Source organism: Paenibacillus nicotianae (assembly GCF_042681745.1).
Classification (GTDB): domain Bacteria; phylum Bacillota; class Bacilli; order Paenibacillales; family Paenibacillaceae; genus Saccharibacillus; species Saccharibacillus nicotianae.
The window spans coordinates 2,951,222-3,066,564 of sequence record NZ_JBHUGF010000010.1 but is presented as its reverse complement, the minus strand read 5'-3'; the positions used below and the strand labels follow the sequence as shown (position 1 = coordinate 3,066,564).

Below are 115,343 nucleotides of genomic sequence, written 5' to 3'. Positions count from 1 at the left end.
TTCGTGTAGACTTACCGAATGAAGCGTATATTCATGGAACCGAAGGGTATATCCATATTCCACAATTTTTATTCAGCCGCGAAGCTTCTTTACATGTAAGCGATCAAGAAGTCGAGAAATTCGAAGACGATCGTCCAAGTGAAGGATATGCTTTTGAAGCCGAAGAAGTCGGTCGCTTGATCCAAGCAGGAGAACTGGAAAGTGAAGTAATCTCACTGGAAGAATCTCTAGACATTATGCGTCTACTGGATCAAGTCCGCGGACAATGGGGATTGAAGTATTCGTTTGAAGATTAAAAGTATTGAATATTGATATGCGTTTGTTTAGAAAGATATGGGCTAACCTATAGCAATCAAATATATCTAAATAAAACTCACCAGTGCTTTAATAGCAATCTGGTGAGTTTTTGGTGTGTGTATTATTTGATACTTTCTGCTATTTTAACTAATTCTTCTTTGGTGACTTCTTGTGTGTTAGAACTGAGTGTATACATGATAGATTGATGAGTTTTTTCATTATATTCACTCCAAGTCAAATATTGAGAAAATTCTTCAAACTCTTTATTCTCTCCTATAGTAGGTGTACGTTGTATTTTACTATATACCATATATCCTTTGCTTGTAGAAATAGTAGATTGATTGGTATTACTAGGATCTACTATATCAATTTTATTATTTCCAGTTGTATTAGTTGCGACAATAGAGTAATTTAATCTGATTTCATAGTTAGAATTAGCTTGCTTATAATTGTAGTATAACATCGGTGTTTTATATCGTTTTACAATTGGTCGATCATCAATCATCCATGCGTAATCAGCAGTTGGATGGTTCACTTTATTTGCAAGTAAACCTTTGATCATTTTAATTTGACGATGTTTATCGTTCTCATAAGCGCCTTCGTACGTATAGTCATCTGTTCCATAAGAAAAGGTATATCCCTGAGGTAGTTCATGTGGCACAGCTACTTGATGAATAACAGATCCAATCGTTTTTTTCCATTCTGTTAACGTAGAATAAGAATGAGGTTGCTTCACTTTAATGACAGGACCATATTCAAGTGGAATAAGTTTAGTGCTATACACATATGCTGCTTCTCCAGGAGCAAGATTTGACCGAGCCTCATTAATAATACTCATAATTTCTTTGCCTTCTTCTAAAGTCACATCGTATTTAGTATCCGTTGTATAACTAAGCAAGGTATGTCCTGTGGTAATGGAATAGACCATATTAGAAGCATATACACCACTACTTAAAACAATAACACAAAGTATAGTTGCTATAGCTGTAAACCATTTATGGCGTTTGAAAAAATGAAACTTCTTACTTTTACTATTATTGATATTAAATTTTTTAGTAGTATTATTTTTAGAGAATAGTTTGGTAGACTTATTCAAAGATTGTGCATAATCATCATATAACTGTTCAATACGATGATCCAATTCAGGTGGAGAAGAGATCGTCAAACTTTGTTTTTGGATATCTTTTTTTAACTTTTCGGTCAATTCAGCTTCACACATTGGTAATTTACTCATATCGATTCTCCTTTCTGAGCAAAGGCGAGTGGGGCAGGGACAATACATCGATATACTTTCGTAATTGTTGAATCGCTTTGTGATGGCGTGACTTTGCTGTACCTAATGGTATTTCTAACACATCTGCGATTTGCTGAAATGAATACTCTTGATAATACCTTAGTAAAACAACACTTTTGAGCTGGAACGGCAATTTCTGTACGATCTGAAGCATTTCATATTGTTGCTCATGTTGCAGTAATGTTATATCTGCACTGTCTGCTAGGTATGTACTATGTACAGCTTCATCTTTGGTCTTGGTCTGCAAGCGAAATTTACGCCATAGGGTACGATTCCAGTTACGAGTCTGAAAAACAATCAATCCATTCAACCATGCGGTAAATGGTTTTTGCACATCATATTTGGCTAAAGAACGAAATAAAGCAATATACACTTCACTTACTACATCATTTGTGTCATTACGATCATTGACTAGAAACGTCACCATGCGGTAAATATGATCTTTATACTGACTGTACATCTTAGCAAAAGCTTCTTTATCTCCTTGTTGGACTTGTTGTAGACAACTTTGTAATTCTTCTTCAGACATCTTTGTGTGCACCTCCTTGATGTTATTTATACTATAGATTGGTCGGATGCTCGCCAAAGGTTCATTTTTGATTAAAATTATATTCTACATAAAGAAAAGAGGCTTAGATCAGCCTCTTCATCTCAATACATAATTCATAAAATTTTGATAAGCAAATCCGTTTACTTGCTCTTCACTATAATGCTTTAACAGCTCATTAATCAGATTCTGACTTTGCCCAGCATGTTCTAATCCTTGAATATGATACATAACGCCGTCAAAGTCTGATCCAAGTCCGATTAACTTCTCTCCGCCTAATGAACAGAAGTGATCGATATGGTGGATCAATTCAGGAATCGTTACAATCTCTTGCTCACTTACAAAGTACGGGCAATATACCACATGAATCATAGCATTTTTAGCAAATAAAGCTTGAGCTTGATCGTTTGTAAGATTACGTGGATTTTGGAAAATATGACTGGCGTTAGAGTGACTGGCAATCGGATAATCGGCAATCTCGATCACATCCCAGAAAGCACGTTCACACAAGTGACTCACATCGGATAAAATCTTATATTTATTGTTCAATTGAATCAATTCTCTGCCAAACGCTGTCAGTCCTGCTCCTCGTTTCTCCAATGCGCCGTCTGCCGCTAGATTAGCATAATTCCAGGTTAATCCTACCGAAAGAATACCTAACCGATACAATATATTCATTTTGTGTAGATCATTTCCGATCGGATCGACTCCTTCTAATGTAAGAAAAGCACCGATCTGATCATCTTGCAACTGCTCAATCTGCGACCACTTCGTAATATGCACCATCTGCGGATTTTTTTCCAATACTTCTGTATAGAAATAGTGAATCTGATCCAGACAAGACTGGAATTTCTCAGGGTCTTTGAGTTCTGGTTCTACAAATACAGCGAATCCTTGTACTTTGACTTGCCCGGTTATAAGACGCTCAAGATTGGTATCTAGTTCAGGCGAATCTGCAAAATTCAATTTTCCTTTGGTGTCCCAAAATTTATACAAAACATCACAATGCAAATCAATAATGTTCATCATCAACATCCTTCGCTGTTCAAATTGTACTTTAGTGTTCTTTCAAGCATATAGTAGATTTAATCATTTGCAAAATAGAATGAAGTGATACCAAATGCTACATAATACGTATATAAGATAGATAGTCATCATGTTAACTTTGAAATAAAGGTGGGAATCTCTTGATTAATGTACATGCCAAATTACAGCTCAATAAAATAAATACAGCATCCAAATCATGGTTCCAAAAAATAAATTGGGCAGAAATCTATCTTGCTGTTGTAGGAGCGATCCATCGTGTTGTTGTCGAACAACCGCGCAAATGGACAGCTACCCGTCAACAACATGCTGATCTTCCAGTATCTCATATTCGGCAATTGCCTTTGCAAGCAGGTGATATTTTGTATACACCTAGTTCCGAATCGACGTATTATGCAGGGCATATGGGAATACTGGGAGAAGACGGCAAAGTGTATCATGTGCATCCGTATGGCCCTGTTTTTTCAGATTCGGTCGAGTGGTATGTAAAGCGATTTTATGATCAAGATCGATTTATCGTATTTCGTCCACAATCACCACAAGCCGGGCAAGCGGCAGCATTATGGGCACAAGAACATTATCAGCAAGTGCAGGCGTATCGTCTAAATACGAATTTGGATCAAGTGGAACGTAGCTACTGTTCGAAATTTATTTATCAGGCATATTTATTTACATCTGGAATCAATGTATGGCCTCGTCCGTTGAAGCTTGGCAAGCATGGTTATATTTATCCTTTCCGAATTATGCGCTCCAAGCATCTGAAGATTGTAGGTAGCTTCTACAGAGGATCATAGTCACATAGAGATTAGGATAAAAAATCATTAAACGATTGATCAAAAAAGGCTTCCTGTGAGCATCAGCAACGATGTTCAGGAAGCCTTTTGGTATATACAAATACAACAATGATCCCAAATAATTAGATTATAACAAATGAATAGGGGTCTGATATAAGTTCAGCAACGCTGTCCCTAACATAAAGCTACTGGTAGACAGCCACAAAATAGCATATCGGCCTTGCAATACTTTTTGCTGTGTAAAATAAATGGCTGTGATCACAAATAATAAACTCAAGATCATCCATAATATCGTTAGCATATTTAGAACCTCCATTCAAAGTTGTTACCATAAGACTGATTATTACATTCAGTATAGTAACAGACCATGAACAACATATAACGAAGCCCTTAAAATCACCTAAAATTGAAATGAAAATGATACTAAATATTTATACGAAATCTCTATGTTCAAAATGATGCAATATACACTATTGGATCGAAAGCAATATCATCGGCGCCTCAAGTGCTTTTGTGTGCAGTCGCTACTACAGACTTATGCTTGGCTGTATTTCTAGCTCCATTACCGATACAACATTGCACAATTATCATCAATACAATCATTACACCAAGACCCCATTGTGCAGTTACAAAGCTTCCAGAATGATCAAATAATAAGCCTACAATCAGTGGGCCGATTGCTCCCAAAGTATAACCACCGCTTTGTGTCATAGCAGACCATGCATTGGCTTCACCAGCATTATTAGCTTCTTGAATCGGAAGCATAAGAGCTAATGGGAATAATCCACCTGCGCCAATACCTAGAATACTAATCGCTAACCAGGGCGATACAGGCAAATGTAATGCGAGTAACCCGATAATTTCCATCACACTACATCCGACTAACCACCACGCACGTTTGCCGAATTTGCTAACTCCGATCGGAATCAAAAAACTAATTGGGATCTGAATAATTGTAAATAAAGTCATCATATAACCGGCTTGAATAGTACTGTATCCTGCATGTGCCATCATAGGAGATAACCATGTCGTTAAGGAATAGAATACCGCCGCCATTAAGCCAAAAAATATCGTTAACAGCCATGCTTTTTTCTGACGCAAAGGTAAAGATACTGAAGCTGTCGTTGTTCTAGATTGAGGAGCACGAGCCAATCGCAACCAGCTCAATCCTGCACCAATCGCTAATAGCGCCCAGAAAGATAAAGAGTACTGCCAAGAACCGCGGAATACTTGTTGTAAAGGTACTGCCAGACCTGCGGCTAATGCCGCTCCGATCACAAGAGATACAGAGTAGACACTCACCATAGGTGCTGGATGAGGGAAATATTGCTTAATAAATCCAGACAATAAAGGACCAATTAATCCGATCCCTATCCCTGCCAGTAAAGCACTACTCATTAAGATAAGCGTCGAATCAGCTATCAGACGTAACAAAGTAGCAAGTCCTATCAATAGTAGTGAAAAAGTAATTACTTTTTCCAATCCCCATCGTTTGCTCCATGAAAGAGCAAGTGGAGCAAATAATCCCATACATAAAACAGGCAACGTCACCAAAAGACTGGCAGTAACCCCTTGAATATGAAGGTCAGCCCGTATGTTTTCCAGTAGGGGAGAGATCGATGTAATCGCTGGGCGCAAATTAAGAGCCGCTAGTAATAAAAGAATCGTTAAATATCGTATACGCATTATAAAGCTCCTTATCTGTATTGAATGTGAGGAAGTATGTATAGTATAAAAAAAGAATAACGATTGTACCATACTATTGTTTCTATTATTATGATAGTACAGTACTATGATTGAAATAGATAAACTTCAGGAGGATATAGATGGAACTACGCCAACTGCAATATTTTATAACGGTATGTGAAGAACTACATTTTACCAAAGCAGCAGATCGATTAGGGATTTCGCAACCGACTTTAAGTCAACAGATCAAAGTATTAGAAGACGAATTGAACACGCCTTTGTTTGATCGGATTGGCAAAAAAATCAGAATTACAGAAGCAGGCAAATTACTTCAACAATACAGCACACAGATGTTACGTGATCTGCAAAATGCTAAAATGTCGATTGCTGAATTGCAAATTAATCAACGTGGAACCTTGCGAATCGCTGTATTGCCGTCTGATCTGGATTATCGGATGGGATCAATCTGGATAGCATTTCATCAATTATTTCCTAACGTGCGCTTAGAGATTATTCCTACGATCGACATTCAAGATATGGTATTTGCAGATAAAGTAGATATTGGGATTGGATTGGCTGCGTTACCGGATCAAAGGCTAGTACAGATTCCTTTGGGTACAGAAAGTTATAGTTTATTTGTTCCTTCTACACATGAACTGGCTCAACGTGTAGATATAGATTTAGAAGAATTGTTGCAGTTGCCTTTAATTCTGTATCCTGTAGGTTTTGTCGGTCGCACATTGCTAGATGATTGTTTTCAGTCGAAAGGTTGGAAAGTGCAGACAATGATGGATAACGGATCAGCCGCTTCCCAGTTACAATTGGTCAAAGCAGGCATAGGATTCAGTATTCATCCGCATGCGTTACTAGCTGCTTTGCCAGATGAGGAACTGACAGCGATTCCGATCGTAAATCGTACTCCTGTACGAAGTATCGAACTGCTGTACCGGACAGATCGTTATATGAGCGCCGCCGCGAAGATGTTTATTTCGTTAATCGAAAAGCATTTTGCAGATCAAGTCAAAAACCTCTAGTTCCCTGCTGAATCAACAGTTTACTAGAGGCTCTATTGTTATACTTATTTATTTTAATACATCGGCTTCTCTGTTAGCCCAGCTATGAATCCCATCATCTTCGATAATCGAAATAGAAGCATCAGCAATATCAGGATTAGTCATTAACTGTTGTTGCACGCGGAACTTAATATCATCTGCATCGGCAAGTGTTAATCCTTTGTGCAGTTCAATCAGACCTTCTACATGATAATAACGTCCTTCTTGAATAATACGCATCATCTGAATATCAGCGACTTGTTCATCTGCAAGAATGGTCTGCGATACTTTGTCTTCGATATCTTTGGGAGCTGCAACACCGATCAGTCCGATCATATTGTCATACCCGACGCGGAAAGCAACAGCGATCATTAATAGACCGATCAATGTAGTCACCATACCATCAAGTAGTGCAAAGTTAGTAAGAGCAATGACAACGACAGAGATTAGAGCAAATAAAGCACCAAGTACCGCTACAATATCTTCGTAAAAGACAAGGCGTGTCGGTGGAGCCGCACGTCCTACATTTTTAAAAGCCGCTGGCATCAATGCGAAGCCTTTTGCTTCCGGTGCACGAGCTTCTTTCAAAATTTCTTTCATCGCTTTGATCAGAATTGCTCCATCGATCAAAATATTAAGTACCAATACAGCGATATTAATCCATACGCCACCAGAATGAGCCACTGGATGTTGCAACAAGTGAATCCCTTCATGAATCGTCTCGTACGCCATAATAGTCACTACAATAACGGCTATCATACAGAAAATATTAATGACCCGTCCGAATCCTGTAGGGAAGCGAGGAGTAGGCTTTTTCTCAGACAAGACACTACCGACAAAGACAAATCCTTGATTAACCGCATCGGCTAGTGAATGCATCGCAGAAGCGAACATCGCTCCACTGCCACTAACTAGAAAGGCTCCGCCTTTACAAATCGCCAGCACCGCATTACCAATCATCGCTACAGCCGAAGATGTATTTCCTTTTTTGACTAAAGACATCAAACTTTCTTTTTCTGGTTGTTCAGCCACTTCGATATAGCCCCCTAATCTGTTCTATGTATATTGTTTGGACAAGTCGTTCAACCTGTATTAATACACGTTTTAACAAAGGTCGAAACGCTTTTCTTTTTGTACTATAACGTCTGCAAACAAAGGATACAAGAAATTTAATATACGATATGATATTGCGAACATAATCGATAAGTCGCTAATAACATATAGGCTTGCACAAGTAAAAAGTCTATTTTAAGATAAAATTATCCGCTGACTTTCTTCATTATATGAAGCAATTTTTAGGCAAATGCCAGACATAAATAAACGAGGAGAAGATGGAAAATGACCACTTATTCTTTATATGAAAAGCGTACTTTTGGTGAGATCAAACATAAGCTACCCCGTCATAGTTGGTGTTATATGCATAATGAAAGTCATGATGGTGAATTTGAAGAGATGGAAGTCTGGTATCATACAGGTGATCTTACACTAACAGAACTTCAATTAGATGAAGGGCCTTTTTTAATTATAGTGGAGGGCCATCTTGTAGTAGAACGTTCTATTAGTAATATACAGATTGATGCAGCGAGCACTAACCTTATCGTACTCGGCGATCTACATACACCCTACATGATTGTAGGAGGACAAGAAGTTTGGATTCAGGGTCATTTGCATGTTAGTGAAATGTTCTGGGGAGACTATAATCACGGAGAATTGGTTGTTCAAGGCGATCTACATGTCAAATGGATGATCGTAAGCAATGAATATCGAGTCAATATTCATGGACAATCGCATAGTCAACGGAATATCCTAGATTGGGATGATGCGCAAGAGTGGCAAGGATTCAATATAATCGATCTTTTTGTACCTGAATGTATTATTGATGAAGATACAACAGAGCCTTTTGTATGGCGCGAACAACTGATTGCACGGGTGCACAAAGAGCAACCGATTATGTCTACAGACCAGCTCTTTCCTGATCAACAAGCACTAGATATTCCATTTTTATTTGAAAATGACCAGATGACGATAGCAACGATAGAGCAACTGTTTGATTATTCGTTATTATCTCCATTCAGTAAAGAAAGCCATTTTGCAAAGTATGAATACTGGATCGATCATCAATTTGGTCGAGTAGGTGTATACGGGGATATGGATACAGAAGGTCATAATCGCAATCTTTATTTTCAACAAGCTACCGATTATGCGTTATTATTCAAGCTTCTACCTGTCACTCCTATGTTAGAATCTACCGATACAGAGAACTCTTCGACAATAGTCCAATGGCAAATGTCAGGTAGATATCGGTATATGGAAAGTGATCATAATGATTGGATTCCATTTACCCCTGATGCACCACCTGATATTCAACAAGGGTGCGAGCGTGGATGGAGCACTTTATTACAAGCTGTATCGACATATCAATATGCCCGCAAGTTAGTAAAACCACAATGGATTCGTGATATATTAGCGCTCCCAATCGCTCAACCGTATAACGATTATTATGATGATGACCGTCATGGATTGTGGGTAGAAAATATTTACTTTTCATTTCGCCAAGAAGGTGTGATCCATGACCAAGTTTTGCAACCAGGACTGTTACGTCTAGGAAGGGAGTATACCGATGCTCAAGGAGATAGTAAGTTTGAGCATTATTTCTATGAATTGCATCATCATGCAGACGGCTCAGAATGTGTGATTTTGGATTATAAACAGGATCAAGATGAGGAAAATCGCATCGAGCTCAGTTATGCAGGGGGCTACAAGTTACAACTTGCTGTTGATCTATTAAAAAAAGCACGTCAACTTATCGAAAAAGAAAATCAAAATTTGTTAGATGGAGAAGCGCCCTATTATGCCGAGCCATTTGCTATACATGATTGGCAAGCAAAAGGATATTTGAAGTAAAACTATTAACGTTAGACTCTTTCTAATTAGAATGAATAGATATAGAGTTAGCTCGAAAAGGAAATCAAAAAAATACCCCTTTTGTATATTATCCTGAATAGAAAGGGATTTTTACAAAAGGGGTATTTATCTATTTTTGTTTAAACTATTTTGGCTACAATTAATATTCACCATCACAGCAGAAAATTTGATTTTTACCTTTATTTTTAGCTCTCATTAATGACCGTTCGACTTGATCGATCAAGTCAGATGGGCGCATCGAAGCATTAGGAATAACCGATACGCCACCAATCGTAACTGTCATAAATTCACCAGAATTAGAGGTGTCTCTTGGAATTTGTAGAGCAAGTACACTCTGACTAATTTCTTCTGCAAGACTTTTGGCTTGTGCCTGATCAGATCCTGATAACATCATCGTAAAAGCACCACCACTAAAGCGAGCAATAGTAGCTTCATGGATACTGCCGATCATCGCTAATACATCAGCAACCCACTGTAGACATAGATCGCCACCATTAAGACCATGAATAGCATTATAAGCCCGTAGACCATCAAGATCGATTAAAAATAAAGTCAGATGTTGTTGTTCGGCAAGAGCAGTATCCCAATTTAACTCTAGCGATTTTTCAAAAGCAGGTCGGTTAGGAATATCGGTTAATGGATCAGTAGCTAAATAGCTATGCAATTGGTCAGACATGTTAGAGTATGCTTCTGTTTGCTCAATATTAGAAGCTACTAGACGAGCAATCATCATCACTGAAGGCTTGCCACCGTACGTAATTGCTGTCAAAGTCACTTCCAATTGCATAATATTCTGATCGACATCGGTAAAGAAACCATTGGTCGAGATTAATTGAACAACATTTTCCTGCAATTCATCCAGACTTTTCTGCATATCGTCTTGAGATTGTCTACTGATATACTGTGTGAAATCTTTGCCGATCAACGCTTGTGTACTTTTGGCTCCAAATAATTCAGCGGCTTCACTATTGGAATAAATGATTTGCCCGTTGGTAATCGTCATAAAAGCCACAGGAGACAATTCCATCAGTTGCAAATAACGCTGTTCATTTTGTCGTAAAATACGAGCATTTTGTAGCGCTAATTCTTCGACTTGTTGCAATTGATTCTCAGTTTGACGATGGACAATCGTTTTCAGCTCGGGCAAGATATTGATTTCTTTTACTTTCCACGGGAATGAAGTCGATTGAACCACTTGTCTCCATTTCTCAAATGATTTACGCGGAGAAAGACGCATTCCATCATTGTCTTGAATCACAGCTTTAGCCGGATCGCCTGCCCATTCTACAATCTGAAGTACTTCAGGACGGAACCAGATAATATAGTTCTGCTGACCGGGGGAAAGAGCAAGATAGAGCGCACCCGATGCTTTTTCTTTGTAAGCTTTGGCAGGTTCGTAGTCCAGACTTAGACGAGAATTGGCATAGACATAATTTTTGGCTTTGCCGCCTAACCAACCGGCTAGTTCACGAACTTGTCCGGCTGTAGGTGTCTGACCGTATAACAATAATTTATCCTGATAACTAATCGCTGCGCCTGAAGCACTCATCAGATTAAGCAATGTCGTTTCTTCTTCTTGCAATTGTTCAATGACACGTACAAAACTTGTATTACCTATAAATACATCTGCTATTCGTGAAGCCTGACGGCGCATATCCAATTCAGATTCATAATCATCGATCTGTTGACGTTGATACAATTCACTGGAGAAGAAAGAACCTAGAAAATTGCATAGATTTCGTACCCGATGCGGAATATATTTAGGTGAATAATGATGACAAGTAATCAATCCCCATAGCTGATTATCATGGATAAGTGAGATCGTGACTGTAGCACCTACCCCCATATTATGAAGATATTCGATATGCAGAGGCGATACACTACGCAGAATCGATAGACTCAAGTTGAGCGGCTTACCGGTTACTGGTTGTATCGTTGGAATAATTTCTACCGGTGTATAGTGTACATCTACAATCGTACGTAACCAGTTGCGTAGATACAATTCACGAGCTTGCTTTGGAATATCAGAAGCAGGATAGTTATGCCCTAAAAAAGGTTCTAACTCAGCTTCTCTCGCTTCAGCAATCACTTTGCCATTCCAGTTCTCGTCAAATTCATAGATCATGACACGATCATAACCAAGCATTTCTTTGATCTGTTCTGCTGCGACCTGACTGGCTTCAAATCGATTATTTGTCTGCTTCACTCTTCCAAAAAAAGTACGAATCCATTCAAAATCATTCACTATGGTAGATTCATCGATAGCATCCAATTCAAATTCTAAAATGATCAACCCTTCACTTTCATGCAAAATCACAAAAAATTCAGTAGTGGTATCCTGTAGATTGATCAGTAGACGTGTATATTGAAGATCGGAAGTAGACTCTGTATTAAGATCATATTGAAGTAAGGAGAGAAGCTGTTCTTCACCGATCAACGAAGCTAAGGGTTGCCCCAATAATTCTTCGGCTTCGATACCAAATAAAGCGATCGTATTACGACTCGCTTGTACAACGGTATGCTCCTTGTCTTTGGTTATTGCCAATAACACACCATGAGGTTGAATTTGCCCGGGAATATGAATCGGTTCTTTATCACAATTGGTCAGATCGATCGGTTCCTGAGTTGTAAATTTACCTTCTGTTAAAAGTGTGCGATTGAGCAAATCATATTCATTGTTTTTTGAACCTGACATTAGTTGGTTAGCCTCCTGTATATCATGATGTTATTCTTATGCTAGTTCGGATTGGTACTTAACCATAGATCAAGTAATCTAAATGTTTCTTTGGCTGTATATATGATTTGTTCTTTATTTTCTTCAGTTACACCAGCTTGTAGCAATAAGTCGCGGAAAGCAGACCATTGTTCACGAGTCTCTGCACCATAAGCATTAAAGTAATGCAGGCCGCCTTCAGGATCAACAGGCAAAAATTTCATTAATTGCTTGGTAATAATTTGTCCACCCAGAGTAGACCCTTCGATAACGTAGAAAGCACCATACATACGTGCAGGTGTAGAAATATCCGGTAAATCTGTACATAACGGCAGTTGTTGGATCTCTTCTGTTGTCATACCTAAGTGAGTCAAATCTTGTTCCAACAATGGCGATTTGGCACGTACTTCCATATCAAATCCAGCATTAGACTCCAGCGTATTCATATGTTCAACAGCTTGTTGTTCTAACGGTTTTAAAAAGCCATAAAACTTGGCAAGATATGTGCGATATTCATCTAAAGTGAGCGTTCTCGCCATAATACCTTTAGCATAAAAATTGCCTTCAATCTGTTCATGGTAGACAGCGGTATCTTTGCGTAAGCGATCTAGTAATTCAATTGTCATTTATCATCTCACCTTAATATCGATTAATAAGTTACTTAATAATAAGTTATGGAGTCGTATAAGCTAATATCTATATCTAATATGGCTCTGATCCAAAAGGTCCTCACTATAGTACGTCAACAGAATGGAAAAGGTTCAATAGCTGGGGAGTTAAAGTATAGTACAAGCATGCTATGAATACAACAAATTGAGGGTCATACTATTATGTTTCTTCTATAATAAGAGTGAACAGTTTGCTTCATTTTGTTCTATCTATTTTATCATGTTGTAGGTACTGGATGAAAGTGCTGTTTAAGTGAAATCAACCAATTATAGTCTTTTAAAAGTGTCGAAAATTTGAAATATAGGTCTAGCGGGCTAAATCAAAGAAATTATCCTATTCATTCGCCAAATATACATGCAATTTCTTTATATTACACTTCAACTAGCAACAGATAATAGAAAAAAGCTTGCTTGAATCGTCTGAGAAAAGAGACAATAAGCAGGCTGATAAAGTTGTAGTATGTAATGCTATAGAAATAAATGAATATAAATAGTTGGGTATAAAGTTATTGTTTTCGTTTTAGATAAGAAATAAACACAATAAAACCATACAAAAACAGCCCGCATAATCCTAGCATGATCACGAATAACACAAACGGTAAAATCGCTCCCCAAGCCATAATAATCCTCCTAACCTGTTTGCTTTTATACTTTATTTCATTTTATAGTAAAATAAGTAAAAAGATAAGTATATCCTAATACGAAATACATACCATATGAAGTAAGGAGGTTATAAGATGTCAGATATATCTGCTTTGGTGTTAGTTATATTCGTTAATGTGCTGGTGTACGGATTAGCAATCTGGGGAATCATCCGCATGATCTACAAACGCTCCAAGCATCCCGCCCATACGCTTGTATTCATGTCACTGATCGTTTGTATAGTTATCTTTACAGCGAGTATCGTACAGCAAATCATGTATCGCGATTGGACGATAAATGTAGCAACGTTAGCACCAATGATGGGGTTGTTTTCGATTTATATGGTGAGTCGTAGGGAGAATCGCGTAGAATGTAAATGAATCTAAAAAGAAAGTAATCCCGTAAAGAAATCACTTTCTTTTTGTTTGTTATTTTAATTGATAGAAAGGTAGTTATGAACCTTTCTATTGATTTTCAAGCAATCTAAAAATACTGAGAAAAAAGTTATAATTTTTGTAATATAAATTAGTCGTTTATTTTTACTATTATTGGAATAATACTTGTTTATATTTCTAGTTATAGAAAAATAATTTTTTTATAAATTATTGCATTGATTGTTTTAATTAAATCATCAACACTTATATATAGAAAGTAAAATGTGATTTTATTAAACAAAATTTATATAAATTCATCTTAACATTATGTGAATATTAAACAGTATATATTATAGAAATACTGTTTAATTCCTAAAACAATTTAAATCTATTTAATTTTGAATATCAATCGTATTTAGAAAAAAACCAATTTTGAGGTTCTCTATTCCAAAAGTTATTCTGAAAAACAAACTTATAAGGATTTTTAATGATATAAGGTTTATAATTAGAGGTTTTAAAGTTTTCTCTATCTATTAAATATAAATAATAACTTTCTCCTTTAGTCTTTGAAACTTCAATTTCATTTTTTGTCCAAAAAAATTCTGCTTTTTTCGTATAAGATTTTACTTCTATAAATATATCGACACCTATTGAATCAATAGATTCGTAAGAAATAATATCATAACCAGCACCAACATCTATATCAGATATTTTTAAGATTTTTTTACATTTTTCATATTCTTTAATGCGATTTTTCTCATATTGTAGGACGAATTCTTCAGCTTCATGTCCATATTGTTCTTTTAAAGTTTGTATTTCTTTAAACTTTATTAAACTCATTTTTTTTCTAGCTGATTTTAAAATTTTCTTTAAAAAATCATTATAAAAATGATTAATAAATAATAAGTTTTTAGTTGTAAGATTTATTTCAAAAAAACCTAAATTAATAAATAAATTTTTAATTGCAGAATATCTAAAAGGGATATAATTATTTTTTATAGTGTATAAATTATAAATATAATCATAAGTTATATTTTCTGGATTGATAAATTCAGGATATATTCTTTCTATTAAAATTTTTTGTAATAAAACTTTGATTAACTTTTCTTTTATCTTTTCAGAATGTAATGTATTTTTTAATTTTAGTCCTAATTTCGTTAAAGATATTGTGTCATGATTATTTGAAATCGCAGAAATAAATTCTAGAAAAGAAATAATCCCTTTAATAGGAATATTATAAAAATAGCTGTTATTCAAACAAAATTTCTCAATATCTCTTAATTTTTTTGCTTCAATTGAAAGAACATTTTTTATTACATATATAATTTCTTCTAAACTTCCTAAATTACTTTGTTTTGAAAGATCTATTAACATAATCGTTAATCAACGCCTTTATATCATCTTTTTCAAAGTCATCTTCATCAATTAAAGAAAATAAAGGAATAGATTGGCTTTCTATAATTTCATTCATTCTAGTCTCTTTAAATTCTAAGCGATCATGTATAGTTTGATCTATAGAATTATTAGATAGTAAATAATAATAGTTAATTTGATCATTGGGTTTAAGGCCATATCGATGAATTCTATCTTTCGATTGTATAAATTGGGCTGCATTAAATGTACGTTCTAAATAAATTGCATTATGGCATGCTTTGTGTAAAGAAATCGATTCTGATACAGCAAATGGATTAGCAATAATTACATTAAACTCAGAGTTGAAATTATGAAATTCTTTTATTATACTTTCTCTTGTATCAATTGTATTATTTTTAGAATCTGTTTCTACTGGAGTATCTCCATATAATAAACGTGATTCAATATTATTATTTTTTAAATAAGTTTTCAAATCATGCATATTTTGAATAAAAATAGCCCATATAATTACTTTTTGTTTAGCTTGAACAATTTTATTTACTAAATTAAGAATATATTGAAACTTTATCGGAATTTCTAATTTATTATAATTGATTATTTTATTAATAATTTCAGAATCATCGATATATGTTCTATCACTTAAACCTTGCTCAATAAAGTATTGATCAATAGGTTTAGATAATAAACTAGGATTTGTAGCAGCTTGAGTTAAACGTACCAAACGTGCTTTAATTAAGGCACCCCTTATATCATTAGAGTTAGTTTTATCTACAAAATAATCTAAATATTTTTTTTCTATAAATTCATAGATAGATCTTTGATGATGTCCCATGTCTAAAATTATGGGTGGATTGTTAATTGCTGGAGGTAAGTGTAAATCACTTTTTTTTATTCTTATAAAATAAGGTGATATATCTTTTATTAAATCAGCAACCTTAATATCACTAGGATCTTTAGACATTTCTTTTAAATGATATTTTGCATATTTTATTATTTCTTTTGAAGGCCATAAAAATTGAAATAGATTTATCAAATCTTCATAACCATTAGGAGCTGGAGTACCAGTTAACACAACTCTTGACTTGCAAAATTTGCTTATAGCAAGTACTGATTCAGCTACAATTCCTCCATCAGTATTTTTTATTTTGTGAGCTTCATCTAATACAACCATCACATTATTATTTTTTATAAAGTATATTAGATCTTCAAGAATGCTATTAACTGCTTGATAGGACATAAGAGTTAACTCTGCTGGTTCAAAAGAGTAAAAATATTTAGATTTTTCGTGCTTACTGAGATTTCCAGATAGTCTTTTAGATTTGACTTCTTTTCCAAAACATTCCTCATATTCATTTTCCCAAGGACCAAATGAGCTTAGGGGACCTATAATTAATATTCTATCTACATATTTAGGATTTTCTTTATTAAGATTTTTTAAATAAGTATATGCTGCATAAACAATACTTGTTTTCCCAGATCCTGGAACTGAAAAATTACAAGCATTTTGAGAAAAAGCTAGATGATAAGCAGATAATAATTGTAGCTTATATAAAGTCCTATTTCTCATATTTTGTTCTAGGCTTTCTTTAAATTCAGAAAAATCTTCAATTTTAAAATTATTATTTCTTATATTTAATGCTTGTTCAGAGAAAACCTCGAAATTTTGTTCTTCTTGAAAATAATCGCTTAATATTTTCTGTATAGAAATTGAGAGAGTTTCTTTTAAACTATATTTTAAAATCATTTCTCGTATGTTTGTCAAAATATATTCTTTATCTTCATTTTTATAAGGTATTAAAATTAAAGAATCTTCTATATTAGCTTTTAAATTGTCTTTTAAGTACATTTTTGCTCTTTTATTATTTTTTAATAAAATAATAGAGCCAGTTAAAATAAAATGATTATCAATTTGATTAATATCTATCTTGATTTCCATGAAAATCTCCTATTTTTTTTCTAGATTTTTTTTGAAATCCCATACGATTTTACTGATTTCTTTAACTAAATCCATATTGTTTTTATCTAACGAATCCGGATTTATGGCAGTTAGTGCATTTTTAGCTTTAGTTAATAGTTCTAAAGGCTGATTAGCGTTACTCTTATCTTCTAATCTTCTTACAGATTGATTTAAATTGCCCTTAAGCAAACCTCTAGATTTATTCGTCCAATTGTTATCTCTTTCTTCTAAAAGTTTTGATAAATCTCCCTCAGGGTGATTTTTATATATTGATTCTATAGAATCTTCTTCTATAGAATCAGTGTTTTTTATGTGTGAATTTAAAAAATCCGTCCAAATATTTTTATCGCAAAAAATTCCATCTTTTTTGCTTGGTTTTGCAATTGAGCGAAAATCTTTACCTTCATATTGAGCACGTATATAGTCGAAACAAACAGTTTTTAAATCTGTAATGTCAGAATCTTTGGCTTTCCATTCTGTTTTCGGAGATCCTTTGGTATATGATTTGAGATAGCCATTTAAATCAACAAACTGACCTTCTCTTTTTTCAAGTCTTGTATATATTCCGTTATATTCTAAATAGTCTAAATAACTATCCATAAGTTCCATAATTTCAAGCCATTCTTTTATTGTTGATTCTTTCTCCCCCATCATGTCAGCTATTTCTGTTTCATCGTAGCCTACTTCCCCTAGATCCTTACATTTAAGATATTTCTCTATAGGGTTATAATCAAGTTTTTCGTCGGCTCCCATTTGATAAGTAGTTTCTAATCGCATGATTTCTTTTTTTAGGGAAGCATCAGGTAAAATAACAGCTATAAAATATTGACAATGTTGAGTATTTTGATTAGGCCATTTTTTTTTCTCTCTATAAATTTTATTTAATAAACTTGCTCTTCTATTACCATCAATTATTACGCCGTCATTAGTAACTATTCCGTATTGTTGCTGTCCATTTTCAACTAGGTTTTTAAGTGTTGAATCATTTCTTCCAGGTTTTGAATCATATAAATATGATTCGATTTTTTTGATATCTTCATTATTCTCAGGATTGAGAGTTCTATATTGTTTTTCATATGATTTTACTGCGCTCCCAATTCGGCCATTATATTTGTTGTATATTAAAAATTCTAAGGGAATCTTATAAGCTTTAAATTCTTTTATCTCAGCTTCATATCTTATTCTAATACCAGTCATATAAGGCTCTGTTTGTTCTATAATTTCTTTGAGCTTTTTAGTTCTAAGTTCTTTATCCATTCTTTAAACTCCTCATCTTATCAATTAATAATTCAAGGATTTTATATCCTACTGCAATTTCTACTGGAAGGGATAAATGACTTTGACTAATAGTAATATTACCTAAATCATTATTAGGAGAAATGCATAATATAAAATCCTTGATAATATCTAATAATTCATTTGGACCAAGTTGCTCTTTTCTTTGTTCTTCAGTTAGGCAGTAATTTTTTTGGAATATCTCAAAAGAAACTAAGCGTGGTTCAATAAAATTCACAAATGCATATATCTTTTCCCATATTTGTTTATCAAACTCTTTATTTGCAATAGCGGGTTTATATATTTTAGCCCTCGGGCCCTGACTTTTATGAATTTCAACATCCCAGTTAAATTTTTTATTATGAAAATCAGAATTGTAATTCGTTAGTTCTACTCTAAATGCTTTAATTATTAGATAAGGTATATGATATTTAAAACGAGCTATTTCTTTTTTTGGTTTTTCTTTATTAATTTCAAATACATGATGATTTAAATTAACAAATTTAATATTATTTGCATGATTTATATGAATATAATTTTGAGGTAATTCTTCGTTTAAAGATATTGCTATAGATTTAGCAAAAGCAAATGCCATTTTTGGAGGAACAGCGTTTCCTACTAATTTAGATTTTATACCTCTAGAATCTCCATAAAAACGATAGTCTAAAGGAAAACTCATAATTGATGCTAATTCTCTAACTGTTGGGGATCTGAATCTATTATCTTTATATTTATATATTATAGATTCCCTTGATGATACTGATGAATTCGCCATTACAGTTCGAGCTGGTTTATTAATATCTTCTGGAAAAGACATTCTACCCATATATCCTTTATCTTCTTTTAACTGTCTTGCTTTTTCCCATTCATGAGTAGCAAGTTCTCGAATATAATGATGGTCAGTTATAGATTTTGAAATCATTCTAAGATTGTAATTAGGATCTTTAATAACTCTATTTAGTTTTTCTCCGGGTTCACCTAATGAATAAATAATGTCTTTTAAGGATAGAACTTCATTATCGTTTATTATTGTGAAATTTGGAGTTGGAAAATAACCACAAAGGAATCTTTTTCTATTTTGTGCAACTCCAAAGTTTTTGGAATTGTATACTCCTGAATTATTGTAGAAAACTTGTAATATAAAATCTCCTTCTATTGATAAATCGTTTGAACTATAAAAGGGTTTAATATATTTTTCTATATTAGGAACATTTTCAAGAATCCAATATTTAAGAATAGAATTTCTTTTGAATTTTTTTCTTGCTACTATTCTTAAGTAAGATTCTAACAAACGTATACCTAGTTCTTTATCTCCTTTACCTGATTTGTTTGAATTAGAAAAAGCCACGCATGGAGGTGAACCAATAATTATTTCTGTATCAGGAACTAAAGTATGAAATTCTTTATCGGGTAAATTCGATATTTTTTCTACGTCTTCTAATATTGTATTAGAAGACGGATGGTTTCCATGATGAGTATTAACAGCAGGTAACCATTTATCTACAGCAAAAACTGTAGTAAATCCAGCTTGTCTAAATCCTTCCGAAAATCCTCCAGCACCACAAAAAAAATCTGCTACTTTCATTATTCAATACCTTTCTGTAAGAACGTTTGTTTCTATTATATCAAATTAATTATAATTTATAATATATTTAGGTATAGTAATTTTTAATGCAGGACTATTTAACCCTATAATTACCTATTTTACATATTATTTGATTCTTTAGTATTAGTAAATAGACTATTTTACAAAATGTGATTAATTTGTGGATCCCATATTAATTTTTTTAAATTAGGATTTGTGACAGGTCACTTTCTTTTGGTTTAAGATAAATAGATAAAGTAAATTCAATGCACAGGAGAATACTCATGACCTTGCCAAAAGAACTCCAAGACATTTTTATACACAAGCAAAAATCATATAAAATGGTACTCATTCTTGTTCTTTTAGAAGAAATGCGTGTGACTCATTTAAGAGAAGTATCTTTGACAAGAATCAAAGAACGATTTTTATCTTATTTTCAAGAGCGTGAAGCCAATAATCTACCTGTAGATGCACCGCCTTCTCGTATGGCTTTTCGCTGGGCGGATTTACCATTAAAGCGAGTTCAATATGTGATCGATTCACCTATAGAAGCACTATCATCTATCCTAGATTATCCTAACGGTAGTTACACATTAGGCTTCAAGCAAGAATATTACAATCGGTGGGATCAGTCTGTTCTGGATGAATTGTACCAGTATGCACAAGATGAATTAGATGCTTATTATGCACCACCTCAATCTGATTTCTCTCTACGAGAAGACTTATTGAATATTATGTCATCGTACACTCAAGCCAAAGCTCAACCGCTTACCGGACATCCGCTTGCTGAATATGTGCGTAAGACCGTACCGGAACATCTCAAGTCACTACCTTTTATCCATAACCATTTTAAAGTGCAAGGATCGGTAGGTCGAGGTAATTGGGCGACGATTCCCTGGTTAGCAGTAATGTATCCGCAGATTACAGATACCATTCAGCGTGGTGTATATGTAGCCTATTTATTTTCAGCAGATATGCAACATGTGTATTTGACATTGAATCAAGGGCTGGGAGAAGCACGTAGCCATTTGGGCAAAGCAGACAGTACAACTTATTTGCAAGAACGTACGAAGGAAATACGTTCCCAGTTACCAGAGAATCGGATGAATCGATCGGATGATATTGAACTTAATGATGGGCGATTAGGCGATGATTACCAGACGTCGACAATTGCTTATTTTCATTATGAACGGGAACATATGCCAGACAATGAACAGTTGATCACCGATCTATGGGATGCAATGGATAGTTATATGTTCTATATCGAGAGTCAAGCAATCACCCCGAATACGGTCTGGACTACGATTGTACAAGATGAAGAGAGTGAAGAAGATTTCTCTACACAGATTCGTGATCGGGATGTACAGGCGACACTAAGCAATATCCGCGACTACATCACCCAACGTGGATTCTACTTCCCAGCCCACTTAATCGAGAACTTCTACCTCTCTCTCAAAACACGCCCGTTTGTGATTCTCGCAGGCATCTCCGGCACAGGGAAGACGCGTCTGATTCGTCTGTTCGCGGAAGCGGTAGGAGCGACAGCGCTGAACGGGCAATTTCGCTTGATTCCGGTACGTCCAGATTGGAGTGATCCGACCGATCTGATCGGGTACAAAGATTTGTCCGGTACTTTCAAGCCAGGCCCACTCACATCGGTGATTGCTGAAGCATCTCAATCGGAGAATCGTCATAAGCCTTATTTTATCTGTCTGGATGAAATGAATCTGGCACGAGTGGAGCATTACTTTAGCGATATTTTGAGTCTTTTGGAGACCCAATCGTGGCAGGGTAGACATATTTTGACTGATCCGGTAATTCCAGTAGCTACCTTAGAACTGGAAAGCGATCTAGAACGATATGGGAATCTGGGCATACCGGAAAATGTGTATCTGATCGGAACTGTTAATATGGATGAGACCACGTATCCATTTAGCAAAAAGGTGCTCGATCGGGCGAATACGCTTGAATTTAACTCTATCGATCTAATGCAGTTACCCAAGTTACGTGAAGAAAGTCAGCAGGTGGTCGAAGCTGTACTGGTCGAGCAGTCTTTTTTGCGAGCAGATTATTTACAATTGATCGATGCGTATGACCATTATGCAGAATTAATCACCCGTACCACTGAGCGATTGGTAACCGTTAACGACATACTGGAAGATATCCATGCGCATGTAGGGTTTCGGATACGAGATGCAGTATGCTTTTATATGATCTATAACGAACGTTTTGGATTGATGAATGAAGCAGAAGCATTTGATCTACAGATGATGCAGAAGATTTTGCCACGTATACAAGGAAGTCAGTCTGGAGTACGGCGTGTGTTGGTGAAGCTATTACGTCTGTGCTTACAAGATAGTGTCCGTATTCCGTCACCGATGGAAGATGATGATGCCTTCTGGACACAATGGGATCGCGGAAATACCCCACCACAGGCGAACTATCCACAGACAGCGCATAAGCTAGTGGATATGATTGTGAGGTTAGATGAAGATGGATTCACATCCTACTGGATTTCTTAATCAGAGTACTGATTTGTTAGAAGTGAAATGCAATATCGGGACGATCTATATCAAAGGCAAACCGTATCATCCGGTCGTGGAGACCTTACAGTTGCACCGCGATCAGGGAGAATGGGTGGATGCGCATCTGATCTGTCGTTCACTTTCGCCTGATGTGGTGATTGAAAGAATCTCGGTTTTTTCACCAACTGAATATAAGCTTATGCTATGGGACGGGACAACACCGTCTTTTCCTTGTTTTTACGAGCAACAGAACTATGAATTTTTGCTGATTAAGTCGGACGAGTATATGCAGTTGCCTGTACAATTTCATCATGAACATCTGGCGATTCGAGAAGCGATAACGCCTAAGGGTGAGCAGGTGTTATCTGGAATTTTGAATTTTAAAAATGAAGTCGGTTTTACAGAATTGGAATTACGTAGCGGAGGACAACGATTAATAGCGATCGAACTGGAAATTTTCCCGTCCAAGCTGGATTACAAGCAAGATTATATCCAGTTGCTATGTGAAGTGAATGAACAGGTGTACAATCTATCGTTTGATTTTCTCAAGCGGACATATCAGTCTGTTCGTATTCGGGATACCCAGCACCAGAGTTTGAGTGAGTTTTTTGCATTGATTACTCATTTATTTCACCAGATGGAGATTGCGATCGAACGGATTAATCGGCAACCTCATCATAAGCTGAACAAATCTCTAGAACGTAAGCCTGCATCACGAGTGAAGCGGGGAAGTAACCGCAATAATGCCTATCTTGCCAGACATCCGCAATACTTGGAACAAGATTCTGTTCATGGATGGTTACCGATAGGGACAGAACGTTACCAGCCGACTCATTTGCTAGATACGATGAAGCATATCTCTTACGATACCGCAGAAAACCGTTTTTTACGTTGGATGTTAGAGCGTATATTGAGCAAGTTACAGCAATTACAAGACCAGTACAACCAGTTAACCCGACCACAGAATTTCCGTAGTCGAGCGTATGATTCTGTTTTTGTAAAGCGTGTTAGTCAGATGATCTCGCGGTTAGAGCAGATATTATCGTTAGAATGGCTACAACAGATTTCACCGATACGGCAAATAAGTATTAGTCTAGTACTCCAGATGGCGCCCGGTTATCGGGAAATGTATCGTTATTATCTTTTGCTTCTCAAAGGATTATCGATCCAGAGCGATCTGTTACGCTTATCGATGAAAGATATTGCAGAAATCTATGAGTACTGGTGCTTTTTGAAGTTAAATGAATTGCTAAGTCGTAAATATCCATTAATTAAGCAAAATCTCATCAGGCTCAACCATAGCGGATTATTTGTAACTTTAGGTAGAGGACAGCAATCCCGAATGGAATATCTGAACCCGCGTAATAACGAGACATTTGTGCTGTATTATAACAGTCTACCGAGCCAAGAAGTCACCCCGACTTTGCCACAGCGACCGGATAATGTACTGTCTCTAATGAAAGTAGATGCCGGACAGACCAAAGAATACAGCTTCATTTTTGATGCCAAATACAAGTTGAATGCCGCTGTAGAAGGCTCGTCTTATGCTTCTGCTTACCAAAAGCCAGGGCCACAGGAAGAAGATATTAACACGATGCATCGTTATCGCGATGCGATTGTGCATATGTCTGCTGGTGACAAATATGAGCGTAGTATGTTTGGCGCATATGTATTATTTCCGTATGGAGATGAAGAGCAATTTCGTGAACACCACTTTTACCGTAGTATTCGCAAGTTAAATGTAGGAGCGTTACCTTTTTTGCCGAATGCGACCAGTCTAGTGGAGCAATTTCTAGATGAATTGATTCAAGATAGCCCAGAAAAAGCCTACGAACGTTCTACTTCACCTCGTGGAACAAAAACATATTACCAGAACAAATTGCTAGACAAAAATATGCTAATAGGATCAGTACGTGGACCGGAGCAACTACAGATTGCACTGGCAGAACATTTCTACCATGTGCCACTGGCTAACTTTGTGGATACTCAGGTGATTACGCAGATAGAGTATGTAGCGATGTATGAATCCAGACGAAAGTTTGAATCGTTGGGTAGAACGGGTATAAGCTATTATGGCAAAGTAGATAGATGGGATATCGTCAAGCGATTGGATATTACCGAGATTCCTGCTGATCCGCAGAAAGCGAATTTGTTATATGTGAAATTTACAGTTACCGAGTGGCAAGAACGAACAGAACCTATTGCATTGGCAGGGCAAGGTATCTACACACTGCTATATACGAGTAAATATATATTCGATCGTGCAGAAGAACTCGCTGAATTACGATTAGAATCGGAAGAAGATCTAGCCTTATGGCGTGAAAAGCGTAGACAAGGCAAAGTTAAAGTGGAGCTAGATCACGATTATGTCGATTTAGCAGAGCATGTGATTGATGTAAGAATAGAAGAAGCGTAATCCGCTAGTGCTATTTTGAAAAAAAGATAAAAGTCATCTGCTAATGCTCTTATAGTGAGTATGCAGATGACTTTTGTATTGTCTATAAATGTAAGAAAATAGTAAATAACAACGATTTTCATGAAAATTTAAAAAATAATGAAAATTGAATGCATCTCTGCGATAGAAGAAGTATAATTCTTGCAGTTAGCGTTTTATCTGGGTAAGCACAACCCGGACTTATAAAGGAGGGAAGGCAGTTTTGAAACGTTTGATTTGGATGGGTAGTTTATTTTATTTATTAATGGGTGCTATCAAAGTGACAGTGGCAGCGATTGTTACCGTATTACTGCCATTATATGATCGGGATTATACAGATGCCGGAGCACTTATTTTTATAGAATTTGGAGCATCGATTATAGGGATGTTGATTCAGCCCTGGTTAGCCAATCGAATCTCGAAAAAAACGATGTTACATATAGGCGCAATCGGCGTAGCTATTTGTTATATTTTGATCGCCTTTTTACCACCATGGTCGATCTTAATTGTCGGTATCGCTATCGCAGGATTTCTGGGCGGTATTATTGAATCGGTAATTGCAGCCGTTATTTTGGAAGGATTACAATCCAATGCCGCGATTGCTATGAGTCGCTTGGAGATTGCATTTGGTGTAGGTTCACTATTATTCCCGCTAGCGATTGGTATGCTGGTGCGGTCAGGGTTGTGGAATTATGCATTGCTCGGCATCGCGGTATATTGTATCTTTTTATCTTTATTTGTACGCTTTAGCCGATTTGAAGGAGTAGAGCCATTATTTTTGCCACGTCATTTGACCGATCTACCTCATGTCGTTCCAGCAACAGCGGCTTCTTCAGGTCCGGTTGGTGCTGTAGTGGCAGCGGCGGCAACCAATCATCCTTCTGCTCGTCTCAAACGATTGTGGGTAGGTGGAAGTCTGTTATTGCCATCGTTTGTTTTTCTATTTTTCTTATATGGAGCGACCGATATCGGGTTAGTGAATTATTTGCCATCGCTTATGTTAGAAACAGGAATGGCAGATGCAGGCACAGCACCGATCAGTGTTACCGTATTCTGGGCAGCTATGATTGTGGGGCGGATGTTTGCCGGTTATGAAGCAGAACGTATCGGTTATCGCCGGTATTTGTTTATTCATTGGAGCAGTATGATCGTATTGCTGTCTTTATTTGCACTGAATCGAAATCCACTTCTTAGTTATATTTTGATCGTGTTATTGGGTCTCATGTTATCCGGTCTTTATGTGGTCACACTGGTCTATATGAAAAAGTTAATGCCCAAAAATATAGCTCGTAATACCAGTATCGTGATGGCTGGCTGTGCGATTGGCGGAGGATTATTCTCTGTTGTTGCCGGACGGATGCTAGATACGTTGTCTCCTTCTTATGTACAATGGATGATGGCGATTGTTGCTTTGTTCAGCCTGATTACGTATGTACTGTATGCCAAAGAATCGAATATGCAGATCGAGCAGACTGAATTGACATCTACCGAACGAACGATTAATTCATAATTATAAAATGTAAGATCATAAAGCCAGTATAGATGCGGATAATTGCCGTAGCTATGCTGGCTTTTTTTTCTAATATGTCAATCGTTAGCTGTACGATATAAAAATAAGGAAAATCGTACTAAAGTAGATTCATCTACCTTCCATAAGGTAATACATATTATCACCTATAATATGGTATTTATTAGTCGTTTTTACACAAAAAACTATATTTTAAGCGAAAGTTACTCTATAATAGGTGAGTGTCCTAAATAACATAATTTTACATTAATTAAGAAGGTGAGCTGATAATTAATGAAAAAGACGATGTTTAAAAAGTGGAGCGCTTCGGTATTAACTGCTGTATTGACGTTATCGCTAACCACTTCGGTCTGGGTGCCACAAGCAAGTGCAGCTACAACGCCAGTGCAGAAGTATGGACAATTATCGATTGCTAACGGACAGTTGGTAGATAAGAACGGTACACCTGTCCAATTAAAAGGTATGAGTTCTCATGGGATTCAGTGGTATGGTAATTATGTGAACAAAGATACGATGAAATGGTTACGAGATGACTGGGGAATTACTGTATTTCGGGTAGCTATGTATACCGCAGAGAATGGATACATTTCCAACCCTTCGCTTAAAAACAAAGTGAAAGAAGCAGTCGCAGCCGCTCAGGAACTAGGTGTCTATGTGATTATTGATTGGCATATTCTTTCTGACAATGATCCGAATATATATAAAACACAATCCAAAGCCTTTTTCAGTGAAATGGCAGGTCTATACAAAGACTCACCAAATGTGATCTACGAATTAGCCAATGAGCCGAACGGTGGAGTCACATGGAATGGGCAGATTCGTCCTTATGCGCAAGAAGTGACTCAAGTGATTCGTGCCAAAGATCCAGATAATATTATTATTGTAGGTACAGGAACATGGAGTCAGGATGTACATGATGCAGCAGATAACCAGTTACCTGATAAAAACACAATGTACGCTGTACATTTCTATGCAGGAACACATGGACAATTTTTACGTGATCGGATCGATTATGCTTTGAGCAAAAAAGCGCCTGTATTTGTTACAGAATGGGGAACAAGCGATGCATCCGGTAATGGAGGCCCATTCCTAAGTGAATCGAAAGTATGGACTAATTTCTTAGCTAATCGCAAAATTAGTTGGGCGAACTGGTCACTTTCAGATAAAAACGAAGCATCAGCAGCTCTTCAGTCTGGTGCAAGTTCAGCAGGTGGATGGACAGCGAATAACTTAACAGCTTCCGGTAAATTTGTGCGGGATGAGACTCGTCTAGGGGCAACCACTACAAGTAGCGAAACAGATCCAGATACGACAACACCTCCAACTACAGGTGGTGATACCGGGACAACACCTCCGACGACAGGCGGTAGTGATACAGATACAAGCACACCTCCAGCTACAACAGGAGCACTTGTACTGCAATACCGTAATGGTGACAGCAATCCGACCGATAATGCAATTCGCCCTGTTTTTAATATCAAAAATAACGGTAGTACCGCTGTAAATCTAAGTGATCTCAAAATTCGTTACTATTACAGTGATGAAAGTCAGCAAAAGCAGCAATTTTTTATCGATTGGGCGAGCATAGGCGGAACCAATATTAGTGGTGCATTTGGTACACCGACCACATCCAAAACGACCGCTAATCGTTATGTTGAATTAAGCTTTGGTAGTGGAGCCGGTTCGATTCCAGCCGGAGGTCAAAGCGGAGATATCCAAGCTCGTATTCATCCAGCCGATTGGAGTAATTACAATGAAACTAACGATTACTCTTATGGCGCTAACCAGACTGCACTGGTTGATTGGAACAAAGCAAGTATCTACAATAAAGGGACATTAGTATGGGGCACAACTCCATAATCTAGAAGTCATCATTTCGATGTATCAAAGATGTATCACAATGGAAAAAAGGAGAGCTATCGTATAGATAACTCTCCTTTTTGTTGTATGTATATACTTCAACAAAATTATAATGTTTTTTGACTCATAATATGGATAAAAATAAGTTCGAGAATAGCAGGCAGTTCTTGATGATAAAAGTTAGAATAACGCGTTTGATTATGCAATTTTGCTTCAGCCGGTGGATGAATATGATGAGGTTCGGTCAGCGTTTGATATTTGGGATCATCAGGGTGCGGTTCGGAATGAAATTTAATAATTCTACCTTCTGATTGTTCCCAATCATAATAGGAATAGTCAATATTACCTTTACTGATTCGCTCTGTTATTCTAAGCTTACCACCATCTACAAAAACAATAGTATATCGTTGAAAAGACAAGCTACTCATAAGCCCTGAACCGTCTCCATCCCGCAGATCTGTAATGATATGACGAAATTCTTTTTCTATAAGTGTAATATTAGAAGGGTAACGTACTGTCATCGCTTAACGTCCTGTAATGTTCGCAACAATTGTTGCCATTCTGTAAAATCTCGTTGTTGTTGTGATGTCATTGTAGTGTGTGTAAGGATAACTTCTTCATAAGTACCATTATATTTTTGTTCATAATGATAAATAGCATCAATCAGTTCTTTCATTTCTTCAATAGCTGTTGTAGGACGAAGAGAGGTTCGTTCTAATTCGGTGTGGTATAACTCAGAAGCTTCTTTAATCGTGATATTTTCTCCAGTAGTAGATAGATAAATAGCATCTTCTGGAATACGCGCTTGTTTAAAACGCTCTCCTTTTTCTACCCCTACAATTCGACCTTTATGAATCCAGTTATTGATTGTAGCTACACTTACTCCAAAAAAGCGAGCAATATCTCCGGTAGTATATTTTTTGTTCGAAATCGTAGGATCAGTTGCTATATTGATTTGATGAACAAGAATCAATTGAAAATATTGTTGTAATTGTTGCACAGTTACATCATCTTCTAAGTGAATCTGTTGCAAAAGATGTTCAGCAGATGCAGGAGATGTCTTTTCGATATATTTAAGTAACACTTTGAGAAAAGTAGATAATTGAAGCTGATCTTGGTGATCTAGTTGTTGTGCAATTAAAGATGGGATTGTAATGGCTTCTGCCAAAGCTATTTCTCGTTCTGTTAATGTACTCATGATTCTCACCTCTATCTTTATCATATAATATTTATTATCAAACTTCAACCAAACTTAAAGTAAACATGAACATAAGTTATATGTAAAATATAAATAAAAACCAGCGTATCTTCTGCGTAAGAAAATAGCTGGTTTTATTTTAACGACTTTGAGCTGAACTGAGACGACCGTTCCAGAAATAAAGATAGGCTCCAGAATAGATCCATTGCTCATACGTTAAAGAGGATGATTGATACGTATTGATATCTGCTGGCTTGCCCCAAGATAACATAACTTGTTCACGGGTCATATTGTCTAATAATTTATTGTTACTGATCGCTGTCCAGACTTTATCGCTCCATTTGTACACACTACGTGGATTCATAGAAAACAAAATTTCACTTAACATCGTACCAATATAGTAATCTTCATTCAGTCCAATAAAGACTTTCTTTCCATTCAATTTCTGTAATGTGACGATAGCATTATTTTGATCATCTACTTGCACCGCGACAAAGGTTAGTTTCTCTAAATTACGAATATTGGTTGCTTGATAAGCGATATTATTGAACCAGACCGTTTTGCCACGCCATTGTTGATTATAAGTAGTGATTTGATTATCAACAAGAAAATCGAGATCAGACAAGTCGCTACTGATCTGATATGTATCACCTGATTTATTTTGAATCGTTGTATACAGCGTAGAAGATGCATAACTTACATCAGTAATCCAATAGGCGCCCGGGTAATTGAAAGGAAATATTTTCTGACCGACAAAGTAACCAAACTTTGCAGGCAATTGACTGATATTCGTTAAAATTTCACTGGATGCGCGCTTGCCTTCATCGTCACTCCAAATAAATAATGATTGAGCACTAGACGCATATTTTCCATCCAAATCGCTAATCGCTAACAACGATTTGTACATCACATAGGTTACGCCTGCATAAGCAAATGAATTAGAATCGTTGACTGTAATACTTCCTTTATTACCAGTAATCGTAAGCGGACTACCATATTGAATCGTGATACCTGGAATCCGATCCATAATTTTGATAGGAATGTATAGCTTATTGTTATTCACGAACTGCGTATATTGCTGGGTGATCTGAAACTTACCATTTACAAATAAAGAAACGCTTTGATATGTACTTCCTTTTACATTGACAGCATGAGTGGTATGGCTAGGCATCAGGATGACAAATACCATAATCCAGCTCAACAGACATAACAATCCTTTTTTCATTGTGAAAAATCCCCTTTTTCTCTATAGATCTGACAAAGATGTAAAATGCACATCCTTTTCAAATATCGGAGAAAAAGGGGAATAAATGAAGATAGTGAAGATAAAAGTTAAAGGATTAGTCTAACAATCCTACCATTTGCAGTCCATGTAAAATCCCATTCTCATCAACAGACTTGGTAATATGACGAGCAACTGCTTTGGCTTCAGGTTCAGCATTGCCCATAGCGACACTGTTATAAATTTGTTTGAGCATTTCAACATCGTTCAGTCCATCGCCGAACGCATATTGTCTTTCTTTAGGGAACCCTAGTTTTTCTGTAATTTTGGCAATCCCATGTGCTTTGGAACCGCCTGCTGGAAGAACATCGACAGACATTGGATGCCAGCGTATAAAATCGAATGATTTGAAGTCTTGCTCATACTTTTTCTCGGCATCTCCTATACAGAATAGAAGACATTGGTAAATTTCTCGGCCTTGATGATATAACGGATCATAGGTCGGGAATTTGCTTACTTTTAAAGTATGAATACTGGTGGTGATCATTTCATCTTCTTCCGGTACACTGGCTCGCATATCTTCAGCATCCATATAAACTAACGGATTATTTTGTTCTAATGCGGTTTGAGTCAGTTCAAGCAACGCATCTTTGTTAAGCGGATTGGTATATAACACTTCGCCACGCAAAACAACATACTGTCCGTTGTAACTGACATACGTATCAATCTCAAGTTCTTTGCGAATATCATCAAACATAAACGGAGCACGACCAGTTGCAATAGCAACTTCATGACCGCGTGCTTTTAGATCGAATACAGCTTTTTTGGTGCTTTCCGGTAACTTTTTATCAAAATCCAATAATGTTCCATCAATGTCGAAAAAAATAATACTTTGATTAGACATGGGTAGCTCCTATCGTTGTCATCTATTTTGGGTGTACACAGTATCACTCTATTATAACCGTCAATAGAGAGTCGTGTCTTGTATTTCAGTACAGTCTCTATCGTTATATACCCAAAAAGCTACTTTTTATGAGAAAGGATACTCACAAAAAAGTAGCTTTTGGATAGGTTGGATAATAGTATATGAATCGGTATTTCTCGTATCAATACATACAATAGAAAAGAAAGACTGATCCAGTAATGTTTATGTCTATCGTAGAATTGGCTATCTATCCATGTTGTTTGATCGGTTCGACCTGAGCAGGAATAGTAGCAGGACGTTTCCATTTGAGAGATAAGTTAAAAAATAGATTTAAAAAAATAGCAGATAAACTGCCTGTGATCGTACCGTCACTAACAATAATACGTAATGCTGAAGGCAAGCCTGCAAAAAGCTCGGGTACAACCGTTGCTCCAATACCAAGTGAGATCGAGCAAGCAACAACTAGCAGATTACGTTGTTCTTTGAAGTCTACTTCAGTTAGCATCCGAATCCCTGAAGCCACTACCATACCGAACAATACAACTGTAGCGCCACCTAGAACAGCAGCAGGGATAACAGTAGCAAGTGCAGCAATTTTGGGAACCAATCCCAGTACAATCAGAATACTTGCCGCCGCAACGATCACATTACGTGTTTTGACGCGTGACAATTCGACCAGCCCTACATTTTGAGCAAAGGTATTGTATGGAAAAGCATTGAACATACCACCAAGCACAATCGCTAATCCTTCTGTACGATAACCGCGTGTCATATCTTGTGGCGTTAATTTCTGATCACATACTTTACCCAAAGCTAGAAATACACCTGTAGATTCAACCACGATCACCATACAGACAATGATCATTGTCAAAATCGGAGCTATTTTAAATTCAGGCATACCGAACATAAATAATTGAGGAAGATGGAACCAGGAAGCTTCGCTAACACTAGAAAAGTTAACTTTGCCGATCATAAAAGCAACAACGGTTCCAGCAACAATACCTATCAATACCGATAACGAACGCATAAACCCGGTAAAAAAGCGATTAATGATTAAGATCAATGCTAGTACGCCAAAAGAAAGAAGGAAATTTGTGAGACTACCAAATTCGGGGCTATTAGCACCACCAGCCATATTGCGAATCCCGGTTGGAATAAGGGAAAGACCGATAACCGTTACAACGGTGCCAGTTACTACAGGGGGGAATAAGCGAATAATTTTACCAAAAAAGCCAGCGAATAAAAAGACAAACAACCCGGCAGCTATAATCGCACCATAGATCGCATTCAGTCCGTACTGATTACCGATTCCAATCATCGGAGTAATAGCGACAAAAGAGCTTCCCAGCATGACAGGTAGACCAATACCTAGATATTTGTTTTTCCAGGCCTGTAACATAGTAGCTATCCCACAGGTTAATAGATCAATCGCTACCAGATAAGACAACTGCTCTGCTGTAAGATTAAGCGCCCGTCCAACTAACAGTGGTACCAGAATAGCTCCTGCATACATCGCTAATACATGTTGTAACCCTAAAGACCAAATTTTACCTCCGGTTGGTTTGATGTCCATGTTATTCGCCCCTTTTTGAATATATTTTTACATTGCACGTCAACAAACAAAGAATGTAACGTAATAATATCTTTTGGTTCTCTATTTTGACGATATGTATTCTATTTATTTGTGCAAAAATATAATTTGAAGGCATTAATTTATGCAATATTATAAATTATGTGTTAGGTAATATCACATATAAATATTTAACACAATAATAGAGCGCTTACAATAAATTGTAATTAGATCAGACTTCAAAAATAGTGTGATCGAAAGGCACTGTTATTTAAACAGATGACTCTGATTTGTGTACACCTTTGAGAACATCTCAAATTTATAATAAAAGAGTTACTACAGACGATCTATCAAAATGTAAAGTAAGCTTTTGTCATTGAAAAGGAGGAATGTAACGTACATTTTTACAGATCATTATCTGTATAGCAGTATTCACTTATTCATATTTGTAAGCGTTACCAAAATACTAAGGATGGTGAAGGGGTATGAAAGAAAAGCACTATTCGCTAACTACTAAAATAGTAGCTGTAGCGCTAGGGATCGTATTGGTATTACCGACAAGTGGATTATTTGCAGCCGATACGAATGAGATGACGATTGCCAAAGATAAAGGCAATAAACGAGTACAGTTAGAGTATTTGGATCGAGGTCTGGTCGCAGCCAAAACACCGGATGGTATTTTTCTAAGTTGGCGCTTGCTTGGAGATGAAGCTACCGGTTATTCACAGACAGGACTCACAGGTACTGATTTTGCTCTATACCGCAATGGTGCCTTTTTAACAGTAGTTACCGATAGCACCAACTATCTGGATCGACAAGGAACAATTACCGCTAAATATACAGTAGCACCTATCCAGCCGAAAAAGCCCCGTACGATAGATTCGGCAGCTACAGTGACCGAATCTGTTTATGATACCCAATCACTTTCAACAACTGCTATAGAAGAATCCAAGTTAACTGCGTATCGCAACGATTACAATCTTAACGATCTACGCAAACCAGACAAAAAGAAATTAAGTGCACCTGCCACGGTCTGGAATGACACGTATTACGATCTTCCTTTGCAAAAACCGGCTGATGGAGTGACCCCTGCGGGTGAAGCATATACGTATTCAGCCAATGATATGAGTGTAGGTGATGTGGATGGAGATGGAGCGTATGAGTACTTTGTGAAATGGAGCCCTTCTAATTCCAAAGATGTCTCGCAAAAAGGGTATACAGGCAATACGTATATTGATGCGTATCAATTAGATGGACGATTATTATACCGCATTGATCTAGGAGTTAATATCCGCTCAGGTGCACATTACACTCAATTTATGGTGTACGATTTTGATGGAGATGGCAAAGCTGAAATGATGTTCAAAACCGCTCCAGGCACCAAGATTACTCGTTATAACTCACATGGTAAAGTCTCTTCTGAAAAATATATCACATTACCCAGAGCTGATAAAAAAGCAGGATATGCCAATACAGATGATTATCGATTAAGCAGTAGCGATTATTATGATCATGTGGTGGCTATGTTTCAAGGATGGCGTGAGCAAGAAGAAGTGAAAAATGGTCACTGGCCTCAGACGCTCGAAGAATGTTTTGGAATTGCACCGAAATATAATTATCCTTTATCTAGAGTGGATGCTGAAGCGTTGACGAATTACTTTATGGATGTCTATGCACCTGCTCGTAGCGCGCGTAACGATCTGCGTACATTTGAAGGCTTTATTTTGGATGGGCCGGAATACTTATCTGTATTTGAAGGTAAATCGGGTAAAGAATTAGAAACGATTGCGTATGAACCGGATCGTCATGATGATGGATTGATGTGGGGCGATTATGCGATGTCACGAATAGAACCGGGCAATCGGGTAGATCGTTTTCTAGCAGGAGTCGCTTATTTAAATGGTAAAACACCATCGGCAGTATTTGCGCGCGGGTATTATACGCGTTCAGTGTTAGTCTCCTACAATTGGGATGGGCGTCATTTACAAAAAGTATGGAATGCTGATAGCGGATGGACACCGATGAGCAATCCATTTAACGATGGACCTCATGGTGTAAATGGAACAGACCCCGAACTTGGTACACTTACTACACAAGGAGCTCATTCACTTACGATGGCAGATGTGGATGGAGATGGACGAGACGAGATTGTATATGGATCAGCGACTATAGATGACGATGGCAGTCTGCTCTACAGTTCGATGGATATTATGCCTGCTAACAGTGCTACACCAGGCGTAATCGCTAGACTGGGACATGGAGATGCGATGCATGTTACAGATATCGATCCGAACCGTCCGGGTATGGAAATCTATATGGTACATGAAGGTGCGACCTATGCGCCTTATGGCTACAGTATGCGTGATGCCGGAACAGGCAAAGTAATCTTTGGTGCCTATAGTGGCAAAGATACAGGGCGGGGCATGATCGGTGATATTGATCCATCTCGTCCGGGGCTAGAAGCATGGTCGGTAGATTTACGTACAGCCGATGGTCAATTGATCGGTACCAAAATTCCGGGAACCAATATGAATATCAAATGGGGAGCTGATATGACGACGCAGATTATCGATGGTGCTCGTGAAGTCACACCTACGATTCAAGATTGGCGCAAAGGAACCGTATTAACAGCTACCGGAACACTAACGAATAACGATACCAAAGGAACTCCTTCACTGGTAGCGGATATTTTTGGTGACTGGCGTGAAGAAATGCTGGTACGTACAACTGATAGTTCGGCGATCCGCATGTACCTGAGTACAGAAGTGACTACGCATAAATTGTATACCCTTTTGCATAATAAACAGTATCGTACAGGTGTTGCTCGTCAGAATACAACTTACAACCAACCGACCTATACCGATTTTTATTTTGCATCTGATACAGATTGGTCGAATGTGCCAATACCGAACTTTTATACTGCTGGAAAAAGAAAATAATTTCTAAATAGTTAAATATTTGTTAACTGCCTGTTGCTTTTATGGATTAGACTTTAAATAATCCCTAAAAAGCAGCAGGCTTTTTATTACTAATCGGATCAAAAAAATTATACAAACAGTTCTCTCACATTATATAATGCTAACAGATAAATGATAAAACATATCATTTACAGAGGAGGTTTGCAGTATGGACATGTACCAGAGTAGCCAGCGTAATCATTCGTTTATGATTCAGCCACCCATACATCCGATATTAGATATATGCAAATCAATCTACTCTTTTCATCTTACTCCTACACATTCTGTTATGAACAAACGTGCTGTGTTTATGACTCCATTATATGCAGAATATTTTACAATTATTGCTGTAGAAAAAGGTACATTGATGGTCAGAGATATTTCAACAGCAAATACTCATTCCAACGATCAACAACAAACATGGTATTTGCAAGCGGGTGATTTGTTAATTATCCATCCACAGGTTGAATTACAACTTTCCTACAATGAAGTTGGCTTTTTACATATCATCACTTGTGAGCGGTATGAACTGGTAAATAATTATACCAATCTTATGAGTTATGAATTATGTTATGAAAGTCTGCCTGAGCATGGATCGATTTTGCATCCTCAAGATAAACGCTTTTTTGGGTTGGTTGAAGAAATAAATCAATACATGAATCAAGATACCGATCATATTCATGCTATCTTACATGAATTATTACAACTTCTCGGCAGTTTGAATGATGCTCGCCATCACAAATGTTTAAACCGTTCGATGCAACAGGTGGCTAGTTATATTAGATATGCGTCAGAACAGCTACTTACTCGTGAAAATGTAGCCGCCCAGACCAGATTACATCCGCATTACTTTTCCGAAGTATTCAAAAAAGAAATCGGGTATACCTTTTCTGATTATCTGGCAATCTGGCGTATGAACAAAGCCAAAGAGCAATTATTATGCACAGATCATACCCTGCATCATATCGCCGAGCAGATCGGATACAGTGATGGTATTTATTTAAGTAAAAAGTTTCGTTCGTTTACAGGCATGACACCCGGCACATTTCGAGCGCGCAAAGGAACTACTCGTGTCGCTTCGTTCCCATTTGCAGGCACATTGCTGGCATTAGGGATCACTCCACTCGCAACAGCGCCAGAGATCAATCAATATTCGATGTTAATAGAAGAAGAATTATCTTCAGTGCCGCTATGGCATATCGATAAAGGGAACGATCAACCGCCAAGTGAGTGGTTATTTCAATTACCGGAGACGATTACCGAAGAGATGCAACCTGATCTGATTATTGTAGCGGATTGTGTATTGGAATATCCCAAGTTGTATGCACAATTAAGAAAGATTGCTCCATTAGTTATCGTCGAATGGGGAAGAAGAAATCATATCGACGAATTGCTCTATTTAGGGCAGATCTTAAATCGTCAGGTACAAGCGCAGGAATGGGTTCAACACTACCAGTATCAAATCGAAGCAGCCCGGCATGAATTAGCACTAGAGCATATTACAGAGCAGACAGTAGGTTTATACGAAATTCGGGGTGACCACCAGATTGCAATCTGGGGAGAAAGTACACGTGCAGGTTATAATCTGTATCGATCACTCAAATTACATCCGCCATATCCTATTCGTCATGAAGTATTTGAAGCAGGTGGATTCAAATGTATCGAAGAGCATCTGTTACCACATTATGCAGCAGATCATATGTTTGTAGTAGCGCCAGCTCACTGGTTAGAACAGATGGAACCGATGATGCAACAACATCCGATGTGGAGTCAATTACCTGCTGTACAAAATGGACAAATCTATGGCTTAAAATTAGAAGAATTTGCTTATGATGATGGACTTGCCTTAGAAAGACAACTTCATATTCAAGTTAGTTATTTAATGCAGTGAGTTAATAGAGCCTTTCATATACTATGTGTACAGCCATAATTATAGATAAATAGACTACATCACCCTGTCTACAATGATGGCTGTCTACTATACTATTCTCAAAAGTGCAGAATGATTGCAACAATACCCCTGACAATTTCGCAAAATTTCAGTACAATCAATATAGGCACAAATACCAACATAATGCGACACACCTATTTTTAATATTAAAGGGGATATTTAGCATGCAATTGAGAACGGTTACAGAAAACTTGGAACAATACAATACGGAGAAGATGAACCAATTACTTGTAGAAATGTACGGACAAGAACAAGTAGAGTATCAGCTTGAGCGTTATCAACAACTTATGCATAACTATCATCAACAATTTGGAGATGGCAATATTCAACTATTCAGCTCTCCAGGTAGAAGTGAAATTGGTGGTAATCATACAGATCATAACTACGGTAAAGTGTTAGCAACGAGTATCAATCTAGATACGATCAGTGCTGCTGTACCTGTAGATGAACCTTATATTACGATTGTGTCTGAAGGATATAGCGAAGTATACAAAATCCATACCTCTGAATTAGAGCCTGTAGCAGGCGAAGGCGGTACACTAGCGCTTATTCGAGGAATCGTTGCCGGGTTTGCTCAATGGGGATTACAGGTAGGTGGATTCAATGCGTATGTATCGACCAACGTATTAGCCGCTTCAGGACTTAGTTCTTCGGCTTCTTTTGAAATGTTAATCACCAGCATCTTAAATACGTTCTATAATAACAGTCAGGTTGATATCGTAAACATGGCTCGAATTGGACAATATGCTGAAAATAAATTCTGGAACAAACCATCTGGATTATTGGATCAAATGGCTTGTGCACATGGCGGATTGATCGCAATCGATTTTATCAATCCAAAAGAACCTGCGATTCAGCATGTACCTTATGATTTCAATGCACAGGGATATGAGATGGTTATCGTAAATACAGGAGGCAATCACGCCGATCTAACTGCTGATTACGCTGCTGTACCGGAAGAAATGAAGGCGGTTGCGGAAGCGCTAGGTCATGAAGTGTGTCGTCAGATTACGTTGGAGGAAGTATATAGCAATCTAGCCAGCCTGCGCGAACAGACAGGCGATCGTGCAATATTACGTGCGCTTCATTTCTTAGAAGAAAATGATCGTGTAGATGAGCAGGTCAAAGCGTTACAATCCAACGAATGGGATCATTTTTTAGAGTTGATAACCGGTTCTGGTAATTCATCATGGAAATGGCTTCAGAACGTATATCAAGATTCTCATACACGCGAGCAAAGTATCTCGATTGCTCTGGCGATCACTGAAATTTTCTTAAAACAACATCACGCAGGTGCTTGTCGTGTACATGGTGGCGGATTTGCAGGTGTTATTTTGACGATTTTGCCAAAACCATTAGTTAGTGAATATACAGCATTGATCGAAAAAACATTAGGCACATCTACGTATATTATCAATGTGCGCCAACATGGATCAATCTGCTTGAACAACTACCTAAATTAAAGAATACATTTTTGTAATATATAGCATAGCATCACTTGTCTGATATTTTATAAGCAAATTACTGAAAAAAAGCCTGCTTCTACACCGTCACAATAACATTGATGGTAGAAGCAGGCTTTTTATATAAAAAGATAGCAGATGCGTTTACCAACCAACTCGAATAATTAATCCTTTCGGGTCACCAACTTCTAGATACGAAGCTTGTTGATTGTAATCATCATAAGCGAATCCATACGCTAAGCGATTGATACTATGATCATGCCAGAATTTTGCATAGTAATTAGCAGGGGCAGCTTGATAATATTGAGCAGGGTTATTCCAGTTCGCTTTATTATCGTATACATGTCGATTGATCGCTGAACATGTACCGGAATCCTCTGCAAGTCTACCATTACATAATAAGATCTCCTGCGTGCTGTAATTGCTGTATCCGGCAAAGTAATTAGCATTTGTACCATTAGCTGCAAAAGAACCATGAATCGGAGCTACGATACGATAGGGAGCTTGTACATCGGCAAGAGATTGGAAGGCAGCCGGAACTTCACTCCGATATTTACTAAATAGACCTGCGCGTGTCTCGGATTCCAATTCGCCTACGGTCTGATCATAATTACCTGCACGATTGACAAGACGGTGTTGCAACGGAAATCCAAAACCATCTACACGCGTAGTATTTCCATGATATCCTGTACCATCTACTGTAAATTCTACAAAGTCGAAATAGATATTACGGTTCGGATCAGCAGTGTTATTAATATCAGGCCCTGCGAACCCATCATCATATGTTTTGATATAACATGGAGAGCCTACACAGATAAACATCCGACCAGAATCGATTTTGGGCATACTCACCCAATTGATCTGACTGATCGTACTATAAATGTTAGCGTAATTCACTCCGTTCTTAGTTAAATGACCTGTTGCATTATTAAGAGCAGTAGAGATAGGTTTCAATTGACCGTTGTTATCAAGATAGCTCCATTGCTTGGTGGCAGGATTAATCCCCAGAATCCCCCAATAAATCTGATTGTCTGCATAAGCACCTTTGGTACCATTTAATAATTTGAAAGATAATGCTCCACTACCTGTAGCATTCGGAATAGAGGACGCTGGAACACTGTAGATCGAATTAGCTCCTGTTCCAGGATTGGTAGGTGGGTTAGAACCTGTTGTGACCGTATAGCTAAAAGTAGATGTGTCATAAGCGGCTGTTCCATTATTGTACGTAAATGAATATTGGATCACCTGACCGGATGAGACACCAGCGACATTTTGCACATAACGTTTGGTGGTATTGTCGTAAGTCATCCGTAGATTTTGTAAATTCCCCGAGTTGATAGAGTAATGCACATCGACCCAGGATGTATTTACATTGGAAGAGAACCAGATCGTTGCTGTAGTTCCAGATGTAGTTACCCCTTGACTGTAATCTGCTGCGAATACCGAAGATGATGATGGTGGAAAAAGACTGCTGACAAGAACAAGCATAGATAAAAGCAAGAAGTGACCTAATTTCTTCATACACATATCCTCCTCTTCAAATTGTATGCGATTCCACGTTCGCTTTTAATTATTTCAATATATGGTAAAAAATACAATACAAAAAGGATGTGCAATTCTCCTGTGTATTTCTATGCTGAGATTTCTTAAATTAAAGAAATTTTTATTTGCTTTTTTGTTCAATAACAGCTAAAGTTTTATACTTGAGCGTCTAAATAGACCGGAATTTATGTTCATTTTAGAGTGAATTTATGTTCACTGCATAATCTGGAAATGTTCGGCAAAAAGAAAAATGAAATGTACTATATCTAGTATGTCAAGAAAATTATTTTTTTATAAATGATTATCGCGATGTATGTAAAATACGTGTTCAAATAAGTGCCTATTTTACTTGATTTTTGGTTGGATAGACCTTTTTTAAGGCATGTTTTGACCGGAATGTAGACCTTCCGTTCCTATTGACAACACTATATATAGCGTATATCTTTGATAAAGTCTTCTATATATTGCGGTTATGATGTTTGAGCAGGTAATATATAGGTTATAGCTACTTATAGATATTGAAGCAGATCACATGATTGTTATATTAGAGCATTGTTATCTGTATTTATATAGTGATGAAACGGATGAAGAGTACTACATATTGAACCGAGAAGGAGATGTCACAACCATGTTAATTGCTTATGATTCCAAAACAGGCAATGTAAAACGATTTATCAACAAATTAAAATTACCTGCTGTACAAGCTGTACAGATTGATGAGGCGCTGACGTTGAATGAACCTTTTGTACTGGTTACGTACACAACTGGATTTGGTCAGATTCCTGATAAGGTAGTTCATTTTTTGGAGAGAAATCACAATCGCCTGATCGGAGTTGCAGCAAGTGGCAATCGCAATTGGGGTGACAAATTCGCTCGTAGTGCTGATCTAATCTCAGAACGTTATAATGTACCGGTCGTGTACAAGTTTGAATTAGCAGGTACAACAGGAGACGCACAACGATTTCAACAGGAGGTAGATAAAATTGCGGCATATTGAATTGAACAACTTACTGATGCAACGGGATGAGAGTGGATTTTTCCGTTTGGATAAAGATAAAGAAGCAGTTGTAGAATATATGGAAGAGGTAGCTCGTAAAAGTATCAACTTCCCGGACACCACAACCAAAGTACGTTATATGATCGATAATGATTATTATGAAGATATGTACAAAAATTATACTTCTCAAGATGTAGAAGAAGTATATGCGATTACACACAGTTATGATTTCCAATTTCCATCTTATATGGCGGCTTCCAAGTTCTATACGGATTATGCAGTAAAAACAAATGATCGTAGTCAATACTTGGAACATTATGCGGATCGTGTCGCAGTCGTGGCGCTTCATTTGGGACGCGGGGATGCGGATAATGCCAAAACTCTTGCCAAATCTATGATGGAACAACGTCTACAACCAGCAACACCAACATTTTTGAATGCAGGTAAAAGCCGTCGTGGTGAAATGGTATCTTGTTTCTTATTAGAAATGGATGATTCCTTGAACTCGATCAACCATGTGCTGAACACTTGTATGCAATTATCCAAAATTGGTGGCGGTGTAGCGGTTAACTTGTCCAAACTTCGTGGACGCGGTGAACCGATCAAAGGTGTTGAAGGTGCAGCCAAAGGAATTATGCCTGTTTTGAAACTGATGGAAGATGCTTTCTCCTATGCAGATCAAATGGGTCAACGTAAAGGTTCTGGCGCAGCGTATTACAACATTTTCGGCTGGGACGTTATGGAGTTCTTGGATAGCAAAAAAATCAATGCAGATGAGCGCACACGCCTCAAAACATTGTCGATCGGTCTTGTTGTACCGAATCGCTTCTACCAATTAGCAGCAGATAATGAGCTATTGCATGTATTCGCTCCTTACAGTGTATACAAAGCTTATGGTAAATATCTGGATGATCTAGATATTGATGAAATGTACGATACATTGCTTGCTGATGATCGTATCAAAAAGAAAGCGATCATGAGTGCTCGTGATATGCTAACCAAAATCGCAAGTGTACAATTAGAATCCGGTTATCCGTATATTATGAACAAAAGTAATGCGAATAACGGTCATGCACTAAAAGATATCGGTTCTATCCGTATGTCTAACCTGTGTACTGAAATTTTCCAATTGCAAGAAACTTCTGAAATTACAGACTATGGCCAAGATGATGTGATTCGTCGCGATATTAGCTGTAACCTGGGTTCATTGAATATGGTAAACGTGATGGAACTTGGCAAAATTCGTGAATCCGTTCATGAAGGTATTATGGGTTTAACGTCTGTTAGTGATATGACAGATATCGCTAATGCACCGGGTGTAGCCAAAGCGAACCGTGAAATGCACTCTGTAGGTCTTGGCGTTATGAACTTGCATGGTTACCTTGCGAAAAACAAAATTGCGTATGAAAGTGACGAAGCAAGAGACTTTGTTCGTACCTTCTTTATGATGATGAACTTCTATTCATTAGAGAAAAGTATGGAGATTGCACGTGAGCGTCAAATCACTTTTGCTGATTTTGAGAAATCAGAATATGCAAAAGGAACGTACTTTGATCGTTATTTAGAAATCGATTATCGTCCGGTAACGACACGCGCAAGTGACTTGTTCGGTGATATGTATATCCCAACACCAGCAGACTGGCAAAACCTGAAAGCTGATGTAATGAAACATGGTCTATATCATGCTTACCGTTTGGCAATTGCGCCGACAGCAAGTATTTCCTATATCCAAAATGCAACATCTAGCGTAATGCCGATTGTAGAACAAATTGAGACTCGTACGTATGCGAACTCTACGACGTACTATCCGATGCCATATATGCAACAGGATAACTATTTCTACTACAAATCTGCTTACCAAATGAATCAATTTAAAGTATTGGATCTGATTGCTGAAATTCAAAATCATGTCGATCAAGGAATTTCAACAGTACTTCATGTAGGTAGCGATGTAACGACTCGTCAATTGGCTCGTTATTACCTGTATGCGGCTCACAAAGGTCTTAAATCACTTTACTATACACGTACCAAATTGCTTAGTGTTGAAGAGTGTATTACTTGCTCGGTGTAATTTTTTTCAGTGGTTTGCTCTAAAAAATCTTCATAGTCACGCAGTATACAAGAAAGCCTTTTTAGGCTTTTTTGTATGCTTTATGTGCTTGGCAATCTAAGCACGATTGGATTCAAATGAGTACATACTTGTGTTCTTTTACCAAAGTGCAATAAGTAGTATCCAATGTTTAAAAGGAGGAATTTTAATTTATGACTGGACCTATCAAAGCTGTGAACTGGAACCGTCCTGATGATGATTTCACAATGATGTTCTGGAATCAAAATATTATGCAATTCTGGACAGATGATGAAATTCCTTTGTCTGATGATAAAATGTCATGGATTCAATTGAGTGATATTGAACGTGATACGTATATGAAAGTGCTTGGAGGACTTACCCTGCTTGATACCATTCAAGGTGGCGTAGGTATGCCGAAAGTATTAGAACATGTGGAAGGGATGCAACGTAAAGCGGTACTTGGCTTTATGGCGATGATGGAGCAGATTCATGCGAAGTCGTACAGCAGTATCTTTACTACATTGTCTTCTACAGAAGAGATCGATAAGATTTTTCAATGGGTGGAAGACAATCCTCGTCTACAGACCAAAGCGGAAACGATCCGTCAGTATTACTTAAATATTAATTCGCCAAAAGAATTATTCCTGGCTATGGCAGCTTCTGTGTTGCTAGAAAGCTATTTGTTCTATAGTGGGTTCTTCTATCCGCTTTATCTAGCTGGACAAGGTAAAATGACATGTAGCGGTGAGATTATTGATTTGATTTTACGTGATGAAAGTATTCACGGTGTGTATGTAGGGGTACTTGCACAAGAAATCTACAATGATCTTGAAGAAGACGAGCAAAAAGACGTTTACCAAATCTTAGAAGGTTTACTTACGTATCTTCATGCAAATGAAGAGAAGTATACGGAAGAGATTTATGATCCAATCGGTCTAACAGAAGATGTGAAAGTATTCCTTCGTTATAATGCAAATAAAGCATTTATGAACTTGGGCTTTGATCCTGTTTTTGCCGAAGAAGAAGTCAATCCAATCGTATTCAACGGTATTAGTACACATACCAAACAACATGACTTTTTCTCTAAAAAAGGAAACGGATATGTACGTGCGATGAACGTTGAGCGTTTGACTGATGATGATTTTAAATTTGATTTTTAAAATGGTTTTGTGAGAGACCACTATGGGAAAGAAATCATTCGGTCGGTCGCTGGTTGTAGAGACATTTTTGGAATAACCACTCTGCGGTAAAAATGGCTCTACAAATGCGAACGCTTCGCTCCTTTCGAATTGATTTCTTTCCCTTCGCTCAGGTGGGGGAGTTACAAAACAAGGATTTTAAAAGATTAGATATAGTGTGGTAGTAGGTTGGGTGTAGAAGAAGATACCTAAGCTATAGATATAAGTAATAGAGAGAGAATAGAGATCATTAGAGAGATAAAGATAAAGCTTATATGTGTTCAAAAGGGTGAAGTAAAGGTTGTTTTTCTGTGGGGTTGAGCAGAAAGGCAGCCTTTTTTCGGGTTTGATTGTTTTATGGTATTGTTGTGATTTGGTTTTTGATATTTGTTCTGGGTGTTTAGTTAATTTTCTTATTATGGGGATATGATGGGCTGGAATGATGTAGGTAAGCGAATAAGGATATCTAGGAGAGTCGAAAGGGAGCAAATATAAGGTGGATCGACCTATCAGAAAAGAGGGAAAAGGGATGGAGCAGCTTTTTTCTAAACAGCAGGTAGAGGCATTTGTTGAACATAATCCGTTGACGTTACTTATGCTCAAAACGCAGAATTGTAGTGTATGTGAAGCAGTTCAGCCGAAAGTAACCACATTGTTAGAAGGGTATGAACATATTGCAGGCGCATTTGTGTATATGGAAGATGTACCTGAATTGGCGGGAGAGTATATGATTTTTACTTCACCGGTGTTGTTGTTATTGATGGAAGGTAAAGAGGTATATCGGGCAGCCCGATTTATTTTATTTGACGAGTTAACTACTCAGATTGCACGTTATAATGAATTTTCGCAATCGTGAATCCTATAATCGGGTAATGCTTGTTAAAGGAGATGTTAGATATGGGTATTACAGGTGTGTATTATCAAGAACATGGTAATTTGGAAGACATCTTAGAGGGACGTGTTCAAGAGCCAACACTGGATATTGATAAAACGTGGAGTCTGATTGTAGATATGTTCCCGGATATTCCGTTAGTTCCGGTAGGAGAGCAATATAAAGTGGATAGTCAGGCGACTGAATATGGTTCCTTTTATTTACCAGCGGACAAGGTAGCTGAGATTGCTGAACAGATTCCTGAATTGAAACAGACCGACAATGTAACGAAGCGAATCGATTTTGAAAAGTGGAAAAACATTCCCGAGATGGACATTGAGCAACTGGATGAACGGGCGATGATTATGTTGGCTTTTCCGATGCAAAGTGATGAGACCTACGAAGAATTAGTAGATGGTTACTTGCTTCCTCATCTGGAATCGGTGTTTGAACTTTTTGAAAAAGCGTTCGCTCAGCAGGATGGTTTGGTCTTTATGATTATGTAACGATACCGCTTGGATGAATAGATACATTATTTACACTAAGATCAATAAAGAGTGTAGATTATCGATATAATGCAAAATATACAAGCTATTGAAAAATAAAAAGAAGCTGTTATTCCTTTGATAAACTCAAGGAATAACAGCTTCTTTTATTTTTTTACCAATATCCACCATAAAAAACAATTGACAACCTGTATTAACTGTACTAATAATAGTAATACAGTTAATACAGAGAGGAGGCTCTTTATGTTTGAATTGGATGTACGTAGTCGGAAGCCAATCTATGAGCAATTGATGGATAAAATTAAAGAGATGATTATGTATGGCATATTGAAGCCGGAAGAACAGTTGCCTTCAGTACGTTCACTTTCTACTCAATTAACCATTAATCCGAATACGATTCAGAAAGCGTATCGGGAATTAGAACGAGAAGGCTATATTTATTCTCAGCCAGGTAAAGGAAGCTTTGTCTCACCACAGCAACAGCAACCGACTCAGGAACAGCAACAAGATATGCGCGAGCGATTGTTGAAATTGTTTGCCGAAGCAATCTATTTAGGATTTACGAGAGAAGATTTAATGAAATTGTATGAACAAGCGATACAAGAACATGAAAGGGGGGCATCATCATGATTGAAGTTAAAGGACTCACCAAATACTTTGATGGTGAAAAAGCAGTAAATGATTTGTCATTACACGTACATAAAGGCTCGATTTTTGGCTTATTGGGTTCCAATGGAGCAGGTAAAACCACATTGCTCAAAACAATCGCAGGAATCTACCGCGCAGATCAAGGGCAGATTACGTTAGAAGGACAAGCTGTATATGAGCAACCAGAGATCAAAAATCGAATGATTTTTTTAGCAGATCAGCCTTACTTTTTCCCGCAAACATCGATTAAGCAAATGGCTTCTTTTTATCGGTCTGTTTATCCACAGTGGAGTCAAGAACGCTTTGAGCAATTAGCTCCAGCATTTGCAAGTATCGATATGAAGCGCAAATTACACCGTCTTTCCAAAGGGATGCAACGTCAGGCTTCGATGTGGTTGGCATTGAGCTGTAGACCGGATGTATTGATTTTGGATGAACCGATCGATGGACTCGATCCTGTGATGAGACGACAAGTCAAAAATCTTCTTTTTCAAGAAACCGCTGAACGCGAAATGACGGTCATCATTTCATCGCATAACTTACGTGAGATCGAAGACTTGTGTGACCATGTAGGCATTATGCATAAAGGCAAATTGCTAGTAGAAAAAGAACTGGACGATCTCAAAGCCGATACGCACAAAATACAAGTCGCTTTCCGTGATGAGCGTCATGAACACGCGATCTCCAGTCTACTGGACGTGGTGTATAAGGAAGAACGAGGTAGTGTAGGTATTTATATTATCAAAGGCGAGATTGAGCGCATCAAAGAAGTATTTAGCGTCTATACACCCTATGTATTTGATATTTTACCAATGACGCTCGAAGAAATCTTTATTTATGAAATGGGGGACGCCGGTTATGATGTTCAACCGATTCTTCTTTAATCGTGGGTTATGGAGTCATACTTTAAAGCAAAGTGTTTGGCTTGGAATATTGTATTTGGTAGTTCTTTTATTATCTATTCTCATCTCTTTAAATATGATTAATGATTCGTATGAGACTCAAAACTTTCATTTTGTGGTTAGCTACTTTGCTCAAATAGGCGCTGGTTGGCCAAATATGGCAATGCTTATTATATCCATCCTTATGGGTCTATTGCTAACAAGATATATGCAAAACAAAGCTTCAGTTGATTTTTTTCATAGCATACCTTTAAAAAGAGTTCATTTATTAACAACTCATTTTGCAGTAGGAGTTATAGCATTAACCATTCCGCTATGGATCACAGCTATAATAGCAGCAATATTAAGTAGACAGTTTGAATATATTGATTTTACAGCCATGCAAGTTTTAGAGTGGACGATAGCTACAAATGTGCTTAGCCTTTTGTTATTTAGCCTTACTGTATTTGTAGGCATTTGTATCGGACAAACGATATTACAGGGTATAGTTGTTGCTATTTTATTAACGCTCACTGTAGCTATTCCTAAAGTGTGGAATCAACATTTAGATATTTATTTATTTGGATACTCGTCGCGTAATCAACAGAACTTGAACGAAGATTGGTCTCCACTTTTCCATATTGTTAATGCATCTGCTAAAACAATTACTACATTAGAAACATGGATATATTTTTTGATAGCTATTATATTGATCGTATTAAGTTATGTATTTTATAAAATACGTACTACTGAAAAATCAACTCATGCTGTCACATTCACATATTTTAATCCGTTATTTCGAGTGGGAGTTATGTTTTGTGGTGCTTTGTTTACAGGCGCTTTATCTGTATCGTTTCTGAAGGATTGGACACCTATTGCTTATATTGTGGGAGCTATTGTTGCTTATATTGTAGCAGAAATGATTATTCATAAAAGCTGGAATATATATCGTATGCAATTTGTTAAAGGTATTTTAGGTCATGGTCTTGTAGTCGCTTTGCTTTTGTATATTCCAGTTTCGAATTATGTACATTATGAAGCTGAGATACCAAGTGCAGAAGAGATTGCTGGAGTCTATGAAGGTGGTAATCTTTCTTATTATTTGTTTGAAAATGAAGGATATGTAACGTTTCCAAGAGTCATACGTCCAGGAGTCCTTTCTTCAGACCCTGATTATATTCAGCTTGTTCGTAATCTCCATATGCAAATTGAGCAGTTACGTCCTAAAGTTGATAAACTGAAACAATTTACATCAGATTATAAGTCAGTAGATATTGGATATAAGCTAAAAGATGGAAGCTTAATAACACGTTCTTATCAAGTACCTTCTAATGCTCCTGAATATCAATACTATCTAACAAAAATCCAAAAATCGCCATCCTATAAGGTTGCAGTTTACAATCTTCCCTCTTTAGATCATGTAAGTAAACCTATTGAAATTATAAATCGTGATCGAGAAGAGCATAAAATTCAAATTTCTGATAAAAAAGATATTAAAGAATTAATTCAATTAATAAAAAAAGAAAAATTGGCAATTGATAATCCAGATGCAAGTTTGCCTAACAGTAGTCTTTATTTTTCAATTAAATCTAATCTAATTAGTTATGAGACTTCTCAATCTTATGATTGGGACTCTTCGTATAAACCTTTAGCGACATGGCTTAAACAGAAAGGATACTGGGATCAAATTATTACGAAACCCACAGACTTAAATGCTATTATTGTTGTTCGCGATAATCGTACAAAAGCAGAGAAAGATACAACAAGCGAGCAAAGTTTATTTACAAATGCATACAATACAGATAAAGAAGTTGTCACAAAAGATAAAAAAATGATGGGAACATTGCTTGACGCTAGTGAAAATATTTTTGACTATAATAATGCTTCTTACTATTTAAAACTAAAATTTAAAGACGGTACGATAACTTATCGTCATCTAGTTCAATCACAAGTCACATCTGAACTTAGTAAAGTATTACCTGAATAATAGATGTATCCCAAGCATCTACTTGATCGCTTTTAGCAGAAAGATTGCTATTTACGATCAGGTAGATGCTTTTTTTATTCTATTTACTTGTCATACCAAGCAATTTATCTCTTTTTAAAGATCTGTTCATATAAAGTTCAAAATCCCTCGATATAATCAACAATGTAAACGAAATGTTAACGGAGTGTAAAATACCAACCCGATCTACAGCAGATCGAGAAGAAAGGGGATGAACCGATGTATTATCCAAATTTGGATTTGAAATACCGGCATGAGCTGAAGCATTATGTGAATTACCATCAGTATTTTACGATTCGACAACGGCTACGTCCGCTGATGACGCAAGATGCGAATTCCAATGAAGCAGGCGAATATCTAATTCGTAGTCTCTATTTCGATGATATCAACAATACTGCATTACATGAGAAATTAGGCGGAGTGAGGGATCGAGTAAAGTACCGGATTCGTATTTACAATGGTGAAGATAAAATTATTCATTTTGAAAAGAAAATAAAAATGAATGATTATATCGCCAAAGTGAAAGAATCGATCACCCGCGAGATGTACGATGAAATCTTAAAAGGCAATTACGAAGTACTCAATTTACCTCACAAACCATTACTGTATGAGATTTATCATGCGGCTAACAATGTCTTATTGCGTCCGCAGGTTATTGTAGATTATGTGCGTGAAGCGTATACCTCTAAGTTAGGCAATGTCCGCATTACATTTGATAAATATATGAAAACAGGTCTAAACAATCACGATATATTTGACCCTCATTTAGCGATGGTCGATGCGATAGATCATAAATTTTTTGTGCTTGAAGTGAAATTCGATGAATATTTGCCGGATTATATTAAAACAGCGTTACAGCTAGAAGGGCTTGTTCGTCAATCTAATTCAAAATACGTTATCTGCCGTAAACTCGGTAAAGAAAACTCCTGGGAGGATCAATAACACATGGCAACAACTACAGCAGTCGCAGCAGCGGCAAATGCAACAACAGATTCTACAACTAACTTTTCAGATATTGTCAAAAATTCTGTACTCGAAAGTTTCACGTCTGATATCAGTATCACTCATATTTTACTTACGATGGGGATTGCTTTTCTTGTTGGACTGTTTATCTACTTCCTTTACAAACGTGTTTTTAGCGGAGTGTTGTATTCCAAAAGTTTCAATATCTCGTTGATCGGCATGACGCTCGTAACCTCTATGGTGATTATAGCGATTAACTCGAACTTGATCCTGTCTCTAGGTATGGTTGGTGCATTGAGTATTGTTCGTTTTAGAACACCGATCAAAGACCCGACTGATTTGATCTTTTTATTCTGGGCAGCGGCGGCAGGAATTGTGACAGGCGCAGGTTTTTATACGTTGGCGATTATCGGTTCTGTTATTGTCGGTCTGGTGATGTTCTTATTTATTAAAGGTTCTTCTTTTGAAACGCCTTATCTACTGGTCGTCAATGCTCAAGGAGACGATGCAGAGAAACAAGTAAACACCAAACTGAACTCCTTGGTCAAACGCCATACGGTTAGACAAAAAACAATTACAGCAGACAATATTGAATTGACTTTAGAAGTACGTATCAAAAACAATGAGCCTACATTTGTAAATGAAATCTCCAAAATTGCTGGTGTGAAAAATGCCGTTTTGATTAGTTATAACGGGGATTACGTATCGTAATATAAAGACATATTGTATCCTGTATGAATCGAAAATCAGCTTATAGAAATCCTTTGCATAGGTCTATCTATCGATGGAAGCAGAGGTCTTTTCTATTGTAAACTATTGGCGGTGATGAAGTGAAATGGATTATAAAAGTAGTACTGGTAGGGGTATTGAGCATAGCTACTGTACCGTTAACAGCGATACATTCTGTAGAAGCAGGTACAGTAACAGAGCAAAGTCAACAAGATCAGCAGGTATTTGTCGAAAATAAAGTGGTCGATGTGAAGATCACTATAGCAGATTCGGATTTTCAAGATATGTTAGATAACGCTTCTGATGAAAAATACCATTCTGGGACTGTTGATTATAACGGCAAAACAATCACAAATGTAGGTATCCGTACAAAAGGTAATCTGTCGTTACGCAGTGTTGTGCAGATGGATGATTCGGATCGCTATAGCTTTAAGCTTAGTTTTGATGAATACATTTCCGGACAGAATCTATACGGATTAGACAAGATTAATTTGAACAATAACTACAGTGATGCTTCCTATATGCGTGAATTTTTAGCTTATGAAATGTCTGAAATGTTAGGCCTACCTACACCTAAACATTCCTTTGTACGTATTTATGTGAATGGCGAATATAAAGGGTTATATCTAGCTGTAGAGCAAGTAGATGACCAATTTATAGAGACTCATTATAAAGACACAACAGGTACTTTATACAAAGGTCTTATGACAGGAAGCGGTAGTGATCTACAGTGGATTGATGATGATGCGGATTCGTATACTGGCCTTGATGTCAAATCAGAAAGCCAGAACAAAGAAGCATTAATCAATATGCTTGATAAATTAAATCATGATAGCACCACGCCTTATACCGATTATCTGGATGTTGATAGTGTACTTGAATATTTGACATTAAATGTGGTGACGAACAATACAGATAGCTATATTGGAGGCAACAAGCAGAATTATTATTTGTATGAACATGGCGGTGTCTTTTCGATGATTCCATGGGATTACAATATGGCGTTCGGTGGTATGGGCGGCATGGGTGGCGGTGGCTTCGGAGGTCGTGGAGGTAACAATACCAATTCAACAGATACCAATCCAGTGGCAAATGATACAGATGATATGACTGACAATGCCACTACCCAAAAAGGGCAAAATACACCTTCAACTGCCGACCAAGCAGACAAAGCGAGCTCTACATCTTTGATGATTGATGAGCCTACATCAGGAGCGTTAGCAGAGCGTCCATTGGTTGCCAAATTGTTAGCAGTGGATGAATACAAACAAAAATATCATGCGATGATCCAAAATGTACTCACTAATTTCTTAGCCAATGATATCTTTACAGCTAAAGTGAATGCGTTAAATGATATGATTGCAGCCGATGTCAAAAGCGATCCGACTTCTTTCTACACGTATGAAGAATATCAAGCAGGTGTGACATCGTTAATTGCTTGGAATCAGACCAATACCGAAAATATACAAGGTCAATTAGATGGTACGATCGCTTCATCAGGCGATGGTTCTGGAAATGGCGGTATGGGTGGAGGAATGGGCGGCGGTGGACAACGCGGTCAACGACCTGAAGGTTTCCCAACAGGTGGCAATAATGGTAATGGCGGAATGATGGCTCCACCGGATGGAGCTGGTGGAGGAATGGGCGGAGGCCCAGGTGGATTTGGAGAGCCGATGACACCTACAATCGATACAGCGGCACAGGCAAAATATACAGCGATAAGTATAGGCATTCTAGCGATAGCGATAGGAATTGTATTATGGTTCCGTCGCAAACGAGTCTAACCCAACTATCGTATATCATAAGTGAAATAGAAGTGCAAAAAGGATAGAGTCTTATGACTTTATCCTTTTTTTGTTATCTTACATAAACATATCGAAATAACGTCAACAGCAGGTCTGATTATTGCACAAATACCACTGTATATTGAATATCCACTGATGAACATTCCATGTATGATGCTAATGTAAGCGCTTCACTATTAAAATGAGGAAGAAGGGGTATATTTGAATCGATCATTTTCGTATCGTCAATGGATATCGCTTGTGCTTATAATGGTTATGCTATTTGCTATTTTGCCTTTGAACCGATCGGTCGCAGCCGAAGATCAAGAACTACAGAACAATGCTTCTAATTCAGTGATTATAGAACAGGAAGAACAAACACAGAGTGTTATCCACAATACGTATGGTAGTGAGCCTGTAGTAGTTTCTAATCCGACAGTATATCTGGCTGGCGATTCTACTGTACAGACTTATGCAGCGTCCAAACAACCGCAAGCAGGATGGGGGCAAATGATAGACCGCTATTTGGATGACAATGTGAAAATTAGCAATCAAGCGATAGGTGGACGCAGTTCACGTTCGTTTATCGAGCAAGGTCGATTAGACACTATCTTGAACCAGATTCAACCAGGCGATTATCTGATGATCCAGTTCGGTCATAATGATGCCGATACGAAGCCAGAGCGATACACACCTGTACCTGATTACAAAGTATACCTCAAGCAATATATTGATGGCGCTCTTGCTCATGGAGCCACTCCGATTTTAGTTACTCCTGTAGGTCGAAGAGATTTTAATACTACAACAGGGCAATTCAATATCAGTTTCCCCAATTATGTAACAGCGATGAAAGAAGTCGCTACTCAGACCAATACTCCATTAATCGATCTCAGTGCTCGCAGTGTTGCCTACTATAATTCAATCGGCGTAGAAGAATCCAAAAAAGTCTTTTTGCACGTTCCTGCTGGTGTTTATCCTAACTTTCCAGATGGAGTCGTAGATAATACTCATTTTCAAGAATATGGAGCTATTCAGATAGCAAGACTGGTAGCAGCAGGGATCGCTGATCTGAATATTCCTTTAGCTGAACATGTGCAAACTCTAACACTAGCAGAAAATGCTACGATTGCTTCCGGTCAACGTGCTATGGAAAAGCTGAATCGTGGACTGGTTGCAGTGAAAAGCAACAACGGCATCTATGTAGGATGGAGAATGTTAGGGCTTGATCCAGATACTATCGCATTTAATGTATATCGGGATGGGGTGCTGGTAAATAGCCAACCGATTACAGGAGCTACTAATTTACTAGATGCTAAAGGAACAGACCGTTCAATCTATACCTTATTTACAGTACAAAATGGTAAAGAAACATCGGTATCGACTCCTGTATCGGTATGGCAACAGCAATACAAATCAGTTCCTTTGCAAAAGCCTGCTGACGGTGTCACCAAAGATGGAGTATCGTATACGTACAATGCAAATGATGCCAGTGTAGGCGATCTAGACGGAGATGGAGAGTATGAAATAGTACTGTTATGGTCACCTTCTAATGCCAAAGACAATTCACAATCTGGATATACAGGCATTGTATATCTGGATGCGTATAAGTTAAATGGAACTCGCTTATGGCGGATCAATATGGGACCTAATATTCGTGCAGGAGCTCATTATTCTCCATTTGTAGTCTATGATCTGGATGGAGATGGGAAGTCTGAAGTGGCTTTGCGTACAGCAGATGGTACGATAGATGGACAAGGCAAAGTGATTGGTGATATTCAGGCAGACTATCGCAATAATGCTGGATATGTACTCACAGGCCCCGAGTTTTTGACTGTATTTAAAGGAGCAACAGGAGCGGCGCTAGACACAGTGAATTATGATCCGCCTCGTGGAACAGTTGCTTCATGGGGAGATAATTATGGCAATCGGGTTGATCGGTTTCTAGCAGGAGTCGCTTATTTGGATGGACAACATCCAAGTTTTGTAATGACGAGAGGATATTATACGCGTACAGTCTTGGTTGCTTATGATTTCCGGGCGGGCAAAATCACTAAGCGCTGGACATACGATACTAATGTCGGCAATCAGACGACCTATACTGCTCAAGGTAATCATGCGCTGAATGTAGCAGATGTTGATGGAGATGGCAAAGATGAGATTAATTTTGGCTCTATTTCTATCGATGATAATGGAACTCCGCGTTATACAACAGGGCTTGGACATGGTGATGCACAACATTTAGGTGATCTGAATCCAAATCGTGCAGGGCTTGAAGTATTCGGTGTTCATGAACATAAAGATTCTCCATACGGGATGGAAGTTCATGATGCGAATACCGGACAGATTCTATGGGGAGTCAAAACAGGACTTGATACAGGACGGGGGATGTCAGCCGATATCGATCCGCGTTTTCCAGGCGAAGAAGTGTGGGCAGCTACGATTACCAATGCTCAACACATTCCGCTTACCGGATTATATAGTATTACAGGTGAATTAATTAGCAATAGTATTCCTTCATCGACCAATTTTGGCATCTGGTGGGATGGCGATCTATTACGAGAATTGTTAGATGATAATCGAATCGATAAATGGGATTATACCAATAGCACGACCACTAATCTATTTACAGCAACAGGAAGCAGTTCTAACAATGGAACGAAAGCTACACCAGCGCTACAAGCCGATTTGTATGGAGACTGGCGTGAAGAAGTGATTTTACGTTCAAATGATAACAATGAATTGCGTATCTATACCACCACAGATATAACCGATTATCGATTGCGTACCTTAATGCACGATCCGGTGTATCGTCTGTCGGTTGCATGGCAAAATGCAGGTTACAATCAACCGCCACACCCAGGTTTTCATTTGGGAGTAGGAATGAAGCAACCTCAAGCACCTGATATTTATTATGTACAATAAATAAGCTATACATCACTCTACAACGTAAATAAATCCAAATAAAACATTATCAAATAACCATCCAAAGGCTATTGACGTTAAAACGTCAGCAGTCTTTTTTTGTATCGTAAGTGATAAAGCCAGTGATGATCAAGTGGATATTTCTACTATTACAAATTGTTCTCAAACCCGATATACATACTATGTAAATATTAGGTAATTGTAGCATAACAATATACTATTTATTTGAATAATACGGTGTAGCAGGGGGAGCATTTTATGAGAACAATATTTAATATTAACAATTGGAATTTACGGCTGAAAATGTTTGTACCGATGGCAATCGTTATGATTGCTTTGATCGGAATTGCTTTATTTGCACTCAGTCATACCAAATCGATCGCTCAAACGTTAACTACCAAACTTTATGATCAATCGTATATGACCAATTATTGGTTATTAAATGCAGATCGTGATTATTACCAAGCATTAGTAGCACAAATGACATTAACCAGTTCTACAGATCCAGCTATTTTAGAAGCAGCCAAAGCAGATTACACTGAAAATGCACAACAAACGTATGAACGTATTCATAAAGCAGAAGTTATTTTTACAGCACATCAAGCAGAATTTGAGCAATATGAACATACCGATTCTAACAAAAATGTGTTTGAACTTATTTCAGATTTTGATCTTAATTTTGCGGCATGGCAAAAAGAATTTGATATCAATACGAATACGGTATCTAATCTAACTGAAAGTACAGCACGTTTTGATGCGGCGCGTGAAGATATCAATCAGACTGAAGAGATTTTGGATAATTATAATCAAGCTATTCTGCTCGAAAGCCAAACATTGCAAAACAAAATGGCAACAACATTAATTATTGCCACAATTGTTGTATTGCTTATTTCTTTAATCGTATGTATCATCTTCGCTCGCAATGTAAATCGTCGTACCAAAGTAACATTAGAGATTATCAACAAAACAGCAGCGCTTGATCTGAAATATAGCAAAGGGTATGAACGGTATTTAACAGAAAAAGATGAATTTGCTCTTATTATCGCAGCGATGGGTGGAGCACGTAAGCAATTTAGAGAAGTATTTGAGCAGGTTATTACACAGAGTTCTAATTTACAAAACCATATTCAGACCGTTAATCACAATATGTCCTATTTGGAAGACAGTGTACAAGATATTTCTGCTACAACCGAACAGTTATCGGCAAGTACAGAAGAGACTGCTTCGTCGACAGAAGAAATGAATATGACTGCTCGTGATCTGGAACATGCTGTTCATTCGGTTGCTGTTCAAGCACAAGAAAGTGCCAAATCTGCTGATCAATTGACCCGTCGTGCTCAAGAACTTAGTCAGGATTTCCGCACTTCTTATAATAAAAGTTTGGGCATCTATACCAATGTCAAAGAACGTCTAGAACAAGCACTTTTAGAATCGCAATCGGTATCCAAAATCAATGGCTTGGTATCAACGATTATTACGATTGCAGCACAGACGAATATGTTATCATTGAATGCAAGTATTGAAGCGGCAAGAGCAGGCGAAGCAGGCAAAGGATTTGCAGTGGTAGCCAGTGAAATTAGTAAATTAGCAGCTAATTCCAAGCAAGCGGCTGACCAGATTGATCAGATTACCCGCAATGTCATCACATCAGTTAGTAATCTTTCTTCTAATTCAAATGATTTGCTTCAACTATTTGGCAATGAGATCAAACAGGATTATCATATGATGCTTACTTCCACAGATCAATATGCAGAAAGTGCGAAAGGCATAGATGATATTGCTACAGATCTGAGTTCTACATCCAAACAATTATTATCGTCGATCGAAAATCAAGTGAAGTCTATTCATGAGATTGCTCTGGCTTCTAATGAAAGTGCAGCAGGGACGTCTACGATTGCAGGCAAAACCGAGACCATTGTTGAGCAAACGAACGAAGTAATTGAAAGTATGAATATGTCCAAGCAAGGTATAGAGGAGCTTTTGGCATCTGTTTCTAAATTCAAATTATAATAAGTGCAATCATAAGCAATAGATCTTGTAGAATGCTGATTGTATTGAGAATGAGAAATGCAATCAGTATCTTTACAGGTAAAACACAGATAAAGAAAGATAATTGATAATTTTTTTTCAAATCTACTTGATAATAATAATCATTGTTGGTAGAATATAAAAAGAAAGAAGGAACTCGGCAAAGTCCCTTCTCAGTTGTACAACATTTTCAATTAGTTGATTGCTTCTTTTTTATCAAAAGTTTGGCAATCTGTTTCTTCAGACTCAGTTGCTTTTTTGTGAGCATGGTTGATAATGAAAATAGATTCAGCAGTACATTTATTTTCTTCAGCCCAATGCGTGCAAGAGTTTACTTCACAAAGTACGTTTTGTACCATAATAATTCACCTCCTATAATGAAATGATAGGAATTAGAAATAAGAAGCTCCTTCTGTGAAAAGGGGCTATTTGTATTTCCCACTACAATTGTTGTAGCGTTAATGCCAGTGTACCAGATAATTAATCCAATTGGCAAACTTTTTGCTCACAAAAATACAAAAAATCTGCAAAAAATCAAAAAAAGTTTGATTTAGATAAGAAAAAGCCTCAATTCACGATAAATCTACAGTGAATTGAGGCTTTTTGATTGTAGTTTCTGAGAGAAAGATAAATAATAATTATTTACGCAACAATGAAAGATCAAATGTAGGAACAAGCCCCTCTTTAGCAGCCCGTCCTAGCAAAGCTTCGATTGCGCCATAACCATCTTCCCCTAGATTGCGAGTAAATTCATTAACATACAAATTAATATGAGAATCCGCTACACTAGGGTCCATTTCTTGTGCATACTCCAGTACATATTGACGGGAAGCTTCAGGATGTTCCCAAGCATATTCGACAGAAGAACGTACCCAATCAGCAATCTGGTTCGCATCTAAAGAACGTTTAGCAATAATAGCCCCTAACGGAATCGGCAATCCGGTATCTTCTTCCCACCAGCTACCCATATCTTCCATCAGTGTTAGCCCATAATTAGGATACGTAAATCGTGCTTCATGAATAACCAGACCTGCATCAATCTGACCATCTCGAACCGCAGGCATAATTTCATCAAATGGCATAACAACAATCTCGCCAACACCACCGGGAACATTTTGCGCTGCCCATAGACGGAATAACATATAAGCGGTAGAGCGTTCGCTAGGTACAGCAACTCTTTTACCCGATAGACTAGCAGGATTGGTCTCATTAGGATTGGCTGTTAATACCAATGGACCACAACCTCGCCCAAGCGCACCGCCACATGGAATTAACGCATAATCTTCCAATAACCAGGGTAGAGCAGCATAAGATACTTTAAGCACTTCAGGGCCTTCCCCTGTAGCTGCCCAGTTATTGGTAATATCAATATCAGCATAAGTTACATCAAGCTCGGGAGCATTCGGAATAAGACCGTGAACCCATGCATGAAAAACAAATGTGTCATTAGGACATGGAGAAAAAGCGATTTTCATATTAGAGCACCTCCGGTAATATGGAGCTTGCTTTGGTTAAAGCTTGCAAAGCATCAGGAATACGCCAACTGCTTCGATCACGCGGACCGACTCGATTAGAGATAGCACGAATTTCTAAAACAGGTAAATGAAAATAATGAGCCGCAAGCGCTACACCATAACCTTCCATCCCTTCAGCCGAAGCACCAGGAATACGCTCAGCTAGTATCGCTGTGGATTCAGCGGAACCGGTAGTTGTAGATACTGTGAGTACCGGGCCGATATGCACAGCAAGTCCAGTCAATTGAATCGCTGAAGACAGGCTTCCATTATAGACTGTATCTGCTTGAATACGAGAAGAACCGAATCCCAATTCATCCACCGAAAGAAATCCATGATCCGGTGTCTCTGAACCGAGGTCTGCGGCAATCATCTGACTAGCAAGTACAATCGAACCGATATCTGCATATCCTGCGAATCCACCACCGATCCCTGCACTAATCACCATATCAAAAGACTCTTGAGCAAGAATCGAAGTTGTTCGCGCTGCTGCTGAAGCAGGGCCTACACCGGCTAATTGCACACTAAAGCGATCTTCACCTCGTAAAGACAATCCTTGAAGAACCGCTTCACGCTCTGCTTCAACAGCCGTCATAATCAATATTCGTCTAGCAGACGAATGAGAATGAATCGAAGTATTCATACAATGTATCTCCTTATGGTTTACAAGCATATCATTACAAGCTACTTTCTAACGTTACTCTCATTAAGCCATAATGTAAAGTCAGCTCTAAAGGATAAAGCGCTCATTTATAGCGAGAAATGAAGAGCAAAAGAGTAATTGAAACTCCAACATAGTATCACTCTATTGCCAAGCCAAACACGCACAATGTCGCTGTATAGTAACTGCAAATGTAATATGTAAGTAAATTAATATGATTTATGTATGAATAGAAATAATAGATAACCATATAAAGGGAAAAGATGCTTACTTTAAAAAAGGATTGGGTAAATATGATTCATTCAATTTTATAATATATGATTTTGTGATAAGTCGTTGTCAGAGAGCAGTGTAAGGTTCATCCAAAAGTAGCTTACAGCGTGATACAACCAGAATCATTAGAACTCATTTTAAGGTAGAGGTGAACAGGATCATGAAGACAGACCATACAGAACAGATCGTGATTGAAGTCAACGGACAATCGGTCGTTACAGAACCAGGTATAACTATTGTACAAGCAGCCAAAGGACAAGATGAATTTTATATTCCGCAAATTTGTTATAACGAACAGCTAGGTGCGATAGAGACATGTGATACATGTATGGTAGAAGTAAATGGGGAATTGGTTCGCGGATGTAGTACAGTAGTCAGCTCAGGCATGCAAATCTCGACAGAATCTTCACTGGTGAAAGCAGCACAGCAAGAATCGATGTCCCGTATTCTCAAAAATCACGAACTGTATTGTACAGTCTGCGATAACAATAATGGAAATTGTGTGGTTCATAACACAACTGAAAAATTAGGGATCGAACATCAGACATATCCTTTTCAACCGAAACCATATCAAATCGATAATACCAATCCTTTTTATAGATATGATCCTGATCAATGTATTTTATGTGGACGATGTGTAGAAGCTTGTCAGGATCTTCAAGTTAATGAGACGTTAACGATCGATTGGAGTCGTGATCAACCGCGTGTCATCTGGGATGATGATGTGCCTGTGGATCAATCTTCCTGTGTATCATGTGGACATTGCGTTACTGTATGTCCTTGTAATGCTTTGATGGAGACGACAATGGTCGGTGAAGCTGGATTCCTAACCGGTATCGATAATCAAGTGATGGAGCCGATGATTGAATTGACCAAAGAAATTGAGCCTGGATACCGCGAAATATTTAAAGTATCCGAAATCGAAGCTTCAATGCGTCATTCGCGAATCAAACGTACCAAAACAGTCTGTACGTATTGTGGAGTCGGCTGTAGCTTTGAAGTATGGACTAAGGGACGCGATATTCTCAAAATCGAACCTTCGATCGATGCGCCGGTAAATGGAATTTCAACATGTATTAAAGGCAAATGGGGTTGGGATTTTGTAAATAGTGAAGAACGCCTCACCAAACCTTTGATTCGTAAAGGTGATCGATTTGTTGAATCCACTTGGGAAGAAGCTCTTCATCTTATTGCTGGCAAATTAGGCAGTATTCGTGATGAGTATGGAGCAGATTCAATCGGTTATATCGCTTCATCGAAATGTTCTAATGAAGAAAATTATATTTTCCAAAAATTTGTACGTTCTATTATGGGTACCAATAATGTAGATAACTGTTCTCGCTATTGTCAGTCTCCAGCGACTTCAGGATTGATGCGTACAGTCGGTATGGGTGGAGATAGCGGTACAATTGAAGATATTCAGCAAGCTGATCTGGTTATGATTGTTGGAGCGAATCCTGCTGAATCGCATCCGGTATTAGCAACCAGAGTCAAAAGAGCGCACAAACTACATGGACAAAAATTAATCGTATCCGATCTACGCAAAAATGAAATGGCAGAACGTGCAGATATTCATTTGCATCCAAGTCCGGGTTCTGATCTGGTCTGGGTATCTGCGGTTACCAAATATATTATCGATCAGGGCTGGGAAGATAACGGATTTTTAACTGCTCGTGTCGATGGATATGACGAGTTCCGTCAGTCGCTTGATCAGTACACTTTAGAATATGCAGAGCAAGTATCTGGCATCTCACAAGCGGAATTGATTGCAACAGCGGAAATGATTCATCAAGCTAACTCTGTATGTGTGTTATGGGCAATGGGGGTCACTCAACATCGCGGCGGAACAGATACCTCTACAGCGCTATGTAATCTATTGCTGACTACAGGTAATTTTGGTCGTCCGGGAACAGGAGCTTATCCTTTACGTGGTCATAACAATGTACAAGGAGCTTGCGATTTTGGCACAATGCCGAATTTCTTCCCTGGTTATGAAAAAGTATCTGATGATGATGTGCGCCATCGTTATGAGCAAGCTTGGGGTGTCGAACTTCCTTCAGAGCCTGGATACGATAATCATCAGATGGTCGATGCGATCGAAGAAGGTAAGCTAAAAGCGATGTATTTATTTGGTGAAGATATGGCACTTGTCGATTCTAATTCTAACTTTGTAGCAGAGATGTTGGGCAAGCTGGACTTTTTTGTTGTACAGGATATTTTCTTCTCGAATACAGCTCAGTATGCTGATGTGATTTTGCCGGCTTCTCCAAGTCTTGAAAAAGACGGTACATTTACGAATACAGAGCGCCGTATCCAGCGTTTCCATGAAGTACTTGCACCTCTGGGTGATTCCAAGCCAGACTGGCGCATTATTCAAGATGTTGCTAATGCTTTGGGAGCGCAGTGGAATTATACTCATCCAAGCGAAATTATGGCAGAAGCAGCAAGTCTAGCCCCTTTATTTGCAGGTGTTCATTATGATCTGTTAGAAGGCTGGAATAGTCAATTGTGGCCTGTTCATCCGAATGGAACGAGTACACACTTGTTGTATGAAGAAGAGTTCCATTTCCCAAATGGTAAAGCAAAATTATATCCGGTGGAATGGACACAACCGTATGAGCCAGAAGCGATGTATGATCTGCATTTGAATAATGGACGCTTATTAGAACATTTCCATGAAGGCAATATGACGTACAAAGCAGAAGGGATTCGCCATAAAGTACCAGGCACATGGTTAGAAGTCTCACCAGAACTGGCCGCAGAGCGGGGCATACAAGACGGAAGCAAAGTTCGCTTGATTTCTCCTTTTGGTAAAGTGAAATTATCTGTGCTGGTGACCGATCGAGTGAAAGGTAAAGAATTGTATTTGCCGATGAATACATCGAATGAAGAAGAAGCGATTAATCGCTTAACCAGTAGTTATACCGATAAAGTCACGCATACGCCAAGTTATAAAGAAATCAATGTGATGATGGAAGTGCTGGTAGATGAAGTGGAACATCAGGTATCGCCTTTGCCTCAAGTCAATCCACGCTTCGCTACACGCCGTCCTCAGATCAGTGTACGCGTAGAAGATAAGTGGAACCGATCGGACTACGAACCGATTGCTACAACGATCCAGAAGGAGCGTGAGTCTCATGGCGAGACCTATTAAGCAGATCGAACGTCATATTCCGACAGAAGCGGAGCTTCAAGCTCAATCACTGGGTCTATTGATCAAAGCATTAACCGACAATACCGAATCGATCTTAAAAATGCTAGAGATTGTCAAAGAATTAGATCGAGCAGGTGTGTTGGATATAGCAGATGCTGCGCTTAAAAATAGAATTCCGATTAGTGCAATCGGTATCGATATGATCGAAGGCATGAATTTGCCGCCTTTGATCAAAAATGCTTTTACATTGATTCAAGTATTAGGCAAGCTTGATCCTAAAGAACTAGAGAAGCTGATCAAAGCATTAGGAGCAGGATTAGATCATCTGGGAGACCTACATGCTGATTCTTCACAGCAATTGCATGAGACCGATAAGCCTTCTAAAGTCGGGAAAAAGAACAGTCATTCAGATGATCATCCGCCAGGAATGCTCGGATTGCTTGGAATGATGCGTGATCCTGATGTCCGATCTTCTTTATCGGTAGGATTACATTTTCTCAAAGCGATGGGCGGAGAACTTAGCAAAAAAGAACCGCCTCAAAGTTCAGAATAACGAGAATATAATATTAATAAATTCTAAAATGACTGGAAATAAAAAATAAATAAGATACCAAAAAAGGGTTATTGATAATATAAATTATCAATAACCCTTTTTTAGTTGTGCATGAATATTCAAATGGTATGAATATTCAACATAAGATATTAGTATGTTTTAGCAGCTTTGTAATCAGCAGCGTTTTTAGTTAAAGTTGTTGTTTTACCGTTTTGTTTTAGAGTAGCATCTACTGTTGTATCTACTGTTACCCATTTACCATTCAAGAATACTTCGTTCCAAGCATGGTATTCTTTAACATTTGTAGAAGTACCCATAACCAATTTCGTAGGAACACCTACACTACGAAGCATTGCTGCATTTAGAGAAGCGTAATCGTAGCAGATTCCTTTGTTGGATACTAATGTAGTAGCAGCATCTGGTACATATACAGCAGGTAATTCACTAGCAAATTTATAATCGTATTTTACATTAGTTGTAATATAATCGTAGATGGCTTGAGCTTTTTCTGCGTCAGTTGTAGCATTTTTAGTCAATTGTTGTGCTTTGCTAATTAAAGCAGGAGCATTTTTCCAATCTACATTTTGAGTGGAAGCAAGATAGACAGCATTTTCATTGTTAAGGTTCATTTCAAGAGAATCACCTTGAACTTTCTTGTAGCTGTTACCAGATGTGTTCTCAAGAATTGTTACATTATATGTTCCGTTGCCTAATTGTAAAGGGAAAGAAGAATCAGATTGAGAAGCGTTAAGATCGTAAGTGTAGTTTACATCGTTTTTGCTGATCATCAATTTAGTACGAGTGTGACTAGGTGCATTGTAATGAACAGCGATAAAGCCTTCACTTACAGTTGAAGTGTCTAACCAAGTGTCAGTATCAGGAGTTGTCGATGCATAAGTATGCATCGGAGCGAAAGAGATAAGAGTGAATGCTGTCAAGCAAGTTAGCAGAAGTTTTTTCATGATTAATATTCCTTTCGGTAGCTGGCTGCCATGTGGTCAAGGCCCTTTAGCTTTGCGTCCCAGTCTTTCGACAGGTTTGCCGTTATCGTTTGAATTTTAGTTTAAATTTGCATATATTACATAAAAAGGATATTTATTGTATAGAAAAAAGCTTCTTCATTCGGTGGCTGGCTGCCAACCCCATAAGAGGTAAGGCCCTTTAGCTTTGCGTCCCAGTCTTTCGACAGGTTTGCCATTATCGTGCAGAAGCTTTTATGGTTGAGTGTCTAAATTCCTAAACCTTAAAAGTTACTGGTTGTTCATATTTACTATAATATCATTAAATTGAGAAAAATCAACTAGAAATATTTGTCGATATCCGCTGTGCATGGATAATAAGTCTATGAGTCGGATTAACTAGAGGATCGCAAGTAACTAACGTGATTTCTTCACGATTAGGATTACTTTGTAATACTGATATATCAGTAGGTTCCACTATACTTATATTATCGGTTTTATATTCGAAAAGTTTACCCCCGGACTCAATTTTCACAATATCGCCAATTTTCACTTCATTTAATCGATTAAAAAGTCGTCCGTATTTGTGGGCACGATGAGCGGCGATAGCAAAGTTTCCTTTTTGCCCTAATTGATCTGTTTCGGAAATGTGTACAGCGGCACTACGCATATTCTCACGTGTTGCTCCTTCTACAATCGGTAATTTTACATCAATCTTATCGATTGTAATAATGCCTAAAACATCCCCTTGTACCGGCGCTGGAGCAGAGTTAGACTGTTCACTGTCTTCATTTAAAAGATGATTTACTTTGGCATAGCCACTTTTTAAATTTGTAGGTTGAGCGGTAGATGGAGCAATTGCTTCGCTTTCGGCCTCACTTAATAAGCGATCTTGTTGCCAATCGGCATACCATTCACTGACTTGTGGATAAGCTAGAATCATAATACCTAGCAAAATAAATAAATAAGACCACTTTTTCATAGATATCACTCCGTATCTCGTGTTGTATATAATAAAAAAACAGAAAAACCCCGATCACTGTTCGGGGCGGTAGGACAATCAATAAAGTATATTTTAGCTATACTTGTTAGACTCCACACTTTGCGTCCCATCCTTTCGAATGGTTTGCTTTTCTCTAGACTTAAAATGGTCTATCGAAGCTATAGGCTAATAGTATCATTGATAGTATGCACAGTAAATAAGTAAGTGAGATAATAACACTGATAAATCAGCAAATTATTTCACAATATCAATGATTATTGATTGTGCTAACGCCTCAGTAAAATAATATATTTTTTTAAAAGTGCTATGCTCGTGCGAAGATGCTCTGGTGAAGTATACGCATAAGATAATCTGATAGATGAAGTAGCTTCTGCTTCATATAAATAACCGGGGTTGATCAGGATATTAGCTTGAATAGCGTGCTCAAACAATTGTTGCATCGGTACTATGACTGTTAATCTGACCCAGATATAAAAGCCTCCGGTAGGTATTTCCCAATCGGCTATATCTTGAAAATATTGTTGCAATAGCTCAAGCATCTGATCACGACGTATTCGTAGTTGCTCACGTACCCATTGGATATGGGGTTCATGATAACTTTGAGCGAACCATTGTGTAGCAACATATTGAGACAGATTGCTAGAACCGTAATCTGTTTGCATTTTGATATCTGCTAATCGTTCGATAACCGGTTCAGGCGCGATTACCCAGCCTACTCTCAGTCCTGGACTCATCATTTTGGACATGCTTCCTAGATAAACGATATTTCCATTAGTGTCTTGTGATTTGAGTGGAGCAGGAGGAATATCATCTAACCATAGTTCACGATATACATCGTCTTCAATAATCGGTAATCGTAACTGTTGGCATTGCTCGATCAGATCACGACGACGTTGCTCAGACATCAATATCCCTGTTGGATTATGAAAAGTAGGAATGGTATATACTAATCCTGATTGATATTGAGCGACAGTAGCTTGCAAATCTTGCAGATCAATCCCTTCTTTATCCATAGCAACAGAATGGATAGGTATCCCAGCAGATTGAAATACTTGAATAGAACGAATATAAGATGAAGATTCAGCTACAATACTAGAAGGGCGAGCGAGAAGTCCTACAGCTATTAATTGTAGCGCTTGAATAGATCCAGATACGATCAAAATAGAATCAGAGCTACAATGTATACCCCATTGTTTTACGTACTGAGCAATCTGCTGTCTTAATTCAAAATTACCTTTTGGTTCTTCATATCCTAAAAAAATTTCAGATGGAGCTTGTTGTAAAATAGAAGAGATTTGATGATGAGGCATTAACTCTTTGCCTAATTCGCCTGTGCCTGTACGAATTATGCCTTGAGCAAATTCAGCATGATTAATTTTTTGAATCGTTTTTAGATTGGGTTGATGTGTGCCTGCCTTTACATACGCTTGCCAATCAATCGTTTGCTGTGAAGCAGCAGCAATCATGTTCCATGTGTTGTTGATGACTGTGGTGCCTCCTCCTTTATTACCCTCAATAATCCCCCATGATTTTAATTCATCTAATGCGATCGTAATTGTACTCCGGTTTACTTCAAATGAAGAAGCTAATTGACGTTGTGAAGGCAAACGAGTTCCGACAGGCCATTCACCGCTAATTATTTTATGACGAATATAGTGTTCAATTTGTTGATGTAAAGGTATAGTTGATTGTCGATCAGGCTTCCAATAATTCATTGATTGTACTCCTTTATAGAAAAGATAGAATAGTATCGATTTGGTTGGGTTGTATCCTATTAATTTGGCTGTACCTTTACTAGCATATTCAAGGTAGACTTAGATATGCAAGTGAAAGGAGAACAGATATGGTTGGTATTGTGATGCATGCTTTTTTATTAGCACTAGGGCTTATTTTACCTTTAGGGGTACAAAATATTTTTATTTTTCAACAAGGGATTGTACAGCGACCACTCTGGCGTGCTCTGCCCGTAATTATAACAGCAGGTATTTGCGATACGTTACTTATTAGTCTGGCTGTAGGTGGATTGTCATTATTAGTGCTCGGATTACCGTGGATTAAGCATGTTTTGATGATCGGTGGAATCGTGTTTCTTCTATATATGGGGTATATCACATGGCAAAGCAGTACTGATTCTAAGCAGGGGAGTATACAAGCATTGTCGATGCGCAAACAGATTGTGTTTGCTTTATCAGTATCATTGCTCAATCCACATGCATTGCTAGATACAATCGGTGTTATCGGGATTAGTTCATTACCGTATGAAGGGATCGACAAATTTATTTTTACAATCACATGTATTATCGTTTCGTGGGTATGGTTTGTCTGTCTGGCAGTAAGTGGGCATTGGGTAGGTCGACTGGATTCCTCTGGTAGATGGTTACATGTATTGAACAAATGTTCAGCTTTGATGATCTGGGGAATTGCGCTCTTTCTTTTGTATGGTTATATGTATGAAATATTTTAAAATAAATACAGAAGTAAAGCGAATATTACATATATAATAGAAAATCAATCAAAAAACCTCTGCGTCGCTGAAATATCTCAGTGATACAAAGGTTTTTTTTGATAATAGTTTATTTATTTGATAAGAAGTAAGAAGTAAGAAGTAAGAGGTAAAAGGTGAAAAATAACAAAATAAATTCTTTGCTTGGTAGCTAATGGACAGATAGATTTCAATCGGTCTGTATAGTATCAGCAACAGGTATACCAAAGTCAGGTGTACCGTCGGACTTCCATTGGATCACTTGAGCGCGCATATGGCGGTTCGGATCATATAATGGATTGCCTGAAATTTCTTTGTAATTACGAGCATGATAGATTATCACATCATGTTGACCATCTTCGGAGATCGTAAAGCAATTATGTCCGGGGCCATATTGAGAATGAGCTTCGGCTGTGCCAAATACAGGCTGATCGCTTTTGCTCCATGATTCAGCATTTAGAATATCACTATTCGTATCTGCTGTAAGTAATCCAAGACAATAATGATGATCGGTAGCGCTGGCAGAATAGCTGATAAACAATTGATCTTGTTTTCTTAAAAAAGCAGGGCCTTCGTTGACTTTGAATCCTATACATTCCCATGATAGTTCAGGGATAGTTAGTCGGGTTGGCGTACCTTGTAGTGTCCATGGATTTGCCATAAGAGATAAGTATAAATTAGAATTGCCATCGACTTCAGGTTCTTTTTGTGCCCATAACAGATATTGCTGATCTTGATGTATAAATGTTGTCGCATCTAGAGCAAAAGTATCCCAGGGTGTAACGATTTGTCCTTTTTCAATCCATAAACCTTGTAGCGGATCAGGATGATCATTTTCCAGTACAAACATACGATGCTGGAAAAGACCATCCACAATTTCATCTGTAGCTGCGGCGGCAAAATAGATATACCATTTATTATAGATATAATGAATTTCGGGAGCCCAGATTAAATGACTCATTGGCCCGCTATCAGGCTTACGCCATACTATAACAGGTTCTGCATCAGCCAGACTTTGAATCGTAGCGGCGCGTCGAAGTTCGATATAGTCAAAAGAAGGAACAGAACCAGTGAAATAATATTGTTGATCGGTATGTCGATACACCCACGGATCAGCACGTTGTTCAATAATTGGATTGCGATAAGTAAGTGTAGCAGAAGAAGGTGAAGATTGAGTATCCATCTCAAAACTCCTTTGTAGTAGCTGTCATGTACTATAGTGATGTGATCAGTGTTATCCTTTCACAGCTCCAGCCGTCACACCGCCGATAATATATTTTTGCGCGAATAGATAGAACACCATAATTGGAATCATCGACAAAATAATCGCTGCAAATGCCATATTGATCTCTGATGTATATTCACCGAAAAATTGAAATTGAACAAGCGGTAATGTAGAAGCTTCTTTTTTCTGCACGATAATCATTGATACCACAAAGTCATTCCATGCTCCAAGCGCGCTCAGTACTAGAATCGTTGAATTGATTGGCTTGAGTAACGGGAAAATAATACTAAAAAAGGTTCGATATCTAGATGCGCCATCAAGCGTAGCAGATTCTTCTAATTCTCGCGGAACCGTCTTGATAAAGCCTACATACAGAAAAGCAAAATAACCAATCTGTACACCGGTCAAAGCAATAATTAGACCTGGAATTGTATTTAATAAATGCAGTTCTGTCCATGTTTTGTACAGTGGAAACATAAGTACTTGGAAAGGCAACATAATACTAGACATAAATAGATAGTAGAAAAAGTTGTAAAACCGATTGTTGTTACGAGCAATCATATAAGCTGCCATCGAACAGACCGTAATCGTCAAAAGGACAGTACCGATCGTTGTTAACACACTATTACGCAAAGCAAGAAAAAAGTTAGAAGCGGCTATCGCATCACTATAGTTAGACCATGCAATATGTGTTGGAAAAGCAAGCGGACTTTGAGCTGTTTCTACAGGTGTTTTGATCGAATACACGATCGCGATATAAAACGGAAATAAAAACAAAATAGCGATAATATACAGCATAATTACTCGTAAAACTTTGGGAAAGCGACGATTAGGCGTTTCTTTGACCTGTACGATCGGAACCGAAGTATTCAATATTCCACCTCTCTTCTGCGGAAATAGTTCGTGACGAACACTGTTACGATCAAGATAAAGAAGAATAACATCAGCGCTGCCATTTGTCCGTAACCTGCTTTGAAATAAGGAAATTCATAATTGTACACATACATCGCTAATGTCTCAGATGATGTACCCGGGCCGCCTTTGGTAGCGACCATCGGATAATCAAATTGCCGTAATCCGGTACCGATCCAGAGTGGAATACAATACGTAAATGCAGGCATCAACAAAGGAACAGTGATTTTGGAAAATTGGGTCCAGCTACCTGCGCCATCTATATGCGCTGATTCGTACATATCTTTGGGAATTGTCTGTAGTCCTGCATAATAAATAACCATTGCCAGACCGACTTCTTTCCAGACACTAATAATCGATATCCCTAGCATTACTGTCGTAGGATTTCCGAGTAGACCTCCATCGGTATGGAAAATCGTCGGAAAAATATCGCTGTAAATATAACGCCAGATAATAGCTGCCAGTACAAGACTGATCACCATCGGCATAAAGATAAAACTTTTGAGCAAATTAACACCCGGGAACTTGGTATTCAGTGCTACAGCAAGTCCCAAGCCGATTACATTGATAAATACGGTAGTGAAAATAGCGAAAAACAAGGTGTTTTTGATCGGATTTAGCAGTTCTGTATCGGTAAATAGTAATTTGAGATTATGCAGACCTACATAATCGTAAGACATATCGATACCGTTCCAGTTGGTGAAAGCGATATTGACTCCGCGAAAAAAAGGAAACACAACAACAAGTATAAAAAATAGTAGTGCAGGAACGATAAAAGTGAACTTGAGCAGTTCGTCTTTGTATTTACGGGTCACGAGATCACCACCACATATAGTTAGAATAAAAGAGATAACATTAATTCATTTTGTTAATACGAGCAAAGTCAGCATCTAATTTTTGCAACAATTCATCGACGCTACGTGTAGCAGGATCAGAGACAAGGAAGAACGTTAAATCTTTTTGCCATGTATCATCATATTGACCATACCATAGTGGTTTGACCTGATTGTTAACCACTTTGCCTGTTTTGAAAATCGTTTGAAATTCTTCGGCGATTGGATCTTGTTTGGCTGGTTTGATATCTGCTGAAATCGCGCTTAAAGTCTGTACGCCATCTGCCCAGATTTGAGCACCTTCATCCGAAGCCATAAATGTTAAGAATTTTTTAGCGGCATCTAGATTTTTGGATTGCGCGCCAATCATCCATGTATCATCAGTTGAATAAGTCATTACATTATTCTCAGGGGTATCGGTTGCCGGATACATAAACACACCGAAATTACCGTCAGGGCTATAATTGCGAATCGTTCCAATAGCGAAGCTACCCATAATATCCATCGCTGCTTTACCTTGTGCAAAGTATTGAAGTGAACGATCATAATCAATATCAGCCGCATCTTTATTGGCGAAAGAACTTAGTGTATTTACACGTCCTAAGAAATCTTTGTAACCCGGAATCGCTGCAAAAGTGGTCTCGCCTGACATCACTTTACCAGCATAATCTGGATTATCTTTGAGCAATGTTCCCCACATATCCGGCCACATAAAGCTCATATACGAAGCGCCATCTTTCCATGAAGCGGCAAATGGAGTGATATTTTTGGATTGTAATGTTTGAGCTACTTTTACCAGTTCAGAGTATGTTTTGGGAACTTCAACACCTGCTTTTTTGAATAAATCTTTGTTGTAGATCACTGCATTGGTCATAAGATCGGTAGGCAATCCGTACACCTTACCGTCGTAAGATACGTTAGGGAGATAGTCTTTGTTTACTTTTTGAATAAAAGGTTCGTTGGTAAGGTCGAGAAAAGCACCTGCTTTGGTAATATCGACCATACCTTGTGGACGACCGAAAATAATATCAGGTACATCGCTTGCTGCGACTTTCATTTTGATATTGTCATTGTATTTATCCACAGGCATCACTTGTACGTCAAACGTAATATTAGGATTCAATTCTGTAAAACGATCGGTTAATTTTTTGAATGTATCGACTTTTGGTTTTTCGACCATATAGTGAGTTACGGTCAATGTCACTTTGTCATTGCTTCCACTTCCACCAGCAGCAGAAGAAGAATCGGTAGAGTTACCACAAGCAGAAAGAAGAGTCGTGACCAGTAGCAAAGAAGAGAGTAATAAGCCTGACTTTTTCATAAATGACCTCCAAATTCAAAATGTAAACGCTTCATTTCTGTAGTATACGTTTGCTGATTTAGGATTTATATACTCAATTGGTTATAAATTTAGTAAAAATATATTTTACATAAAACGATTATTTCTGTGCTATAATCTGCTCCAAACAAAATGTATACGTTTACATTAAAAGTGTTATGCTATAAAAAATGGTAAAAAATCATGCTGGAGGTGAACACAAAAAATGAAAAAACTACCGCTGTATAAGCAGATCAAACAGCAGATTAAAGAGAAAATCATTTCAGGTGAATTACGTTACAAAGATCGTGTACCTTCAGAACAAGAAATGATGGATGAATATCAAGTGAGTAAAATTACAGTGAAAAATGCTTTGATAGGTCTTGCAGAAGAAGGGTTGGTCATACGTGTTCAGGGGAAAGGTACGTTTGTATGCTGGAAAGAGCAAGAGTGTAATCATCCAAGCCAATCGGACTCGATATATGGAACTCAGACACGAATATTATCAAGTGTTCCTGTGGTCAATCTACCACTGATCGGGCTTATTATTCCAACGATGAAAACCAATGTTATCCAGAAAATGATTGATTATAGCGAGTATTATGCAGGTCAATTGGGTTATCAACTGATTCTTCATATTACACGCGAATCTTCTAACAATGAGAGCGAAGCGATTGATCGCTTGCTGTCGATCGGGGCGCAGGGGATGATCGTATTTCCAACAGAAGATGAGAAATATAATGAATCGTTATTACGGTTATCGCTGGATAAATTTCCGTTTGTATTTATGGATCGGTATCTACGCAATATCGAGACATTTCGGATCACTTCGAACAATTTGAGCGCAGCCTATGAAGCGATCGTGTATCTGTTAAGCAAACAGCACCGCCATATTGCTTTAATTTCACCGGATCGTACGAATACAGTGATTGAAGATCGTACAGTTGGTTTTGAAAAAGCTTATATCGATCATCAGATCTCGATTGATAAAAATTTGTGGTGTCATATTCCGCTTGATATTTTGCGTAATCAGCAGGGAAAAGAATATGTTACCCATTTCATCACTCATCATCCACAAGTTACCGCAGTGCTGGCATTGAGCGCAGAAGCAGCCAAATTGACATATGCGTCATTAGTCGAATTGAAAAAGACAGAGACCGTAGAATTGATTTCTTTTGATGATCCTGAATTGCCGGGAGTCGGTTATTTGAAACAAGATGAACGGACAATTGCGAGGCTGGCGGTAGAATTAGTACACGCGCAGATCAAAGGAAATTACGAACCACAACATAAAGTAGTGGAAGTCAGTCTGAATATACAACAGTCAATCTAATCCAATGAAAAAAGCCTTCAAAAGATCACTCTGCTACTCTATATAGACATCGTATACTCGTCTATACATCAAGGTAGAAGTGATCATTTAAAGGCTTACTATTTACCCTAATCAAGCATGATTAAAGAGTGGATTTGTATTGCTTAATAAACGCAACAGCTTGCCGAATATCTTGCTCTGGTTGGTCACCGACTTCACGTTCGATCGTCAGATAACCGGTATATCCAATATCCTGTAAAGCAGCAAAATAAGCCGGAAAATCAACCTGTCCTTCACCAAGTGGCACTTCGCTGAATCCTATACTGCCATCGTTCATCGCAGCAATCTGTTCGTGGCTTAGATCACCATACACATCATGAGGATTGACTTCACGCGTACGAGTACCGTCTTTAACATGAGTATGTACGATGTAGTCACGTAACGTATAGACACCTTGCACAGGATCATCGCCTGTAACCATCACCATATTAGCAGGATCATAATTGACAGCAACGCCTTTACTTTCTAACGAATCCAGAAAAGATTTGAGGCGCGATGCTGGTTCAGGGCCTGTCTCAATTGCAAAATACCCTCCAAGAGAAGAAGCAAAAGCGGCTAATTCATTACAAGCAGATTGCATCACTTTATAAATAGGATCGTTCTCATCTTCAGGCACAATACCGATATGAGTAGTCACAATCGGACTGCCTAGTTCAAGCGCCAGTGTCATGACTTTTTTGGATTTTTCGATTTTCCAGACATTATCTGCTTCATTACGGAATCCATGACCACCATAATCTGCACAGAGCGCAGAGACTTCCAGTCCCAGTTCGGCTAGATATTGTTTGAGCTCGGCGCGCGCTGTAGCATCAAGTTGATCAGGTTCCATTTCGCCTTGAGTTGCCCAAATCTGCACACCGTCTGCACCGACTTCTTTTGCTTTTTGCAAGTCTGCTTTTACGCCTAGACCGAAGCTATCTGAAATAACACCAATTTTGCCTAACGTTGTGACCATATGCTTACACCTCGTCCCATATTCTTTGTACATTGGCAAGTCCTATCCGCGCACCAAGCAAGTCATTTTCCATACCTTCAAATTCGACAGAAAGATATCCATCATATCCAGAATGTTTCACAAGACGTAGTACTTCCCACATATCGATATCACCTTGACCGATAATCGCTCCACGTAGAAATTGTCCTGCTGTACTGGTAAACCAACCTTCACCGGGAGGGCGATACCCAGGACGAATATAGAAGTCTTTGATATGAACCATTGATGCATAAGGCAAATTTTGAGCAACAGCAGCTATCGGGTTTTCATCAGCACAAAGAAAGTTACCGATATCGAGTGTTGTTTTGTAATTCGGACGATCAACAGTCTGAATAAGCGTCTGTACACGATCTGCATGTTGAATAAAAAAACCATGATTTTCGACACTGGTTGTGATGCCATATTGCTGTGCATGATCTGCAATACGCCGACAAGCCGAAGCGAGACGGTTCAATTGTTGATTGAAATGTTGGATCGATACGTCTGTTGATGAAGCGACATCATGGCGCATTAATGTAACCCCTAATTGATGAGCGATAGTCACTTCATCCATCACACGCTGGATTTCTTTCTCGTACTCTTCATCATTTTCTGTTAAAAAATTAGCACCGATTGCATAATTGGAGATTTCAATCCCACGTTCACGAGCGCGAGTGACAATCTGTTCGATCAGTTCAGGCTGTTCTGTCAGATTGTAGCTAAGAGGAACAATCTCTACATGAACAGCTCCGTGATCTGCCGCAAAGTCAATCACATCCGGTACGCTCATCGCACCCGAACTTAATTGTCCATGCAGACTATACGTGCTCAGTCCGAGCTTCATAATATGACCTCCTTGCCGAGCTTAGCAGATTCATAGATTGCAGTTAGCATACGCATCATCTGCACCCCATCTTCAACAGGGCTTAGCGGTTGCTTGCCTGTCTGAATACAATCGATAAAGTGCTTGATTTCATTATCAAAAGCTTGCTCAAATTGAAAATCTTTATGATCGGTTTGCGGTTCAATATTCAGTACAGTATTATACTTTTCTGTTGTGATATGAATAGCTGGATCAACTTCAAATCCACCTTTTGTTCCATACAATTTGATCATGCCTTCATTTTGCTTGGCATGCAGACTAAAGCTTACATCTACGATTAGTGAAGCTCCATTTTTGAAACGAATCATCGCATTTGCCATATCTTCTACATCATTTTGAGTGGCATCGTAATCAGCGGCTTGGTAACGGGATAAATGTTGTACATTGGCTCGATTACCTAGCTCATGATACGTATTACCGCTTACAGATAACGGTTCAGGTCTACCCATGAGATACCAGCATAGATCGATGGCATGAACACCAATATCGATTAATGGCCCACCACCAGAACGCTTGATATCGCTGAACCAACCGCCCGGATTACCAAGACGACGAATATAAGAAGCTTTAGCATAATAAATATTACCGAAGTCTCCTTGTTGACTAAATTGGTTCAACATCTGTGCATTGGAATCATAGCGACGTACAAATCCAACTTGCAATAATTTGCCTGTCGCTTGGACAGCCGCTTGTACTTGTTCTGCTTCTTCTACAGTACGGCAAAGAGGTTTCTCTACCAATACATGCTTGCCTGCTTGAAGTGCCGCGATACTAATCTCGGCATGACTGTTATTCCATGTACAGATACTAACCGCATCAATATCTGGATTCGCTAGAAGTTCTTGATAATCGGTATACGCGATTGCGCCTTCATATTGCTTAGCTACCGTCTGTGCACGTTCTGTATTAAGGTCACAGACACCAATAATCTGTACATCTGGATGATTGTTATACGGTTTTAAATGAAATTCTGAAATACTGCCAACACCGATTACACCTATACCAATTTTGGTTGTCATACATAGTCTCCTTTAGTGTCTTTACTTCAAGCAAAGTACACATGAATTAGGGTAAATCATGGGAATGTAATCATATACCTATATGTATTTCTTTGGAAAAGTACTGCTCTGTTGAAATTATATAATGTCTTGCTACGATGGTCATGAAGCGGTGTGCGGTTTGTTTGTACTATTGTGCGATTTGAAATGATACAATAGAGAAAGAAAAGGAACAAAAAAGTACATGTTGCTGGTAAAGGAGTACCTTTATGAACTGGCCTGTAGATTTGCAAGAACCGATGAATATGCCTGATCCTTATTTTCCTATCAAAATGAACTTTTGCCATTCTTCAGAGTACGGACAGATTCTATTCCCGCACCACTGGCATCCTCATATGGAATTTCTGTATTTTGAAGAAGGCGAAGCAATTATAGAATGTAATTCAGTACCGATTCATGTCCATGCAGGAGATATTATTGTGTTGAATAGTAATGATCTTCATCATGGGATAAGTCTATGTAATCATCTGGTCTATTATGCGCTTATTGCTGACCTATCTTCATTGCAAAGTCTGTCTCAAGATGCAGTCGAGACCAAATTTATTACTCCGATGACACAGAATCGGTTACTGTTTCAAAGTTATATCACAGCAGATGATGCGCTTGAACGTTGTATGAACGAGATTGTAGATGAATTCAAAACACGTCATTTGGGGTATGAATTATCGATCAAATCCAATATGTATCGCTTGCTTACGATGCTTGTACGTCATTATGTAATCGATGATTCTAACTGGCAAAATCATCATAGTCGAATCAAAAACTTGGAGCGATTTACGCCTATTTTGCAATATATCGAACAGCATTATGCAGAAGAGATTCCTGTAGAGCAACTGGCGCAGATGGCAGGGTTGAGCCGTTTTCATTTCAGCCGTCTTTTTCACGAATTGACCAATCGCACAGTGACCGAATATATCAATCGTGTACGTATCAATCGAGCGGAATATTTATTGCTTAATAGCAGTATGACGGTAGCTGAGATTGCGATGGCTTCTGGGTATAACGATATTTCGTATTTTAGTCGAACTTTCAAAAAATACCGTAATGGTTCGCCTACCGAAATACGGGCATCATTTGCAAATGTAGAATAATACAATCTGAAACCGAGGTGCTTATCGATGAATATACAGAATTATTTTGCAGTGACTGCGGAGCAACAAGAGTTGGTACAATGGATCGGAGATATAGCCGATCGTTATGCAGATGGAGCTGTAGAAGCAGATGAACATAATCATTTAAATACAGAGCTAATTCAAGCGCTCAAAGATGCTAATTATCATACGTTTTCAGTTCCTCAAGAATATGGCGGTAAAGCCATCTCGCTGACAGACTTTCTGCTTTGTCAGGAACGGATCGCTCAAGTGGATGCACCGACAGCGATAGCGATAGGCTGGCATCATATTTCAATGTTTAATCTAGCGCAAAGCCGTACATGGGATGAAGCTGTTTTTACTGATCTTTGTCGTGATGTCGTTGAACATGGAGCATTGATCAATCGTGCGGATTCGGAAGCGGCAACAGGTAGTCCTTCGCGTGGAGGTAAACCACAGACCAAAGCGACTCGTTCAGGAGAGAGTTATATACTGAATGGTAGAAAATCGTTTACAACGATGTCGCCAATGCTCGATTATTTCCTGATCTCAGTAACACTTGAACCGGATGGTAATGTAGCTGATTTTCTTATTCCACGTACAGTAGAAGGGGTATCTATAGACCCTGTCTGGGATATGGTAGGGATGCGCGGAACGGCCAGTCATAATTTAGTATTGGAAAATGTGATGTTACCCGCCAAAGCTTGTGTCGGTATCCGTCCCAATATAACGCCGGATCAACCACGTAAATGGGAATTGAGTGCGTATATGATGAATATTCCTGCTAGTTATCTGGGAATAGCGATAGCAGCACGACAACATGCGCTTGATTTTGCATCAACGTATCAACCGAATAGTGTAAATGAACCGATTATTCATTTGCCTCATATTCAGCAGAAATTAGGGCAATTAGAGCTGGAACTTACAACAGCACGTCATTTTATGTATGCTGTAGCTAACCGTTGGGATATCGAACAACAGCATGTACTGTCTGCTGGAAAAGGATCATTGTCCGATTACCAGAACTGGAATAGTCCTGATATTGCAGCAGTCAAAACAGTAGCTATTCAAGCAGCAATCTCTGTTACCGATCAAGCGATGCGTATTGTTGGCGCTCATAGTCTAGCAATGAGCCATCCACTACAACGATTATATCGTGATGTACGCTTTGGTCTGCATAACCCGCCAATGGATGATGTCACGATCACTCAATTAGCACAACGTGCTATTCGTTCACAAGCGACTAAAGAAATCACTACCCAATAAATAGCGTATACGTAAGATCAAAAAAAGTCGATTGATGTATTCAAAAAAATAAAGCGTAATTGCGTAAAGGACGAGATATTTTGTTGATTAACACACTGGCATGGATTGGAACATTGTTTATGGTACTAGCAGTTATTTTGAGCAGTCGTGGATTTGGAGAAATCGGTGTTAGAAGGCGTAACGATGATGCTGAAATACAAGCTTATATGGAGCGTAAAAAGAAACGAATACAGTGGGCGATTCGAAGTTTTGGCGTAGCGGTTGTGATTTATATTGTAGTGTTTATTATTTATGCGCTAGGATGACGTATTCACGATAGTGTTGACAGTGTCTGGAAAAACGTTATATGATGGTCACAATTCAGACAGAAAAGTTTGCCTGATTGGATACATCAACTATGTAGAAATACCAATATATAAGAAAAAGGAGGTCACGAGAAGATGAGTTATAATCCCAATTTGACACTATTTGATTTAAAGACAGATGAACAATTTTATCATAGTCAGCGCAATTGGATACGTATTATAACGACTTATCATTCTGATCGGACCTCGCAAGATTTTTAATCTTGTTAGAATACATATGCTTATAGATTACCGCTTGTCCTCTATATTTAGGAATATAGAGTGATCCAGTTGTATCTTACCGTATAATGATTCCAGTGTATATTGCACTGTAGAGACCGCAGACGACTAAGTCTGTGGTCTTTTTTTATGCACAAATCTAGCTGTACATGAATAATGGTGAATTTGAAGGAGGGAATACAGATGTATTTAACAATCAAAGCAACAGGAGAACACGCGAGTATGATCTCGCATTTATTAGCTAAAAATCCACACAATCTTTACGACCGCACTGAAAAAGGGGCTAGAGTACGGCTGGTGTATACGTCGTCTCAACCACAAGACACAGAAGCTATGTTATTTGTAACACCCGATCCGATTGAATTGGTCAAAGGCACTCCAGATCATTATGATATTACACAATATATCAATGATCGTGAATTGGCTGTGAGTAGCTTATTTTGCAGTTATATTCGTCCAGCGTTAGGTACAGCACTCAATGGCAAGCCCAAAGCAGATTATATCAATTGGGTAAATTATCGGTTTACATTACAAATGACATTTGGGCCGGTAGCTTCTGATTTGCCAGATCATGTTATAGAGTCGTTGTTCCAACCACTTGGTTATGAGGTGCAGATAGAGCGTGGCGAGATTGATTATTCATTTGATCTCAAAAACCGCAGTACCGTACGTCATATTCAGATTAGCGGGCAACAAACATTACAACAGATGCTACGGCAATTATATATTTTGATCCCAGTTCTGGATAATTATAAACATTATTACATCAATGAAGATGAGATTGAACGCTTACGACGTTATGGCGAAGGTTGGTTATCCACACATCCACAGCATGATTTGATGATTAAGCGCAGTCTACGATTTGCACCGTTAGTTAAAGAATATGAACAACAAGTAGCAAAAGAGTCATCGATAGATGCTTTATCAACAGAGATATCAACAAATTCGATACAAAGTAACAAAGAGCAAGCTCAGTCCACAGAACAACAACTAGAACGTATTAATACGATAGAGACTGAAACTGAAACACCTGTAGTGAGATTGAATGAATTACGTTATCGTGCGATAGTCGAGCAAGTTAGTCTATTGCCACAGCGTAAGCAAGTGATTGATTTTGGAGCAGGTGAAGGTAAATTATCGGTTCGTCTTGGACAGATTGAAGGAGTGGAAAAGGTCTGGGCAGTTGAGCCTTCGATGCAATCTCAATTACGAGCGATTGATCGGTTTGCCAAGTTAGAAGGACGTACAGATGATGTAATTCCTGTCATTACTACTGGTTCGTTATTTTATCGAGATGAACGCTGGTTCGATCAAGATGTGATTATTTTGTGCGAAGTGATTGAGCATATTAACGAAGTACGATTGCCACAAGTCATCCACACGTTATTCACAGATTACCGTCCACAGACTTTAATCATGACCACACCGAATCGAGAATATAATGAAGTCTACCAGATGGATGCTGATGAGATTCGTCATACAGATCACCGATTTGAATGGACACGAGCGGAATTGGAGCAATATTGTACACAGTGGATACAAAACAGACCGTATACTTTTACGATCTCAGGGATCGGTGATAAGCATGAACAGCATGGACAACCTACACAGATGGTTGTATTTCGCAGAACAGGAGGACAGCATATATGAGCAGGCAAATAACAGAACCACGTACTGATGTATCAACATATCCTATTCAAATTCCTTATGCAGGCATCGTACTGTTAATGGGTGCATCCAATAGTGGAAAAAGTACATTGATCAAGCAATTGAAACAACAACAAGTGATTGGAGAACATGAAAGTCTGTCCTCTGATCAATTCAGACAAATGGTTGGAGATATTGATTATATCGATTGGCGACGACCTTCTCGTGAAGAAGGCGAAGTGATGTATCAACAGTACAAACGCATTTCTGATCAGGCATTCAAAGTGATGCAAGATGTATTGGTCGCACGCTGTCGCTTAAATAAATTAACGGTGGTTGATGCAACTCATTTGCAACCGGAAGATCGTGCTCTCTATATCGCATTGGGTAAACGATACCATGTACCTGTGATATTGATTGCACTTGATATATCAGATCAGACTTTAATAGAACGTGATCGTACTCGCGAACATCCACGAGGTCGACAACGTGTGAAGCAACAAGCCCATCAATTTAAACGAACGATCAAAGGATTACGAAGTGAGGGATTTGATTCGGTCTATGTGATTAAAGAGCACAAATATGCTGATATACAATGGCAACGTTCTACTAATCCGATGTTGATCGAACTTACGAAAGGTATTGATGTGATTGGAGATATTCATGGTTGTTATGACGAGATGATCGAATTGATTCAGCGTCTAGGGTATGTAGCGGATACAGATGGATTGTATCGTCATGCTGAAGGACGTCGATTCGTATCGGTTGGCGATATTATGAGCCGGGGACCTCAATCACTGCAAACTATGATTTTCTGGCAAAAGCATTTGGATGCAGAACTAGCATGGATGGTCGATAGTAATCATGGTTGGAAGATCGCTCGTTATTTGGAAGGCAGACAGGTCACCATGAATCATGGCGATGAGCAGATTATCGAAGCATTCCACCAATACGAAGCTGAGCATGGAGAAGAAGCCACACTGGTATTAAAAGAAAAGCTAAAACAGATGTTGTTATCTACACCGTCGCATCTTGTATTTACCCAGCAGGGTGTTCAGCGGGTTGTTGTGACTCATGCAGGGATTCGAGATGATTTTATCGGTAAAAACTCCAAACGAATCGATGATTATTGCCGTTATGGAGATATTGAAGGAACCGATGAAGCAGGCAAGCCGATTCGTAAAGATTGGTTTGCAGATCATACTTCAGGGGAATGGATTATATGGGGACATGATCCTCGTCCACAACCTACCACAGTTAATCAGACGATTAATATTGATCAAGGTGCTGTATTCGGTGGGATGCTCACTGCATATCGTTATCCTGAACAGACTTTTATCAGTGTCAAAGCTTACGCTGATTATGCACAAGATCCAGATAGTCCACTTGTTCGCTGGGAAGAAGGACGATTCGCTCCGCCGTCTTTATCACGCTTGATTGATGGATATACAGTGCAGACAGATGTCTATGGAGAAGTGAAAGTACGAAGTGAATTTGTGAAAACAGCGTTAGATACTACTTCACATTATACGATTCCGTTAGAAGAATTGATCTATATTCCACCAACCATGACACCACCGCCCCAAGCGGCAGTTGCTGAGAATTATCTGGAACATCCAGCAGAAGCGATAGCGTATTATCGTACCCATGAAGTGAATACGATGATTGCTGAGAAAAAGCATATGGGTAGTCGCGCCATATTGTTATTATTCCGTAATGAACAAGCAGCTATTCCTTATATCGGTAGACCGCTCAACGGAAGCATTTATACACGTACAGGTAGAGCTTTTTTCCAGAATGAGCTAGAGCGTGAAGTCTTGATAACGTTACAACAACAATTAGAAGAAGCCGGTTATTTTGCAAAGTATCAGACCGAATTTGTATTGATGGATGCTGAAATTGTACCCTGGAATCTCAAAGCTCGTGAATTGATCGCTTCTCAATATGGGCATGTGTCTGAAGCGGCTACAATGGATCGAGATTATATTGTCACTCAATTACGCAAAGCTCAAAGTGCTGGAGTAGATGTAAATGAATGGATTGAGGAATGGACAATCAAACAGCAAAATGCAGCCATTTTCAGAGAAACGTTCCAGCAATATTGTTGGGATACCGATGGAATGGACGGGATACGAATCGCTCCTTTTCATATACTGGCACATAGCACAGGATCGTTGATGGATCAGATACATCTATGGCATATGGAGCATGCAGAAGAACTAGCACAATATAGTGATTGGTTTATGGCAACAGAGTACCAACTAATCACAGATACTGCTAGTGAGCAAGAAGTGATAGCATGGTGGCAACAGTTAACAGAAGATGGGCATGAAGGTATAGTCATTAAGCCAGAGCATATGATTACACATCATCGTGAACAATTAATCCAACCTGCGATCAAAGTAAGAGGGCGCAAATATCTGCATATGATCTACGGTATCGATTATTTGCATCCGAATAACTTGAGTCGTCTCAAACAACGCAAAACGCGTAAAAAAGAACGGCATGCATTGATGGAATTTGCTTTGAGTGTAGAATCGGTAGAACGATTTGTAAGACGTGATCGTCTGGAACATATTCATGAATGTGTATTAGCGGCATTGTCTTTAGAATCCGATGCTGTTGATCCACGATTATAGATTGCATTTGTAGAACCAAACCAACGATTAAAATAATCTTAAAATAACTGAAGGAGCGTGAATACAGTGGCTTTTCAAGTCATAGATGGTGTACGTGTCTGGGGTGAACCGGATGCAGGTGCGTTGAGTCAGGCGGTAACCTGCGCGCAAACCGGTAATGTCGTACAAGCTTTATTAATGGCAGATCATCATAAAGGATACAGCCAACCAATTGGTGGAGTCGTCGCTTATGATGGACAAATTTCTCCATCAGGTGTAGGCTACGATATCGCATGTGGAAATAAAGCAGTTCGTACCAATCTGATGGCGGCAGATGTATTGCCGAATATCAGCAACATTATGGACCAAATTGCAGGTACGATTTCGTTTGGAGTTGGACGAAATAACAAACACAAAGTCGATCATGAACTGTTCGATGATCACGATTGGGATGTATACAAAACAGCAGGTGATCTCAAAACGCATAATCTGTTAAAAGAATTAGCTCATAATCAATTAGGAACAGTAGGTAGTGGTAATCACTATGTCGATTTATTTGTTGAGCCTGTCAGTGGCAAGCTGTGGATTGGTAATCACTTTGGGAGTCGTGGATTTGGACACAAAACAGCAAGTGGCTTTCTTAATTTAGCCGCGGGACGAGAATTTCTAGCCAAAGCACCGGGTGAACATATGGATCAACCACCTGTACTGCTGAATATGAACGACGAATTAGGAGATATGTATTACCGCGCGATGAAGCTTGCTGGACGTTATGCGTATGCAGGTCGTGATTATGTGATTCAAGAAGTGCTGAAGGTGTTAGGAGCGGAAGCTGATTTTGAAGTGCATAACCACCATAATTTTGCATGGAAAGAAGTGCATAATGATCAAGAAACGATTGTGATTCGTAAAGGGGCTACTCCTTCTGCACCCGGTCAATTGGGATTTATCGGTGGAAGTATGGCGGATATCTCGGTTATTGTACGTGGCAAAGATAGCCTTGAAAATAAAGATTCTTTCTATAGTACAGTTCATGGCGCAGGACGGGTAATGAGCCGTACTCAAGCCGCAGGGAAAATGAATTGGAAAACACGTACTCGTTCTGGTGGACAGATCAGTCCGGAACAGATGCAAGCCGCAGTAGCTGATTTTGGCGTAGAATTACGCGGAGCAGATACCGATGAAAGTCCATTTGCTTATCGTAAGTTACAGACTGTACTGGATGCTCATCACGAAACATTAGATATCCTGCACGTACTTAGACCGGTCGGTGTCTGTATGGCAGGAGCGAATGAATTTGATCCGTATAAAGATTAATATCTAGTTCATAGTACAAATACACATCTATAAGAGACTTTTACTGCCATGATAGCAGTGAAAGTCTTTTTTATTTCTTTTTATGACTTGATTGCGTTATTTTTATATAGAAAATAAGTGATGAATAGTCTAATATGTTCTTGTAACTCATTCTTGAATGTAGCATAATATAACACATGAATATGATACTTAAAATTGACAAATCGAAAAAGAAAATCATATACTAAATAATGGGCATTTTCACAAAAATTTAAATTAATTTTATACATAATTTATCCTAAAAATTGAATATACATACATTCTACTTGTAGATGCCATTTAAGTGCCTGCTATCCATTTATTCTATTATCAGAAAGGAAGCGAAGCTATTGATTCGGAAATCATTTTACATGTTATGGGGGACACAGACGGTTTCGAATATTGCTGATATTGTATATTTACTGAGTTTGATTACTCTGGTATTTACAGCAACAGGTTCACTTGTGACTACGATTCTGATTCCATTATTTCGAATGTTATCTAAGATTGTAAGCGGGCTTATCGCTCCATTGGTGTTATCCAAATACCGTCTGACTTCTATACTAATGGTATCGCAATTCGGACAATTTGTATTATTTTCAGGTTTGATCTTTTATTTAAATAGTACAACTGCACCTGCCTATCTGATTATTTTTTTGATTGTATTCGGGATGTCTTTTCTAGATGGATGGACAGATCCGGCACGCAATGCGTTGATTCCGCGGTTAGCTTATGATGAAGGCTTAATGAAAGCCAATGGATTTATGTCAATCAGCGATCAGATTATCAAATGCGCGGGGTGGGCATTAAGCGGTCTTATTGTAGCGATTATTGGTGCTATTCCAACGATGTGGATTGCAGCAATTTGTTATTTGTTAGCGATGGTATTTACAGCTTTTATCCGCGATCCTTATGCTTCTCCACGTACAGAGCCTTCTCTAATTGCTGTCACAGCCGAAGATACGCTGGCAACAGAAGCAGTATCTGAATCTTCAGCTACCCGACCTTCCCGTTGGGAACAATTAGCGGAAGGGTGGAAAGTACTTGGACGCAATCGTCGTGTGCGGATGTTAGCGATTATAGACAATATTGATACACTTGGCGGAGCGGCGTGGATCGGTGCATTTGTACTTGCTTTTGTCGTTCAAGTATTACATCAAGATGCACGCTGGTGGGGATTTATGAATGCTTCCTTTTTTGTAGGATCGATTGCAGGAGGAATATTTGTTGTAGCCAGAGTGAAAAAGCTACAAAAAAATGCGTTTCCAGTGATGTTAATCAGTCTGCTAGCTTATGTGATTATTACGATCTTTTTCGCTTATAATACGGTGCCGTTAATTGCTTTGATATTGATCGGCTTGTCCGGCTTACCTGTACAGATTGCAGGTGTGATTCGCCGGACATTGATTCAGCAAAATTTAACCCCGGCTGAAACGCCGAATGTGATGTCGGCTTGGAGTGTACTGAGTAATCTTACCTTTGCGATAGCGATGTTGTTATTAAGCTGGTTTGCCGATACGTTCGGTATGAGCAATATGTATTTACTCGCAGGATTATTAACTTTAGCCGCAATTGTGATGGGCTTTGCCAGTCGTGCTATTTTCCGCGAAGATTATGAAGGTTATCTACAGGATAAAAAGTTGGCGACTTCCAAGTATTAATTGATTGGAAATACTGCCGGAATGATCTACTTTTGTACTAAAAGCAAATCATACATGATAAAGTGCGATAGATTATAAACTATCGCCAACCAAGCAAAAGCCTGTTCTTACCCTTGATTATATAAGGATAACGAACAGGCTTTTTTGTATAGTGATCAAATGAATATATTGATTGTAGTCTATATAAAGCTTTCACAAAAAGTTACACACCCGAATATGCCATAAATCCACCGTCTACCGGAACCGTAATACCTGTTACAAATCCAGACGCTTGTGAATCTGCAAGCCATAACAGTGTTCCTAATAGATCATTGGGTTCACCGAATCGGCGCATTGGCGTATGAGCGATAATTTTCTCAGAACGTTCGTTGTATGAACCGTCTTCGTGTTTGAGCATTTTCGCATTTTGATCGGTTAAGAAAAAGCCAGGTGCAATCGCATTTACCCGAATCCCTGCATCAGCGAAATGTACAGCTAACCACTGGGTAAAGTTATTGATCGCCGCTTTGGCAGCACTATAAGCCGGTACTTTGGTCATTGGTGAATATGCACTCATCGACGAAATATTAATTACGGTTGCACCTTCGCGATGGATCATATTACGTGAGAAGATCTGGGTAGGAATCAATGTCCCGATCATGTTCAGATCAAGCACATCTCTAAATCCATTGAGTCCAATATCGTAAAAAGTCTGCTTGGAGACATCATTCAGATGTTCTTCTCGAAAAGATTCTTCTGTCGTATTCGCATCAGGATGATTCCCGCCTGCTCCATTAATCAGAATGTCGCAAGCTCCAAATTCAGCCATTACTGTTGCTTCGGCTAGAATTACGTTGTCTTCTTTGGTCACATCGCAGGCTACAGCAATCGCTTCTCCACCTGCATCCCGAATCTCTGCCGCTACCATTTCACCTTTGGCTAATGTACGATTCAAGATAGCAATTTTGCATCCTTGTCGCGCTAATTCATAAGCCATCGTGCGACATAATACACCTGCTCCACCTGTGATCACCACAACTTTGCCTTTAAGATGAGAGTGCAGTGGAAGCTCACTTGTTTCTGTCTCGGTCGGTGGTTCTCCGGCTGTTTTTTCAGCAGAACGAATCACTTCACGTAATGTTTTGTCTACCAGCGCATTTCCTGTTGAAGGCTTGGTCGGCGCAGGAGGAGGGACATCGCTAGCGAATAATGGATCTGTTTCTACATCTGAAATAGGTTGATAATGATCGTCTTTTCCTGTAAAAGATTGGCTCAAAGGTATCCCTTCCTTTCACATATTGCTTCTTTAGATATAATCATGTTCAAGAATGCTTATATTGAAATGAATCCCATAATCCCCATAGATACATAATACCCAAAGCGCGGTCATACAACCCGTAACCCGGTCGACATTCTTCATTCCAGATATGTCTGCCATGATCCGGTCGGCAATATCCGGTAAATCCTTCTTCTTGGTACGCCTGTACAATCCCTGTTAGATTCACTGTACCATCTTGTGTACGATGAGACGTTTCTGCAAAGTCACCGTTGTCTTCTACTTTGACATTACGTAAATGGGTAAAAGGAATCCGATCTGCAAATTCATGCACCATCGATACGATATCATTTTCTGGATTCGCTCCAAGCGAACCGCTACACAACGTAATCCCATGTGACGGACTATTATACATTTGCAAAAAGCGACGAATATTATCCTGACTGCGAATAATACGAGGCAGACCAAAAATCGACCATGGTGGATCATCGGGATGAATCGCCATTTGGATACCGTTTGCTTCAGCAACAGGAATAATTTCATCCAGAAAGTACTGTAAATTACTCCACAAATCCTCTTCTGTGAATCCTTCATAAGCTTTGAACAATTCAGTTAAATGGGTTAGTCGTTCAGGTTCCCAACCGGGCATCGTGAGCGCAGAATTGGCATTGATCTGAGACACTAATTCCAGTGGATCAATATTGTCAATTTTACTTTTCTCATAAAAAAGAGAAGTAGAACCGTCTGCCGCAGGCCGATGCAGATCAGTACGCAACCAATCGAAAATAGGCATAAAATTATAGCAAATAACCTGTACACCAATTTCAGCTAAATGGATAATCGTCTGTTTGTAATTGGCAATATATTGATCGCGTGAAGGCAATCCTAGCTTGATATCTTCATGAATGTTAACGCTCTCAACAACATGCGTATGTAGACCATACCGATTGGCAGTCGCTTGAATCTCACGAATCCGTTCTTGTGACCATACTTCGCCCACAGGTACATCATGCAGTGCCCAGACGATGCCTTCGACTCCAGGAATCTGCCGAATCTGTTCTAATGTGACAGTATCGTTATGTTCACCAAACCATCTGAATACCATTTTCATGATGATAACACCTCCATAGTCTATAATGTGTATCCTGAATTGCACAAAATAAGTATAAGTATAACAATAAAGTAAGAATATTCATTACACAACAACGAACTTGCCCGCCGGTAGGAGAGCAAGTTCTATATTAGGCTTTACATTCAGAAGGCATCACCATTTGATTTTTGCGATAATGACTGGGCGATATACCAGACCAGCGCTTAAATTGCCTGCTAAAATGAGCAATATCACGATACCCCAAAATCGAAGCGATATCTTGTATCGACATTCGTTGATCGGACAATAATAATTTGGATTTGTGAAGAACCAGATTAGACAAATAGCTACGTGGAGAGATAGCAAACACTTGATGAAAAATTCGATTGCAATGAGAAGGGCTGATGCCTAGTTCTGCTGCAATATCATCAATTCCATAATGAGAATCAGAAGTGGCTTCTAATTGAGCGATATTGCGATTAGCTATCCCTTGCAATCGAGCGGCAATCTGATGTGCCATCTCGACATGAGCATAACTAGCAGGAGCAAGTCCAGCCGCTTCATTAGATATCGCTTCCCAGAGTACACCAAACAATTCAAATACCGCAGCTTGCAGATGCATTCGACGCGTAATGATATGTTCATCTGTATGTTCGATTGGATTAGCAATTTTGAGTAAGTAAGGTTGCATCGCTTGAGCTACTGCACTGGATTGTTTGAACATCACTTGATTCAATCGCTCTAACAATGAAAGAAACAAGCGGTCATCAATATCAAAATGAATACAAAAATACGTAAAAGACTGCCCTTCTATCGTGCGACTTGAATGAGAAGTGCCAGGTGGCAAAATCATCAGATCGCCTTCTTGCTGAACATAACTTTGAGAGCCAACAGTCATTAATTGTTGTCCTTGTAAAACATAATTGATCTCATACTGTGGATGATCGTGAATCGGGTATTGCCAATCTGTACTGACAGTACGCAGGTGAATACCGAACAAATTCATTGTTGTCTGTACATCGGGAAAAATGGTCTCAGCTAGACTTTGTCCCCATTCGGGTGGAATAAAGGAAGTAGACATGGACAACCTCCAATCTCACTATAATGCTTGATTTGGGTAAATAGTGGAGCGATTTGGAAATGGTGTTACAGAATATACTTTGTTAGGATAAATCTGAACTATGAAGGTAATTACTGATAGCATACACGCATACTTATCAAAATGAAAGGGGTTACATGAAATGAAAAAAAATTCATTTTATAATGTACAACATTCTCCAATCGGCGCATTTGCTAGTTTTACATTAGGATTCAAAGGAGCCAAAGGAGGACTGGGTCTAGAACTTGGCAAACCAGCAGATGAGAATATTTATATCGGGTTACAATCCAGAGACGGAGCTACGTATGAAGCACTGCCTTTTTTTACTCAAGTAGAAGATGAAAGTTCTCGTTACGATGTAGAAAAGGAGAAACAGACCGATCATCCGTCAGCGATATCGTTGGTTCATTTCAAAGACGAGCATATCGAGCGTACATTAGATATAGCCACCGATACGTGGACAGCCGGCGATCTTACATTCAAAATGTATTCTTCTGTGCGTCCTGTTCCTGATCCTGCTCAGGCAAGTGACGAAGAACTCAAATCTGCTATTGTGCCAGCTGTCTTTGCAGAAATGACAATAGATAATACAGCAGGTAAAGTCAGCAGACGAGCTTTTTTTGGTTATGAAGGAAGCGATCCTTACCGTGCCATGCGTGTGATTAGCTCAGCAGATGATCAAGCCAGTGATTCATATGTAGGAGTAGGACAGGGAAGGCAGACTGCTATTTTATGTGATGATCCTGATGTGACGCCAGCGCTTGGATTTGGTATCGAAAAAGTATTGCAAGAAACATTTGCGAATAATTTGTATTTCGGTCTAGGAATTGTAGGAGCATTACTGATGGATGTACCTGCAGGTCAAAAGCGTACTTTCCGTTTAGCGATCTGCTTTTACCGAGATGGAATTGTTACTACAGGAATAGATACCTCTTATTATTACACCCGTTATTTTAAGCGTATAGAAGAGGTAGGTACATATGCGCTACATCACTGGGAGCCTTTGATTCATGCTTGCGAACAAGCGAATAAGTGGATTGGTGAAAGTCATAAGCTTAATCCAGATCAGCATTTTATGGTGGCACAATCGATTCATAGTTATTATGGTAGTACTCAATTGTTGCAGACCGCTGATAACCAACCGCTCTGGATCGTCAATGAAGGTGAATATCGGATGATGAATACGCTTGATCTTACAGCCGATCAATTGTATTACGAGCTTATTATGAATCCCTGGACAGTACGCAATGAATTAGAGTTTTTTGTAGAGAGGTACAGCTATTATGATCAAGTGTGTTTTCCACAAGATCAGACAGTGTATCCCGGTGGATTATCCTTTACACATGATGTCGGGATAGCCAATCACTTTTCTCGTCCACAGTATTCGGCTTATGAATTAGCAGGCATTGATGATTGCTTTTCATATATGAGTCATGAAGAGTTAGTCAACTGGCTTTGCTGTGCATTAACTTATATTGAGCAGACCAAAGACCATGATTTCAAGCAAAAATATATGAGTATCCTACAAGATGGATTGCAAAGTATGCTTCACCGGGATCACCCAGATCCAGAGCAACGTAACGGTCTTATGGGATTAGATAGCAATCGTACTCAAGGTGGGGCTGAGATTACCACATATGACAGTCTGGATGTATCGCTCGGTCAATCTCGTAACAATATTTATCTAGCAGGTAAATGTTGGGCAGTCTACTTGGCATTAGAAAAATTATTTTATGAGGAAGGGCAGACAGAATATGCAGAGCAAGCAGGTGCACAAGCCGATCGGTGCGCCGCAACGGTAACTGCTCAATTGAATCAGCAAGGGTATATTCCAGCAGTGATAGGCGAAGGTAATGATTCGCAGATTATTCCGGCTATTGAAGGACTGGTATTTCCCTATTTTACAGGCTGTTCCAACGCTCTGGAACGTGATGGACGATTCGCGGACTATCTCCAAGCGTTGCACACACATTTGAATACTGTATTAGTCAAAGGCACATGTTTATTTGATAATGGTGCTTGGAAATTATCATCGACAAGCAATAATTCATGGTTAAGTAAAATCTATCTGTCGCAATTTATCGCGCGTGAGATTATGGGACTGACATGGGATGAAGAGGGGCTTACAGCAGATGCTGCTCATGTTGAATGGCTGACGCATCCAGAGTATTCCTACTGGTGCTGGAGTGACCAGATTATCTCCGGCATTATTAGTGGTAGCAAATACTATCCACGCGGAGTCACTTCCATCCTCTGGTTATGGGAAAAAGGTGACGGCAAACTGCGCACACCTGAAGCCTTATCCCGCCCTATAACATCAGCTCATATCTAGAAATTAAATCTTTTCAAATCGTATCATCAATACAAAAAGGATTAAATCTGTTTCTCTGTTAATACTACACAGAGAATTAAGATTTAATCCTTTTCCACTTTAAATAATTTAACAGGTTTAGTTCTAAGGTATTCTATCTTTCCTGTCCCATAACCATCTTTATAGTAGCGAAGCGTATCTTATTGTGTTGAAAGAGCGAAGCGAAATCCTACCGTATAGCGGTTAATCAAGCGATTCATTGACAGCAAGCGACGACAAGAATAACAGGATGAACGCAGCGCTGTAACTGCCACTCTCATCTAATCTTCTTTACAAAAAGGCATAATCTGCATATCAAAAACAAACTCTTTTTCCTGTAATTGATACTGTTCAGCCAATTGGGGACCACAAGAATTTGAGCCCACGCCACTCATTTTGTAATCTAAATGGATAAATGTTTCTGGTCGACGAATCAATTCATAAGTGTGTTTTGCCTGCATAATGTCTGTTGGTGTGTAATGAGAAGCATTAAAAGAGAACGATTGAGAACTTGTAAAATACAGTCCGACACCTATCGCTTGTGTAGCGCTCATCCAATGCGTTTCAAAGCGAGACCCATTTTCCTGCGGCATAATGTAATTGTAAAAGAGGTCATCGACTGTTTTCTCATATTTGCCAAAACGTGTACTATAATGCTTATCGATATAACTTTCATGCGGACCGCGTCCAAAATAATCGATATATTCTGTTCCTGCGGGCATAGCGAGCGATAAGCCAAATCGCGGTAAAAATGGAGCGGTATCCAGCACGTTGGCTTTGACTTTGAATTCTAGTCTGCCATCATTTTGAATCGTCCACCATACTTCACCACGTAATACAGGATAGTGACTGTAAGAAGATAGCGAGAAAGAAGTAGTAATAGTTACAGAATGTTCTGCTATACATGACCAGTGACTATTATATACTTTGGTAGCGAGATGATCGTAACCCATATCTAACCATTTTTCTTTGATATGCATATCATTATCGATTGGCGCTCTCCAGATCGTAAATGCAGTTGGCTGTTGAAGCAATGCCACTCCTGATTTGCTCCATTCTGTAAATTGTCCACGTTCCAGATCATAGACATAACGGAAATCTACCCCTTCGATCACTAAACGTCCTTGAGACTCGTTCGTCTGTAGTGGACTATTTGCTAATAGATTGCGTACAGAATCGTTTTGAGTCGAATATTCTGTTATCGCTACAGGATCAACAGCAATATAGAATTGAGCAAAAGCAATCTCATAACCAATCGGCGCCCAGACCTGTTCTGTAGTTGTCAGCACAGAGAAAGTCAGATAGCGAAGAGGATGCGTATTGTATTGTAGAGCGTTACTAGGAACAGTGATTGTAGCCGAATGTTGTGGAGCAATCGCAGGCATCATCATCGTTCCTTGCTCGATAAGTAGACCTTCATCTTCGATTTTCCAGTGTAGTATCAAGTGCGATACATCGGAGAAATCGTATAGATTCGTAATGCTAAATTGATTCCCGATAGTAGTATGTGTATTTCCTTCTGCTGTAATTACTGCTTCAATGCGCACAGGAGCTATAATTTGTTTGAGTTCTAATAATCCGGTATGAGGCTTACGATCAGGAGAAACCAGACCGTCGATACAGAAGTTACCATCGTTAGGCTTGTCTCCAAAATCTCCACCATACGCATAATAGGATTGACCGTTTTGGCTTACTTGAGCTATACCATGATCAACCCATTCCCAGACACAACCACCCATTAATTTGGGATAAGCATAAATAGCATCCCAGTATTGCTTGAGATCACCAGGGCCATTTCCCATAGCATGACTGTACTCGCATAGAAATAAAGGCTTGGTATGATTGTTATCACTAGCATACGCGATAATATCGGCAGGTGAAGAGTACATACGACTTTCTACATCCAGCACGCTCACATCTTCATGCCCTTTGTATACAGGAGCCGCCCCTTCATAATGTACAGGACGAGAAGGATCGCGTTCGCGTGTCCATCGAGCCATCGCAATATGATTGATATCGTAACCTGATTCATTGCCCATTGACCACATGATAACCGAAGAGAAATTTTTATCACGTTCGATCAAGCGTACTGCACGTTCAACAAAAGATTCTTGCCAATCAGGATTAACCGACAATTGATGAAAAGCTCCATCGGCAAAATCTTCAGGAATACCAATACCATGACATTCCAGATCAACTTCATCGATCACATAGAAGCCATATTCATCACAATACTCCATAAATTTAGGGTCATTTGGATAATGAGAAGTACGAATGGTATTGATATTGTGTTGCTTCATTAAGTGTAGATCGGTCAGCATATGTTGCACAGGAATCGTCTGCCCAAGTTCAGGATGAGAATCATGACGATTGACACCTTTTAGCTTAATCGGTTGCTTGTTGATCTGAAATACACCATCTTCTGTAATCTCAATCTGACGCAGACCTACAGCAAATCGCAACACTTCTTGACCGGATTGAATATACAAAGTATACAGTGCAGGAGATTCTGCATTCCAAAGAATCGGATGTGTAATCTCCATCGTTACGGTTGCAGTATGATCTACCAAAGCTGTTGTAGTTAACAATTCGGTGCCATCCGGCGCTAATAGAATCGCTTGCACTTCCAGATGTGCGTTCTCTGTTACCAGTGTAGAACATTCCAATTGGATATCGAGTCTAGCTTGATGGTAATCACCATATTGATCATCTAGCGACTGTTGTATAAATACATCACGTATATGCTGAGGGTCGCGTGTGAGTAGATATACATCACGAAAAATCCCGTTATAACGCCACATATCTTGATCTTCCAAATAAGAACCTTCACACCATTTTAGTACCAGTACAGCGATACGGTTCACACCTTCCTGCAAATAAGGGGTGACTCGAAATTCAGCAGGAACACGACTGCCCTGACTGTAACCGACAAATTGTCCGTTGATCCACAAGTACAGACAAGATTGCACACCTTCAAAAACAAGATATGATTCTCGCTCTTGCCATCCTTGTTGCAGGCGGATTTCTTTTACATAAGCGCCAGCCGGATTCTGATCCGGGATAAACGGAGGATCGCAAGGAAAAGGATAACTAAGATTTGTATAATGTTGTTGATCATATCCACTCGTTTGCCAGCAAGAAGGAACAAGCAACGAATCCCAGGCTTGTACATTATATGATGGCATAAAAAAATCAGGTTCTATATCCCGCACCGTATCATAATAACGGAATTGCCATCCTCCATTTAAAGACTGGTAAAAAGGAGACTTTCCCCGTTGACGAGCATGCGCACTTGATCTATCAGCATACGGAATATAATAAGATCGAGCAGGTTCACGATTCACTTGCAATACATTCAGGTCTTTCCAATAGGTAGAAATAATCGTATTCATAGGGAAGATGGCTCCTTACTGGATTGAAGTGCGTACTGGCTAACAAATTCAGCAAATAAACTATTTGCCCATGCAAACCAGGGACGGGTAAACTGGGTTGGATCGTTTTTATGAAATCCTTCATGCATAAAGCCTGTATCTGCATGAGTACTAGCCAGAGTATGAAGAATCGATTCTATTTCTATGTGGTCGGTAGAAGTTAATCCTTGCATACACAATGAAATATGCCAGATATAATCGGTCGGTGTATGAGGGCTACCGATTCCACTTGCGACTGTACCTGTAAAATAATACGGATTGTGTTCGCTTAATACAAAGGCACGTGTATTTTGATATACCGTATCATCGACAGTACGATAACCCAAATAAGGAATAGACAACAAGCTAGGAACATTCGCATCGTCCATCAGATGATGATTTCCTTGCCCGTCTGTCTCATACGCATAGATTTTGCCATATTGCGGATGAATCACAGTACCATAATGTTCGATTCCAAAATCGATTTCTTCTTGTAAACGCAAAGCTTTGGTGGTAAGTCGCTCATCATGATAGATAGCGATAGCGATTTCTGCCATATAACCCAAGACAACAGATGCGAACATATTAGATGGAATTAGATATCCAAAAGTACAGGCATCATCACTAGGACGAAATCCTGACCATGTCATCCCTGTATACGAAGTAGGCATCCCTTTACCCTGATTACGAAGAGTATCCGAAGGAGGACAATCTTCACGCATAAATACATAAGGAGAACGATCATCATGGTGTTGTTCACAACGCCAGAGATCGATAATCCGGTGAAGCACCGTACGAAAAGATTCATCAAATATATCTGTACGTCCGGTATTTTTCCAGAACAAATAGCTCAATTGAATCGGATAACAAAGTGAATCAATCTCATATTTGCGTTCCCATACCCAGCCATTTAATTCAGTCAGATCAATATCATACCGATGATCATTATCTTCGATATTAAAAGCATTTCCATAAGGATCAATCCCGATATAAAAGATTTGACGACGAATCACACCTGCGATGATATCAGCTACTTCAGGATCACTAGAAGCTACAGGCAAATAATGCCGTACTTGAGCAGTTGAATCTCGTAACCACATCGCTGGAATATCACCTGTAATCACAAATGTACTGCCATCCGCTAATCGTTGTAAGGTAGTCTCACACGTATTGGCATAACATTGACGGAACATCCCCTGTAATACAGGAAGATGTTCCAATTGTTGTTCGACTTGCTGAATATAATTATTCATAGCTGTTGTAAGTTGCAAAGGTTGAGCAGTCATCGGCTTACACCCCTTGAAGTGATATCAGAAAGGTACGAATCTCATAAGGTGAAATTTCAATCGATAATGGAGCATGTTGAACGTCTCCAATCGGTTGTTCCATTAGATTACACTCTTGCCAGCTATCGATAACAAGATCACTGGTAATCTGAAGAGGTGAACGAATACCACCGTATTCATGAACACGAAGTACAATCAGATCATGATCTTCTGCTTTTTTGACAGCATCAACCATGACATGAGCAGCAGATAAAGTGAACATAGAGAACGACGAACGATCTGTATTCAATATGTGAGCTTTGCCTGAAGCAATCTGACAAGGTTGATTGAGCGCCCATGCTTCTTGAACAGTATGACCAGTCAACCAGTCGCCAGCATGAGGATATAATGAATACGTAAATTCATGTTGCCCATAATCTGCTTGTGGATCAGGATAGATAGCTGATTTTAATAATGATAGGCGCATCACATTGTCTTTAATATCATAGCCATATTTGCAATCATTAAGCAGACTCACTCCATAATTACGTTCTGACAAGTCCGCCCATTGATGACCTACACTTTCAAATCGTGCCCAATCCCAACTGGTATTCCAGTGTGTCGGACGTTTTACATTGCCGAACTGAATATCATAGCTTGCTTCTGTAGAGCGAATCTGTACAGGAAATGCGACTTTAAGTAACTTTTGACGTTCTTTCCAATCTACATGTGTCTGGAAATCGATCCGACGACTGCGAGCATATACAGTTAATTGTTGAGTAATCACTGTCTCATCATACTGCCAGACAAATTCTACAGTCGTCTGTAAAAGACCTGTACTTACCAAGCGTACCGAGATTAAATGATTGATTTCTTCCATTTTTTCTTGATAAAAGATATCGATATCCCAGGAGTCAAAGTTCATCGGCTTGTCTTCAAATAGTTGAAATACATTACCACGAGCATCAGGAGCAAGCACCTGGCGCACATTTTCTACATCCATAATACTAATCAGTTGTCCTTGTTCATTCCATTGCAATTCATAATAAGGAGTGATCAATCTGCCTTCTTCATATAAGAAAGGAATAGAATCTGCGATAGTGTTATCGTCGGTATTGACTATCGTATTGTAATAAATCGTACTTACACCCAGTGCAGGAATAGTGGATGTTTGTACGATCCAGTGATCGTCTGCACGTTGTGCTTGCAATGGATATTGTTGAGCGTCTATCCATTGATAATCCTCTGTTCCACATAACGTAAATGGAATATGAACAGTAGGAGAGACTGCCCATGAGGAACTGTTGAATACGGTGACGCTACGATCATCAGTTGTTGTTAATGCTGTTGAAGCAGATGACCAAGCGTGCTGACCGATCTGCAACGCTTCTGCATACTCTTTGGTGCTATCTTCATAGACTTCTGCAATCGAAGAACCAGGAATAATATCATGGAATTGATTGCGTAAAATAATTTTCCAACCTTCATTGATTGACTGTTGTGCGTACGTAGACCAGTCGGTAGCAAGTACACTTTGGATCGTTTGTAGCCATTCCGTTTCCCGATACAACAGCTCTAATTTGCGATTCATTTTTTTGTTATAAGCTTGGCTAGTATACGTACCTCTATGATATTCGAGATACAGTTCACCATCCCATGTGTGCACATAACGATCGGTATGATCGAATGTTGTATTTAACTGTTCAAAATAATCATCAGCACGTCCGGTAGTGACTTGAGGTACACCCGGTATACGATCCAATTGACGACGAAGTTCTAACATTTCGCGTGTAACGCCACCACCGCCATCACCATATCCGTAGGATAATAGCAAATTCTGATTCACTTCTTTATCCTGATAACTATTCCAGATCCCTTGAACAGTCTGAGCTTCGATCAATCCATTATAAGTATAAAAGAAAGAATTGCCGCCTTCCCAATCATCCGGTGTTGTTATAAAGTGAGTTAACACTTCTGATCCATCAATACCACGCCATTGGAATGTATCATGAGGCATCCGGTTCACTTGATTCCAACTGATTTTGGTCGTCATAAACGTATCAAAACCTGATTTTTTCAAAATCTGTGGTAATGCCCAGCTATAACCGAATACATCGGGTAACCATAGATAAGTACTGGAAACGCCAAACTCTTGTTCAAAAAAGCGTGTCCCAAATAAAAATTGCCGCACTAGCGATTCGCCAGAGGTAAGATTACAATCGGCTTCTACCCACATACCACCGCCAGCTTCCCAGCGACCTTCACTGATTCTTGCTTTGATCTTTTCATAAATATCTGGATAATCTTGCTTGATATAGTCATACAATTGCGGTTGGGTCTGAAGAAAAATATAGTCAGGATCATGTTCCATTAAACGAAGAACTGTAGAAAAGGAACGAGCCGCTTTTTCGCGGGTATGCTTTAAGCGCCATAACCATGCTACATCAATATGAGTATGTCCCAGAGCGGTAACAGTCACCGGATGATGTTGCTTCATCGCAGTCAATTGTTGATCTAATTGATCAGCAGCGGTATAGACCGATTCATAGAAAGAGTCTGAGCCGGGTTTCGACCAGTTGATTTGGTGAAAAGCTTTATCCAGACATTGCAGCAATGCTGAACGTTCATATACCGTTTCAGCCAAAATAGTAATCGTCTGCAATATCGCTTTGGATGTATAAAAAAACGTATCAACTTGTCCATCCAACCATGCGATCTGTGATTGCTTGATCTGATGATTCATTTCACGAGGAGGGCCACCACCTTCAAGCCCTGACCATAAGCGAAAATCCAGTCGGGCTTCACCGGAGTAACCTACCGGTAAAATCATCTCTATATGGTTGCTATCTACGCCTTGATAAGGTTGATGATTCCAATAGGCTAACGATTCAAAGCCACCGTTGTTACCGCCTTCGGTAATCCCAAAGTCAAATAAACCGACAACTGTACGATCAGACCATTTTGCTGGAACATCAACAGAGGCAGAGAGCCATAAATAACGGTCTCTGCCTTTCCAAAAATCGCCTGTTCTTAGCCATGTACTTTGATTTTCTAATGTTGCTGTTGGAGGACGCATGCCATTTTCACCGATAATATCTTCGATAGCAATATACTCTGGCACTTCAAAAGCATCCCGATAACGGAGTGGTTCCAATTGCTCTAGACGTTTTTTTAATTTATCTTCTGTGAAAAACATAGTGTGCCTCCCTAGATCAGACAATAACTTCCCAATCGTCTGCAATATGTCCTGCTTGTCTGGCTATAAATGCTTCTACACCTGCTTGATCCGGTATACCTGTATTGCCTCCATAAGCCGATACAGAAAGTGCTCCACAAGCATTGCCATATTGTAGACATTCTCCGGTATCGTGTCCTGTTAAGACGCCATACATATAACCTGCATTAAAACTATCGCCTGCACCTGTCGTATCTACTGCTGTGATCGTATACGCAGAACGGTAGACCATATGATGCTGTTGAACAGCAACAGCTCCGCGTGATCCCATTTTAACAACCAAATGTTTAGCATGTTGCGACATTTTGTTAATCGATTCGCGAATTTCAGTACAACCGGTATAATGTAATGCTTCCAGCTCATTTAGAAAGAAAATATCGACTTCTTGCATAATTTCAAAAATACCGCTATACCATTCACCACTATCATCCCACCCGACATCGAATGAGATCGTAGTGCCAAACGATTTGATTTTTTTGATCATTTGTAAATATGCATCATGATTGCGACTGCCTTGATAACCGGTTAAATGAACATGACGACCGTATCGCATACTATTTTCGTTCAAGTCTTCCATACGCACTTCGGCATTAGAGCCCATATAAGTGATAAATGAACGATCTTGTTCAGGATTAATAGCAATTGAAATACCTGTATTATTTTCTTCACTTTGACGAATATAAGAAGTATCGATATTTAATTCACTAAATTCATCCAAAATAAAGCGACCGTAGTAATCACTGCCCAGCACCCCGTTAAAAGCAACTTTAAGCCCCATTTTGGCGAGTGCCATCGAGAATAAAGCTGCACCTCCACCTATATGAATCAGCATATTTTGCACAAAAACTTCTTGCCCTGGAAGAGGCATCTGATCACTTCCTGCGACGATCAGATCAATATTAGCATCACCGATAGAGACAACATCATATTGTTTTTCGTTCAATGATAATCCCTCATTTATTTAAGGACGTAGCGCATCCCGATTTTTGTACTTTATTTCTGTAGGGTGATCGTCCAGCAGGTAAGATTGTGAATTATCCTTTGACCGATCCGACCATAATACCCTGTACAAAATATTTCTGAATAAACGGATAAATCGTAGCAATCGGCACTACCGAAATAATCACCATCGTCATTTTCATCGATTCGGTCGTGACCGAGTTACCTGCGCTCATCATCGCATTCATCGATAAGTTTTTACGCATCGCTTCAGCCGCGGTTAGCATCTGTTGCAATATCGTTTGTAAAGGTCTTAATTTCTCATCAGTCACATAAAAAGCACCTGAGAACCAGTCATTCCAGTGCATTACACCATTAAACAAACAGATAACAGATAATACTGGCATACTGAGCGGGATATAAATACGGAATAACACTTGAAAATCGTGAGCGCCATCGATCTTAGCAGATTCTTCCATACTTTGATCAATCGATTGGAAAAAAGTACGTACCAGAATAAGGTTCCAAGCGCTATAGAGAGTAGGGATAATGTATACCCAGATTGTATTGTTCAAGTGGAACATTTTCAAAACCATAAAGTAAGGAATAATACCGCCATTGAATAACATCGTGAATACAATAAAAATACTAGCGATACCTACACCCGGTAAATTTTTATTTTTGAGTGCAAAAGCAGCCATCGAAGTGAGCAATACACTTAGAAATGTTCCTAAAATTGTACGAAATAAAGTCACTTCCATACCTTGCAGTACAGCCGGATTTTTGAATACTTCGATATAGTTAGATACCGAGAACACACGAGGCCAAAAAGCGATCCCACCGAGTGAAGCATCTTTACCATCATTCAAAGACAGCGCCAAAATATTAACAAGTGGCATCAGAATAACCAGACACAAAACAACCAGTAACATATAGTTGATTACAATAGCGATGCGCTCATTGAGCGGTGCTTTGCCTACTGCTTTATCCATCTGCATAACCTCCGCAGTTTTAATTTGATAGGGGATAGGTTAGTATCCCCTAAGCAGTTCAATGGTAGATCAGGATAAGATCACAACGTATATTTTTTAGAAAAATGCATCGATATAGAACACAACCGAAGAAGGATCAGCATTGTATTTATCTTGTAAATACTTCTCATATTGCTCTACACCAGCATCTTTGAGCTGTTGACGATAATCGTTGAGCATTTGCGTAGCTTCTGTCATATCTTTAGCAAAAAAGGCTTGTACTAACACATCTTTGTATGAATCGAGTACCGGTTTGAGTGATGCTTCAATATCAGGCACTTCCGCTAAATAAGAAGCGGCTGTATAACCATCCCAGTATTTATATTTTGGATTACCATAATTCATCAATTCAAAATACAATTTGTACCGTTCTGGCTGGGAATTTGCGCTACGAATCAATTCACCAAAGTCTTTGTTGTTATTGACATCGGTTTTGCCAAGTAGACTTCCCCAGAAGTAAGGAATGGTATTGCGTTCTTCACCTGGGTTATTTTTCATCACATCTAGTACTTTATCTGTATAGATATATTGCCCTTTATCATTGATGTTGTAATCTTCGCCTTCGATACCATAGTTCCAAAGCGCTTTTCCTTCTTTACTTGCAAGGTAATCCATATACTGAATAATTTGTTCTGGATTTTTGGTTGTGGAAGGGATCGCTACCACTTGACTACCGGATTTTTCTTTCTCATAAATAGCGGTTTCGCCTTTGTAATTTTCCATCTGATCCATTGGTAAATATTTAGTTTTCTCGAACATGGTCAATGAATCTGGAGCGATATTCATATAGGACGAAATTGCATAAGAGCCGTTATTGTATGCTTCTTCGGCACGTACACCATCCATATTGAAAGCTTCTTTATCAAGTAGGCCTTCTTTTAACAGTTTTTGTACAAATTCAATACTTTTAAGTGCATAATCAGTTTCAGCTACATGTTTGACTTGTCCATTTTCGACATCAAATTGTGTACCATTACCGAAGTCAAAGTTTTTGAATAAAGTACTGGTAACTTGACCGCCCCATTTACGAGGCCCAATGACAGTGATCGGTTTACCATTGTTATCTTTGAAATTTCCAGCTTTGATTTTGAGTGCTAGATTGTATAGATCATCTTGTGTTTTGATTTTGGAAGGATCGACATTTAATGCTTTGGCGATATCTGCACGAATCCATAGTCCTGCACGATAGTGAAGACGATCTTCATCGGTTGTATTTTTGGCAGGAATATTCATATGAATAAAGTACACTTTGCCGCCAAATTCCGGGCGGAACATAACGTTTTCTTTAGTATCACGAGGCAAAAAGTCAGGATCTAGATAGTTTTTGAGCACTTTTGTATTTTTGAGGTAAGGGCTTAAATCTGTGAATAGACCTTCACGAGCACCTTTGAGAAGTACGTTCATTTCCGGGCGACCTCCATGATCGAGATAAGCTTCGATCACATCGGGTAAATCTCCAGTTGCCAGCGCTACTGTTAATTCTTGTAGTCCATCAGCGGCACCACTGGATTGCCAGTTAATGGTCATGCCTGTTTTTTCTTTGATTTTGAGTGCAATCGGGTTACCGACTTGATCATCAGGTAATTGAGCACCGTCTCCTTCAAGGAAAATACGTCCGGTTAGATCACGATTAGCGATAAATCCACCTTCACCGCTTTTACGACCATCCGCAGCAACGTCACTTGTCGCTTCACTACCACTGCTGTCTGAAGAACAAGCAGATAACAATACAACCATAAACAATAACAGGCAAAGCGTAAGTGAAGTGTGGCGTTTAATAGTTTTCACAAAAATCACTCCAAATGGTTTATTGGACTACCAGAGACTTGCTTCATTTTTGCTAAAGCGTTTGACTAGATAATTGGTTACAATAACAAGAATTAAGCCAACCAGACCTTGTAACAAACCGACAGCAGCACCATATCCATATTGTCCTTGCATCATACCTACTCGCAATACATACGTATCCAGAATATCGGAGTAATCAGAGTTACCAGCAGTACGAAGTAGATAGTTCTGTTCATACCCTGTAGTTAACAGACTACCAATATCCAAAATAAACAAAATAGCGATAGTAGGGCGGATTGAAGGCAATGTAATATGCCAGATTTTGCGCCATTTGCTTGCGCCATCCATTTCAGCGGCTTCGTATAAAGTAGGATCGATTCCCGCCATCGAAGCCAGATAAATGATTGAACCCCACCCGATATTTTTCCAAAGATACGTGAGGAACATAATAAGATAGAAGTATTTGCCATCCATCATGTAGAAAATACTACCGTCGCCACCGAGAGCAGCCATAAATTGATTGAAAATACCATCATCAGGAGCAAGGATTTTATTGGTAAAAGCGGCAACAACAACCCAGGAGAGGAAGTAAGGGAGATAGGAGATCGTTTGGGTTATCGATTTAAATCGTTTGGAACGTACTTCATTTAGCATTAATGCTAGTAAGATAGGGAAAGGGAAGTACACAATAATTTTGAGAAAGCCTACAATAAACGTATTCAAAATCAATTGAGTCGCATCTGGATAAGAGAAGAATAATTTGAAGTAGCGAAGCCCTACCCACGGCCCTCCGAACATCCCGGCATTGAAGCGAAATTCTTTAAATGCCATCACCAGCCCCGCCATAGGAAGATAGGAGAAGATGACGAAAAAGATAAGACATGGTAGCAACATCAGGTACAGATAGCGGTTCACTACAATCGTTTTCCATAGGCCTGCTGAAGATGCTTTTTTGCTCTTCGTTGATTTTTTGGGAACAGAATCAAGTTCGGCTTGCATAGCACTACTCCTTTCATACTGGCGAATACACATGTATAGCGAAATGGTGCGGGTAGATTACAGCGTTTTGATTAAGGTATTCAAATAATGTAGACTGGATTCCAAACTGTCCATTGGTGAACCCGGACAATAATCCTGCTCGACAGCGTACCATTCTACACCGTTCTGCTCACCCCACTGCAACAGAGGAGCAAAATCGATCACACCACTACCGACTTCGGCAAAATATCGATGTTCATCGTTTGTCATATCTTTAAAATGTAAGATCGGCATTCGGTGAGCATACTGACGAATAATAGTTAACGGATCAAGATCAGCTTTTTTCACCCAGTACGTATCTATTTCAGCATAGACAGGGGTAGCTTCATCGTATTCTAATAAATATTGGAGTGCATATTTGCCTTCCATCATCGTATGAAATTCCCAATCATGATTATGAAATCCTACGCGATAACCTTGAGGAGAAACGATAGCAGATACTTTACGCAGCTCCTGTCGTACGTACAGATAACCTTGCTCATTTTTGTGTTCATCCGGCAGAGAGTGACAGATCATATCCGGTGTACCAAAAAGATCGGCTTCTATAATAACTTGATCCAGATCATTTTTCATTCGTTCTAAGCCTACATGCATTCCTGCGGTGCGAAGACCGATTTCTTTCATAACCGAAGCGATTTCAGCAGGATCATTACCATGTAATCCGTCAATCTGTACAGCCGTCCAACCCATTTTGCGAAGTTCTTTAAGCGTGTAGATAAAGTCTTGTTTGAGTTCATTGCGTACTGTAAACAATTGAGCCGCTAATTTATGTTGGATCATGATCGTTCATCCCTTTCCAAATTAAGCCATTGCAGATCGGCTTCATGAATATCAAGTGATAATACCTCAAACGATTGAGCCAATTCTTCAGAAGAGCGAGGCCCAATAATAGCGGCTGTAGGAAATGGACGATGAAGAACAAAATAAAGAGCGATTTGTGTAGGCGTTACTTGTTTCTCATTGGCTAGTATGACTGCACGACGATAACGTTCCCAGTTCGGATCGCTATAATATACACGAACCATTTCATCGTTTGAACGATCTTCGGGAGAAAAAGCACCGGAGAAAAATCCACCTGCTTGTGCTGACCATGAGAGTAGTGGAAGTTGATTGTTGTTGTGCCATTGAACCGTATCTTCATCCGCAGATACACAGCCAGGCCAACGTGCTTCTAGAGCAACAGCAAGTGAAAGATTAGGGCTGTTAAATGTAAAGCCTTTTAATCCTTGCCGCTCTGCATAATCATTCGCTTGTTGAATCCGTTGATAACTCCAATTTGAAGCGCCAAATGTACGAATAAGACCTTGAGATAGATGTTTATTGAGTGTATCGATAATAGGTTCAACAGGAACAGACTCGTCATCTCGATGTAAAGCGTAAAGGTCGATATAATCTGTTCCTAATCGTTCAAGACTGATCTGTAGATCGTGAGTAATCGCTTCTGGATGTACTCGTGGTGTCGTTTCACCTTTGAGAGGATGAGCACATTTGCTAAGTAATATGAGTTGATCGCGATTGTGTTGTTCTTTCATCCATTGTCCAATGATGACTTCGCTGTTGGTGTATTGGTAAGCCATATCGATCGTTGTTCCACCGGCAGCTACAAATTCATCCAATATCCAGGTACCATTCATTTTGGATAAATCACCTGTACCTATAATGAGTGGTGAGATAGAGATGTCATCAACAATAATCTTTTTCAACTGAATTCCCCCTTTTATGGAATCGATACCATACGGATGTATAAGCCATTTTATAAGATCAGCCATATAAAGAAATAAGTAAGTAACATCAATTTCTATAATATGGTATCGATACCAGAAAGATTAAAAAATGTGATATCTATTATCTGGAATCGATACCACATTATAATTTTGTTACTCTATCGGTTACAGATAGAGTATGAGAAGCAATCAATGATAAAGCGAAAATTTTAAAAAAAGTTAACGTTATAAGTTAGAAAAAAATGAAATTGATTATTTGTGTGAGGTAAAGTAACTTATGAAGTTCTGTTAGAAGTGTTTTTATAAAGAATTAGATCTGATATGAGACATTATATTACGTAACTTTTATAAATAACAAGTACAAATTTGAAAGAAATTTAATTTATTTTTTTACAACTATCTCTGGCGACCAGTTGATGTTGCAAAACGATATCTGTTTTTTGTTGTGTTTTGGGACGAGTAATCAACTTGTGGAGACTTTCTAACGAAATTTGACCCATTTCATAGATAGGTTGCTGCATAGAGGTAATAGCCGGGCGCACGATATTAGTAATCGTACTACCATCAAAGCCGATAATCGAAATATCATCAGGAACACGAAGTCCTTGATCTAGCGCACAATTTAAAGCACCGACTGCCATATCATCACTAGCTGCAAATACAACGGTAGGACGATTTGGAAGCTGGAGTAATTCTTTCATAAGTGCTTGTCCACTAGGCAGCTTATAATCACCAAATTTAATATAATCAGGATTGATCGCAATCTTATGCTTAATCAAAGCATCGCGAAATCCATTATATCGACTTTGACCTGACGTAATATCTTGCAGATCACCACCTAGATACGAAATAGCAGTATGACCTGCATCTATCAAATACTCGGTAGCATCAAAAGCTGCCTGATAATCATCGATCAATACTGACATAAATGTAGGGTCAGGTGATTTTACACTGGAAAATAAAATGGGCATCGTTGCATTTTGAATAAACGATACAATATCATCATTTGTTTTTTCATGCATAATAATAATACCTTCGACTCTCATTTCCTGAAAAATATACAGGTATTTGAGTTCTTTGCTCAAGTTCTCTGCGATATTGCAGACGATCAAGTTGTACCCGTATTTACTTGCATTTTCTTCTATGCTACTAAGAATAGTAGAGTAGAAGTTGGATGTTAAATCAGGCACAATCACGCCTATCGTATTGGTTTTCTGCTTTTTGAGACTACGAGCAATATGACTAGGAGAGTATTTGAGTTCTTCAATTGCTTCATTCACACGCGTCAGTACATCTTCGCTAACATATTTTTCACCATTCAATACTCTGGATACACTGGTGACGGATACGCCGGCTCTTTTTGCAACATCTTTGATTTTGACAGTCATATAGCCAACTCCCTCAACTGGAACAAAAGTAAGAGTATGTGTATAAAAAATTACAATCGCTCTTTACCATATATTGACGAATCACTTCATATTCGTCAATCATTCCATGAAATTCGCTAGCTAAATCACGACCTTTTCTTTCAACTTACAGTCGTTAAATGGTAAACTATATCTGTAAGTAAGCGCTATCATATCACGAAATTTTATAGATTGCTAGAGGGAGGAAAAAATTTTATGTCGAATCATGTTGAAATTCCCAAAACGATGAAAGCAGCAGTCATGACAGAGCCCGGACAGATCATTATCGAAGATATTCCTGTCCCTACACCACAGCCAAATGAAGTGTTAATTCAAGTAATTGCTGTCGGAGTATGCGGATCAGATGTGCATTATTATGAGCATGGACGTATAGGCCCATACATAGTAGAAAAGCCAATTATTTTGGGACATGAATGTGCTGGAATTGTGGTTAGCGTTGGCGAACAAGTATCACGTTTTAACGTCGGAGATCGAGTAGCGATTGAACCTGGAGTGACTTGTGGGCATTGTGAATATTGTAAAGAGGGACGATATAATTTATGTCCAGACGTCCAATTTCTAGCCACTCCTCCTGTAGATGGAGCATTTGTACAATATATTGTGATGCGTCAGGACTTTGTTTTTCCTATTCCAGATCACCTTTCTTTTGAAGAAGCAGCTATGAATGAACCTTTTTCAGTAGGGATTCATGCAGCTAGACGTTGTCATTTACAGCCCGGTTCCACGATAGCGATTATGGGCATGGGACCTGTCGGATTGATGGCGGTAGCGGCTGCCAAATGTTTTGGAGCTACACGTATTATCGTCACTGATCTAGAACCTATTCGTCTAGAAGCCGCTCGCAAAATGGGGGCAACTGAGGTGATCAATGTGAAAGAAGAAGATCCTGTAGCGAAAATAAAAGAGTTAACACAGGGTAAAGGTGTAGACGTTGCATGGGAAACGGCTGGCAATCCCAAAGCTTTACAAAGTGCATTATCGTCTATTAAACGAGGCGGTAAATTAGTGATCGTCGGATTACCTCCTCAAGATCAAATTCCGGTAAATGTTCCCGCTATAGCAGATAATGAAATCGATATTTATGGAGTATTTCGCTATGCTAATACATACCCGATGGGAATCGAATTTCTCTCTTCAGGTAAAGTAGATGCGAATGTGATTATTACCGATAAATATCCATTATCTCGCACAAAAGAAGCGATGGAACGAGCGATTCATTATAAAAATGAAAGTCTTAAAATTATTGTTTATCCAAATGAGTGAATAATATTCAAAAAATGTCGTAAGTTGCCGATATTAGGGGAAGAACTCTAATATTGGCGACTTTTTCTATTTTTCAGAGAAATAAGGGTAGCTTTAGTGGATATTACGAGAATAGATTATATTGTTTGTAAGTATATCAATAGAGTAAAGAAAAGAGGGAACAATGGCTTCTTTATCTAGTTTTGAATGTTTAAAAACTACATTTCCTAACGTGTATAATATATTGCAATCAGAAAATACCCAACAACAACCAGAGCATATAATATCATCTGTAGTTTCTAATCAATCTGCCCAAACGAATATACTCACTGAGTATAAAAACAAAAAAGCTCATCTACATAATTTTAATGATCCTCAAAAAGAAGCTCAACAATTTTTAGGTTCATTGGCGGGTGAACAGATTGATCATATGGTTTTTTATGGTATTGGTATGGGTTACCATATTCAATATTTTAAAGAATTATTCCCTCATACACCTTATTCAGTATATGAGCCTCATGTAGAAATAGCCAAGCAGTTCGTTTCTTCTATAAGAAAAGAGCTTTTTGATGATGTGAATTGGCGGGCTTTTGAAATATCAACTGCTCCTAATCAGTATTTGCACTTTTTACAGTCTTTTATTGATCGTACGCCAGGAACTGTTTCACTAGCAGTACTTCCATCCTATGAATATTTGTTTGAGCAAGAGGCGAAGATCTTCAAAGAAGCGTTTGAGCAAATGTTAGATCATAAGCGTAACAACATGATGATTAGTCAAAAGTTTAGTATGCATTGGGTAGAAAATAGTTTTCGGAATTTCAAGCATGTCTGTAATACTCCGAATATATTTCAAAAGAAAATGTATTTCAAAGATAAACCTGTTGTACTTGTGTCAGCAGGCCCTTCTTTAGAAGAAGAAATACCTTATCTTAGACAAATCAAAGAGAATCAATCTGCTTATATTTTTACAGCCGGATCTTCTCTTTCTGTACTAATCAATCATGGGATTTATCCAGATGCGGCTTGTAGTTACGATCCTAACCCACTCAATTATCGAGTGGTCGATAAAGTGAAAAGTCAGAATATTACTCAGATTCCGCTGATTTTTGGTTCTAGTATAGGTGAACATATTTTGGATGAGTACCCTGGTGATAAATTACACTTTATTACTACACAAGATACAATATCTTCTTACTTTTTTCCTGCTAATCAAACAGGTTATCCTATCGTGCAAGATGCTTCGTCTATTGCAATTATGGCACTTCAAATATTAAGTCAATTGGAATGCGGACTGATTATATTGGTAGGTCAAAATTTTGCTTATCATCATGGCAATCAATATGCCAGTGGGATTGATTATGTTGATCCTACCAAGCAGTTTCATCCTAACTTATCTATTCAAACTACAGATGTAGAAGGTCATTCTATCTATAGTAATACTTCATTTCTATCTATGAAAAAAGAGATGGAAGTTTACATCAAAATGCTGAGAAAAACTAATATTATCAATACAACTAAAGGTGGGGCTGCTATTACAGGGACTACTTTTATGTCTTTACAAAATGTAATGGATCAGCATCTTGTAGCACATACTATCGATTCTAGCTGGATTCATCATCAAGAGACATTATATTCATTGCATCATATTGAATCTGCTAAACATCAAATAGAACAAGAATATCAAAAAGTACAAAAATCAATGGTAGAGATTCAACATATCTTTAAAGATATAAGATGGTATATGCAAGAACAGCAATTAGACTCACTTGTAAAATTATTCTCTATTTTTGATATAGCTTTTGAACGTTTGCTAAAAAATAGATTTAGTAAAATGATTCTTATTCCTATGAACCGAGTGTATTATGAGCGGTTATATCAACAAGTGGAAAATATATTTCAACAATCAGATTCTATAAAAAAAGCACAAGCTATTTTATATTATTACGGTTCTTTTATGCAACAAATCGAAAAATCGTATATGACAATTTTACCTTTATATGAACAGCTATAAGTAATTTTATATATCCATAAAAACTATAGAAAAAGGGGATTATTATTAATGGGGAAACTAAAAAGAAAAAATCCAACAACCCAAACAAAATGGGAAAAATCAAGCAAGGCTATAGGTATTAGCTTAACGTTAATTCAACTTGCTAATATGTACTCTCCGATGATTCCTCGAGCAGGAGCAGAAGCTATTAATAGTGAATATAGTTCTTCTAACGATAACAATACTTCTGTAAACAATGATGTATATGGAACGCCTAGCATGGAAGCCAGTCCAACATTTATGATGCAAAGTTCAGAGATGTCCTCATCTTCTGGAATTAGCTTAGTCGATTATAGACCTACTTCTTCAGGGTTAACGTCGCTTGTGCCTACACTAGGTATGACTTTCTCGAAGAAAGTTCAATTGGGAACAGGTTCAATTACTATTTATAGAAGTAGTGACAAGAATAAGGTTGAAGAAATTAAAGTTGCAAGTGGTCGTATGCAAGGAGCAACTTATGATCTAAGTGGAAGTACAGTTCAAGTTCATACTAACGACACTTTGCCTGATCAGACAGAATATTACGTGAATATTGATCCAAGAGTAATTATTGATGAGAATGGTGTACCATTCTCAGGAGTTACAGGAGATAGTTCATGGACATTCCGTACGCCTGATCTTACTGCACCTACAGCAAGTTTTGAAAGCAATTATAAGAGCGGTGTTAGTAGACCGATTTGGTTAAAAATGCAATTTGATGAGTCTATTCATAAGAGATATGGAAGCATTACTATTCGTAAGGCAGATGATAATAGTATCGCTATGAGAATGAGCACGTCAGGAGGCACATTCTTTACAGATAGTGGACAGTCTGTTTTTTCTTTTATAGACGAGAATGCATTTCATTTTCAAACGCAAGGGTTAAATAGTGGAACTTCATACTATGTAGATGTAACTTCAGGAACATTTAGTGATGATTCTAGTAATGCTTTTCCAGGTATTCAAGGAGCGCAAGGTTGGAGCTTCAAAACGGTAAGTACAGTAGATACTACCAATCCATCTTTAGTATCGCATGGTACATCTGAGGATAGCCTAGCACCGACATTATATTTAGCATTTGATGAAGCGATAGAGTTAGGTAACGGAGCGATAACGATCTATCGTCGTGACGATGATCAGGAAGTAGAAAAAATTTCTGTATCTAGTGGAAATATGTTTTATGCAGAATTTGAACAATATAGTGGAGCACGTTCCTTACAGATTAAGACACAAAAACCTTTGGCAGATGAGACCGAATACTATGTATCGATTGCTCCAAACACTTTCAAAGATACAGCTGGGAATTCTTTCTCAGGATTGACGGGCAAAGACTGGATCTTCCGTACACCGGATCGCACTGCTCCAAAAGCAAGCTATACCACCACGTATCCAGAGCAACAAGGAGAACCGGTGAAGTTAAAACTGTTCTTTCATGAAGATGTACACGTAGGAAAGTATGGAAGTGTGATCATCCGAAATGTGACCGATAATAATGCTGTACTGACGATGTATGCTTCGGGTGGACATTTTAATGCCAGCAGTGGATCGTTGTATTTGAATCAATCCGGTAATACGTTTTACTTTGAAGCGTACGGATTGAATAGTGGGATAGAATATTATGTGGATATCCAATCGGGTACATTTGTAGATCAAGCAGGAAATGGATTTGAAGGATTTCCTCCCAATGTGAAAGAATGGACATTCCAAACTGTGGATCATGCTCCTATGCTTCAGTATTATGGACAAACTGGAGAGATTGATACGTTAACACCTAAATTAAATTTAGTATTTAGCGAGCCGGTTGAAGTCAATCGAGGAAGTATTGATATTTACCGAAATAGCGATGATACGTTAGTTGAAAGACTGAATATTACAAGTGGAAAAGGCATCGATGCTCCTTATGAGACATATAGTGGAGGAATAGTCTGGAATATTCAAACTTCTCAATACTTAGACGACCAGACCGATTACTATGTATCGATCACACCGGGTGCATTTAAAGATAAAACAGGTCATAATTTTTCAGGATTGACGGGTAAAGACTGGATTTTCCGTACACCA

The 115,343-nt window shown here is 38.5% G+C and carries 85 protein-coding genes and 3 riboswitches (1 of these 88 cut by a window edge); of the genes, 41 read left to right on the top strand and 44 right to left on the bottom strand.

Translation table 11 applies throughout. The features are described from left to right. Positions 1-296: the final stretch of a Gfo/Idh/MocA family protein gene (locus ACFSGI_RS17595; RefSeq protein ID WP_204825483.1), read on the top strand. The gene continues 703 nt to the left of window position 1, outside the view; only the last 296 of its 999 coding nucleotides appear in the window; its start codon lies off the left edge, out of view; the stop codon is at positions 294-296. 122 nt (positions 297-418) lie between these two features. On the opposite strand, the gene ACFSGI_RS17590 is transcribed toward ACFSGI_RS17595, so the two are convergent. From ACFSGI_RS17590 to ACFSGI_RS17580, 3 genes are all read right to left on the bottom strand, one after another. Further along, on the bottom strand, positions 419-1,531 hold the full coding sequence (locus ACFSGI_RS17590) for a hypothetical protein (RefSeq protein ID WP_204825482.1): 1,113 nt from the start codon (positions 1,529-1,531) through the stop codon (positions 419-421). Continuing rightward, complete coding sequence (locus tag ACFSGI_RS17585; RefSeq protein ID WP_204825481.1) at positions 1,524-2,120, bottom strand: sigma-70 family RNA polymerase sigma factor; 597 nt, start codon at positions 2,118-2,120, stop codon at positions 1,524-1,526. Before ACFSGI_RS17585 ends, ACFSGI_RS17590 begins: the two co-directional genes overlap by 8 nt. Before the next feature lie 117 nt (positions 2,121-2,237). Then, the gene (locus tag ACFSGI_RS17580; RefSeq protein WP_204825480.1) at positions 2,238-3,164 is read right to left on the bottom strand and encodes a dipeptidase; all 927 of its coding nucleotides are present in this window, start codon (positions 3,162-3,164) and stop codon (positions 2,238-2,240) included. A 161-nt stretch (positions 3,165-3,325) separates the two neighbouring features. On the opposite strand from ACFSGI_RS17580, the gene ACFSGI_RS17575 reads away from it, so the two are divergent. Then, complete coding sequence (locus ACFSGI_RS17575) at positions 3,326-3,976, top strand: hypothetical protein (protein WP_379283807.1); 651 nt, start codon at positions 3,326-3,328, stop codon at positions 3,974-3,976. Between the two features lie 127 nt (positions 3,977-4,103). Here the strand turns inward: ACFSGI_RS17575 and ACFSGI_RS17570 are convergent, their stop codons facing one another. Continuing rightward, positions 4,104-4,277, bottom strand: coding sequence for a hypothetical protein (locus ACFSGI_RS17570; RefSeq protein ID WP_204825479.1), 174 nt, complete (start codon positions 4,275-4,277; stop codon positions 4,104-4,106). A 200-nt stretch (positions 4,278-4,477) separates the two neighbouring features. Further along, a complete protein-coding gene (locus ACFSGI_RS17565; protein ID WP_204825478.1) occupies positions 4,478-5,662 on the bottom strand; it encodes an MFS transporter in 1,185 nt (394 codons plus the stop codon). Between the two features lie 140 nt (positions 5,663-5,802). On the opposite strand from ACFSGI_RS17565, the gene ACFSGI_RS17560 reads away from it, so the two are divergent. Next, the gene (locus ACFSGI_RS17560; protein WP_204825477.1) at positions 5,803-6,696 is read left to right on the top strand and encodes a LysR family transcriptional regulator; all 894 of its coding nucleotides are present in this window, start codon (positions 5,803-5,805) and stop codon (positions 6,694-6,696) included. A gap of 48 nt (positions 6,697-6,744) precedes the next feature. Here ACFSGI_RS17560 and ACFSGI_RS17555 read toward each other — a convergent pair whose 3' ends face one another. Further along, a complete protein-coding gene (locus ACFSGI_RS17555) occupies positions 6,745-7,746 on the bottom strand; it encodes a cation diffusion facilitator family transporter (RefSeq protein ID WP_204825476.1) in 1,002 nt (333 codons plus the stop codon). Between the two features lie 306 nt (positions 7,747-8,052). Here ACFSGI_RS17555 and ACFSGI_RS17550 point away from each other — a divergent pair, with 306 nt between their 5' ends. After that, the gene (locus tag ACFSGI_RS17550) at positions 8,053-9,618 is read left to right on the top strand and encodes a hypothetical protein (protein WP_204825475.1); all 1,566 of its coding nucleotides are present in this window, start codon (positions 8,053-8,055) and stop codon (positions 9,616-9,618) included. A 160-nt stretch (positions 9,619-9,778) separates the two neighbouring features. Here ACFSGI_RS17550 and ACFSGI_RS17545 read toward each other — a convergent pair whose 3' ends face one another. Both ACFSGI_RS17545 and ACFSGI_RS17540 read right to left on the bottom strand, forming a co-directional pair. Beyond that, on the bottom strand, positions 9,779-12,334 hold the full coding sequence (locus tag ACFSGI_RS17545; protein WP_204825474.1) for a diguanylate cyclase domain-containing protein: 2,556 nt from the start codon (positions 12,332-12,334) through the stop codon (positions 9,779-9,781). Between the two features lie 41 nt (positions 12,335-12,375). After that, positions 12,376-12,978, bottom strand: coding sequence for a biliverdin-producing heme oxygenase (locus tag ACFSGI_RS17540; RefSeq protein WP_204825473.1), 603 nt, complete (start codon positions 12,976-12,978; stop codon positions 12,376-12,378). A 779-nt stretch (positions 12,979-13,757) separates the two neighbouring features. On the opposite strand from ACFSGI_RS17540, the gene ACFSGI_RS17535 reads away from it, so the two are divergent. Then, positions 13,758-14,042 carry a hypothetical protein gene (locus tag ACFSGI_RS17535; RefSeq protein WP_204825472.1) on the top strand — a complete coding sequence of 95 codons (285 nt, stop codon included), beginning with the start codon at positions 13,758-13,760 and terminating at the stop codon, positions 14,040-14,042. A 399-nt stretch (positions 14,043-14,441) separates the two neighbouring features. Here the strand turns inward: ACFSGI_RS17535 and ACFSGI_RS17530 are convergent, their stop codons facing one another. Genes ACFSGI_RS17530 through ACFSGI_RS17515 form a run of 4 tightly spaced genes read right to left on the bottom strand, consistent with a single transcriptional unit; the run spans position 14,442 to position 20,227 of the window. Beyond that, a complete protein-coding gene (locus ACFSGI_RS17530) occupies positions 14,442-15,410 on the bottom strand; it encodes a protein NO VEIN domain-containing protein (protein ID WP_204825471.1) in 969 nt (322 codons plus the stop codon). Continuing rightward, positions 15,382-17,346 carry a DEAD/DEAH box helicase gene (locus ACFSGI_RS17525; RefSeq protein WP_204825470.1) on the bottom strand — a complete coding sequence of 655 codons (1,965 nt, stop codon included), beginning with the start codon at positions 17,344-17,346 and terminating at the stop codon, positions 15,382-15,384. The genes ACFSGI_RS17530 and ACFSGI_RS17525 overlap by 29 nt, the downstream gene beginning before the upstream one ends. Positions 17,347-17,355: 9 nt before the next feature. Then, positions 17,356-18,624: a hypothetical protein gene (locus ACFSGI_RS17520; RefSeq protein ID WP_204825469.1), complete on the bottom strand. Its 1,269-nt coding sequence runs from the start codon at positions 18,622-18,624 to the stop codon at positions 17,356-17,358. Beyond that, positions 18,617-20,227: a DNA cytosine methyltransferase gene (locus tag ACFSGI_RS17515; RefSeq protein WP_204825468.1), complete on the bottom strand. Its 1,611-nt coding sequence runs from the start codon at positions 20,225-20,227 to the stop codon at positions 18,617-18,619. Before ACFSGI_RS17515 ends, ACFSGI_RS17520 begins: the two co-directional genes overlap by 8 nt. Before the next feature lie 284 nt (positions 20,228-20,511). Between ACFSGI_RS17515 and ACFSGI_RS17510 the strand changes: the two genes are divergently transcribed. From ACFSGI_RS17510 to ACFSGI_RS17495, 4 genes are all read left to right on the top strand, one after another. Next, the gene (locus ACFSGI_RS17510; protein WP_204825467.1) at positions 20,512-22,749 is read left to right on the top strand and encodes an McrB family protein; all 2,238 of its coding nucleotides are present in this window, start codon (positions 20,512-20,514) and stop codon (positions 22,747-22,749) included. Next, positions 22,715-25,168, top strand: coding sequence for a DUF2357 domain-containing protein (locus tag ACFSGI_RS17505; RefSeq protein ID WP_379283801.1), 2,454 nt, complete (start codon positions 22,715-22,717; stop codon positions 25,166-25,168). The genes ACFSGI_RS17510 and ACFSGI_RS17505 overlap by 35 nt, the downstream gene beginning before the upstream one ends. 241 nt (positions 25,169-25,409) lie before the next feature. Then, complete coding sequence (locus tag ACFSGI_RS17500) at positions 25,410-26,696, top strand: MFS transporter (protein ID WP_204825465.1); 1,287 nt, start codon at positions 25,410-25,412, stop codon at positions 26,694-26,696. A 291-nt stretch (positions 26,697-26,987) separates the two neighbouring features. Further along, positions 26,988-28,574, top strand: coding sequence for a cellulase family glycosylhydrolase (locus tag ACFSGI_RS17495; protein WP_204825464.1), 1,587 nt, complete (start codon positions 26,988-26,990; stop codon positions 28,572-28,574). A gap of 107 nt (positions 28,575-28,681) precedes the next feature. Here the strand turns inward: ACFSGI_RS17495 and ACFSGI_RS17490 are convergent, their stop codons facing one another. From ACFSGI_RS17490 to ACFSGI_RS17470, 5 genes are all read right to left on the bottom strand, one after another. After that, entirely contained in the window at positions 28,682-29,095 is a 414-nt protein-coding gene (locus tag ACFSGI_RS17490; RefSeq protein WP_204825463.1) for a toxin-antitoxin system TumE family protein, read from the bottom strand. Beyond that, positions 29,092-29,772, bottom strand: coding sequence for a helix-turn-helix domain-containing protein (locus ACFSGI_RS17485; protein WP_204825462.1), 681 nt, complete (start codon positions 29,770-29,772; stop codon positions 29,092-29,094). Before ACFSGI_RS17485 ends, ACFSGI_RS17490 begins: the two co-directional genes overlap by 4 nt. A gap of 139 nt (positions 29,773-29,911) precedes the next feature. Continuing rightward, the gene (locus tag ACFSGI_RS17480; protein WP_204825461.1) at positions 29,912-30,997 is read right to left on the bottom strand and encodes a hypothetical protein; all 1,086 of its coding nucleotides are present in this window, start codon (positions 30,995-30,997) and stop codon (positions 29,912-29,914) included. Between the two features lie 115 nt (positions 30,998-31,112). Then, positions 31,113-31,898 (bottom strand): Cof-type HAD-IIB family hydrolase, encoded by a 786-nt coding sequence (locus ACFSGI_RS17475; protein ID WP_204825460.1) that lies wholly within the window; start codon positions 31,896-31,898, stop codon positions 31,113-31,115. 268 nt (positions 31,899-32,166) lie between these two features. Continuing rightward, complete coding sequence (locus tag ACFSGI_RS17470; protein ID WP_204825459.1) at positions 32,167-33,492, bottom strand: nucleobase:cation symporter-2 family protein; 1,326 nt, start codon at positions 33,490-33,492, stop codon at positions 32,167-32,169. 482 nt (positions 33,493-33,974) lie between these two features. On the opposite strand from ACFSGI_RS17470, the gene ACFSGI_RS17465 reads away from it, so the two are divergent. The 3 genes from ACFSGI_RS17465 to ACFSGI_RS17455 all read left to right on the top strand — a co-directional run bounded on the left by ACFSGI_RS17465 (position 33,975) and on the right by ACFSGI_RS17455 (position 39,860). After that, positions 33,975-36,428, top strand: coding sequence for a rhamnogalacturonan lyase (locus ACFSGI_RS17465; RefSeq protein WP_204825458.1), 2,454 nt, complete (start codon positions 33,975-33,977; stop codon positions 36,426-36,428). A 187-nt stretch (positions 36,429-36,615) separates the two neighbouring features. Continuing rightward, a complete protein-coding gene (locus ACFSGI_RS17460; RefSeq protein ID WP_204825457.1) occupies positions 36,616-38,337 on the top strand; it encodes a helix-turn-helix domain-containing protein in 1,722 nt (573 codons plus the stop codon). Positions 38,338-38,561: 224 nt separating this feature from the next. Continuing rightward, positions 38,562-39,860, top strand: coding sequence for a galactokinase (locus ACFSGI_RS17455; RefSeq protein ID WP_204825456.1), 1,299 nt, complete (start codon positions 38,562-38,564; stop codon positions 39,858-39,860). Between the two features lie 144 nt (positions 39,861-40,004). Here the strand turns inward: ACFSGI_RS17455 and ACFSGI_RS17450 are convergent, their stop codons facing one another. Continuing rightward, positions 40,005-41,381, bottom strand: a complete 1,377-nt coding sequence (locus ACFSGI_RS17450) for a glycoside hydrolase family 64 protein (protein ID WP_379283796.1) — start codon at positions 41,379-41,381, stop codon at positions 40,005-40,007. Positions 41,382-42,030: 649 nt separating this feature from the next. Here ACFSGI_RS17450 and nrdI point away from each other — a divergent pair. From nrdI to ACFSGI_RS17385, 13 genes are all read left to right on the top strand, one after another. Further along, positions 42,031-42,399, top strand: coding sequence for a class Ib ribonucleoside-diphosphate reductase assembly flavoprotein NrdI (gene nrdI / locus ACFSGI_RS17445; protein WP_069326739.1), 369 nt, complete (start codon positions 42,031-42,033; stop codon positions 42,397-42,399). Beyond that, positions 42,386-44,470, top strand: a complete 2,085-nt coding sequence (nrdE, locus tag ACFSGI_RS17440) for a class 1b ribonucleoside-diphosphate reductase subunit alpha (protein ID WP_204825454.1) — start codon at positions 42,386-42,388, stop codon at positions 44,468-44,470. The genes nrdI and nrdE overlap by 14 nt, the downstream gene beginning before the upstream one ends. 191 nt (positions 44,471-44,661) lie before the next feature. Beyond that, a complete protein-coding gene (gene nrdF, locus ACFSGI_RS17435; RefSeq protein WP_204825453.1) occupies positions 44,662-45,630 on the top strand; it encodes a class 1b ribonucleoside-diphosphate reductase subunit beta in 969 nt (322 codons plus the stop codon). A gap of 547 nt (positions 45,631-46,177) precedes the next feature. Beyond that, positions 46,178-46,504 carry a thioredoxin family protein gene (locus ACFSGI_RS17430; RefSeq protein WP_204825452.1) on the top strand — a complete coding sequence of 109 codons (327 nt, stop codon included), beginning with the start codon at positions 46,178-46,180 and terminating at the stop codon, positions 46,502-46,504. Positions 46,505-46,545: 41 nt separating this feature from the next. Further along, complete coding sequence (locus ACFSGI_RS17425) at positions 46,546-47,025, top strand: hypothetical protein (protein ID WP_204825451.1); 480 nt, start codon at positions 46,546-46,548, stop codon at positions 47,023-47,025. 243 nt (positions 47,026-47,268) lie between these two features. Next, entirely contained in the window at positions 47,269-47,655 is a 387-nt protein-coding gene (locus tag ACFSGI_RS17420; RefSeq protein WP_204825450.1) for a GntR family transcriptional regulator, read from the top strand. Next, positions 47,652-48,557 (top strand): ABC transporter ATP-binding protein, encoded by a 906-nt coding sequence (locus ACFSGI_RS17415; RefSeq protein ID WP_204825449.1) that lies wholly within the window; start codon positions 47,652-47,654, stop codon positions 48,555-48,557. Before ACFSGI_RS17420 ends, ACFSGI_RS17415 begins: the two co-directional genes overlap by 4 nt. After that, complete coding sequence (locus tag ACFSGI_RS17410) at positions 48,532-50,541, top strand: hypothetical protein (protein WP_204825448.1); 2,010 nt, start codon at positions 48,532-48,534, stop codon at positions 50,539-50,541. The genes ACFSGI_RS17415 and ACFSGI_RS17410 overlap by 26 nt, the downstream gene beginning before the upstream one ends. A 237-nt stretch (positions 50,542-50,778) precedes the next feature. Continuing rightward, complete coding sequence (locus tag ACFSGI_RS17405) at positions 50,779-51,501, top strand: polyphosphate polymerase domain-containing protein (protein WP_204825447.1); 723 nt, start codon at positions 50,779-50,781, stop codon at positions 51,499-51,501. A 3-nt stretch (positions 51,502-51,504) separates the two neighbouring features. Continuing rightward, complete coding sequence (locus ACFSGI_RS17400) at positions 51,505-52,233, top strand: DUF4956 domain-containing protein (RefSeq protein ID WP_204825446.1); 729 nt, start codon at positions 51,505-51,507, stop codon at positions 52,231-52,233. Positions 52,234-52,352: 119 nt separating this feature from the next. Further along, complete coding sequence (locus ACFSGI_RS17395) at positions 52,353-54,035, top strand: CotH kinase family protein (RefSeq protein ID WP_379283791.1); 1,683 nt, start codon at positions 52,353-52,355, stop codon at positions 54,033-54,035. Between the two features lie 222 nt (positions 54,036-54,257). After that, positions 54,258-56,957: a rhamnogalacturonan lyase family protein gene (locus ACFSGI_RS17390; RefSeq protein ID WP_379283789.1), complete on the top strand. Its 2,700-nt coding sequence runs from the start codon at positions 54,258-54,260 to the stop codon at positions 56,955-56,957. A 258-nt stretch (positions 56,958-57,215) separates the two neighbouring features. Continuing rightward, positions 57,216-58,967, top strand: coding sequence for a methyl-accepting chemotaxis protein (locus tag ACFSGI_RS17385; RefSeq protein ID WP_204825445.1), 1,752 nt, complete (start codon positions 57,216-57,218; stop codon positions 58,965-58,967). A gap of 212 nt (positions 58,968-59,179) precedes the next feature. On the opposite strand, the gene ACFSGI_RS17380 is transcribed toward ACFSGI_RS17385, so the two are convergent. From ACFSGI_RS17380 to ACFSGI_RS17370, 3 genes are all read right to left on the bottom strand, one after another. Next, the gene (locus ACFSGI_RS17380; RefSeq protein ID WP_204825444.1) at positions 59,180-59,344 is read right to left on the bottom strand and encodes a DUF1540 domain-containing protein; all 165 of its coding nucleotides are present in this window, start codon (positions 59,342-59,344) and stop codon (positions 59,180-59,182) included. Positions 59,345-59,623: 279 nt separating this feature from the next. Further along, the gene (locus ACFSGI_RS17375; RefSeq protein ID WP_204825443.1) at positions 59,624-60,460 is read right to left on the bottom strand and encodes a 1,4-dihydroxy-6-naphthoate synthase; all 837 of its coding nucleotides are present in this window, start codon (positions 60,458-60,460) and stop codon (positions 59,624-59,626) included. Position 60,461: 1 nt separating this feature from the next. Beyond that, entirely contained in the window at positions 60,462-61,142 is a 681-nt protein-coding gene (locus ACFSGI_RS17370; RefSeq protein WP_204825442.1) for a futalosine hydrolase, read from the bottom strand. A 451-nt stretch (positions 61,143-61,593) separates the two neighbouring features. Here ACFSGI_RS17370 and fdhF point away from each other — a divergent pair, with 451 nt between their 5' ends. Both fdhF and ACFSGI_RS17360 read left to right on the top strand, forming a co-directional pair. Continuing rightward, positions 61,594-64,587: a formate dehydrogenase subunit alpha gene (fdhF, locus tag ACFSGI_RS17365; protein WP_204825441.1), complete on the top strand. Its 2,994-nt coding sequence runs from the start codon at positions 61,594-61,596 to the stop codon at positions 64,585-64,587. Next, positions 64,571-65,140 carry a helical membrane plugin domain-containing protein gene (locus ACFSGI_RS17360; protein ID WP_204825440.1) on the top strand — a complete coding sequence of 190 codons (570 nt, stop codon included), beginning with the start codon at positions 64,571-64,573 and terminating at the stop codon, positions 65,138-65,140. The genes fdhF and ACFSGI_RS17360 overlap by 17 nt, the downstream gene beginning before the upstream one ends. A 149-nt stretch (positions 65,141-65,289) precedes the next feature. On the opposite strand, the gene ACFSGI_RS17355 is transcribed toward ACFSGI_RS17360, so the two are convergent. From ACFSGI_RS17355 to ACFSGI_RS17345, 3 genes are all read right to left on the bottom strand, one after another. Beyond that, entirely contained in the window at positions 65,290-66,102 is an 813-nt protein-coding gene (locus ACFSGI_RS17355; protein WP_204825439.1) for a transglutaminase-like domain-containing protein, read from the bottom strand. A 13-nt stretch (positions 66,103-66,115) separates the two neighbouring features. After that, a riboswitch (cyclic di-GMP riboswitch) is annotated at positions 66,116-66,193 on the bottom strand. Positions 66,194-66,261: 68 nt separating this feature from the next. Further along, positions 66,262-66,346: riboswitch (cyclic di-GMP riboswitch) on the bottom strand. Positions 66,347-66,436: 90 nt separating this feature from the next. After that, positions 66,437-67,081, bottom strand: coding sequence for a class D sortase (locus ACFSGI_RS17350; RefSeq protein WP_204825438.1), 645 nt, complete (start codon positions 67,079-67,081; stop codon positions 66,437-66,439). Positions 67,082-67,143: 62 nt separating this feature from the next. Next, positions 67,144-67,240: riboswitch (cyclic di-GMP riboswitch) on the bottom strand. A 128-nt stretch (positions 67,241-67,368) separates the two neighbouring features. Further along, on the bottom strand, positions 67,369-68,817 hold the full coding sequence (locus ACFSGI_RS17345) for an aminotransferase-like domain-containing protein (RefSeq protein ID WP_204825437.1): 1,449 nt from the start codon (positions 68,815-68,817) through the stop codon (positions 67,369-67,371). Positions 68,818-68,945: 128 nt separating this feature from the next. Between ACFSGI_RS17345 and ACFSGI_RS17340 the strand changes: the two genes are divergently transcribed. Continuing rightward, positions 68,946-69,566 carry a LysE/ArgO family amino acid transporter gene (locus ACFSGI_RS17340; RefSeq protein WP_204825436.1) on the top strand — a complete coding sequence of 207 codons (621 nt, stop codon included), beginning with the start codon at positions 68,946-68,948 and terminating at the stop codon, positions 69,564-69,566. Positions 69,567-69,774: 208 nt separating this feature from the next. Here ACFSGI_RS17340 and ACFSGI_RS17335 read toward each other — a convergent pair whose 3' ends face one another. Genes ACFSGI_RS17335 through ACFSGI_RS17320 form a run of 4 tightly spaced genes read right to left on the bottom strand, consistent with a single transcriptional unit; the run spans position 69,775 to position 73,875 of the window. Continuing rightward, a complete protein-coding gene (locus ACFSGI_RS17335) occupies positions 69,775-70,767 on the bottom strand; it encodes a glycoside hydrolase family 43 protein (protein ID WP_204825435.1) in 993 nt (330 codons plus the stop codon). Between the two features lie 51 nt (positions 70,768-70,818). Beyond that, positions 70,819-71,682: a carbohydrate ABC transporter permease gene (locus tag ACFSGI_RS17330; protein ID WP_204825434.1), complete on the bottom strand. Its 864-nt coding sequence runs from the start codon at positions 71,680-71,682 to the stop codon at positions 70,819-70,821. Then, entirely contained in the window at positions 71,679-72,536 is an 858-nt protein-coding gene (locus ACFSGI_RS17325; RefSeq protein ID WP_204825433.1) for a carbohydrate ABC transporter permease, read from the bottom strand. The genes ACFSGI_RS17330 and ACFSGI_RS17325 overlap by 4 nt, the downstream gene beginning before the upstream one ends. A gap of 40 nt (positions 72,537-72,576) precedes the next feature. After that, entirely contained in the window at positions 72,577-73,875 is a 1,299-nt protein-coding gene (locus ACFSGI_RS17320) for an ABC transporter substrate-binding protein (RefSeq protein ID WP_204825432.1), read from the bottom strand. A gap of 223 nt (positions 73,876-74,098) precedes the next feature. Here ACFSGI_RS17320 and ACFSGI_RS17315 point away from each other — a divergent pair, with 223 nt between their 5' ends. After that, positions 74,099-75,205, top strand: a complete 1,107-nt coding sequence (locus tag ACFSGI_RS17315) for a GntR family transcriptional regulator (protein ID WP_204825431.1) — start codon at positions 74,099-74,101, stop codon at positions 75,203-75,205. Between the two features lie 121 nt (positions 75,206-75,326). Here ACFSGI_RS17315 and ACFSGI_RS17310 read toward each other — a convergent pair whose 3' ends face one another. Genes ACFSGI_RS17310 through ACFSGI_RS17300 form a run of 3 tightly spaced genes read right to left on the bottom strand, consistent with a single transcriptional unit; the run spans position 75,327 to position 78,119 of the window. Continuing rightward, on the bottom strand, positions 75,327-76,199 hold the full coding sequence (locus ACFSGI_RS17310) for a sugar phosphate isomerase/epimerase family protein (RefSeq protein ID WP_204825430.1): 873 nt from the start codon (positions 76,197-76,199) through the stop codon (positions 75,327-75,329). Between the two features lie 4 nt (positions 76,200-76,203). Further along, positions 76,204-77,061: a sugar phosphate isomerase/epimerase family protein gene (locus tag ACFSGI_RS17305; RefSeq protein ID WP_204825429.1), complete on the bottom strand. Its 858-nt coding sequence runs from the start codon at positions 77,059-77,061 to the stop codon at positions 76,204-76,206. Further along, a complete protein-coding gene (locus tag ACFSGI_RS17300; RefSeq protein WP_204825428.1) occupies positions 77,058-78,119 on the bottom strand; it encodes a Gfo/Idh/MocA family protein in 1,062 nt (353 codons plus the stop codon). The genes ACFSGI_RS17305 and ACFSGI_RS17300 overlap by 4 nt, the downstream gene beginning before the upstream one ends. A 248-nt stretch (positions 78,120-78,367) precedes the next feature. Between ACFSGI_RS17300 and ACFSGI_RS17295 the strand changes: the two genes are divergently transcribed. From ACFSGI_RS17295 to ACFSGI_RS17260, 8 genes are all read left to right on the top strand, one after another. Next, positions 78,368-79,249, top strand: coding sequence for an AraC family transcriptional regulator (locus ACFSGI_RS17295; RefSeq protein ID WP_204825427.1), 882 nt, complete (start codon positions 78,368-78,370; stop codon positions 79,247-79,249). A gap of 27 nt (positions 79,250-79,276) precedes the next feature. Then, on the top strand, positions 79,277-80,515 hold the full coding sequence (locus ACFSGI_RS17290) for an acyl-CoA dehydrogenase family protein (RefSeq protein WP_204825426.1): 1,239 nt from the start codon (positions 79,277-79,279) through the stop codon (positions 80,513-80,515). 59 nt (positions 80,516-80,574) lie between these two features. Beyond that, positions 80,575-80,820 (top strand): hypothetical protein, encoded by a 246-nt coding sequence (locus ACFSGI_RS17285; RefSeq protein ID WP_379283779.1) that lies wholly within the window; start codon positions 80,575-80,577, stop codon positions 80,818-80,820. A gap of 135 nt (positions 80,821-80,955) precedes the next feature. Further along, positions 80,956-81,081 (top strand): hypothetical protein, encoded by a 126-nt coding sequence (locus ACFSGI_RS17280; protein WP_379283777.1) that lies wholly within the window; start codon positions 80,956-80,958, stop codon positions 81,079-81,081. A 201-nt stretch (positions 81,082-81,282) separates the two neighbouring features. Continuing rightward, positions 81,283-82,749, top strand: coding sequence for a 3' terminal RNA ribose 2'-O-methyltransferase Hen1 (locus ACFSGI_RS17275; RefSeq protein ID WP_204825424.1), 1,467 nt, complete (start codon positions 81,283-81,285; stop codon positions 82,747-82,749). Further along, positions 82,746-85,385, top strand: coding sequence for an AAA family ATPase (locus tag ACFSGI_RS17270; RefSeq protein ID WP_204825423.1), 2,640 nt, complete (start codon positions 82,746-82,748; stop codon positions 85,383-85,385). Before ACFSGI_RS17275 ends, ACFSGI_RS17270 begins: the two co-directional genes overlap by 4 nt. 66 nt (positions 85,386-85,451) lie before the next feature. Beyond that, positions 85,452-86,681 (top strand): RtcB family protein, encoded by a 1,230-nt coding sequence (locus ACFSGI_RS17265; RefSeq protein ID WP_204825422.1) that lies wholly within the window; start codon positions 85,452-85,454, stop codon positions 86,679-86,681. Between the two features lie 389 nt (positions 86,682-87,070). After that, positions 87,071-88,360 (top strand): MFS transporter, encoded by a 1,290-nt coding sequence (locus tag ACFSGI_RS17260; RefSeq protein WP_379283774.1) that lies wholly within the window; start codon positions 87,071-87,073, stop codon positions 88,358-88,360. 202 nt (positions 88,361-88,562) lie between these two features. On the opposite strand, the gene ACFSGI_RS17255 is transcribed toward ACFSGI_RS17260, so the two are convergent. The 3 genes from ACFSGI_RS17255 to ACFSGI_RS17245 form a co-directional block, all read right to left on the bottom strand. After that, positions 88,563-89,402 carry an SDR family oxidoreductase gene (locus ACFSGI_RS17255; RefSeq protein WP_379283999.1) on the bottom strand — a complete coding sequence of 280 codons (840 nt, stop codon included), beginning with the start codon at positions 89,400-89,402 and terminating at the stop codon, positions 88,563-88,565. A 259-nt stretch (positions 89,403-89,661) separates the two neighbouring features. Beyond that, on the bottom strand, positions 89,662-90,726 hold the full coding sequence (uxuA, locus tag ACFSGI_RS17250; protein ID WP_204825420.1) for a mannonate dehydratase: 1,065 nt from the start codon (positions 90,724-90,726) through the stop codon (positions 89,662-89,664). A 130-nt stretch (positions 90,727-90,856) separates the two neighbouring features. Then, positions 90,857-91,786, bottom strand: a complete 930-nt coding sequence (locus tag ACFSGI_RS17245; protein WP_204825419.1) for a helix-turn-helix domain-containing protein — start codon at positions 91,784-91,786, stop codon at positions 90,857-90,859. Between the two features lie 160 nt (positions 91,787-91,946). Between ACFSGI_RS17245 and ACFSGI_RS17240 the strand changes: the two genes are divergently transcribed. Further along, positions 91,947-94,136, top strand: a complete 2,190-nt coding sequence (locus tag ACFSGI_RS17240) for a glycoside hydrolase family 52 protein (RefSeq protein WP_204825418.1) — start codon at positions 91,947-91,949, stop codon at positions 94,134-94,136. A 299-nt stretch (positions 94,137-94,435) separates the two neighbouring features. Here ACFSGI_RS17240 and ACFSGI_RS17235 read toward each other — a convergent pair whose 3' ends face one another. The 10 genes from ACFSGI_RS17235 to ACFSGI_RS17190 form a co-directional block, all read right to left on the bottom strand. Continuing rightward, the gene (locus ACFSGI_RS17235) at positions 94,436-97,546 is read right to left on the bottom strand and encodes a glycoside hydrolase family 2 TIM barrel-domain containing protein (RefSeq protein WP_204825417.1); all 3,111 of its coding nucleotides are present in this window, start codon (positions 97,544-97,546) and stop codon (positions 94,436-94,438) included. Further along, positions 97,543-98,850, bottom strand: coding sequence for a glycoside hydrolase family 125 protein (locus ACFSGI_RS17230; RefSeq protein WP_379283771.1), 1,308 nt, complete (start codon positions 98,848-98,850; stop codon positions 97,543-97,545). Before ACFSGI_RS17230 ends, ACFSGI_RS17235 begins: the two co-directional genes overlap by 4 nt. 4 nt (positions 98,851-98,854) lie before the next feature. After that, positions 98,855-102,025: an alpha-mannosidase gene (locus tag ACFSGI_RS17225; protein ID WP_204825416.1), complete on the bottom strand. Its 3,171-nt coding sequence runs from the start codon at positions 102,023-102,025 to the stop codon at positions 98,855-98,857. 16 nt (positions 102,026-102,041) lie between these two features. Beyond that, a complete protein-coding gene (locus ACFSGI_RS17220) occupies positions 102,042-103,007 on the bottom strand; it encodes a carbohydrate kinase family protein (RefSeq protein WP_204825415.1) in 966 nt (321 codons plus the stop codon). Positions 103,008-103,098: 91 nt separating this feature from the next. After that, positions 103,099-103,995: a carbohydrate ABC transporter permease gene (locus ACFSGI_RS17215; RefSeq protein ID WP_204825414.1), complete on the bottom strand. Its 897-nt coding sequence runs from the start codon at positions 103,993-103,995 to the stop codon at positions 103,099-103,101. A gap of 96 nt (positions 103,996-104,091) precedes the next feature. Beyond that, the gene (locus ACFSGI_RS17210; protein ID WP_204825413.1) at positions 104,092-105,822 is read right to left on the bottom strand and encodes an extracellular solute-binding protein; all 1,731 of its coding nucleotides are present in this window, start codon (positions 105,820-105,822) and stop codon (positions 104,092-104,094) included. 27 nt (positions 105,823-105,849) lie between these two features. Continuing rightward, the gene (locus tag ACFSGI_RS17205) at positions 105,850-106,821 is read right to left on the bottom strand and encodes an ABC transporter permease (RefSeq protein ID WP_379283768.1); all 972 of its coding nucleotides are present in this window, start codon (positions 106,819-106,821) and stop codon (positions 105,850-105,852) included. A 57-nt stretch (positions 106,822-106,878) separates the two neighbouring features. Continuing rightward, positions 106,879-107,640 carry a sugar phosphate isomerase/epimerase family protein gene (locus tag ACFSGI_RS17200; protein WP_379283766.1) on the bottom strand — a complete coding sequence of 254 codons (762 nt, stop codon included), beginning with the start codon at positions 107,638-107,640 and terminating at the stop codon, positions 106,879-106,881. Beyond that, on the bottom strand, positions 107,637-108,563 hold the full coding sequence (locus ACFSGI_RS17195) for an aldo/keto reductase (protein ID WP_379283764.1): 927 nt from the start codon (positions 108,561-108,563) through the stop codon (positions 107,637-107,639). The genes ACFSGI_RS17200 and ACFSGI_RS17195 overlap by 4 nt, the downstream gene beginning before the upstream one ends. Positions 108,564-108,961: 398 nt before the next feature. Further along, a complete protein-coding gene (locus ACFSGI_RS17190; RefSeq protein WP_204825411.1) occupies positions 108,962-109,972 on the bottom strand; it encodes a LacI family DNA-binding transcriptional regulator in 1,011 nt (336 codons plus the stop codon). Positions 109,973-110,206: 234 nt separating this feature from the next. On the opposite strand from ACFSGI_RS17190, the gene ACFSGI_RS17185 reads away from it, so the two are divergent. The 3 genes from ACFSGI_RS17185 to ACFSGI_RS17175 all read left to right on the top strand — a co-directional run. After that, the gene (locus ACFSGI_RS17185) at positions 110,207-111,274 is read left to right on the top strand and encodes an NAD(P)-dependent alcohol dehydrogenase (RefSeq protein ID WP_204825410.1); all 1,068 of its coding nucleotides are present in this window, start codon (positions 110,207-110,209) and stop codon (positions 111,272-111,274) included. Between the two features lie 163 nt (positions 111,275-111,437). Beyond that, a complete protein-coding gene (locus ACFSGI_RS17180; protein WP_204825409.1) occupies positions 111,438-113,264 on the top strand; it encodes a motility associated factor glycosyltransferase family protein in 1,827 nt (608 codons plus the stop codon). A gap of 48 nt (positions 113,265-113,312) precedes the next feature. Further along, on the top strand, positions 113,313-115,343 hold a 2,031-nt coding region (locus ACFSGI_RS17175; RefSeq protein WP_379283761.1), incomplete at its 3' end, for an Ig-like domain-containing domain.

Coding starts and splice junctions, on each gene's coding strand:
- ACFSGI_RS17315 (WP_204825431.1), top strand. CDS start 74,099: ATGAAAAAACTACCGCTGTATAAGCAGATCAAACAGCAGATTAAAGAG.
- ACFSGI_RS17355 (WP_204825439.1), bottom strand. CDS start 66,102: ATGAAAAAACTTCTGCTAACTTGCTTGACAGCATTCACTCTTATCTCT.
- ACFSGI_RS17370 (WP_204825442.1), bottom strand. CDS start 61,142: ATGAATACTTCGATTCATTCTCATTCGTCTGCTAGACGAATATTGATT.
- uxuA (WP_204825420.1), bottom strand. CDS start 90,726: ATGAAAATGGTATTCAGATGGTTTGGTGAACATAACGATACTGTCACA.
- ACFSGI_RS17560 (WP_204825477.1), top strand. CDS start 5,803: ATGGAACTACGCCAACTGCAATATTTTATAACGGTATGTGAAGAACTA.
- ACFSGI_RS17425 (WP_204825451.1), top strand. CDS start 46,546: ATGGGTATTACAGGTGTGTATTATCAAGAACATGGTAATTTGGAAGAC.
- ACFSGI_RS17245 (WP_204825419.1), bottom strand. CDS start 91,786: ATGTCTACTTCCTTTATTCCACCCGAATGGGGACAAAGTCTAGCTGAG.
- ACFSGI_RS17305 (WP_204825429.1), bottom strand. CDS start 77,061: ATGAAGCTCGGACTGAGCACGTATAGTCTGCATGGACAATTAAGTTCG.
- ACFSGI_RS17215 (WP_204825414.1), bottom strand. CDS start 103,995: ATGGATAAAGCAGTAGGCAAAGCACCGCTCAATGAGCGCATCGCTATT.
- ACFSGI_RS17375 (WP_204825443.1), bottom strand. CDS start 60,460: ATGAAAATCGCTTTTTCTCCATGTCCTAATGACACATTTGTTTTTCAT.
- ACFSGI_RS17480 (WP_204825461.1), bottom strand. CDS start 30,997: ATGAAAAAAGGATTGTTATGTCTGTTGAGCTGGATTATGGTATTTGTC.
- ACFSGI_RS17485 (WP_204825462.1), bottom strand. CDS start 29,772: ATGAGTACATTAACAGAACGAGAAATAGCTTTGGCAGAAGCCATTACA.
- ACFSGI_RS17180 (WP_204825409.1), top strand. CDS start 111,438: ATGGCTTCTTTATCTAGTTTTGAATGTTTAAAAACTACATTTCCTAAC.
- ACFSGI_RS17545 (WP_204825474.1), bottom strand. CDS start 12,334: ATGTCAGGTTCAAAAAACAATGAATATGATTTGCTCAATCGCACACTT.
- ACFSGI_RS17360 (WP_204825440.1), top strand. CDS start 64,571: ATGGCGAGACCTATTAAGCAGATCGAACGTCATATTCCGACAGAAGCG.
- ACFSGI_RS17465 (WP_204825458.1), top strand. CDS start 33,975: ATGAAAGAAAAGCACTATTCGCTAACTACTAAAATAGTAGCTGTAGCG.
- ACFSGI_RS17520 (WP_204825469.1), bottom strand. CDS start 18,624: ATGGATAAAGAACTTAGAACTAAAAAGCTCAAAGAAATTATAGAACAA.
- ACFSGI_RS17415 (WP_204825449.1), top strand. CDS start 47,652: ATGATTGAAGTTAAAGGACTCACCAAATACTTTGATGGTGAAAAAGCA.
- nrdI (WP_069326739.1), top strand. CDS start 42,031: ATGTTAATTGCTTATGATTCCAAAACAGGCAATGTAAAACGATTTATC.
- ACFSGI_RS17200 (WP_379283766.1), bottom strand. CDS start 107,640: ATGATCCAACATAAATTAGCGGCTCAATTGTTTACAGTACGCAATGAA.
- ACFSGI_RS17455 (WP_204825456.1), top strand. CDS start 38,562: ATGCAATTGAGAACGGTTACAGAAAACTTGGAACAATACAATACGGAG.
- ACFSGI_RS17340 (WP_204825436.1), top strand. CDS start 68,946: ATGGTTGGTATTGTGATGCATGCTTTTTTATTAGCACTAGGGCTTATT.
- ACFSGI_RS17295 (WP_204825427.1), top strand. CDS start 78,368: ATGAACTGGCCTGTAGATTTGCAAGAACCGATGAATATGCCTGATCCT.
- ACFSGI_RS17495 (WP_204825464.1), top strand. CDS start 26,988: ATGAAAAAGACGATGTTTAAAAAGTGGAGCGCTTCGGTATTAACTGCT.
- ACFSGI_RS17205 (WP_379283768.1), bottom strand. CDS start 106,821: ATGCAAGCCGAACTTGATTCTGTTCCCAAAAAATCAACGAAGAGCAAA.
- ACFSGI_RS17225 (WP_204825416.1), bottom strand. CDS start 102,025: ATGTTTTTCACAGAAGATAAATTAAAAAAACGTCTAGAGCAATTGGAA.
- ACFSGI_RS17310 (WP_204825430.1), bottom strand. CDS start 76,199: ATGGTCACAACGTTAGGCAAAATTGGTGTTATTTCAGATAGCTTCGGT.
- ACFSGI_RS17275 (WP_204825424.1), top strand. CDS start 81,283: ATGTATTTAACAATCAAAGCAACAGGAGAACACGCGAGTATGATCTCG.
- ACFSGI_RS17460 (WP_204825457.1), top strand. CDS start 36,616: ATGGACATGTACCAGAGTAGCCAGCGTAATCATTCGTTTATGATTCAG.
- ACFSGI_RS17550 (WP_204825475.1), top strand. CDS start 8,053: ATGACCACTTATTCTTTATATGAAAAGCGTACTTTTGGTGAGATCAAA.
- ACFSGI_RS17505 (WP_379283801.1), top strand. CDS start 22,715: ATGAAGATGGATTCACATCCTACTGGATTTCTTAATCAGAGTACTGAT.
- ACFSGI_RS17540 (WP_204825473.1), bottom strand. CDS start 12,978: ATGACAATTGAATTACTAGATCGCTTACGCAAAGATACCGCTGTCTAC.
- ACFSGI_RS17475 (WP_204825460.1), bottom strand. CDS start 31,898: ATGTCTAATCAAAGTATTATTTTTTTCGACATTGATGGAACATTATTG.
- ACFSGI_RS17350 (WP_204825438.1), bottom strand. CDS start 67,081: ATGAAAAAGTGGTCTTATTTATTTATTTTGCTAGGTATTATGATTCTA.
- ACFSGI_RS17515 (WP_204825468.1), bottom strand. CDS start 20,227: ATGAAAGTAGCAGATTTTTTTTGTGGTGCTGGAGGATTTTCGGAAGGA.
- fdhF (WP_204825441.1), top strand. CDS start 61,594: ATGAAGACAGACCATACAGAACAGATCGTGATTGAAGTCAACGGACAA.
- ACFSGI_RS17585 (WP_204825481.1), bottom strand. CDS start 2,120: ATGTCTGAAGAAGAATTACAAAGTTGTCTACAACAAGTCCAACAAGGA.
- ACFSGI_RS17410 (WP_204825448.1), top strand. CDS start 48,532: ATGATGTTCAACCGATTCTTCTTTAATCGTGGGTTATGGAGTCATACT.
- ACFSGI_RS17420 (WP_204825450.1), top strand. CDS start 47,269: ATGTTTGAATTGGATGTACGTAGTCGGAAGCCAATCTATGAGCAATTG.
- ACFSGI_RS17490 (WP_204825463.1), bottom strand. CDS start 29,095: ATGACAGTACGTTACCCTTCTAATATTACACTTATAGAAAAAGAATTT.
- ACFSGI_RS17230 (WP_379283771.1), bottom strand. CDS start 98,850: ATGACTGCTCAACCTTTGCAACTTACAACAGCTATGAATAATTATATT.
- ACFSGI_RS17320 (WP_204825432.1), bottom strand. CDS start 73,875: ATGAAAAAGTCAGGCTTATTACTCTCTTCTTTGCTACTGGTCACGACT.
- ACFSGI_RS17405 (WP_204825447.1), top strand. CDS start 50,779: ATGTATTATCCAAATTTGGATTTGAAATACCGGCATGAGCTGAAGCAT.
- ACFSGI_RS17530 (WP_204825471.1), bottom strand. CDS start 15,410: ATGTTAATAGATCTTTCAAAACAAAGTAATTTAGGAAGTTTAGAAGAA.
- ACFSGI_RS17535 (WP_204825472.1), top strand. CDS start 13,758: ATGTCAGATATATCTGCTTTGGTGTTAGTTATATTCGTTAATGTGCTG.
- ACFSGI_RS17300 (WP_204825428.1), bottom strand. CDS start 78,119: ATGACAACCAAAATTGGTATAGGTGTAATCGGTGTTGGCAGTATTTCA.
- ACFSGI_RS17385 (WP_204825445.1), top strand. CDS start 57,216: ATGAGAACAATATTTAATATTAACAATTGGAATTTACGGCTGAAAATG.
- ACFSGI_RS17240 (WP_204825418.1), top strand. CDS start 91,947: ATGAAAAAAAATTCATTTTATAATGTACAACATTCTCCAATCGGCGCA.
- ACFSGI_RS17525 (WP_204825470.1), bottom strand. CDS start 17,346: ATGGAAATCAAGATAGATATTAATCAAATTGATAATCATTTTATTTTA.
- ACFSGI_RS17280 (WP_379283777.1), top strand. CDS start 80,956: ATGAGTTATAATCCCAATTTGACACTATTTGATTTAAAGACAGATGAA.
- ACFSGI_RS17345 (WP_204825437.1), bottom strand. CDS start 68,817: ATGAATTATTGGAAGCCTGATCGACAATCAACTATACCTTTACATCAA.
- ACFSGI_RS17430 (WP_204825452.1), top strand. CDS start 46,178: ATGGAGCAGCTTTTTTCTAAACAGCAGGTAGAGGCATTTGTTGAACAT.
- ACFSGI_RS17570 (WP_204825479.1), bottom strand. CDS start 4,277: ATGCTAACGATATTATGGATGATCTTGAGTTTATTATTTGTGATCACA.
- nrdF (WP_204825453.1), top strand. CDS start 44,662: ATGACTGGACCTATCAAAGCTGTGAACTGGAACCGTCCTGATGATGAT.
- ACFSGI_RS17565 (WP_204825478.1), bottom strand. CDS start 5,662: ATGCGTATACGATATTTAACGATTCTTTTATTACTAGCGGCTCTTAAT.
- ACFSGI_RS17335 (WP_204825435.1), bottom strand. CDS start 70,767: ATGGATACTCAATCTTCACCTTCTTCTGCTACACTTACTTATCGCAAT.
- ACFSGI_RS17400 (WP_204825446.1), top strand. CDS start 51,505: ATGGCAACAACTACAGCAGTCGCAGCAGCGGCAAATGCAACAACAGAT.
- ACFSGI_RS17590 (WP_204825482.1), bottom strand. CDS start 1,531: ATGAGTAAATTACCAATGTGTGAAGCTGAATTGACCGAAAAGTTAAAA.
- ACFSGI_RS17190 (WP_204825411.1), bottom strand. CDS start 109,972: ATGACTGTCAAAATCAAAGATGTTGCAAAAAGAGCCGGCGTATCCGTC.
- ACFSGI_RS17260 (WP_379283774.1), top strand. CDS start 87,071: ATGTTATGGGGGACACAGACGGTTTCGAATATTGCTGATATTGTATAT.
- ACFSGI_RS17235 (WP_204825417.1), bottom strand. CDS start 97,546: ATGAATACGATTATTTCTACCTATTGGAAAGACCTGAATGTATTGCAA.
- ACFSGI_RS17450 (WP_379283796.1), bottom strand. CDS start 41,381: ATGAAGAAATTAGGTCACTTCTTGCTTTTATCTATGCTTGTTCTTGTC.
- ACFSGI_RS17510 (WP_204825467.1), top strand. CDS start 20,512: ATGACCTTGCCAAAAGAACTCCAAGACATTTTTATACACAAGCAAAAA.
- ACFSGI_RS17290 (WP_204825426.1), top strand. CDS start 79,277: ATGAATATACAGAATTATTTTGCAGTGACTGCGGAGCAACAAGAGTTG.
- ACFSGI_RS17580 (WP_204825480.1), bottom strand. CDS start 3,164: ATGAACATTATTGATTTGCATTGTGATGTTTTGTATAAATTTTGGGAC.
- ACFSGI_RS17185 (WP_204825410.1), top strand. CDS start 110,207: ATGTCGAATCATGTTGAAATTCCCAAAACGATGAAAGCAGCAGTCATG.
- ACFSGI_RS17380 (WP_204825444.1), bottom strand. CDS start 59,344: ATGGTACAAAACGTACTTTGTGAAGTAAACTCTTGCACGCATTGGGCT.
- ACFSGI_RS17270 (WP_204825423.1), top strand. CDS start 82,746: ATGAGCAGGCAAATAACAGAACCACGTACTGATGTATCAACATATCCT.
- ACFSGI_RS17470 (WP_204825459.1), bottom strand. CDS start 33,492: ATGGACATCAAACCAACCGGAGGTAAAATTTGGTCTTTAGGGTTACAA.